This window comes from Paenibacillus sp. fava2, from assembly GCF_058313675.1.
Genome location: NZ_CM177755.1, coordinates 1956474 through 2071816, shown reverse-complemented (window position 1 = coordinate 2071816; position 115343 = coordinate 1956474). Strand labels below are relative to the sequence as shown.

Sequence of the window (115343 nt, the reverse complement as noted above, 5' to 3'; positions counted from 1 at the left end):
GTTCAGGTGCAGAATCGGCAGCACAGCGCCGTCTGTAACAGGGTTGATGAAGCGGTTGGAAAACCAGGATGCGGCCAGCGGTCCGGTTTCAGCCTCACCGTCTCCGATGACAACTGCCGAGATCAGGTCCGGATTGTCGAGGATAGCGCCGGCGCCGTGCGACAGGGAATAACCAAGCTCACCGCCCTCATGGATAGATCCAGGAGTTTCAGGTGCAGCATGGGAAGCTACGCCGCCAGGGAACGAGAACTGCTTGAACAGCTTTTTGAGACCCGGGATATCCTGGGTGATTTCCGGGTAAATTTCGGTGTAGCTGCCGTCCAGATAGGAATTCGATACCATAACCTGGCCGCCGTGGCCCGGTCCTTCTATATAGAACATGTTCAGATCATATTTGGTGATAACGCGGTTAAGATGGGCATAAATGAAGTTCTGGCCGGGAATCGTTCCCCAGTGCCCGATTGGTTTGATTTTGACGTCAGCATCCTTCAGCGGTTCTCTTAACAACGGATTGTCCTTCAAATACAGCTGTCCTACAGAAATATAGTTCGTTGCCCGCCAGTAAGCGTCCAGCTTCTCCAGATACGTTTTTGATGAGTAATCAACATTCATGGTCGATAATCCCATTTTCTCCACTCCCTAATTGATTGTATTTATAATTACCAATCTTTTTTCTCTACAGGTACATCATACCTCTGAAAAAAATAAATACAACCTTTTAGACAAGTGATACGGTCCAATTTTGTGAAATTTTGAACATAGTATGAAATGTGCAGGTAATTCAGAGGGAAAATGATTGAACAATATGTTATTCCCCATATTTTTACACTTGTTGCAACAGTAACTTTCTCAACGCTGCCGTTTTGATAAGTGACGAAGGTTTTATTTTCATTTATAGTTATAGTTAAAATTAGTAGTATTGAGGAGTTATGCTATGAGCAAACCGACCATAACGTTAAATTCTTGGACCAGCGTTACTGACGGGGGACATATTATCTACTTGTTTGAGGATTTGGATCGTTATGTTGATAATGCTCTATCGTATATTGAAACCGCCATTGAGCATGGCCATCACATTCTGCTTATTGAGCAGGCCGACGTTTATTACGCTATTCTGGAGAAGCTGAGGAGCGGCAGCGTATCCGGCAGCCTTCATTATCTTCATTACGCTAACAATGTTGATTATTACGGGTCACGGGGAGATTTTAACTTTCAGCATATTGTGTCTCATTTCGAGAAAATAACCGCTGCGATTCAACATAAAGACTACTCTCTCCGTACATGGGCCAATGTGATGACCTGGGGAGATCATGATGAGCATACCATCCGGGAAAATCTAATGGCATATGAGCGGCAGACAGCCGATTTTGTACGGGAATATGGGATGGTGTCCGTCTGCGCCTATAATGCACATGCCATCTCTGCATCCCTGCAGACCGGGCTTCTCAGAGAACATGAATATGTGATGACGGATGCCGAGTTTTACAAATCGCCTCTCTATAACCATCATGCCATGGAAGAAGTCATCTTCCCGTCCCTGTCAGTCCAGAGGCAGCTGCTGAATGAACAAAAGCATCTGCTTATTGAAAAGGAAGCTATGGAAATGGCTAATCAGGCCAAAAATGAATTCATCGCCATGATGAATCATGAGATCCGAACCCCGATGAACGGCGTAATGGGCATGGCGGATCTGCTCGCGGCAACGCCGCTGGAAAATGTGCAGAAGGAGTACGTTGCCACTATTCAGAGAAGCGGGAAGTCCCTGCTGCGGATCGTGAACGATATTCTGGATTACAGCAAGCTGGAGTCCGGTTTCGGTCAGCTGCTGGCTGAAGCGTTCAGTCTGCGGGAATCCATTGCGGAGACGCTGGAGCTGCTTATTGTAGCTATCCGGAACAAAAAACTGGAAGTAGACTTATCGGTTGATCCTGATATTCCAGAGATCCTCGTCGGGGATGACGGGCGGCTCAGGCAGGTTCTGCTTAACTTATTGGGAAATGCCGTTAAATTTACAGAGGCGGGGAAAATTTCTGTTACTGTACTCCTTATAGCAGCTACTCGTGACACAATCCGGCTGCAGTTTACGGTTCAGGATACCGGCATCGGCATACCTCCGGAGATGCGCAGCCAGCTGTTTCTTCCTTTCTACCGGGCTGATACCAATAAAGCCCGGCACACTGAAGGCACTGGCCTCGGATTGGCCATCTGCCAACGGATTGTTGAACTGATGAACGGGGAGATCCGCCTCGGTCCTGCAGACCCGGAGATAACCGGAACGACGATCCTTTTCACTGCGGAGTTCGGCAGCTATTCTACTCTTTCCTAAAAATAATAAGAGGTCCGGGATATTTCCCGGGCCTCTATTTTTTAGTGAACCGATACAAAGGTATTAAATTTCAGGTACTTGTAGTGGAATCTCATATGCGAGAATTCAAGCGGAGTGCCGTTATCGAGGAAGAAAATCCCTTCCATGATACTTACAGGCTCATTCGGTGACAGGTGCAGCAGCTCCTGGTCATCAGGCTCTGACGGCTCTGCAAAAACAGACAGGAATGATTTGGTGACAGCAAGATTGCGCGAATCCTCCAGATAATTAAAGATCGAGCCTTCAATAATCGTCTGATTGAGATCCTGGACAATCTTGATCGGGATGTAGCCTGTTTCAATCATGAACGGTTCATCGTCGAACAGCCGGAGCCGGACGATTTTGTACACAAAATCATGGGGCCCGAGGAACAAATCCCGCTGCAGCTCCTTGGTCGGAGGAATAACCTCGAAACTCAGCACCTTGACTTTGGGTTTCGTTCCGTGCATCTGGAAATTGTCGGTAACCCCCAGATTGGAGCCTTCATAATTGAAGATGGATTCATTTTTTATGTACAAGGGATTGATAAAGGTGCCTGAGCCCCGTTTTTTGAAAATAATGCCGACACTCTCCATTTTGGCGAGCGCCCGTTTGATTGAGCTGCGGCTGACCTGGTAGGTTTCACTGAGCGTCCGTTCATCGGGCAGGCGCATATCCGGATATTCTCCGGCAAAAATTTTCATTTTGAGGTCATCAATAATCTGCTTGTAAACAAATTGTGTCATGAAGTACTCCCTTTCAGGTCTGTTGCTGTCACTTCGTAAAGCTTAATGTTAAATATATCATAATCAGCGCACTGTTTATACAGAAAGGCTATGTTTCATGTACCTCTCAGTGGAGCTTTCCGGGAACACCGGGCTACTGCACCTGTTCTATCTGGTGCAGATGGCTAAGCAGCTGCGATAGCTCTTGATCGTTCACAGGTTGAGCATATCCCCGGAAGCTAGTAATATGGACATACTAATGGCGACAGCCAGGAAACGTTCCTGCTATGTAAAAAAGGAGGTATACGATTATGACCTATTCGCAACGATCAGCCCGCACCGGAGCCTCATCGGATTACACCTATCTGGAGTATCAGATCAGCATAGCTCAGGACGCATTAGCACAAGCTGAACAAGCCGGCGATGTGGAGCTTGCCGCCGCCATCCGGAAGAAGCTGGCCGGACTGGAGGATGAGCTGGAGCAGCTGGAAGACTAAACGGCCTCCCGTAAGAGAGAATAGCGGATAACAGGGTGTAGTAATAGAGCTTATGAGAATGATTAGGAATAGGCGCTACGCATATTGACCTTCAAAGGGATTTTTCCCTTTCATTTCAGCGTTTAGCCCTTCGACGGCGCAGTTAGTGGGATATTCCCCCTTAACTGTCGGCGCTCAGCCCTTCTGTACAACTCGCCGCATCACACTCAAAATATCTCCTTCATAACTCCCCTTCAAACAGAAAAGCGGCGGATCAGAGCATTTTTGCCTCTAATCCGCCGCACGCAGCTTAAACCAGTTTTACCAGGCTGTAGTTTTTCTTGCCCTTGCGAACGATAATGAACTTGCCGCCGATAGCATGCTCGGCGGTAATGTCAACCTCCAGCTCATTAACACGCTCGCCGTTGATGGAGATGGCTCCCTTGGTGATGTCCTCACGCGCCTGGCGCTTGGACGGCTCGATGCCCAGGTCGACCAGCCATTCCACGATATTCTTCGTTTCGTTAGTGGCGGTGAAGGTCGGCATTTCCTTGAAGCCTTCCTCAATCTCATCGGCGGTCAGGGAGCGGATGTCGCCGCTGAAGAGGGCGGCAGTAATCCGTTTTGCCTGCTCCAGCAGCTCTTCGCCGTGCACGAACCGGGTCATTTCTTCCGCCAGTGCCTTCTGCGCTTCACGCTTGTGCGGCTCGGATTCAACCTTGGCCGCAAGAGCTTCGATCTCCTCTTTGCTGAGGAAAGTGAAGTACTTGAGGTATTTGATTACATCCCGGTCATCTGTGTTCGCCCAGAACTGGTAGAACTCGTAAGGAGTTGTTTTCTTCGGATCAAGCCATACTGCGCCGCCGGCGGTTTTGCCGAACTTGGTGCCGTCTGCCTTAAGCATCAGCGGGATGGTGAGGCCGAATGCTTTGGCTTCGTTGCCTTCTTTTTTACGGATCAGGTCCAGGCCGCTTGTGATATTGCCCCATTGGTCGGAGCCGCCGATCTGCAGCTGCACATCTTCATGCTTGTACAGGTGCAGGTAGTCGATCGACTGCAGAATCTGGTACGAGAACTCGGTGAACGAAATCCCGCTGTCCAGACGGCTGGAGACAACATCCTTAGCCAGCATCGTGTTGATGCTGAAGTTTTTGCCGAAATCGCGCAGGAATTCAATGACATTAATGTCCTTGGTCCAGTCGTAGTTGTTGACCAGGCGGACCTGGTTGGCGTCATCATCGGAGATAAACAGCTTCTTCATCTGCGCAGTCAGCGCATCCACATTCTCCTGCACCTGCTCCAGTGTCTGCAGGGAGCGCTCGCTCTGGCGTCCGCTCGGATCGCCGATGGTTCCGGTTGCGCCCCCGATCAGGATCACCGGACGGTGACCTGCCAGCTGAAAACGTCTAAGTACCATGAACGGGATCAGATGCCCGATATGCATGCTGTCCCCGGTCGGATCTACGCCGCAATACAGCGAAACCGCCTTAGTATTCGTTAGTTCCCGCAGCCCTTCCGCATCTGTCTGCTGGTTAATGGCGTCGCGCCATTCCAGTTCATCAATAATATTCAACATGTACAGCCCCTTTGTTAGTGATCAGGTATGGTTAGTGAGATACGTTGGAGGATGAGCATCATCCGGGGTACGGCAAAGTTCTGCGGACCGTCAACAGCTGCATATTCGGCACACAGCCCGTCAGTCCGGCAAACGCAAAAAATCGCCCCTTGTCTATTCAGACACAGGGACGATTGAATTAACCGTGTTACCACCCAAATTGCGCGAACAGCCATAATCAGCCGATCCGCACCACTCATAAGCGAGTTATCGTTCGCTTGATTCCGCTTGGCATTACCCAAGATACTCCAGAGTGTATTTCGCAGCCCTCGTGTGTACCGGGTTCCATCACCCCCCGGCTTTCTGTGACAGGGACTAAGCTGCTACTGCGCTCATTCAACGTATACAAACTATAAGATTACAGAAAGTATAGCCAATTCACAATTTATTGTCAATCCAGGCGGTATCCGGATTAATACTAGGCATAACGCCAGCCCCCGGAGGCCGTTATATTTTCCGCTTCTGCCTCGGCATAGCCTTCACAAATGAAGCCCATAACCTCAGTGCCGTCCTCAAGCTCCACCCTTCCAAGCCCAAGAGGCGTAGGAATCAGGGCTGCAAATGCGCCGACCGATAGAACCGGCATCTTCCATAGCTCAAGCTGAATGGAGGCTCCCCCTCGGGCTTTTTTAAGCAGACCGGGCTTGGCAGGTGCAGTCTGCAGTCTGATCATATCGTAGCAGGGTGCAGTTCTGGACTCGCGCCAGAAATAAGCGCCGTGACCGGTCATCTGCTTTTCGAGCGGATAGCCCTGCATATGCAGGCCGCAGACGGCAATCGTAGTATATTGCTGCTCGGCAGCTGCTGATGCTGGTTTTGCTGTATCTGCTGTTTCTGCTGTTTCAGCTGCTACCGCCGCTTCAGCTCCCCCAGCCAGCTCCGTATCCTTCAGCCCGGAACTCCCAAGGTAAAGACCCGCCATTCCCGCCAGCAGATGCTCGCTGTCCGCCAGTGCGAATAAAGTAATCCCGAACGGCAAATCCTGCGCTGCTTCTCCGGCAGGAACGGCTACCGCAGACAGATCAAGCAAATTGCAGTGATTGGTGTAGCGGCCCATATCCGAATTGGCACCGACCGGATTCAGCTCCACCTGCTCTCTGGTCCAGGTTCCTCCACAAGTGGGCATGACCAGCACCGCGTCCTGCAGCAGCTCGCGGGATTTAGCCTTGTACTCCTGCAGCCGGTGCATGGCCTGGAACAAGCTGGAGGCTGTATGCCGTTCCCCGTTTCCTGACGATAAAATCTGTTCTGTTACAGGAAGCACGGAGGCGCGGTTATTCTCCACAAATGCTCCCAGACCGGCCCAGCGCTCCGCTACCCAGGGGCCATCGTACAGGATGGATGCCGCTTCGAAGAACATCGTACAGTCCACGTATTCTACCGGAATGCCCAGATCCTTCAGCGAGTCACCCGCTGCTTGCCAAGCCAGCCGGTACTCCTCCTCATGAGGCCCATAGAAGCCAAGCGGCTCTGCCGGGAACAGCAGCCTGGCAGGACGACGGTCTGCCTGCCGGGGGATGCTGCGGGACCAGGGATCGGAGACATCCAGGCCGCGCACCTGCCGGTCAACCAGCAGCGCCTCCTCCAGGCTGTTCGCGAACACCGTGACACAGTCCAGGCTGGCGCAGGCCGGGACTACTCCCAAGGCGGGCCAGGCTCCCAGGCTGGGCTTATACCCTACCAGACCATTCAGTGCCGCAGGCACACGCCCCGAGCCGGCAGTATCCGTGCCAAGCGAGAAGGCCGCCTGGCCGCGCGCAACAGCAACTGCCGAACCGGAGCTTGAGCCGCCGCTGATATATTCCGGTCTGAGCGCGTTATGCACAGCCCCATGCGGGCTTCTTGTGCCGACCAGTCCGGTGGCGAATTGATCCAGGTTGCTTTTGCCTACAGGAATCGCCCCGGCACCGACTAAGCGCTCTACCACAGAGGAATGTCTGTCCGGTATATAGCTGAATTGCGGGCAAGCGGCTGTGGTAGGGAAGCCCTGCACATCTATATTATCCTTGACCGCAAACGGAATTCCCCAGAGCGGATACTCCTCGATGTCCATACGGCTTATTGCCTCCAGATAAGGCTGTATCCGCCCGTAATCCGGCGGCTCAATCCAAATATTCAGCTCCAGATCCTGCTGTGAACGCCCGATAATCTCGCGGATAACCTCTTCCGGCGTAAGCGCTCCGCTTCTGTATTGGTCCCGCAGCCAACCCGCAGACAGCTTGAGCGGCAATTCGGCCATAGCCATATCGTTCATCTCCTATTCTGTGGGTTACGCTGCTTCTCATAAGGCCTCATCTCATGCAGCTTAAGGGCCAATTGAAGCTCAAGCATATCGTCCCCGTCATCTGAATTTAGGTTCAGCAGCTCACAAGCACGTTCAATCCTGTAAGTCACAGTATTATAATGCGTGAACAATGCGGCTGAGGTTTTTTTTACATTGCGGCTGTTCTTGAAGTACTGGGTTAGCGTCTGCAGCAGGGATACGTTGTGCTTATTATCGTAATCAAGCAGGGGAATCAGATACTGATCCCGGTAATCCCTGATTTCTTCAAGCTCCGGCAGATGATACAGCAGCCTGAAGACGCCCAGCTTTTTATAGTCAATAAACGGCTCACGGAAATCACAAATTTCGCGGATATGATAAATCTTCTTAGCTGACTCATAGCTGAAATGAACCAGATCAGGGCGGCTAACCTTGTCTCCGATACAGAAGACAAATGTATCTTTGGCACAAACCGCACTAAGCTCCGTAAGCAGTCTCTGCAGAGTGCCGGTAAGCGGGCTGTCCCCGTTATCCGCTATCGTAACTGCCAGCTCGCCTTCCATGATCGTCATTTTTACATGCTGTAAATCCGGCCTGCTCCTGATTCTCTTCACCGCCTGCTGCAGCTGCTTCACCTCAGGCTTCATGTCCAGCCAGCCTACCACAGCCGCGGTCATCGCCTGATCAGGCAGCGGACAGCCGCAGGCCTCTGCCCTCAGCTTCAGATCCTCGCCGGCAACAATCCTGCCGCTGATCCAGTCCTGCAGGAACTGATCCACGTACTTCAGCTCCACTTCTCTGCGGGCGTTCGCATTGATCATTTCCAGTCCGACCAGAACCCCTACCCGGTCTATAGTCAGCTGATCCACCATAGTCAGCTCCTGGTTCCATTCAAGCAAGATCAGCAGGCACTGGTTCATCTGCTTGTCATTAACTGCAGATACATAAGCCCTGATCCGCCGCTCTCCAAGGGTGATGAAACAGATGCCCAGACCCGCCTCCTCCCTGAGCTGAATCCAGACCGGAGACTGGCGGTGAAGCCCCAGCTCCTCCGCCTGCGGGGAGCAGAACAAATGGTCCATATCATCCAGAAGCACAATCGGATTGTGCAGCATCCCGTCCAGCGAACGCAAGAAGTCATCAACCCCGTCACCGTGCAGCAGTTGCTTCGACAGCTTCTGAAACCGGCTCTGGAGCTGGGAGAGCTCCCTGGCTTCCTGAACCAGCACCCGCTCCATGATATCCCTTACTACATCAGAGAATGAAGTCGAGGAGGGCAGCTCGAAAATCGGGAAATCCAGCTGGTCAGCAAGCTCAAGCGCCCTGGCCGGTACCTCATCAATAAAACGTTTGGTCTTGATGCCGAGCGCGGAGACGCCCTTTTGGTTCAGCTGCGGAATCATGTCTGAAATCAAATCCGGCTGGTCACGGAAGGGAAACCCGCTTGTAATCAGGAATTCCCCCGGGCGGACCCAATCGATAACATCCGGGACCTCCATCACGTTTACGCGATTTATGTAACGATGCAAGCCGCCCGCTCCGGCAAGCACAACTGCCTCCTTGAGATCGGGAATCAACAGGATGTCACTGCAGGTCAGACCTGTGATTACATTGTTCGCCATGGAGCTCCGCCGCCTTTACTTTAGCTTCGAGGAATAGATATCTTCAATAATGGTTGTGCCGAAAAAGGAGTTTGGAGCTACCTGATCTTCTGCCGGCAGAAAAATGCTGATCTGCTCAGAGGGCGTATTCCCCGCATTGGCTACCGAATGAACAACGCCGGCAGGCACATGAAAGGTATCTCCCGCCCGGTAGCTGCTCCACTCGCCGCCGCTCAGCAGCTTAACCTCGCCTACGGTAATATGAATAATCTCGACCACGTCGTGATAATGCGGAACCACCTGCCCGCCGACACCGAGCTTTTCCCATAAAATAGAGCTCATCCGAATCCCCAGCTTATCCGCTTGCGCAGCAGAGACAATCTCCCGGTGATACAGCTCAATATGGTTAGGCATCAGCTCCCATGTCATTTCCTCTGCCGTCAGAACCTCGGTTTCCTGTGTAAGCATATGTCATTCCTCCATTAAGATTCATTTATTGATTTCTGCGGAAAATAGCTGCTACCAGCCCTCCGCCCGCCGGTCCCTGGTGCTCTCCGCCGCCGGATACATAGATCATCGGATCTCCGCATACATAAGCCAGAACACCGCCGACAACAGCACGCGCATGACGGGTATGGTTGATATCTGAATCATCCAGCATCGTGTGGCGCCGCTCCCTTACATAGCCTGTTGGGTCAGCCTCCGCCTTGGCCAGCACCTGAATCAGCTCATCCCCGGCATGCCGGTCGATCATGCGCTGCAGTGCCGCTCCGTCAATGGAGTCCTTCATGACATCATGGTCAATATGATAAGGCCCCTCCGCTGCGGAGGAATTCCCGAATACAATGATCTCGCAGCAGGAAAGCTCACTCCCGGCTGACGTCGAAGCAACCGCGCTGTAAAACTCCCAGTTCAAGCAGATTTCCTCATCGCTAAGCCCCTCCCGGCTGACGTCGCCGAGTGCCACAGCCACACCAAGGGCCGAAGCGCCTCTGGAATACCCCATCGACTTATAGGTATCCTCTGTCACAGGTACAGCATTTCTGCCTTGGGCTTCATGAACTTGTTCTGCAGTCAGCAGCGGGCATTTAATCTGTACAAAATGCACATCCTCCGCAGACGCAATACCGGCATCGCGGACCGCATGGGACACGGCTTCAGCCACTGCATCCACCTGGCTCAGGCGCCCCAGCTCCTCCGGCAGGAAATTCCTCGTTCTCGAAACGCCAATCGCGAGTGATTTCAACCCATGCCCGGCCTCCCCCGCCTCCGTTGATCCGCTGCGGCTCATTACAGTGAAATGCGGACTCAGGATCCCTTCCGTCCCCCCTGACATGATATAGGACACATCCGGCTGTCCGTCAGCGGAATAAGTGGTAAAAAACTGCTTCAAGGCCATCACCGCGTATCCCCGGGTAAAATCGTTGACACAGCCGTTTCCCTCGGTCTTGCCCAGCACGGCAACTACATGTGCGGGATCAATGATCCCTGCTTCAATAGAGGCTTTAAGCCCTGACGTATCATGCGGAGCACCGGCAGGCACTTTTATAACTGAGCATCTCATCACAGATCATCACTCCTTGTCCAAAAGATGACTTTTTTCTCCAGCAGTCCGACACACCAGAACAGCAGCAGCCCGCAGGCCGCCGAAGCGATAATCGCCGAGAACATCACCGGGGTATCCATATGGTAAGACGAGACCAGAACCACGTATCCAAGCCCTTTATTCGCACCGACGAATTCACCGACAATAGCTCCGACGATCGCCAGGGAGGTTGATATTTTGAGTGCAGAGAAAATGTAAGGCAGACTTGTCGGCAGGCGCAGCTTCCAGAAGATTTCCCACTTCGTCCCTTTATAAGTAGAAAACAGCTCCCAGGCTTCATATTCAATCGCCTTAAGTCCTTTGACACTGTTCACCAGTATCGGGAAAAAGCAGATCAGCGTGGACGCCACGACCTTGGAGGAATATCCGGTACCCAGCCACACCACCAGCAGAGGGGCCAAAGCCACAAGCGGTGTCGTCTTAAGGGCAATTGCCAGCGGAAAAGCGCCCTTCTCAATCGGTTTGGAATGTACGAAAATAACGGCTGTAACAAATCCCAGAATGTTGGCCAGCATAAATCCGGCCAGGGATTCCATCAGGGTAACAAGCATATGTGAACCTAATGAAGCCTCAACTGCCGATAACACCGCAGTGGGGGCAGGCAGCAAATATACCGGGATCGAGAAGAGGCGTACGGCCAGCTCCCAGAGCACCAGGAACCCCAGGCCGAATCCGAGCGGATACAGGCTGTCTTTCAGCTTGGCTGTCATAAATGCTTCACCCTCTTTCTCAGTTCCTTGACCGTATAGTGAAATTCCGGCAGCTCCTCCATCCCCGCCTCCCGCGGCGAGGGCAGCGGAACACGGATAATATCCGTAACTCCGGCGGGCCGGGGCGACATCATCACCACCCGGTCCGACAGCAGCACCGACTCCTGAATCGAGTGTGTAACCATAACGATGCTGCTAAGGCTCGTTTCGGGACTCTCCCATAGGCGGAGCAGCTCGAAATTCAGCTTCTCGCGGGTCAGCTCATCCAGGGCACCAAAGGGCTCATCCATCAAAAGCACCGCCGGATCTGCTGCCAGTGCCCTGGCGATCGCCGCCCGCTGCTGCATGCCGCCGCTCAGCTGGTGCGGAAAGTGATTCATAAAATCCTGCAGTCCCACCAGGCGCAATGCGCCTTCTGCCTTCTCCCGCGCTTCCTGCTTCGTGAACTTCTTCTTGCTGCCGAGTTCGAGCGGAAGCGTAACATTCTGGATTGCCGTCAGCCAGGGCATAAGCACCGGCTTCTGGAAGACCATGCCCAGCGACAAGTCGGAGGAAGCATAAGTGACCTGCCCTCCCTTGTCGGGACCAAGCAGCTGAAGCATCAGCCTCAGCATGGTCGATTTTCCGCAGCCGCTCGGCCCGAGTATGGAAATGAATTCATTCCGGTATACATCCAGACTCACCCGGTTAAGCACCTGCACCTCTCCAAAGGACAGGGAGCAGTCCGATAACGAGAGCATCACTTCCCGCTCTTTGGCTTCCTGCAAGGGGCGGTGTCCTGCAATGAGATTCTTCTGTTCCTTTTTCACTGCCGTCATAAGACCGCCTCCTATTCCAGGTATTCGTTCGTAAACAGTGATTTCAGATCCTGCTCCTTTTTCACAAACCCAAGCTCAATCAGACTCTTTTGCAGGGTACCCCATGCTTCTTCCTCCGTCGATCCTAGCGGCAGCTGCTCCGGCTCTAGCAGCGGAATGCTGGCCTTCATCATAGCCACCTCATGCTCCAGATTCAGCTTATCACCATACTTCAAACCGAATTCCGCCGCTTCCTCCGGATTCTTCAGTGCGTAATCCCAGCCTTTCATGGAGGCCTGCACAAAGCTCTTCACCAGCTCAGGGTCTTTTTCAATGACAGATTCCGTCGTAAACAGCGTATCCGCGTAGAAATTGATGCCGTAGTCATTCGGATCGATAATATTTACCTCTTTGCCCTGCTCCTGCACAGCCAGTACTTCATTGATCACGTACCCCGGCCACGCCTTCACCTGACCTGTCAGCAGCGGACTAAGATCATATTTAATCGGCATTTCCTCAATTTGCGAGGTTTCGATGCCTGCACTTTTCTCCATAGCCCGGAATGTCAGCTCTTCATTGCCGCCCAGCTTAATGCCTACCTTCTGGCCGACAAGATCCTCCATCGTGGAAATTCCCGACTCTTTGAGCGCGAACATTACAAAGGGGGTTTTGCGGTAAATCGTTGATACAGCCTTAACGGGCACTCCCTTTTCCCGGGCAATAATAATCTGGTCCGCACCGGTTACCCCGAACTCTTCACTGCCGGAAGCAACCATCTGCACTGAAGGAAAGTCCGATCCGCCCGGCCGTATTTCCACATCCAGTCCGGCCTCCTTGTAGTAGCCCTTCTCCACAGCGGTATAAAATCCGGCAAATTGGGCCTGATGAATCCATTTCAGCCTCAGTACAACCTTCTTCAGCTCTCCGGATTCCCCTTGGCCGTCAGCCTTAAGTGTCTCCCCGGAGCCGCAGGCGGTAAGCAGCAGCATAAGTGACGATAACAGGACGAGCATTGCTTTTCTGGACATTTTCCACATAGGATATTCCCCCGTTATGATGTAATTGTAATGGTGAGTAATACTGTTCGGCCGCGCGGCAGTCTAATACTGCTCCAGTGCTTTGAGGACCTCTGCAGAATGGCTGACGCTCCCGAATACGCCTCCCTGCATTTTGACCATTTCCAGTGCAGCCTGATGATTGCGCGGATCGGTAGCTCCGGTGCAATCCTCCAGAATAAGACATTCATACCCCCGGTCATTCGCTTCCCGCATCGTGGTGTGAACACATACGTCTGTTGTGATGCCTGTAAGAATCAGATGGGTGATGCCCCTGTTTTTCAAAATCAAATCAAGGTCGGTTGCGTAAAAGCTTCCCTTTCCGGGCTTATCGATAATAAATTCGCCGGGTGCGGGTGCAAGCTCCTCAATAATCTGCCAGCCGCGTTCGCCCCGGACGAGAATCCGTCCCGCGGGACCCTCTGATCCGATCTCTGCCCCGATCTGCCTGCTGCGCCACCGTTTGTTGGCCGGCAGATCGGATAAATCCGGCTTATGCCCTTCCCTTGTATGAATGACGGTGAAGCCTTCAATCCGGCGGATACGCTCAAGCAGCTGTTTAATAGGCTCAATCGCCCTGGCTGTCAGGGATAGGTCGTAGCCCATCTGCTCCACATATCCTCCCTTGCCGCAAAAATCGGTTTGCATATCAATAATCATGAGCGCTGTTTTCCGGGGATCCATGGCCCCGTCGTAAGGCCACACATAAGGCGATGCTGTAATTTGCATAATATCGTTTCCTCCCCTGTATACCCGCATGGATTTGCGTCAGTTTATATAACACTTTTTCCTTTGTTTCTCTTATGAGTTAGATTATATTACAACAAATCGGCCTTGTCTTCGTTTTTATTACAACAATATTGATATTTTTTTCGTATTTTTCTATATAAATAACATACAAGGTTACTTTATATTACATAAAGTACTCCCGTAAAATCCATTTTCAAATGAATCTGGTGTCTCAGATAGGAAGTATATCTGCCCCGGAATGCTGTAAACCAAACAGCACAAAAAGCCGTCAGGAACACCGGGTCCCGGACAGCTTACTGTACTCTTCATTTTACTGCTTCATATAGCCGGATCAGATCAAAGGTAAGCACTCGCTGCTTATACTGGTTAAGCGTCTATTAGCTCACAGGTCACAATGCTGCCTAGATCTGCTGCAAAAGACTATCCAGTGAATAACGGCTGCCTGCTTCAGCATGGATTACCGTATGTTGCTCCTGTACGCGCACAGATAATGTACCGGTTGAATGAACACGCAGCACTGCCCTGACCAGCTGCCCGTCCGCCCACTCGATGTCTGCTTCGATATTGCCTTTTGCCCGGAGCCCGGACACCGATCCGCTGCCCCAGGCCGCAGGGAGCGCCGGCAGCAGGCGGATTTCCCCCGGCCTGCTCTGCAGCAGCAGCTCCGCAATTGCCGCCGTCCCGCCAAAGTTGCCGTCAATGACGAAAATATTGCTCTCCGCTCCCGCGATACCGGCCTTGGAATAGGTAAGCAGGTTATCGAAGCACAGCCCGCTGATCAGATGGGCAATATGCTTGTATGCCCGTTCCCCGTCATGCAGGCGGGCAAAATAAAGCGCAAACAGCGCTGCCGTAAACTCCACATCCTCCAGATCATCCTGCTGCATCCGGTTCTCCAGGCTGATCCTGGCCGCTGCACTCAGATCAGGGGTCTCTTCCGGTGTAATCTGACTGGCAGGATATAAGGCGCTCAGATGGGAGAGATGGCGGTGCTCCGGCTGCGCTTCAGCATAATCCTCAAGCCACTCCTGGAGCTGGCCCCGGCTGCCGGTCATCAGCGGCGGCAGCTGGGCAATGGCCCCGGTCAGGCGTGCCTGCAGCTCTTCATCCTGCTCCAGCAGCTCCGCCGCCCGCAGGCAGAAGGTAAACAGCTCGCGGATCAGCACCTGATCGAGCGTCGCGCCCATCGACAGCTGCTGCGGTTCCCCGCTGCCGTCAGGGTAGAAGCTATTCTCCGGCGAATTGGACGGTCCGCTGACCAGCCAGCCCTTCTCCGGATGAACCGTCATATAGCTGAGAAAGAAGGCCGCCGCCTCTTTAAGCACCGGATAGGCCTGGCGCTGCAGAAACTCACGATCCTGGCTGTATTCGTAATGCTCGATCATCTGGACAGCAAGCCACAGTCCTCCGGTAACATTCAGCCCCCAAGAGGTCTCCCAGCCGGGTGCGGTAAAGCCCCAGACATTGGAGAATACATGGGCTGTCCAGCCTTCACTTCCGTAAAAATCCTGCGCGCTGCGTCTTCCCGCCTGTGCCAGCCGCTCCAAATAACGCATCAGCGGCAGATGGCTTGCACCCAGATTCACGGCTTCCGCCGGATAATAATTCATCTGGGTATTGATATCCAGATGATAATCACAGCTCCAGCCCATCCGGCAGGCTTCGCCGTCATTCCAGATGCCCTGGAGATGCAGCGGAAGCGGTGAATCTTCCCGTGAGCCGGCGATCATCAGATAACGCCCGTACTGGAAGAACAGGGCGAACAATCCCGGGTCACCGCTGCCACTCCCCTCAGCCAGCCGGCGGATGCGGCCGTCGGTCGGGATTTCCGGATCGGCTGCTTTACCCAGCCGGATGGATACCTTGGAAAATTCTCTGCGGTAATCAAGAATATGGGCCTCCCTCAAAGCGGCGTATCCTTTTGCGGCAGCCTGTTCAAGACTACGGGCGCACCGCTGCTCCCAGCCCTTCGCCTGGTTGGGATAATCAGTACAGACGGTGAAGTATACACGGGCCTCATCCGCCCGCGCGACTGTCCACCGGCCATCCTCCATAGCCAGCTTGCCTCCGGTAAGCTCCAGCCTGATTCTCCCCTCAGCCCATACCCCGCAGGTGCCGTCACTGTGTATCTGCTCGGTAGCCTGGCAGCGGAATTGCAGCGTATTCTCGTCGAGGCGGCTGACTGTGAAGGAATCGGTTCCGCCCCCGGCACCCAGCGTAAAGGACACGCCGCCGGGCTGTCCGCTCCAGATTCTCGCCGCAATTACATCATCGGCATGGGAGGTAATTGCCTCCCGGAACAGTGTATATCCGCCGGGATAATGGCACTCGCTCCGGATCACCGCATGCTCCAGATCAAGCTCACGCCTAAAGCGCAGGCCATCCTCGCCCAGCCCTTCGGCCGGTAGCTCAAAAGCAAACTCCAGCTCACACAGCGCCAGATTGGTGCCGAAGTTCCGCTTCACAGGCTGCAGATACTGCTTGGCAAGCCGGTCGCCCTCAGCATAATTGCCGCTCAGAAAGGATCCGCGCATCTCTTCAAGCGCTTCCCTGCCCCCGAAGGGACCTGGAATCACCTCTTCGCGGCCGGACCAGTAGGTCACTTCATTCATGCTCCATACTTCGCGCTGCGGGGATGCCATAATGACAGCACCCATTCTTCCGCTGCCCGCCGGCAGCCCCTGTGACCAGCCTTCGGCAGGACTGGTGTACCACAACTTCAAATCACTCACTTGCACATCCTCCTGTCTGCTGAAACCCGAAACCTTTGGATACCGCTCAGGCTAAGTGGAAATTTGCCATCTATTTCTTAATCAAACCTCGAAATGAGGCTACTAATTGGAAAAACGTCACTTAAATCCATGGATTTCGCGCCATCAGCCGTCTTTGAGCTGAAATAAGTGACGTTTTTCCACCTAAATGGTCCTATCAATAAAAAATACTAAAACTAAGCAGCAAAAATCCAACTAGATATGAGAGGCGTGTGGAATTGGCAGACTGCAGCCTGCCACGCCTCATCGGGGCAATGCCCGGCATCCATGTTCACAATAAAGCGGAGCCGGAGCCTCAGCTGTACAGCAGCTTCAGCACCCGCAGTCCAGTGCCAGTACTGCGGCTGTCCCGGCGGCCCGTATTGCGGATGGTGATCCGCATTAAGGCACGCTCCGCCTGCACCGGAAACATGAACGGCACCGGCCGATACGCAGCCGGGCACCATTCATCAAACAGATTAACCTCCGTAAATGCTCCGCCGTTAAGCGAATACTCAAAGCTGCCCGAATCCGGCCCGCACAGCAGGACAAGCCCGGCACGCCGTCCGGTCACCTCAAAGCTAAAGCCGGCCGCCGGATCATCTGTCCATGCATGCACGGTGGAGAACCGCCAGTTCATCAGCGGCTCACCGGACGGAAGCTCCCCTATACGAAAATCCGGGGAATACGAGGCCACGCTGCAATCCAGCATCGCTCCGTATTCATAGTTGTAGCTGTCCAGCGGGACAGGGGGCAGAAAATTCTCCACCGCCGGCTCACCCGATGAACAATCCGCCAGCAGTGCCTGCTCCAGATACGTCCTCACAAAAGCCGCATACAGCGCATGTCCCTCATCCAGCGGGTGGTAGCCGTCAGGCGCGCATTGCTTCCAGTCCAGCCCGCCGGCCTGGATCATGTCATATACTCCCGCAGCACAGTCGACCGACGGGATGCCGTAATAGACGGCCACCTCTTCATGCACCGCGATGTTGAACGGCTTGCGGCCGGACAGGTTCTTATCCGCCGCCGTATAGATGAAGATCAGGTCCATGTCCGGATTCAGCCGCCGGCACTGCCGGACAATCCCCTCCATGCCGCGCACCGATTCTTCCCGGTCGTCCCCGTCATTTACGCTGAACTCAACGAACAGCAGGTCAGGCATCCCTTCATGGAACACATGCTCCGCCAGCCGGTGGGCCCCGAACGAGGAATCGGTGCCGCCGACACCGGCATTGATGCAGCGCAGCTGGCGGCCTTCATACACCGCCTGCAAGTACACGCCGGTCAGCGCCCGCCAGCTGGCCGATTCCGGCTCTGAAGCACCGGCTCCCTCCGTAATGGAGCCGCCCAGAAAGGCAACGGTAAGCGGGGAGCTGCCGGCAAGCTTCCTGCGCATGCCGGGCAGCCCCCGGCGCGGGGCAATGATTCCATTGCCGCCGCTGCTCCGGTGACTCATTGTTTCATCTCCCTTAGACTTTCAATGGTTATTTAGCTGAAGCATCGTAGGCCTTTTGCAGAATTTCCAGGTAGCGGTCCAGCTTCAGATCCTTCAGGCCTTTGACATAGGCATCCCAGTCTTTGGTCAGGTCTTTATTGCCGGTGATAAACTGCAGCTCATTCTGCTCGATGTAATTCTTCAGATTCGTCTGCAGCATGCTGGCTTCATCAATCTCATTCGGGTCAATCCAGATTGACCAGAGAGGGAACAGCTCCTCAGGCTCATGGCCCTCATAGAGCAGGGTTGCATCGTAAAGTCTGCGTTCGTATCCATTTGAGGCATAGATATCAGTTCCCTGAACCCAGGTGTCGCGGTATTCCTTCGGCATATAGAAATGTCCCATACCGCTCCAGCCCGCATTGCGCGGGGATTCGCCTTCAGCCATCGGAATTGCCTTCACCACCGGCTTGACATCCTTGCCGAGTGCCACGTCTCCTTCAGCCGGATCGGTCCAGTCAATCCCCTTCATACCGCTGGCCGCATTGGTCTGGCCCTCCGGGGTGAACATGTAATCGACCATCTTGATCAGGGCAATCTGCGCCTCTTCACTGGCTTTGTTGGTAATGACAAACTTGGCGCCCGGCGATACGCCGCCGGCATCATGCGTGGCGTAGGAGATACCCTGCGGTCCGGTGAGCGGAGCCAGCGGATTGTAATGCGCCGAACGGGTATTGCCTGCATCGATGTTAACGAAGATCGCCGGATGCATGCCTGCGCCTGCGCCGAGGATTTCGGCCTCGGCATTTTCACCGATTTTTTTGAAGGCCTCCGCATTCTGGGTGAAGGCTCCCGGATCAATCAGGCCGGCATCATACAACGATTTGATATAGGTCAGGCCTTCCTTCCACTCCGGCTTAATCGCTGCGGACTCCACCTTGCCGTCCGTCAAATTCAGGTAATTACGGTCATCGTCATAGACGAAGCTATTCATCAGATAAGGGATAATTCGTACGCCGAAGTCTTCGGTTGATCCGCTCAGCGGCACTTCATCGGCCTTGCCGTTGCCGTTCGGGTCCTGAGTTTTGAAGGCCTCCAGCATCTGCTTGAATTCCTCTGTTGTCTTCGGCGCATCCAGATTCAGCTTCTTCAGCCATTCCGTATTGATCCACATTTTGTTCGGGTAGGAGCAGTGGAAGCATTCGGCATACGCCCCCAGCCCGTAAATATTGCCGTCAGGCGCAGTAATCAGCGACTTCATCGCCGGTGTCTTTTCCATGGCAGCCTTGATGTTGGGTGCATACTGCTCGATCAGATCATTCAGCGGAATCAGCACACCCTGCTGCCCGTATTTCAGCACATCGCCCTGGGAGAACTCATCAATGTAGGCGGTAAGCAGATAGGCATCGGGATAATCTCCGCTCGCGAGGGAAATCTGGCGTTTCTCCTTGGCGCCGTCGGACGGATTGATCTGCCAGTCAAACTTGATATTGAATTTGTCCTGAATGAAGGTGGTGAATTTATTGGTCGGGATATCGATACCTGACTCCTGGACGGCGAACACGCTGACCTCTACGGGCTGCGAAGCACTCCCTGCATTATTACTGCTGCCGGACGATGTAGCGGACGGGCTTTCTGTATTGTTATTGCCCGAACAGCCGCTGAGCACCGCCGCAAATACGGTAGCCAGCATTACGAAACTCAACAGACCTTTTCTCAAAGCCGATCAACTCCCTTTTTATTGTTGGACAAGGCGGAAAAGAATAGTGCTGATATACCGGTAAAAGCCTCACCCCCTTGCCGCAGGCATGTTGCCTCAGCCCTTGACTGAGCCGACCAGCATTCCCTGTACGAAATACCGCTGTACAAAAGGATAAATGACCAGCACAGGCAAGGTGGCGACGACGATCAGCGCATATTTCAGTAGCTCTGCCATCTGCTGGCGCTCCACCATCGCTATTGCATCCATATTCCCGGCACTGTTGTTCTGGATGATAATACTGCGCAGCACCAGCTGCAGCGGAAACAAATTGGCCGATTTCAGGTAGATCAGGGCATCAAAATAAGCGTTCCACTGCCCTACCGCATACATCAGCACCAGCACCGCCAGAATCGGCTTCGACAGGGGCAGCACCACACTGAGAATAAACCGCATATCACTGCACCCGTCAATCTCGCTGGCCTCCAGCAGCTCCTCGGGAATCGAGGCCTGGAAGAAGGAGCGGGCAATGATCACCTGCCAGACCCAGATGGCATTCGGAATGAGCAGCGCCCAGCGGGTGTCAATCAGATGCATCTCTTTTACCACCATATAGGTGGGAATCAGCCCGCCGCTGAAGATCATAGTGAAGGTAATAATCATCATTAACGTATTGCGTCCAAAAAAAGTTCTGCGCGACAGCGGATAAGCGATCATAATGGTCAGGGTCACACTGATCAGCGTACCGGCCGCCGTATAAAAAATAGAGTTGCCATACCCGCTGATAATCTCGGGCGTATTGAACAGCACCCTGAAGCCCTTGAAGGAAATATCGACCGGCCAGAGCCAGACTTTGCCTGAGGTGACGGCTGCCGGAGAGCTGATTGAGCTGCTGATAATAAAAATAAGCGGATACAGCACAGCGATTACCACTAGTATAAGCACCGTGTACACTGCGGCCAGAAAGATCCGGTCTCCGGCGGATTCTCTGATTTTGCGGGAAGCTGCGGACGAAGCGGCCATACAACAAACTCCTCTCCTACCAGATACTGTTGCTGGTGATCCGCTTGGCAAGCCCGTTGACGGTTACCAGCAACACCAGATTAATCAGTGAATTGAACAGGCCGACTGCGGTGGCGAAGCTGTAGTTGGCATTCAGCAGGCCGATCCCGTAGACGTACGTGGCAATGATCTCCGAGTTGACGATATTGAGCGGATTTTGCAGCAGATAGACCTTTTCAAAGCCGATCGCCATCACATTGCCCACATTCAGAATCAGAATAATGACAATCGTCGGCACAATGCCGGGCAGGTCCACGTGGCGGATTTTTTGAAACCGTGAAGCGCCGTCCACCCTGGCTGCCTCGTAGAGCGTCGGGTCGATGCCCGCAAGTGCCGCCAGATAGATTACTGCACTGTAACCGGCCGTCTGCCAGATATCGGACCATACATAAATCGAGCGGAACATCCCGGGTTCGCCCAGGAAATTCACCGATTCCAGCCCGAAGAAGTTGAGCGCAATATTGGCAAAGCCCAGACGCGGTGCCAGGAACAGCATAATAATCGACACCATAACCACTGTGGATATAAAATAGGGTGCGAACGAGACCAGCTGGACGAACCGCTTGAACCGGCCGCCGCGGATTTCGTTGATCATCAGAGCCAGCAGAATCGGGATCGGGAACCCGGCCAGCAGCAGGTAGCCGCTGAGCAGCAGCGTATTTTTGACCAGTGTCCAGAACATCGGATTTTCAAAAAACAGCCGGAAATGCTTGAGCCCGACCCAGGGGCTGCCCCAGATTCCCTTAATAACGTTGTAGTCCTTGAAGGCCAGGACGGCGTTCGCCATCGGATAATATTTGAAAATAAGAAAGAACAGCAGCGGCGGGATGACCAGCAGATGCAGCTGCCAGTGCTTTACTATCTTTTTCCCGGCAGCCTGCAGTCTGGCCCGGCCTTTGCTGCGGGGCACTGTCCGGCTGCGCAGGGCTATATCTTTTTGCAGGTTGATCTCCCCCTAAAAGTTTTGTGAGCGTATACTTCAGTGATTAGCTTCGTACAAAACTCGCTTCGGAAGCATAGGCTTTGTTTTGTGAGCATTTACTTCAAAGGATAGCTTCGTACAAAACTCGCCTCGGAAGCATAGGCTTTGTTTTGTGAGCATTTACTTCAAAGGATAGCTTCGTACAAAACTCGCCTCGGAAGCTTACGCTTTGTTTTGTGACTTTTGTGTGATAGCGCTTTCTACACGAGTTGATCATAGAGGATAACCGCCGTCCCTGAACAGGTACACTTCCGTATTTTGCGTACATTTCACCCTGTTTGCAGGGGGCAGTACTTCCTGGTACGGCCTCTATTCCAGCATTTTGTAAGCGGATTCATATTATTCCGGCAGAATAGAACGGCTGCACCCTCCCTACCGGATGATGCAACCGTAAGCCTAATCCATATTAAAGCCTGAGCGGAGCCGGCCTCTATTCAGCACCCGATTGCCGGTAGGTACTCGGTGAGATTCCCGTTAAGCGCTTGAAGGCTCTGCGGAAGGAGTGTGAGCTGTTATAGCCCACCAGGGCAGCTATTTCATCGACGGTATAACGGCTGTCCCTGAGCAATACCGCTGCCCGGTCCATTCTTACCTTCACCAGATGATCGGAGTAATTGACCCCGGTCACCTCCTTGAACAGCTGGGAGATGTATTTTTCCGGCCGCTCCACATGCTCTGCCACCCGGTAGAGGGTCAGCTCGGAATCGGCGTACATTTCCTCGGTATACTGATACATCTGCTTGACGATCTGGGTATGGGCCGCTTTTTTCTTATTGGCAATGTAACCGCACAGCTCTTCCATAACCGCCTGGAATTCGGTTCTGATCATGTCCGGCGGCTCCGCAGAGCTGATGTCAATGATCCGCCGTTTAGCCCCCTCGAAGACCGGCGATTCCATAAAAGCCTTCTGATCCAGCAGCTTGAGGAAGGTTCCCTTCATCTCCCCGATCAGCTGGTGCTTCATCTCGACGGACAGCTCACGCCCGCCCAGGTTCTGCTCAAAGGCTCCGTCGAGAATCCGCACCGCCTCCGCCAGCTCTCCGGCCCGCAGTGTACTGATCAGCCGCTGCTCGGTATCGAGCGGATAATAATAAGTGCTGCTGCTGTTCTCAAGCTGTGCTTCATGCGCCCAGAGGATACCTTTATTGTTCGTATAGACCGCATACTCCAGTGCCTGCTTAGCCTGTTCAAATGAACCGCTGACCTCCGTAGCCGCCGAGAAGTAACCCCCGAAGCCGGACTGGATGGAGATCCGGTACTCTTTCAGGACGAACTGGGCCAGATTCTCCATAATGCCCGTAATACGGGCTTCCTGCTCCGGTACAGGCCCATCCTCACCGGTCTGCGCAAAGAACAGGACGACGATTTTATCCGAGCCCAGATCCGTTACCGGCAGGCTTCCGGCCATCGATCCAAACGCCTGCTTCACCAGCAGCCTGGCCGCGTTCAGCTCATTCAGGATTTCCACACTATCCATGCCGTTGTAGCCGCTGATCAGGATCACTCCGGCATAACCGGCTCCCTGATCAAGGCCGATATCGGCCTGGGCGGCTGCAGAGGCGATTTCTTCCCGCGACTCGAACTCTCCGGCAATCAGCCGCTTGACAAAAGCGTCCCGCACCAGCGGAAGCTGGCGTGTAAGCTCGCTTTCCAGCAGCCTGTTCTTGGAAATCATATCGGCGATATTTCCGCTCAGGAAATCGAACTCGCTCTGTTCTGCCGTTTCCTCCTTGCCGAACTGCTCCTTCATCACGCTGAGCAGCCGGTTGATCGGAGCACTGTTGCGGTAAGCCAGCACCAGTCCGGCCAGCAGGCCGAGGAACAGTGTACCTCCGGTAATCAGCCAGGACGTATACTTGATCCTGTTGGCATTCTCCATCAGGCTGCTGCGGGGAATTCCGGCCTGATACACCCAGCCGTTCGTATCTGAAGCGGTCGTAATGACCAGATCGTTCCGGTAGAACTGACTGACCCTGCCGGGATCGAATGAAGCGTCGGCATGCAGCTCCTCCATATAAGGTTCATCCTGCCCCTGCAGCACAATCGTCCTGCCCTGCGCATCGCTGATATGGACCCAGCCCCCGTAGCGTTCAGTCAGGCCGGAGAGGAGACTGGCAATAATTTTTTCGTCAATCATAACAACCACTACGGCAGGTGACGAATCGTTGAAGCTGTCGAGCGGCAGCGACTGCATATAGGTAATGACCGAGGTCTGCATACCTTTGCTGACAAAGGCGCTAAGCGGCCTGATTTCACTGCGGTGTGTTTTCTGGAGCACTTCCGTCCGCCACTGTTCGAGCGGCAGCTCATTATAATGATAGATTTCATAATAATGCTCCGGACGGTAGGAGGAGCCTGAGGTCAGCACCAGATCATAGTTGGCGAGATAAATATAATAATCCTGCAAAAAATCATTGGTCTGTCCGAAGGTGAGCACATTGCGCATCGTTCTCCATATGCCGTAGACATTCTTTTCCCCGCTTCTTTCATTCAGCAGCACGTTCAGCTCCGGATTGATCGCCAGCTGCCGGGTCAGCCCCTCCACCTCAGCCATCCGGCGCTCCAGCAGCTCCTGGCTCTTCTGCAGCTGAATTACGCTGTTCTCAATGGAGATGGATTCCGTTACGGAAATGGAGGTACGGTAAGACATATAACCGCCGATGCCGGGAATGATCAGAATCACCATATAAGAGATCAGAAATCTGCGGAATATCTTGGAGTACTTGAGCATGAGTTCATTCCCCTCCCGATTGTTAGCGCTATCATTATATAAGCTTAAAAGAATTTGCCCGGCAGTCAAGTCCCCTGTCAGGCGCTGACCTCTTTGGATCGGCATTTGACCATCCAAAGGTTAACCTATCCGTAGCCTATTCTATTGCAGCTTCTGCAGCACAATGCCGGAATTCTCCGGCTTTCCGGGCATTGGCTGCCCGGCGAAAAAAGGAGCCGCTACCGGCTCCTTTACGCTTATTCCTTGCATTTTTTCTCATGCCGGTGCTTAACTGTGCCAATTAAAAGCATTATTCGCCCAGCTCCTCACCGCCCCCGCTCTTTTCCGTGTAGGCGTGATCCATCGAAGCCTCCAGAATATCCCCGAAGGCCCAGTGCGTCAGCGGCACATCGCTCCAAGGGGAGACTGCCGCGCCGGACAACGGGCCTCTGCCGAGTGCCCTGTTCACGGCCGTTACTGCTTCAGCGCGGGTCACCTCCTGGCCGGGACGGAAGGTCCCGTCGGCATAGCCTTTCAGAATGCCGGCTCCCTGCGCCTGCCGGATAGCGGATTCAGCCCAGTAACCGGCGCTGACATCGCTATATCCGGCTCCTGGCGCTGCAGTAAGATTCCCGAGCAGCACGATCAGGCTGGCGAATTCCGCCCGGGTAATCTGGCGGTCCGGTTTAAAGCTGCCGTCCGGATAACCGTTCATCAGTCCCATAGCGGATGCACCAGCTATGGACTCTGCTGCCCAGTGGCCGGCTTTTACATCAGTGAAGGCTTGTGCTGCTCCCCCGCCTTCACGGCCGGATGCCTTAACCAGCAGCGCTGCCATCTCCGCCCGCGTAATCTTCTGCTCCGGCTTAAATAATCCGTCAGGATAGCCGCTGATATAGGCTTTATGCTGCTTCACGGCATCCTGATCTGCCGCGGGTGACGCGCTTGGCACTGGGGATGCGGAAGGCGATGCCGCCAGTGAGACCGGTGCTTCCGGGACCCCGCCCGGAATAGCCGTCACGGGTGACGGAGTTACTGTCGGCGCCGGAGTTGCTGTAGCAGACGGCGCAGGCGTAGGCTGCCCGCCCGGGTCTGTAGGCCCGCCGGTTCCGCCGCCGACAGTATAGCTGAGCTGGTCGCTGAGCATCAGGCTGCCTGAGGCTTTAACCGCCTTCAGTACATGGACCCCCGGGCTTAGGCCCGTCTGGCTGAAAAGATTTTGCAGCACCTGCCGTTCACTGCTGTAAGCACTCACTGTCCGGATAAACTCACCGTCCAGATAGATATCCATGTCGCCCAGTTCAGGGCCCTTGGGTCCGCTCATGGAAATGCCGGTGCCGCTGAATGTATACTCCAGATAATCCCCGTCGGCTTCCGTATAGTGGACATCGTTCAGGTAATCACCATTAAAAGCAAACGTCAGCTGCAGCGTGCCATCCGGCTGTGCAGCCAGATACTCCTGCTTCACTGTTACCGTATCGCCTGTAAGTGTATAATCTGTCCCTTCAGCCAGTGTATAAGCGCCCTGTCTGATGCCGCCGAACAGGGAAGGCTGGCGCAGCAGCTTTACCTCAAGTCCGGCTGGCGCAGCTTTGTCGAAGACAGCCTCCACCGGATTGATCAGATCGGGAATTTCCACCTTCAGCATATCCAGCAGCATGAAGCTGCCTGATTTCTTCACCGCCTTCAGGGTATGAAGCCCTTCCGGCAATCCTGTAATGCTGTACAAGTTCTGCTGTGCCAGGCGGCCGTTATTGTAGGCACTGACCGTCCCCTTAAATTCTCCGTCGACATAAATATCCATGTCGCCCTGGGAGGCGTCTTTCTCGGTATACAGCTGGATGCCCGTACCGCTGAAGGTATATTCGAAGGAGTCGCCGTTCTGCTCGGCGTACTGCACATCATCCTTGTAATCGCCCATCCCCCGGCCGGTGCTGCGTGACCAGGAGCCGTTGTAAACAATCGCCGGATCATCATTATTTATGAGCGAATAGCGGACCATCGCGGAGCCAGTGATGCTTATCTCAAGCACAGCGCTCGCTCCTCCATCGAACAAGAAGGTCAGCTCCGTTTTGCCTGAAGGAAGATCATACAGATAATCTTTACGGATGGTGACCCCGTCCCCGCTTACTGTATAGTCTCCTCCTTTTGCCAGAACCGCTGTCCCGTTTCGGACCTCCAGCAGCGGATCACTGCCCGCCGGAAGGCTAACGGTCACATCCGCCTGTTTGCCCGGCGCTTTATCAAATTCGGCTGACGCCGGTTCAAGCAGCCCGCTGACGCTGATTCGCAGCGCATCCAGCAGCATGTATTGGCCTGAGCCCTTCACTACCTTCAGCGTATGCTCTTCATCGGCAAGACCCGAGACACTGTAGACAACCTGCTGGGCTTCCTTGGCCCCTGGCGTATAAGTGCTTACTGTCTGCGGGCTGGCTTCATCGTCCAGATAGACCAGAATATCCCCCTGCGAGGAATCCTTCTCCGTCAGCAGGTCGATGCCTGTTCCCTTGAAGGTGTATTCAAAATAATCACCGTCCGTCTCGGTGTAGTGCACATCTCCCCGGTAATCCCCGTGGGGTCTGCCCGACTGTGAGGACCAGGCTCCGCTGTAGACAATGCCGCTGTCGCTGTCATTGATATAGACCGCTTGCGTGACTGTCCCGCCGCCGGGTTCAGTTGGATTTCCGCCGCCGGGAGGCTGCGCTGATTCAGCGATCTTTACAGCAATGTCCTGTGAAGCAGGAGTCTGCTCCTTGCCGCCGTTCCGTTTCCAGGAGCCGGTATAGCGGACATTCGTATCATCATCATTGACAATGGATGTCCCGCTCTTGGCCGTAACCTTGAGCAGCCTTGAGGCATGCGGCTCCAGCGGTCCGCTGCTGAAGCCGGTACCGAATGTCCCCAGCTCGCTGCGGCTCCACAGATCGCGCACAGAAGCCGGCCCCTCCAGGCCGATGTCACTCCAGTTCACATCCACAGCAACGCTGCGGCTGCCGAGATTGAACAGGGCCACATTATATGTCCCGTCACCGTTATTGGCATACCACACCTGCTGCTGGCTGTTCATCGACACCGGATGCGCTGGATGCCCGGCCTGATTGACGGCGATGACCTCCTCATTAGTCAGCAGCTGCATTCCGTAATCATCCAGCCGGGTCATATCATTGCCGATATAGAGCTGGGCCGCCGAGACTGCCCAGAAGGTCATGGCTGTCTGCCGCTCATCCCGCGTAAGTCCGTCCATCGCACCGTTGCCGACATTGAGGGAATCAAAATCATTCCAGCCCCCGGGGCCGGCCTCCCTCCACCAGATCGCGGCCTCAGGGAACAGGCGGGCGATATTGGCCCACTGGGTCAGCCCGACACTGCTGTCATAGGACTCCACATCCCAATGGATCCGCCAGCCGTTGGCATACTGCTTCCAGAAGTCCGCGTAGTTGTGGTCAAGCGCCCATGACAGCTCAAACCAGATATCATGCCGGTCCAGCGCCTTGGACCAGGCCTCCACATCCCCGCGCGCATCGCGGCTTAGATTATTAATGCCCGAGCCTGGAGTAACACTGTCGAACTTCACGAAGTCGATGCCCCATTCGCCGAGAAGATCGGCGATCGAGTCCACATACTTTTGGGCACAGGGATTGCTGAAATCAATTTTGTAAGTATAAGAGTTCCAGTAGTCCATCACCGTCAGCGGCTTATAGGTGATGTCCTGTATCCTGCACTCCCCGTTGGTGCCGTAAATTTCGAGATTCTGGTTATAGGCGTCGATTGATACACCCGGAATCAGATAAATCCCGATCTTTTGGCCGTTGTTATGCACATAGTCGATAACCTCCTGGAACCCGTCCGGATAGCGTTCTGCGTTAGGTATAGGCCGGCCGTATTCATCCATGCCGCCGTTCCAGCCTGCATCAATATTGATATATTCATAGCCGTAGTCCTGCAGCTTCTCGTGCATGGCATCAGACTGCTCCTTGATGCGTTCTGCCGATATCCAGTTGCCGGATGGTTCGTACACCTGCATGCTGTAGCTGCTCCAGCCCATATACGGCTTCTGGGCCAGCGCCTTGTCCGCCGCTTCCGCCACATTCCCTGTGATTCCCGCCGCTCCGGCCTGTACAGCTACCACCATGCAGAGCAGCAGACTGACCCCGATCCTTTTAGCCAAAGACTTCAAATGTTCCCAGCTCCCCTCGCGGTTTATGAAGCGCTTCCATTTTTGTTGCACGAGAAAAGCATAGGGGCAGACGCCCGGCTTGAACAGGTACATCTGCGGTCCCCGGCGTACAGCATTCCCGGTTTACAGGGGGCAAATGCCGCGGGGACAGCCATTTTTCCCTCTATGCCAAAAAAACCCCGCGGAGATTATCACCCTCCTGCAAGGTTCAATGGGATATCTGCTGTTTTCGCCGTTACAATGTTCCTGCAGTCTGCTTCCGGCCTTCCGGCTGCTGGCCAACCGTATAACGCTGTCTTACTTCCTCCACCACATTACGCAGCCGGTCACAGGTGGCGAGCAGCTGGTCAACCTCTTCCCGGCCCACCTTATTAATGATTTCATTCAGGATGCCTGAGTAACGGGCCATCCGCTCCCGGAATACTGCCTGCCCCTCACCGGTAAGGCTGATATATACGGCTCTCCGGTCGGCTGGGGAAACCGTCCGCCGGATAAAGCCCTTTTCCTCCAGCGCACTGATGGTCTGTGAAGCGGTCGGCCTGCTGATCTGCAGCAGCTCGCTTAACCGGGAAACCATAATGCCGCGGCACTCCGGCGAATCCGGCCGGGCCTCCTCTTTTTTCATCATCACATCGATCATGAACATCATCAGAAATTCACCGTAGGGAAGCGGATCATTCCAGTTCGTACGGTTCGTTAAACTTCTGATATTCTCAAATACCTTCAGCAGCTGCTCTTCCTGATGATTCTGGGAATCCATAAGATACCTCCGTATATTGTATAGTCAGTCCCGTCGTTACATAGCCCGAAAAACAGCATCATTCAGCTTCTGCAGCAGCTGCCCCAGCTGCTCACGCTCCGCTTCACTAAAGTCCTGCAGCAGCTGCGAGAATTTGTCCCTGCGTACTTCTGTATCACTTTTCAGCGTCTCCGCTCCCAGCTCAGTCATCTGCAGCGTGTACGCTCTGCCGTCCTGCGGATCGGGAACCCGGTATACGTAGCCTTTTTGCTCCAGGGCAGAAGCCTGGCGGCTGATTGTTGAAATATCCAGGTGGAATTCATCGGCCAGGGCCTTCACGCCGGCGGAGCCGTGCGAGGCGATCTGGTGAAGCAGCAGATAGGCCGAATGATCAAGAATCCCATACTTTTTATAAGTGCTGATGGAGGTCAGCCGGCGGCTGAGAATGGTCATTTCCAGTTCAATTGCTTCTAGCGGGCTTCGTTCCATAATGTGCAGCAGCCTCTCTTTCCTGCATATTCCGATATTTATTGACTTCAAATTCGCAGCTTGTATAATACAAGTATATAGTTTCATTATACAAGTTATTTCAGCAAAAGCTAGTCCATTCACAGGTGGGGGAACCTCATGAAAGCTCATGAAATCATGATTCGGCAGGTGTACAAGGTGAAGGAATACGATACCGTGCGGACTTTTATCGAGAAATGCCTGGAGCACCGGATCAGCGGCATGCCGGTCATCAACGACCGGAACGAAATTGTTGCCTACATCAGCGACGGGGACATCATGCGGTATATCGGGAAGCACGATGATCTGATCGTCGATTCCTTTTTTCAGATCAATGTGATTAAAGGCGACGAGGATGAATTCGAGGAGCGGACCCGGCGGCTGCTGAACCTCAACGTCATGTCCATCGCCAAGAAGAAGGTCACCACGGTACCCTGGGATGAAGATATTGAACGGATCGCTGCAGTCCTGGGCAAAAAACAGATTAAAAAGGTTCCGGTTGAACGCAACAATGTGCTTGTCGGCATCATCAGCCGCGGGGATGTCATCCGCCATTCTTTTAAATCCTTATTATAGCAGCAGGCAGCCGCACAAAGAGACCGCCCCGGCTCAGGACGGCCTCCAGTACATTATTCTTTTAACAACGCAGGTTACAGCTTGAGCAGCTGATCCACTTTGACCGGCAGACCGGTGGCAATCGACTGGTTGGCGGCAATGCCGGTCAGAATCGACTGGGCACCGTCAATGTGCGAGGCTGCCCGGTTAAACCGGTCATCCGCCGGACGCTCGAAAATATCGCGCAGCATCACCGGGTCCCCGCCGCCGTGTCCGCCTACGCCTTCCTCAATCTCCACCTCATACGGGGCAGCAAACTGCGGAAAGACCGTAATCTGCTTGTTTTTTACCGCACCCTCCTGATCCTTGCCGCCTCCGGCATTGACGTAGGATTGCTCCACAACCTTGACCTCCATCCGGCCTTTGGTGCCGTTAAATACAATATTGAAGCCCTCCCACGGCAGGTAGGCATTCAGGGAATAGTTCATGATTGTCTTGTTCTTGTATTTGACCATAACGCCCATGGTGTCCTCAATGCTGATATTATCGCCAAAAACGCTCTGGTCGCGCAGGTACCCGTCCTCGTGCTCGGTATCCAGATACATCTTTTTCAGCTGCTCATTGTCCTTGAGATGCAGGGCGAACGGGTCGTTCTCTGCCGCCTTGCTCCCGTGCACCCGCTGGTAGAACTCGGTAACTCCGCGCTTCTCGGCATTTTCCCGCCCGTAGAAACGCAGATCGCCCATCGCAAATACCGTATCCGGCTGCGAGCCGAGCCAGAAATTCATCAGGTCAAAGTGATGCGTCGATTTGTGGACCAGCAGCCCTCCGCTGTTGCGCTTGTCGCGGTGCCATCTGCGGAAATAGTCCGCCCCATGCTGCGTGTTGAGCAGCCATTCAAAGTTGACGGACAGCACCTCGCCGATCGCCCCGTCCATCAGCAGCTCGCGGATTTTGGTGTTGTGCGGCGCATAGCGGTAGTTGAAGGTTACGCGCAGCTTTTTGCCAGTGCGTTCGATTGCATCAAGAATCTCCTTGCACTTCTCTACATCCGTTGTCATCGGCTTCTCGGAAATCACATCGCAGCCCAGCTCCATGGCCCGGACTATATAACGGTGATGCGTGCGGTCAACACTGGTTACGATCACGGTATCAGGCTTCGTCTCTTCGATCATTTTATCAAACTCATGGGCCTTATACGTTGGAACCGCATGGTAATTGTATTTGTCGGTCAGCAGTGTATTCACGTAAGCCATTCTCGCCCCGTTGACATCACACAAGCCCACGATCTCTGCGGTCTCCCGGTAATTCGTTGTAATCTCCCCGTAAAAGAATTCGGCCCGGCCGCCCGTGCCCACAAAAGCGTATTTCTTGCTTCCCACTGTTATCACTCCATCGCTATTGTTTTGAATGCGTTTACTACGTATATTGTATAGTGTAAAATATATTCATTTCTAAACGGTTTTTGCTGAAAATGAACTTTTTTATGCATATTTTATCCTTAACGTAGGAGTGGGCAAAGTGCAGGAGGAGAAGCAGGAATTTTTGTTTTGTGTAGAGCAGGTGAAAAGGGCCGGCGCCTTCAGCATGGACACCGACCATTTTCATGAGACCTATGAAATTTACTATCTGCTGGCAGGGGAGCGCAGCTACTACATCAACAATCTGGTCTATTCCCTGCGCAAGGGCGATCTGATCTTCATTAACCGCAATGAGCTGCACCGGACGATGGCCAAGGGCACGGTACGCCATGAGCGCATCTTGATCAACTTCCGCCGGGAATTTCTGCAGGGGATGCTTGGCGGCAATGGCCTTACGCTTCCCTTCTTCAGTGAGCAGTGCCTGCTGCTGCGGCCGGATGCGCACGAACAGGGCACCGTTGAGAACCTGCTGTTCGCGATGCTGAAGGAGCAGCAGGAGCCGCGGGGCCATCAGAGCCTCTACCTGCAGACGCTGCTGATCCAGTTCCTGATTGAAATGAACCGTATCCGCGAAAGCGCTCAGGCCGCAATCGCCCCGGCCAATGACGAGAAGCAGCGCAAGGTATATGAGATTATCGAGTATCTTCAGGCCCGCTACACTGGTGCCGTTACGCTTGAGGAGCTGTCGGAACGGTTTTACCTCAGTGTTCCGTACCTGTGCCGCCTGTTCAAGCAGACGACCGGCTTCACGATCATTGAGTATCTGAACACGATCCGTGTCCAGGAAGCCCAGCGGCGGCTGCGGGAGAGCAGTGACTCCGTTACAAGGATCGCCGAGGACACCGGCTTCGACAGCATCGCACACTTCGGCCGCGTGTTTAAGGCAATCGCCAAACGCTCGCCGCTGCAGTATAGGAAGCAGAACCGTTGAAAGGATACTGGGGCTGCTAGGGTGCTGAGGGGTTGGGTTACTGGAGTGCTAAGGGACTGGGGTGCTGCGGGGGGGGGGGGATGCCGGGGTGCCGAGGGACTGCGAAGCTGCGGGGGGGGATGCCGGGGTGTCGAGGGACTGTGAAGCTGCGGGGGCTGGGGGCTGGGGTGTCGAGGGACTGCGAAGCTGCGGGGGCTGGGGGCTGGGGTGTCGAGGGACTGCGAAGCTGCGGGGGCTGGGATGCCGGAGTGCCGAGTGCAGCTGCCGGGGCTGCGGGGCACAACGTCTGCTCAAGTTGCAGGATCGCCTCGCCAGTAGCAGCAACTAAGTGGAAAATCGCTATCTATTTTCTCTGCTAACTGCCGTGAGGGGATATTAGTTGGAAAAATGCTACTTAGATCAGACGTTTTCATCACCAACCGGGGTTTTAGCTTGAAATAAGTGACGTTTTTCCACCTAATGCTAGCAAAATTCAAAAAAATACTAAATTAAGTAGCAAAAATCCACTTAACCTCTATGGGCACCCAAAAGCCCTGTTGAGTGACCTCCAACAGGGCTCGAAAGCAAAAAAGCCGGTCTCTTCTATCTTCTATCTTCTATCTTCTATCTTCTTGGTTATTCCTTTACGCCTCCCAGCGCCACACCCGCTATGATATACCGCGATAACAGGAAGTACACCACAAACAGCGGCAGAGCCGTCAGCGCCAAGCCCATATAGATTGAGCCAAACTCCGTTTTGTAAATATCACCGCGCAGTAAGCTTACCATGACCGGCATCGTATATTTTTCCTTCTGGGTCAGGAGAATGAGCGGCATGAACAGGTTGTTCCAGTTGGCCACAAAAGCAAAGATCGCCTGGGTCGCTACCGCCGGCATCATCAGCGGCAGAATGATCCGGTTAAAGGTTTTGAATTCACCGGAACCGTCGACGCGGGCAGCTTCTACGATCTCCAGCGACAGCGTTGCGAGCAGATACTGGCGCATGAAGAACACCACCGCCGGTGCGGCAATTGCAGGCAGGATCAGCGGAAGGAAGCTGTTGGTCCAGTGGATTTTATACATAAACTGATAGAACCCGATCGCACTCGCCTGGGAAGGAATCATCATCACGCACAGGATAAAGGTAAAGAACGGCTTGCGCAGCTTCCAGTCATAGGTGACAAGCCCGTACGCTGCAAGCGACGAGAAGTACACGGTCAGGATGGTTGCGGAACTGGAGATGATAAAGGAATTCAGGAACCCCTGCACCGGATCAAAGCTCTTATCCAGCAGCACCCGCAGATTGCTCATCATATGGCTGGACGGAAGCAGGGACAGGCCGCTCTGAATTTCCGCTGTTGACCGGGTAGCGTTAACGAACATGATCCAGAACGGGAGGATGCTGAGCACCGCCAAAAAGATGCAGACCACATAAATAATCGTCTTGTTGATCTTCCGGGTAACGGCTCCGCTTGAATGATTATGGTCCATATGCTATACCTCCCTCACAGCTGCTGCTTTGGCTGATTTCCGGTAATTTTTTTCCGCTTTCTTCAATTTCTGCGCATCGCGGTCACGCATCAGATAGAACACAAGGCCAGATAAAATGGCCGCAATCACAAACATAATCATGCTTGCCGCCGCAGCACGGTTATACATATAGCTTCCCTTGAACGCCTGCCCGTAGATGAACATGGACGTGGTAAGCGTAGAGTCATCCGGTCCGCCTGCCAGGAACAGCTGCGGGATATCGAACATCGTCAGACCGCCGATCATCGAGGTAATGAGTGTAAACAGGAGAATGGTGCGCAGACTCGGAAGCGTAATCCGGAAAAAGGTCTGGAAGCCGTTCGCACCGTCAATCGCCGCAGACTCGAAGAGAGCGGGGTTAATGCCCATAACGCCTGCGACCAGAATAATCATGGTGTTGCCGTACCACATCCAGAACTGGATGAACGCCACGATACCGCGCGCGGTTGTCTTGTCCTGCAGGAAGAAGATTGGAGCATCAGACCAGCCCATCAGTTCAAACAGGCTGTTCATGGGACCCATCGGATAGGCAAACAAAGTGCTGAACAATACAGCAATCGTACCCGCTGTAATGATATTGGGCATGTACAGCAGCACTTTAAATGCTCCTTGTCCCTTTATGTTGAGGCGCTTGTTCGTGAACCATGCCGTGAGCAAAAGCGCAAGAGCAATCTGAGGGATAAAGTTGACGATCCAGAGCAGTCCGGTGTTGATCAGGGATTTCCTGAAGGAAACGTTGTCGAACAGCAAATCCTTAAAGTTTTGAAAAGGGTTATCCAGTATATGAATCGGTTTGGGTATCAGCCCCTGCATATCTGTAAAGCCGATGACTGCGGTGTAAAGAATGGGATATAACGAAAAAATCAGAAAGGCCAGGACAAACGGAAACGTGAAGATGTAGCCGAATTTTGCGTAATTCACACCTTTGCGGCGCATGATCTCACCCCTTGTTATATGAAGGGACGGAATGAGTTCCCGCCCCTTCCATTTCTACTTGTCTTCTTATTCGCTGTCGATGCCAAGCTGGTCCTTGACCTGCTGCTTGAACGTTGCGATCGCTTTATCGCGGTCTTTGTTCCCGGCAGTATATTCACGCACCTGATCGCGCCACAGCCGGTTAATCGTTTCGTCGTACTGGGTCAGGTTCTTGCCTGATGCGTTGGCGTTGGCCGGAACAAACACGTCGAACATGTTCTGCCCGCCGAGCAGCGGCACTTCGCCGTTGGATTTCGCCATTACCACAGAGGAAGCCACGCTGTCCTTGGTACCCTGCTCGCCCTCTTTCATCGTTCCGTTAGCCCAGTAATACTGCAGGCCTGTTTCGGAGGTGTCGAGGGTTACCCATTTGATAAAGTCTGCCACAGCCTGCTTCTTGGCGTCGTCCTTGGCAGCTTCCTGGCTGGCAAGCAGCCAGGTGCCGCCCCAGAAGAAGCCGGTCGGTGATTCGGTAACGGCCCAGTCGCCGTTTGTATCTTTCACCTGCCCGTTCATTACGTAGTTAATCAGCCAGGCCGGACCAAAGAATCCGAAGACAGGCTGCGCGCCGGCGCCGGACATATCCGCATACCAGGCTTCTGTCCAGTCTGTCGTATCGTTGTGGTAGCCGCTATCCTTCAGCTTCTTGGAGAGATCGAGGAACTCCTCGCGCTTCGGATCAATATGCAGCTTGCCGTCGACAATCCAGCCTTTTTCAGAGCTGTTTTCGATGGCGTGCCAGATATCCCCGTCACCGGAAACGATGCCGTAGCCTTTGGCCTTCAGCTTCGCAGCGGCTTCATAGAACTTTTCCCAGCCGGGTCCCACTTCACTTTTGATCGTCGCCGGATCATCGGTTCCAAATACATCCTTGGCAATCGAGCGCCGGTAGATAAAAGCTCCGCCTGTCGCCTGGTAGCCAAGGCCCTTCAGCTGGCCGTCCTTGCTGCCGATATCAATCGAATATTGGGCAATGCCCGCATCCTTAACCATTTGATCATCAAGCCCGAGATCCGCATAGTTAGCTGCATAGCCGGAAGCGTCACCTTGCGTATATTTGAGGACGAAGGCCGCTTCAGCTGCAAAAATATCCGGTGCATCTTTCCCTCCGGCCGCAAGGGCCTGGTCAAGCGCAGGCTGATAAGCGCCATCGGTCGTTGCAATTACCGTCGTTTTGAATTCCACATTGGCATCGGGATGGATCTCCAGGTACTTCTTAGTCATGTTCGGAATCTCATCGGTGAAGCTCCAGAGATTGATCGTTACCTTTTCGCCGCCGCCTTTGGCCGGAGCCTCGGATGCAGCAGCTGATGCTGCCGGGCTTGCTTCAGAACCGGAAGAGTTTGAGCCAGAATTGGAGTTGCCGCCGCACGCTGCAAGTGCAGTTGACATCACCAGCAGTGCAGAAATCCCTGTAAACACACGTTTCAACCTTTTCATACTTTGCCTCCCCTTTTTGTTTGAGCCTGCGGTTTATGTAACCGCATACATGATTATATAGCTGATCACACTTCCCCATAAGGAGCCTGCGATTGGGAAAACTTCCACTATTTTTAGATTCAGTTGCCTTGAGGGTACAAAAAAGACACCAGAGATCATTCCCCGGCGTCTCCTTACCCTGCTATTCGTTTTGCTACTTATCCGCTTTTAGCGCCTCATCCTGCTTCCTGATGAATTCCTCCGGTGTTACCGCTTTACCAAACAGGGCCTGGACCTGGTTAATGTGTATGCCGGAAGCGCCCGGCTTCATTTGGGTATCCAGATACAGCGTTACTTTACGGGCTTTACCCAGTTCATCCAGCAGGTCAATAAACAGCTGCGGCAGCCTGATGGACGCCGTATCCACTTTGGTTGCGGGGATGACACCCGCGTCGACAACCGAATGCTCACCCCATTTTTCAATGAAAAAGCTGACAAAACGCTTCGCCTCCGCAGTATGTGCGGAATTGCGGGATACAAATAGGCCTGTCCCCGGTCCGCCAACCCAGTCATCTACACTTCCTTTACCGCCAGCTATGGCCGGAAACTTGAAGTATCCAATGTTGTCCTTGAATTCCTGCGGGATGCCTGCAGTAGTCGTATAGTCCGGCAGCTCCCAGGTCCCTGTAGCGAACATGGCCGCTCCCCCGTTCAGAAACTGGACTTTGGCTTCATTATTGGATAATCCGTTATAGCCTTTTACGAAGGTGCCCAGGTTAACCAGCTCCTGTACCGCTCTCGCGGCTTCCAGCAGCGACGGGTCCGTGAAATCCTGATCCGCTACAGCTTGATCCAGCAGATCAGGCCCGCCGATCCGGTCAGCCAGATACATATACCAGAAGGAGGACGGCCAGCCTTCCTTGCCGCCGAGGGTAACCGGAGTAACTCCGTTATAATCCAAAATGCGGATAATCGTCTTCAGCTCATCCAGCGTCCGGGGAGTCCGCAAGCTGTATTTTGCAAATATTTCTTTGTTATAGTAGACCGGAACAATGTTCAGTTCCACCGGAAGAGCATACGTTTTCCCGTCAAAAGAATAGGCCTCCGTCGTGCCGGCTACGAATTTGCCGTTCAGCTCTGTCTGCAGAAGATCGTCCAGCGCCGCAAATTTATTGCCCTTAACATAAGGGTCCATGGACCCGGCCGCCCAGGTGAATCCGATGTCCGGCAGATCATTGGACGCGGCCAGCACAGTAAGCTTGCTTTTGTACTGCTCGGTCTCCAGCGCCTCCGTCTTAACGGTAATGTTCGGATTTTCTTTTTCAAACTCGCTGATAATATCCTTTACCATTTTGTTCTGCGCTGAATTGCTGCTGTCCGGCCATGAATGCATCATTTTAAGCGTGATTTTTTCACTGCCGCTTTCAGCACCGTTCCCGTTGTTACCACCGCAGGCTGTCACTGTCAGAAGCAGGGCCAGGAGCAGGGCACAATATAATCCGATTTTTTTCGTGGGTCTCCCTCCCCGGCGGATTTTCATCATTAACGGACTTCCGCTTTCGTCTCGTTCCTCATGGACCGGTACTGGCCCGGACTCATTCCTTCGTGCTCCTTGAACAGCTTATTGAAATACTTTACCGCCTGATAGCCTGTACGGCTGGCAATTTCCGCTATCGGCAGGTTGGTTTTGAGCAGCAGCTCCTTGGCCTTCTGCATTTTTCTGCGGGCGACATATTCGCTGAAATTCATCTGGCACTGCTCTTTGAAAAGCGCACTGAAATAGCTGCCGTTCAGATGCACATGCCCGGCGACCTCCTGCAGGCTTATCGCTTCTTCTATATGCTTATCAATGAATTGGATGGCCTGGCGGACCGGTTCACTTAATGCGGCTTCCTCGTTTCTGACAGCCAGCAGCTGGGGGTCGGCCATCTTGCGCATGAAGAGGAGATGCTCCCGCTCCTCGCCCGCCTTCAGTGCTTTCTCCACCGATTCCACCAGCTTGTCCCGGCTGACAGGCTTCAGCAGATAGTCCACCACAGATAAATGAATCGCCTGCTGGGCATATTCGAACTGGGCGTAACCGGAAATAAGAATAACGGACGGCTGGGAGCGGATTCCTCTTTCCCGCAATTGGCTGATCAGGGCAAGACCGGTGATTTCCGGCATCCGGATATCGGTTATCATCAGCTCGACCGGAATCTGCTCAAGAATCTGCAGCGCGTCCACTCCATTGCTTGCCGTGAGCACCTCAAACTGGCCGGCAGACCACACCCCCAGCATCTTCTTTAGGCCTTCCCTTGATTTCGGTTCATCATCAACGATAAGAATCGTTCGGCTCCTCATGGCATTGTGCCTCCTTGGACAGGTATTTCGATGCTGATGGTGGTGCCTTGGCCCTTCCGGCTGTCGATGCGCATAACTCCAGCCCGTTCCCCCGTTCCCGGGAAAAACAGCTGAAGCCGCTTCTGGACGTTGGCAATTCCGACCCCGGAGGCCTTGGAAGAAGTTACCCTGCCGCTGTCCAGCTCTTCCCTAAGGGAGGACAGCTTCTCCTCATCCATGCCGATGCCGTCGTCCTCTACTGTAATGACAATCCGCTCGCCCTCGCGTGCAGCCGTCAGCTTGACCCTGCCGGGCTCAATCCTGCTCTCCACGCCATGCAGGACAGCATTCTCCACCAGCGGCTGCAGCAGCAGCCGGGGCAGCTCGGCATCCTGTGCTTCGGGAGAAGCCTCGATTTCCCATTCCAGGCGGTCCTCAAACCGCACCTTCATAATGTACAGGTACTTGCCTATATGCTCCAGTTCATCCCGGAGCCTCACCCAGCCCTCTTCACTCTGGCCAGTAATGGTATAGCGGAATAAATCAGACATGGCGACAACATACCCTGCCAGCTCGTCTTCATCCTTATCCAGCAGCGACCAGTACAGCACATCCAGTGTATTGAACAAAAAGTGCGGATTGATCTGGGCCTGAAGCGCTTTCAGCTCCGTGTGGCTCCGGGACAGCTCCTTCTCATAAACCAGCTGGATCAGCTCATTGATGTTATCCACCATTTTGTTATAGGAATAATTCAGCTCCTGGATTTCCATAGTGGATGACGCCTTCTCGGTGGGTCTCAGAATGCCGAGCCGGGTGCTTCTCATCGCTTTGATCAGCTTGAACACAGGACGGGTAATGAGCGTGGACAGGAAAAAAGAAAGCACGGTAAACAGTACAGTGCCGATAATAGCCGATACTACGATTGTGGTCCGCAGGACCGAAATCCCCTGAGTGATGACGTTAACCGGTGTCAGGATAAGCAGCGTCCAGCCGGTTACTTCAGACCGCTGTTTCACAACGACAAAGGAACGGTTGCCGATCGCAGCAGTCTGATCTCCCGACCTCCCGGCAAGCAGGGCGGCAGATTCCTGAGAGATGGTATCATCATTTGAGGTAATGAGCCGCCCGTCGGAAGCCAGGAGCAGTATCGTCTCTTTCTCCCCCTCCCCGGATAAGGAGTCTTCCAGCGCAAACTTGCTGCGGTCTGAGCGGATAAGCAGATAACCGCCTGTTGTGAAATACCGGTCGATCAGACTGATCTGCCGGACCGCCAGCAGCGAGGTGGGGTCGAGCGGATCAATCCCGTACCAGACAAGGCTCCCCTCCTTTTGAGTCGCCAGCTCAATCAGATTCCCGGGCACCTTCCCTTTCAGGCTGCTGCCGTCAAGCGGATACAGCCGCGTTCCGTCCTTGTTGTACAGCTCAACAGATTTGATATCGTCCGTGTATAACTGGACCAGATTGATAATGGGCGGCAGGGCCTGCCGTTCCGCAAAGGTCGGCGGCTGCCCCTCCAAATCCCGCAGCAGCAGCTGCTGGATATACTCATTGGTGGATACCAGTGTCGTCAAAGAATTGATCTGCTCCAGAATGCCTTCCAGACGGCCGTTAGCCTGAACCGCCGTTTGCTGAATATGCTTTTCGGCGTTGTTTTTGAGCAGCGTTGAAACCGAATGAAACGTGAGATAGCCCACGAATATGAGGATCAGGAGCATAACGGCAAGAAAACCGAGCAGCATCTGATTCCTCAGCGTATTTAACTTTAATCTTGGTTGCAGCCACCGCACGCGGCCTCTTCCTCCCCTTGTCACAAAGCCATAGCATGGCAGCCTGAAATAAAGTAAGGGCTTTCAAACAACCCTGACTGCATTATATTAGCACGCCTGCGGACGACCGGGAACCCCTTATATTAGTGGGATTTATTCTGACATAACGATGTCCGTTACAGGCGGCATGGTTAGAAAAGCCCCGAATCCGGCTTCGCAGGATTAGGGGCTTTTCAATTTCATCTTCTGCTGCAGCACGGCCGGGCGTTATGAATGTCCGTTGTGCAAAATACCGCTTTCCCCCACAACGCTCAGCCACTGCCGTGCGATCAGATCATGGCCGGCCGTTGTCGGATGCACACCGTCCCACAGCCAGTAGGCATTGTTCACGCGCTGTGCGGCAGTCTCAAACATTTCCTGCAGCGGAACAAATACCGCATTGTACTGCTGCGCAAGCCCGCGCACAATCTGCTGGTACCGGGTAATCTGCTGATGCCACCGCGGCCAGTCCTCCGCCGGCGCGCCAGTGTTCAGAATAAACGGCTCGCACAGGACGAGCCTGGTTTGCGGCAGCACCTCCCGTGTCTCCTCCAGCACATGCCGGTAAGCGCGTTCATAACGGTCGGTAATCCCGCCCGGCTCAGCCTTCAGCGATCTCCAGATATCATTGACCCCGATCAGAATGCTGAGCACATCCGGTTTCAGATAGATCGCATCCTCATTCCAGCGCGCGTACAGATCTGAGATCCGGTCTCCGCTTACACCGCGGTTATGGAATACCGGCCGGTGCTCCGCCAGCTCGTTCCCAAGCCTGGCGGCGATAATATACGCATAGCCGTGTCCGTGAATATGATTCGGGTCCTCATTGCGTCCGCGGTTGCCGTCCGTTATGGAATCCCCCTGAAACAGAATGACTTTGTTGGCTCCGGAAAAAGGGATGGACATGAATTCTCACACTCCGATTAAAAGGTAATGGGCATTTTCACCATTTGCACATATTTCCGGCTGATCAGCACGGATTCTCTACCATTATAGCAACTCTGTATCCCGATACCATATAAAGATGTGATAGTATTAACTTGATTGTTTCGAAACAACTACCTACTGTGCAGAAAGGAATGGAACAATATGAAATACAGACGACTTGGCAATACCGGACTGAAGGTAAGCGAGATTGGGCTTGGCAGCTGGCTGACTTACGGGACTGCAGCCGAACAAAAGGCTGCCGATGAGTGTGTGGCCGCTGCTTTTGAATGCGGTATCAATTTCTTTGATACCGCCAACGCCTACAACCGCGGTGAAGGGGAAAAAGCAATCGGGGCAGCACTCCGCCAGTATAAACGCTCCGATTATGTGCTGAGCACCAAAGTATTCTTCCCGATGGGCGAAGGCGTGAATGACCGCGGCCTGTCGCGCAAGCACATTATGGAGCAGTGCGAAGCCAGCCTGCGCCGTCTCGGCACCGATTACATTGACGTCTATTTCTGTCACCGTTTCGATCAGGACACACCGGTGGAAGAAACGCTGCGGGCGCTGGATGATCTGACCGCCCAGGGCAAAATCCTCTACGCCGCTGTCAGCGAGTGGAGCGCAGCGCAGATCGCCACGGCCAGCGGCATCAGCCGCCGGCTGAACCTGCGTCCGCTGGCCTCCAACCAGCCGATCTACAACATGTTCGAGCGTTATATCGAACAGGAAGTGCTGGAGGCTTCCCGGGAAGCCGGCCTGGGACAGGTGGTCTTCTCCCCGCTGGCCCAGGGCATACTGACCGGCAAATACAAGCCGGGCCAGCAGGCCCCGGCAGGCACCCGCGGCGCGGATGACTCGGTCAACGGCGTCATCCGCAGCTACCTGCGCGACGATGTGCTGGGCGTGGTTGCCCAGCTTGACGAAGTCGCCGCCGGCCTCGGCGTGAAGCTGTCACAGCTCGCGCTGGCCTGGGTGCTCCGCCAGCCGGGCGTCAGCTCCGCGCTGATCGGCGCAAGCAAGCCTGCGCAGGTTCAGGAGAACGCGCAGGCCGTGGACATCGTCCTCCAGCCGGACACGCTGGAGACGATCGACCGCATTCTGAGCCAGGTGGCGGATTTCGCACCGGCGAGGTAAGGGCCGGTGGGCGTTATCCCATCAGCCGGTACTATCGGCTGATGGGATACAACAAGCAGAGCAGCGGTTCCTTCGGGGAACGCTGCTCTGCTTATTTGGCTTTGCCCCGGGCGGCGCGGCCCGGGGGCGGGCGTTCGTACTCATCGGCTTCACAGTACTATAAACCCCAATAAGTTAGTCAGAACCCGGCAACCCGCCCGTTACACCCCCGCTCTTTTCAATGTTAGAACGCCTTCCTCCCTTCGACAGTCACAATACCTCCGCAGAAATCACCCATTTCCCAGACACCGAACGATCTCATCTTGGATATTCTAATATGCTCCGGAGGAAACTTTCGGCAAATGGCCTTTACGTCAAAAATAATTGCAACATTTTCTGCAAATCAACGTTAATAACAGTACATCCCCCGTTTGAACAACAGGACGGCGGGTAAAGAATGAATATGAGCAATTTTTTGGATCACATTTTGCCAAGGGGGAAACGAAAAGATGTTAATGAACAAACCGAAAGTTTTACTGCCTGTGCTGGTCCTGCTGCTCCTTTCCCTCATTACGACGGCAAGCACAGCTGGAACAAAAGCAGAAGCGCAGAGCGGAGCTCAGACAGAGCACCTGACAGTATATATCCACGGTCTGCAGACAAACACGGATGGCAGCCTGAAGCTGATAGCCGATCCAATTGAATGGTATGAGGGCGCTGAGGCGGACCGTATTTTTGCAGAGCGCGAGCCGGAAGCTGCCGCAGAGATCGGCGGAGCACTGGACGGCTACTATATCGTTAATGACAGCGAAACGCTCAGTAATTATCCGGTAGCAGCCAATGCGGCGGTGACGATGCAAATCTTTGACCATACCGGCAACCTTGAGGATCTGGACATCAACTGGAACGAGAGCATTACGCTCAAGAAGTTTACTGAAGAATTTGCCAAGACAGATGTGTTCGACCTCAGCGGGTCACCTTATCATCTGACGATCGAGAATGGCGTCATCACTTCCATTGTCCAGCAATACACTCCATAACAAACATACAAGAGGCTACCCCGCAACAGCATCTGCTAACGGGATAGCCTCTTTTTATATGCCTGTCTTCATACGGCCTGCGGAGACAACAACCTCACCCCTTGACCGAACCAATCATAACGCCTTTGTCAAAATACTTCTGGATAAACGGATACACCAGCAATATCGGCAGTGTGGACACAATAATTACCCCATACTTCACCTGATCCGCATACTGCTGCGCATAACCGCCGGCCGAGCCGCCTGCTCCCGCGCCCTGGGAGAACACCTGGTTGGAGAGCAGAATATCACGGAGCACAATCTGCAGCGGCTGCAGATCATTGCTGCGGATATAGATCAGCCCGGTGAAAAAATCATTCCAGTGCGCCACCAGATAATACAGCCCGATTACCGACACCACCGCTTTGGAGAGCGGGAGTGCAACCTTCATGAAAAATTTGAAATGGCTGCAGCCGTCAATCGAAGCCGCTTCAAACAGTTCCTTCGGCAGTGAGCTTTCAAAGAAGGAGCGCGCGATGATCAGATTGTACACATTGACACAGAACGGAAAAATAAATACCCACATCGTGTTCGTCATGTGCAGATCCTTCATCAGCAGATAGGTGGGGATCAGCCCGCCGTTAAAGAACAGCGTAATAACAAACGTCAGCATCAGAAACCGTCTGGCCCGGAATTCCTGCCGTGACAGCACATAGGCTGCAGGCAGCGTGAACAGCAGATTGACCGCCGTACCAAGCACCGTGTACAGAATAGTGTTGCCGTAGCCGGTCCAGATCCGCGAATCCTTAAAGATTTCGTTGTAGCCGAAGAAGCTGATATTTTTCGGAAAAATCGTCACCTGGCCAGTCGACACTAGCGTCGAGTCACTGACCGAAGCGATGATAACAAAATAAAGCGGGTAAACGATACTTAAAAAGATCAGCAGGCATAGAAGATAGACGGCCCCTTCGAAGAGGGTATCGGTCAGGCGCCGGCCTTTTTTATGAACAAACGGCACGGTTACTCCACTCCTTCCGGAATTTCTCCCTTACCACAGGCTGATATCCGATGATTTGCGGGCGATCATATTCATCGCATACAGGAAAATAAAATTGATCACCGTGTTAAACAGGCCGATGGCTGCAGAATAGCTGAACTGGTTGCTGATAATCCCGATTTTGTACACGTAGGTGGCAATGACCTCCGAGACCGGCAGGTTGAGGGCATTCTGCATCAGGAATACTTTCTCAAAGCCCGTACTGAGCACACTGCCCATACTGAGCACGAACAGGATGATGATCGTCGGGATCAGCGCCGGAATATCAACATGCTTGATCGTCTGCCAGCGGCTGGCCCCGTCAATTTTGGCGGAATCATAGAGCTGCGGGTCCACCGTAGACAGCGCTGCCAGATAAATGATGCTGTTCCAGCCGCAATGCTGCCAGATTTCAGACAATACATAGACCGGCACAAAGGTCCGGGTCGAACCCAGCAGGTTAACATCCCCGAGACCGAGCGACGTCAGCAGATGCCCGATAACACCGGAATTTGGGGACAGCAGCACATTCAGCAAGCCCACCATTACTACAATGGAGATGAAATGCGGCAGATAAACGGTTGTCTGCAGCGTCTTTTTCGCCCGCTTCCAGCGGACCTGGTTGATCAGAAGCGCCAGGATGATCGGGGCCGGAAAGCTCAGGATCACCGTGGCCAGACTGATCGTGACTGTATTCTTCATCAAATCCATAAACTGATAGCTCTCAAAAAACTGCCGGAAATAAAACAGTCCCCGCCACGCACCGCCGGTCAGCCCTTTGCTGAAATCATAATCGCGGAAAGCCAGCTGAATCCCGTACATCGGAATATAGTTAAAAATAAATATGACGACGATGGCCGGAAAAATCATTATCCACAGCTGGTAATCCCGCCGGAAGGTGTTGATGACCGTCGGCTTTTTATGGGCTCTGAGCTGAACCGGGCGTTCATGCAGATTTTTGGAAATCACGGAAACCACCCCTTACTGCTTGCTTTTATAGTCGTCGTAGTATTTTTGGATGATCTCAATGTTTTTGGATACGCCGGTTTTTTCAATGTTTTTCACATAGTCATCCCACTCGGAATCAATACCGCCCTTGGTAATCCACTGCGACCATTTGGAGAGCGCCAGCGACATCATGCTTGTATTGTTAAGGCTCATGGTGTTGTTATCCTGGGAGCTGTATTTGATGAACATGCTCGGCAGCACGTCTTTATCCTTGTCAATCGAATCCAGTGCGGCTTTCAGCGGTTCGGTCTGTTTGCCTACCGACTGCATATCCGTGCCCAGTGTCAGCTTGAGCGAATCAGCAATGTACATTGCACCGTTATCCGCCCAGGAGGAGGTCCACTTCCATGTACCAGGGTCCATCGCCGGATCTTCAGGAGCCAGAATACTGAATGTACCGTCGCCGTTGTCGCCGATATTAGTACCCAGGGAGCCGAACAGCACCTGCATGCTCACTTCCGGATCATACAGCTCATTGATAAACTTCATCGCGGCTTCTTTATGCTTGGAGGCAGCAGACATCTGGACTGTATTCACACCATAGTTCAGAGAGTTATAGTCATAGCTCCAGGAATTCTGCACAGTGGAATCCGCACTAACTTTTAACGGAGACATCGATGTGTACTGTGGAGCCAGCGTGTTGCCTACGCGGTCCGTTACTTCCCAGCCCCAGGTGAAGCCGACTGCTGCCGTTTCCCCGTTGCCGCGGGCCACTGCCTGGTATTTGGTATAATCCTGAGTGAATACTTCGGGGTTAATCAGACCCGCGCTGAAGCATTTGTTCAGGAACTCGACCAGCTTCTTGTAGCGCTCATCCGTGAAGAAGTTTTTCACCTGTCCGTCCTCGACAAAATATCCAAGACCGCTGTTATCCGTAAGTGTAATCCCTTCACTGCCCAGCAGCACAGTCGGCATAAACGCTCCGAACGCAACCGTTCCGGTCGGGGCAAAATCCATCGGGATCTCATCATTCGGATCACCGTTGCCGTTGGCATCCTGATCTTTAAACGCTTTCAGCACATCATACAGCTCATCCCAGGTGGTCGGCATCTGCAGTCCGAGCTTGTCGAGCCACTGCTGGTTAATGTATTGTCTGGTGGTCGTTTCCGGCCAGTAGCGCTGGTATTTCGGCAGGCCGTAGATTTTACCGTCAAGCTGGGTGGCAATCACCTTTGTCTCCGGCTTGGCATCGAACATTGCCTGCACATTCGGTCCGTATTCCTTGATCAGCTCGGTCATATCCTGGAACAGCCCCGGGAACTGCGAAAAGTCCGCATCTGTGATCGAGTTCACGCCGACAATCAGGTCCGGGATATCACCGCTGGCCAGCAGCGTTCCTTTTTTCTGATCCCAGTCCGCAGTAACCTCCTGCCATTCAATCTCAACGCCGGCGCGTTCCTCCGCTTCCTGCAGCCACTTCATTTTGGCGAACTCCTGGGTTAACGGATGTTTGGTCATAATCGCGGTAAGCTTAACCTTCTTGCCTGTGTTTCCGCCGTCAGCAGCCCCGTTATCTGTGCCTGTATTGTTGCCTCCGCCGGAGCAGCCCGAGAGCAGCGCCGTGCCTAATATAGCTGCCGATAATCCCGCCAGAAATCTCTTCATTGTTCTTCCTCCCTTTAGATAACCCTCATGATTTTCTAAAACAAATAAATGAACATGAAAATCCCTGAATACTTTCAGACTTCTTTCACTAATAGAAAGCTCGAATAACGCCAGACCCCGCAATGAATCCGCTTACATTTTATACTTTAAAAAGAAGCTGCCGCCCGCACCTCAGCATATCAAGCATAAGCATGCTGTCTTTTTCCATTGTTCCCTCCCTTTTCAGGACTGTGCGGCGATAACTTGTATATGTACAGCTTAACCCTTTAGGAAATCGGTGCAAATAGCCTAATGTTCGAATATGTGTAAAAAGGTTAGCGGGGAGCTAAACTTTTTTTCTGCAGAAAGCGCTTTACTGGGGGTGCTTTTTCCCCAATAATGGAGTAGCAAGTGTAATAAAGTAAGAAAAAAAGGGGGACATGTGTATGGTTGCTTTTGAGCTGATCGTGGATGAGCCGGTTGATTTGGAGATCACAGGCAAATTTTCCGCTCCCTCTCCGGACTGGATTCATCTCAGCCGCATTCTGCTCGACTACGAGCTGATCGTAATGACCGAAGGCGTGCTTTATCTGGCAGGTGACACCACCTATTTTACCGTCTCCAAAGGCGAGTACCTGCTGCTGCCTCCCTACACCAAGCAATTCGGTTACAAATCTTCTAATTGCAGCTTCTACTGGCTTCACTTCAAGGCGCAGGAAGGGCTCACCGTTACGGACATCACCAGCACCGGGCATGCACCTGAACAGGCAGATAACCGGCTGCTGCTTCCACAATACGGCACTGTAAAAAGCCTGGAGAAAATCATCGTCATGATGAAGCAGCTCCAGGATTCCGTCAGGGCGTACAACCAGAAAACGCTCAACAACTATATGACCACGGTCATTTTGTGCGAGCTGTACAATCAGGTATTCCAGAGTGAGCATAGCCCGGCCAGAAAAACCAAGCAGGAGCAGCTCTACAACGATATTGTGGACTATATCAAATGGAGCCGCAGCGAGCATATCAAGGTGTCGCAAATCGCTGAGTATTTTGGCTATAACGAAAAATACCTGTCCCATCTCTTTACCAAAATCTCGGGCATCCCGCTCAAGCAGTACATCCTGCAGCAAAAGATGGAGCTGGCCAAGTTCCTCCTGTCTGACACCAACCAGAATATCAGCGAGGTCTCGCTCCAGCTCGGCTACAAGGACTGCCACAATTTCATGAAATCGTTCAAAAAAATCGTCGGACTGACGCCAACGGACTTCCGCAATGCGTACGCCAAGCGGCTGTTGTTCTATGAGTAGTCGCTTTGGATATACAAAACAGAGCCACCCCCAATAAACAGGCTGGCTCTCATGTCGGAAACTATGAATACAATCAGGTCAGTCTGGCAAACGCAACAAGCGTCCCTTTATCACAGGAGACAAACCCGTTCTTCTCGTACAAACCTCTGACATCCGCTGCATCATCGGTTAAAAGCACTTTTTGACGGACAGCTGCGTACTGCTCCAAAATACGCTGCATGAGCTGAGTGGCAATTCCCCGGTTCCGGTAAGCCTTCAGAACAAGAATATCTTGTATATAAATGATCGTTAGCCCATCCCCCACTACCCGGATTAAACCCACTAATTCAGCTTCATCCCACGCGGAGATAACTGTCAAGGATTGTAAGAGTGCCTGCTGCAACAGGGACGGATCATTTGTATATGCGGACCACTCTGCGTCATTGTACAAATTAATAATTTTCTCGGTTTCTATTGCTTTGCTTGTTATGTAGGTTAACTCCACGTTTACACCCCTCCCACCCGTAAAATCAGGTTCTCTAAAGTTCATTTCCGCCGGCAAGAAAAAACCTCCTCTTCCCAGAATAATTCTAGTAGATACTACACATCATTTACCAGGAAAAACAGCACGGCAACGTTATCTTTTTATATTTAGTTAAAATTGTTTGCATTACCGTTAGTTATATGCTTAAATAGACTGACGAACGTTCGTAAGGGAGGATTGAGCGGATGACATCTAATAGAATCAGGGAAATTGCGCTGGCCCATTTTGCCAAAAACGGGTATGAAGGAGCTTCGCTGGCCGATATATCTGCCGAGGTGGGGATCAAGAAGCAGTCGATTTACAACCACTTTAAAGGCAAGGATGAGTTGTTCCTGACGGTTTTCCGTGATGCAGCAGAGCGGGAAATGCAGTTTACCAAAAGCTATTTGCAAAGAAGCAGCACAGCTCCGCTAAAGGATATGCTGTACGGCTTTTTGCACAGCTACAGTAAACGTTACGAGCAGGAGGATGACACTCGCTTCTTTCTGCGCATGGCTTTCTTTCCGCCCGGCCATCTGCGCGGGGAGGTCGTGGAATATAGCAACAAGCATCTCGACACGATAGGCAAGCTGCTCGAACAGCATTTTACATCCGCTGAACCTGCCGGTACTATCCATCCGGAAGTCACTGCGGTAACAGCTTCAGCCGCTTTTATTGCGGTGCTGGACGGAATGTTCGTTGAGCTGCTGTACGGCAATATGGAAAGTGCTGCCCTGAGACTTGATGCCTCATGGCTCGTCTATTGGCGCGGAATCAGGAACAACTAGAGGAGGATTACAGATGAACCGCAGTTGGATTTACATTTTTATCGGAGCATTATTTGAAGTCGTGTGGGTGATCGGATTTAAGCATGCCGACGACATCGTTACATGGGGAGCAACCATTATTGCGCTTGTTGTATCGTTCTATCTGATTATTACGGCCTCCATCAAATTACCGGTCGGGACGGTATATGCCGTATTCACCGGACTCGGGACCGCCGGCACTGTGCTGGCTGAAATGATTCTATTCGATGAGCCGGTTAAACCGGTCAAGCTTCTGCTGATCGCCCTGCTGCTGGCGGGTGTGCTCGGCCTTAAGCTGTACAGCGGCTCAGCCAAAACAAAGGAGGCGGCATAACGATGGCGTGGTTAACATTAATGTTCGCCGGTATGTTTGAGGTTGTCGGTGTGCTCGGCATGAACCGGATTAAGCGGGACCGCAACAAAAAGGCTTACCTCATCTTTATCACCGGTATTGTGCTGAGCTTCGTCTGTCTGAGCCTTGCTATGAGAGACCTGCCTATGGGCACGGCCTATGCGATCTGGACCGGAATCGGTACGGTCGGCGGTGCGCTGGTCGGCATGTTTTTCTTCGGGGAATCCAAGGAATGGCGCCGCGTTCTGTTCATCGGGATGGTGCTGGCGGCCGCGGTGGGGCTGAAGCTGATTTCTTAAGGCGGACGGGCTGGAGACGGATAAATAAAAACAGCGGCAGTTTATGGACCAAAACCAATGTCCATGACTGCCGCTGTTGTGATTTAAGGGCATTTATGCCTTTCATTCCGCCAATTCGGCCGCGTCGGCCGGATTCAAGGGCACTTTTACCTTTCATTCCGCCAATTTGGCCGCGCCAGCCGAATTCAAAGGCATTTTTGCCTTTCATTCCGCCAATCTGGCCGCGCCAGCCGAATTCAAAGACATTTTTGCCCTTCATTTCGCCGATTTGGCCGCGTCAGCCGGATTCAAGGGCATTTCTGCCCTTCATTTCGCCAATTTAGCCGCATCGGCTGAAATCAAGGGCATTTTTGCCCTTCATTTCGCCGATTTAGCCGCGTCGGGCGGATTCAAAGGCATTTTTGCCTTTCATTCCGCCAATATAGCCGCGTCGGCCGAATTCAAAGGCATTTATGCCCTTCATTCCGCCAAATTTGCCGCGCCAGCCGAATTCAAAGGCATTTTTGCCTTTCATTCCGCCAATCTGGCCGCGCCAGCCGAATTCAAAGGCATTTCTGCCTTTCATTTCGCCGATTTAGCCGCGCCAGCCGAATTCAAAGGCATTTATGCCCTTCATTTCGCCGATTTAGCCGCGTCGGGCGGATTCAAAGGCATTTATGCCCTTCATTTCGCCAATATAGCCGCGTCGGGCGAATTCAAGGGCATTTTTGCCCTTCATTTCGCCAATATAGCCGCGCCAGCCGGATTCAAAAGCATTTATGCCTTTCATTTCGCCGATTTAGCCGCGTCGGGCGGAATGAAAGGCATTTATGCCTTTCATTCCGCCAAATTTCCCGCGCCAGCCGAATTCAAAGGCACTTGTGCCCTTCACCACATCCGGCTAAGCCCTGCTACTTATTATCCGGCAGCGGCACGCCGAAGTCCGGTGTGCCGTCTTCCTTCCAGCCGATCACCTTGGCGCGGGTGTGGCGGTTAGGATCGTACAGCGGATCGCCTGTAATCTCCTTGTAGCTGCGGGCATGGTAGATCAGCACATCCTCCCCGTTCTCGCCCACGGTAAAGCTGTTATGGCCCGGACCAAACTGGCCGTTCTCTTCGCTGGTCTTGAACACCGGCTCCGGATGCTTGCTCCACGAGGCTGCGTCCAGCAGATCGCTGTCCTCATCTGCAGTAAGCAGTCCCATGCAGTAGTTAAAGTCGGTGGCGCTGGCCGAGAAGCTCATAAAGATCTTGCCGCCGCGTTTCAGCACGGCCGCACCTTCATTCACGCTGAAGCCGATTTTTTCCCAATCGTATTCCGGCTGGGCAATCATGGTCTGCTTCCCGGTCAGGGTCCACGGATTGCTCATCTCCGAGATGTACAGATTGGAGTTCCCCGGAATGTCCGGATCCTTCTGGGCCCATACATAATAGAGAATCCCTTTATGCTGAAAGGTCGTTGCATCCAGGGCAAAGGATTCCCACGCCGTCTTGATCTGGCCCTTCTCCACCCAGCTGCCTTCCAGCGGATTGGCTGATTCATTCTCAAGCACAAACATGCGGTGGTCAAACAGTCCGTCCTGTGTTTCTGTGGTACGTGCCGCAGCAAAATAGATGTACCATTTACCCTGCAGGTAATGGATTTCCGGTGCCCAGATGTTAGCGCTGAGCGGTCCGGTGTCATACTTGCGCCAGGCTACAACAGGTACGGCTTCTGCAAGGTCTTCAATTGCTGCGGCTCTGCGCACTTCGATCCGGTCATATTCCGGTACGGAAGCGGTAAAGTAATAATATCCGTCTGTATGCTTGTACACCCAGGGATCAGCGCGCTGCTCCACAAGCGGGTTGCTATACTCTTTGCGAGTGCTCATATCCGTTTCTCCTTTGGTCCATTTAAGCTGGATCTATTTAAGTGTAAGTACAGTGACCGATGCCGGCGGGAGCGTGCAGCTCAGGATGCCGTCAGCGAGCAGAGCGCCTTCATAGACTGAAGGTGCCACCGTTTCCGGAGCTTCAAACGTGTTATGCGCACCAAGCTCGGCATGAGTCAGTATCTCCCCTGATACTGTCTGAACCTGTTCACCTCTGATGTCCAGGCTCAGACTGGCGTCTGCTTCATGACTGAGATTGCAGATGGACACATAGATACGGCCTTCCCCGTCACGGGATGCAGAGATGCTGAGCTGCGGAACGGTTACACCGCCAAAGGTATAGAGCGGACTCTCAAAAGCAACCTCCAGCAGCTCGTTATCCTGATGCACCTTATACATCCGGAATACGTGGTAAGTAGGGGTAAGCAGCAGCTTGTCGCCTTCCGTCAGAATCAGTGCCTGCAGCACATTGACCATTTGGGCAATATTCGCCATATGCACCCGGTCGCTGTGATGATGAAAAATATTCAGATGGATGCCGGCAACCAGCGCATCTCTGAGGGTATTCTGCTGGTAGAGGAACCCGGGATTCGTTCCCGGCTCGTTCAGGAACCAGGTGCCCCATTCATCTATGATTAATCCTACCCGCTTCTGCGGATCATATTTGTCCATGATCGCCGTGTGCCGGGTAATGAGCTCGTCCATACGAAGGGATTTCTGCATCGTCTCAATCCACTGCGCTTCATCAAAGCCAAGCGCCGGACGCTTCTCTTCCCAGCTGCCGGGGATCGTATAGGAATGCAGGCTGAGGCCGTCCATCATGCCGCCCGCTTCCCGCATCACAACCTCCGTCCAGTTGTAGTCATCCACATTGGCTCCTCCGGCAATCTTGTACAGCCGGTTATCACCGTAATTCCGGACATAGGTCTGATAACGCCGGTAGAGATCCGCATAATATTCAGGGCGCATGTTGCCTCCGCAGCCCCAGTTCTCATTGCCGACGCCAAAATATTTCAGCGCCCACGGCTTCTCCTGCCCGTTCTCCTGCCGCCAGGCAGCCATCGGGGATTCACCGTCAAAGGTCATATACTCGACCCACTCTGACATCTCCTGAACTGTACCGCTGCCGACATTGCCGCAAATATAAGGCTCACATTCCAGCAGCTCGCACAGGCGGAAAAACTCATGCGTGCCAAAGTGGTTATTCTCCACGACACCGCCCCAGTGGGTGTTAACCATCCGTTTGCGGCCTTCCTTCGGGCCAATCCCGTCTTTCCAGTGATATTCATCGGCGAAGCAGCCTCCCGGCCAGCGCAGCACCGGAATGTCCAGCTGCTTCAGTGCAGCCACAACATCATTACGGATGCCATCCGTGTTCGGAACCGGCGAATCTTCGCCGACCCACAAGCCTTCATAGATACATCTGCCGAGATGCTCGGCGAAATGCCCGTAGATATGACGGCTGATTTTGCTTTTTGCGAGATCCGCATTAAGTACAGCTTTGGTCATCGTTCTCTCCTCCATCCTTCTGCTCTCCTGTCTGTTTAGGCTCCAGAAGTTTTTTTGCCCCATACAGCAAGGCCGTTGTCATCCAGTCCTGTGAAGACCAGCACTTGCCCGTCTTTCTCCCAGTCCCAGGCCGGCAGCATCTGCACCTTCTCTTCCCGTCCTTTGCCCTCTGAAGGATTGTTCCAGTTCAGCGTCAATGTCCGCTGTCCGTCAAAGGACCATACACCTATGCCGTGCTCGCCCATCATTTCCCCGCTTTCCTGCAGCGTAAGCAGCTGCGGACTAACCTGGCCGTCAATAGACGGATCATGCACCAGCCGTTCCCATCGGCCCGGGATAAGTCCTGCAGGAATATCCTGCTCCACTTCTCCTGCGTAACGCTCCGGTGAAACAACCGGCCAGCCGTCCTCCGTCCAGAGGATTTTGCGGATATGCAGATAAGGCCAATGCTTGTTCTCTCCGCCGCGCGCATGGTGCACCATATAATAGGTTCCGTTGTCGTTTATCACCGAGTTATGCCCTGGAGCAATCCAGCCGGCATCGTCACCGAACCGGTATCCGCCGAGGATTTTGACGCCTACCTCATGCTGCGGCATATACGTGCTATCCTTCATATCCCGGCCGTGCACATCCGTATACGGTCCGGTTATGGAATCTGCACGCGCCACCCGCACGTTGTAATCCTCAAAAAGCGAATCATACGAGACGAACAGGTAGTACTTTTTGAACTGTTCATTATAAACAATGTAAGGACCTTCCACCGCACCGTCCTCTGTAGCTTTGTCGCGGACAGCCAGCAGCCGGCCGAAGCCTTCCTCAAGCGGTTTGCCAGACTCCTTATCCAGCTCGATAATATGGATCCCGCCGAAAAACGAGCCATACACCATCCACATCCGGCCTTCCGCATCACACACTACATTGGCATCAATGGCATTCAGATGATCCTCTTCACGCGTCTTGATTACTGCACCCTCATCCGTCCACGGACCCTCTATGGAATCCGCCGTCTGCAGCCCGATCAGCGACTGCCTGCTGCCAAAGGAGGAGGCCGAATAATACATCCGGTATTTCCCGTTATACAGGACAACGTCTGGCGCCCACAGATTCGTCGCGCGGGCCCACTCTGCTGCAATCTCCGGAATACCGGGCAGCGCATAGTGCACCCATTCCCAATTAATCAGATCTGCCGATTTGCGCACCATCACACCGGGTACCGGCTCTCCCCCTACTCTTACATCTGTAGAAAAGATATAGTAGCCCTCAGGCGTTTTGATGATACCGGGATCATGGGCATTATGTGTCCCCCACGCGGACTCCGTGTCCAGAATGGAAGTATCATAGAGCTTCTGTTCACCCGGAGAATCCGGAAAAAGACTGCCGACGTCCGCACCGTTGCGATGAACCGGCGTACTCATCAGCCTTTAACCCCTGAGATGGCTACAGATTCGATAATCTGCTTCTGGAACACCAGGAAGATAATCAGCATCGGCAGCAGCGCGATAATGGAAGCAGCCATAATCAGCGGATAATCCGTCTGAATGGCATAGGTCGCATTAAAGTTGGCAATGACCAGCTGCAGCGTCTGCTTCTCCGGTGAATTCAGGTAAATGATCGGCGACAGATAATCATTCCAGATCCCCATGAACCACAGGATCAGCTGAGCGGCCACCGCAGGCTTGATCAGCGGGAAGGTGATGGAGCTGTACAGCCGGAAATAGGAGCTGCCGTCGATTTTGGCGGCTTCAATAATGGCGTTAGGCACACTGCTGAGATACTGCCGCAGGAAGAAAATCATGACGATGTTGCCGAACAGGCCGGGAACAATCAGCGGAAGCAGGCTATCCACCCAGCCCAGCTTGGAGAACATGAAGAACTGCGGGATCATAACGGCCGGATACGGAATCATCAGCGATGAGAGCATCAGCAGGAAGATTTTATTTTTGGCCGGGAATTTAAGCTTCGCAAAAGAAAAGGCTGCCAGCGACGAGGTAAACGTCCCTATCACGGTTACTGAAACAGCGATAATGACGCTGTTCTTGATCCCGCTCAGCAGCGGGCCGGCTTCCCAAATCTCTTTATATTTCCCGAAATGAACCGGGTTTGGAATCCAGACCGGCGGCAGGGCAAAGACATCCTGCTTGTCCTTCAGTGAGGTGGACAGCATCCAGAGCAGCGGGCCGATCATGAAAACTGCACCGATTAACAGCAAAATGAAAATAATGGTATTGGTAATTCTTCTTCTGCTCTTCATATTTATTCGCTCCTCCCTCTCATATCAATCAACATCGAACGACTGCTTCTCGTTCATTCTGAATTGGATAAGAGTCACGACAAATATAAACGCGCCCAGAACAACCGCCATGGCGGAAGCATAACCCATCTGGAAGTTGCCGAAGGCTTTTTGCCAGATATAGAACACGACTGAAGCCGAAGCATATTCCGGTCCGCCTGTAGGGGTCATAATGTTCATCTCGGTAAAGATTTGCGATCCTCCGATAATATTGGTAACGATGATAAAGAAGGTAACCGGGCGCACCATCGGCCAGGTAATATGCCAGAAGGCCTTGAAGCTGTTCGCTCCGTCAAGCTCAGCGGCTTCATAGTAGGATCTCGATACACTTTGCAGAGCCGCCAAATACAGCAGCATCGTATAGCCGACACCTTTCCAGACCGCCATAATGATCAGTGCGGGTTTGACCGTATACTTGTTGGCCATCCAGTTGGGTCCCGTTATGCCGAACAGGTCAAGGAACTGGTTAACCAGTCCATAATCCCCGTTGTAAGCCCAGTTCCACATAATGGATACCGCAGCCAGCGATGAGATTACCGGAACATAATAGATGACGCGGAAAGCTGTTGTACCGGGTACACCGCGGTTAAGTCCCAGCGCCAGCAGCAGGGCCAGCACAATCCCGATTGGAATGCCGAGCATCATAAAGAGGGTGTTGAACAGTGCTTTATGGAACAGCTCATCCGTCCACAAATCCTTGAAATTGCTTAAACCGATCAGGTTCATCTGGCCGAGGCCGTCCCAATCCGTAAACGAGCCGTAGATGGAATAAATCATCGGATACAGGGTAAAGATCAGCAGCCCCAGCAGCGGAGGAAGAATGAACAGAAATCCGTAGATTTTCTCCTTCCGGTAGAGGTTAGACTTTTGATTCATGGCAATCACCTCAAATTCGGATATCAGATAAAAGTGATGCCGGCCGGTGCTACTTTAAGGGCCGACATCACTTTTTTTCTGGGGTAAAGAAGGTTTACCGGGAATTATTTCTTGGATTTCGCTTCCTGCTCAATCGCTTTATCAAGCAGCTTCTGCATCTTAGGCTGTTCCTCTTTCACATATTCTGCAGCCGTAATCTTTCCGTCTATCACAGGCTGGATATCAGTGAAGAACAGATTGTACCACTCAGCATTGTAAGTATAGTGGCCTGGCAGTACTCTTCCGTACTCTTCAACAACCTGCAGGAACTCTTCTTTGTTCGCTGGTTTGGTTGTAGTGTCCGCTGCCCATTCTTTAGCCATGTCGATCAGGTTAGGAATCTGTACTTTGGCCTTAACCAGTGCGTCCATGCCTTCCTTCGAGGCTGTCAGATAGTTAATCAGCTCAACCGCTTCTTCCGGATGCTTGGTTTTGGCGGATGCGCCGATACCAAGGGAGCCTGTCCATGTAGCGGATTTGCCAGTGGAACCGGCAGGGTAAGGAATCAGATCATAGTCGAAAGGCAGTGTTTCGTAAGTGCTCATATCCCATGGACCTACAGGGAAGAAGGCCATTTCGCCTTTCATCCAGCGCTGATAGGTATCCAGTGTCTGCGCCTGCTCGGTGGATGGTGTAATACCGTATTTGTTCTGCATGTCAGCAAAGAACTGAAGCGCTTCCGCAAATTTCGGATCATCAATGGTAACTTTGGTTTTGGTTGCATCAATCCAGTCTGCACCATTACTCCATACAAACGCTTGCAAAGCCCAGTTCACATTAAAGCCTGCGCCGAACTGATCAAGCTTGCCGTCCCCGTCCTTGTCGATGGTCAGCTGCTGGGCAACCTTGATGAACTCATCCCAGGTGTAAGGCTTGTCCTTGTCAGGCAGCGGAATGCCGGCTGCTTCGAACATCGTTTTGTTGTAGCCGAGTGCAAAAGGACCAACGTCTTTAGGCATACCGTAAATGTTGCCCTGACCGGCCATTGTGCCGTCATAACGGTACAGATCCACGCCATATTTCCAGATATTCTCGAGATTAATGTTAGAATTGCCTTCAATGTAGCTGGTCAGATCCAGCAGAACGCCGCTGTTAACATAAGCCTTGAGGTCACCGGATTCAAAATAGAATACATCCGGTACGCTGTTGCCCGTGATGGAGGCTTTCAGTTTGGTTGCATATTGGTCGGCTGCAGTAACTATCATCTTTACTTTCACGTTCGGGTGATCGGCTTCGAATTGCTTGACAACGCCTTCATAAGCCTTCTGCTCATCTGTGCCGCCTCTGAACATAAACGTAAGATTCTTGGTCTCCTGCGAATTGCTGCTTCCCCCGCTATTTCCTGTGTTGCTCCCCGCATTATTGCCGGACGATGCATTGTTGTTCCCGCCGCAGCCCGCCAGTACAACCGATACCAGCAAAACTAACGACAGCAGTGTAAACCAGCCCTTTTTCTTTAACACTGAAACCCCTCCTAGAGTGTTGTGAACAATTGCGAAGCTTATATAGAAAGAACTAAAGTAACCGTTTGCGGTTGAACATAGTTCAAGCTACCATTTTGTGACGAAGCATTTTATATTTCTCTTAATCAGTTAAAAAACATTTGAATGTATTCGCTTACAGATATAAAATAACATATATAAGGTTTGTTGTAAACATAAAAGTATAAAACTTTTTAAACTTATTCAAAGTAAAGACATTTTTCGGGCTTACTCTGAAAAAAAATGTGTATTTTCAGCATAAACCGCCTTTCTTTTTTCGAATAAATCTAAAACAAAAGGCTTATTTATACAGAATTTAGCTTAAATTTAATTATAATGCACAAATAAAGGAAGAAAGCTTTCCTTTTTACCTCAATTAGTTTATAATTTTATAAAATAGTCATTAATGACGTCTGCGGAAGAAGGTTTGAGATGATATATATCAAAGATCTAATGAGTGGAATCGAAATTTTCAAAGCGCTGAGCTCTGAAATCCGGATTCAGATTCTGGAGCTGCTCGCCGGCAATCAGGCCCTTAACCTGAATGAAATTGCCAAGAAGCTGAACCTCAGCAACGGCGCCATCACAATGCACATCAAGAAGCTTGAGGAAAGCGGCCTTATTGAAATTAATACCTCTGTCGGCAAGCACGGTATCCAGAAGGTCTGCTATCTGAATAAGGATAAGCTGATGGTCGATCTGCGCAGCAAGGATGTAGACAATCTGTATGAGGTGGAGATCCAGGTCGGCCACTACAGTAACTATCAGGCGGTTCCAACCTGCGGTCTTGCCACTAAAGACAGTATTATCGGCGACTTCGACGAGCCGCGTTATTTCGCTGATCCCCAGCGGATCGATTCCGAGATCATCTGGATGGCGGAAGGCTTCCTGGAATACCGTATTCCGAATTATCTGAAGGCTAACCAGACCTTCCGTGAGATTCAGTTCTCAATGGAGATCGGCTCGGAGGCTCCGGGCTTCAGCGACAACTACCCTTCTGATCTGTATTTTTACCTTAATGGCATCGAGATCGGCTACTGGACCAGTCCCGGCGACTTCGGCGACCAGCGCGGAACATTCAACCCGGACTGGTGGCCACCGCACCTGAATCAATACGGAATGCTGAAGCTGATCCGGATCAATAATGAAGGAAGCTTCATTGACGGCTGCCGCATCTCTGACATTACACTGGACGATATCAAGCTCGATTACAAAAGCGAGCTGACCTTCCGTATCGCCGTTACCGACAAGCCGGTCAACAAACGGGGACTCACCATCTACGGCAAGCATTTCGGCAACTACAGCCAGGATCTGCTGGCCCGCGTGCTCTACAATGTGCATGAGGTGGAGGAAGTGAACCGGCGCGTTCCCGTTTCATCCGCCGACTAGCTTGCTCTGAGCATATCCAGAGCACTCAAGACATATCATACTCTTGCCCTTTCGCTTCCGTTATGGAGGCGGAGGGGCTTTTTACTTTTGCAGTTCCAAAATCCCCCCTTTACACATATTGTTCCGGACTATTATGGATTTAAATGGATAATTGGAACCACTGGGCAGTTGAGTCTTTGTTCACTGGTTATGGAATAATCCATTATTTACAATATAAATAATAATGTTCCAACCAATAAGAAAGAAGGATGACTTATGCAAATCAACAAATGGGGATTACGCCTGCTATTCCCCGCCGCAGTCCTGACTGTGATGGCCGGCTGCGGAAACAACAGCAATCTTAATCCTGCCGCAGAAGCCACACAAGAAGCCTCCGTCCCGGCCGCCGCGCACCATACACACTGGTCTTATGAAGGAGATACATCCCCTGAGCACTGGGCGGAGCTGGATCAGCTGTTCACAACCTGCAGTACCGGTAAGGCCCAGTCACCGGTTAATATTCTTCACGATAAAGTGATGGCAGATGATAGTCTCTCCCCTCAAGAAGTAGAGTATTCCCCTTCACCGGTGTCCATCATCAACAACGGTCATACCATCCAGGTGAACCTTAGCAATCAGAACAACAAGCTTACTATCGAGGGCAAGATTTACATATTGCAGCAATTCCACTTTCATCTGCCCAGCGAACATGAGGTTGACGGCAAACACGCGGAGATGGAGCTCCATCTGGTACATAAAAGTGATGACGGCTCACTCGCTGCACTGGGAGTAATGATTCAATCCGGCAGCGAAAATACCGTACTGAACAAGCTTTGGTCCGTGCTTCCGGCCGAAGAAAGTGAACAGGAAACTGTCGTTGAAGGGCCTTTCGATCCGGCCGGGCTGCTGCCCGCAGATCTTCACTCCTTCCGCTACCAGGGCTCGCTCACTACACCGCCATGTACCGAAGGCGTCCAGTGGATCGTCCTGGAGAATCAGGTCACCTGGTCCGGGGAACAGATCGGCAAATTCGCCGCGATTTTCCCGCATGATAACCGGCCCGTTCAACCGCTGGGCAGCCGGGAGATCGGCAGCGATGAATAAGGATTGATGCAATGCCGAAAAGGCTATCCCCGCGGTTGGCGGGGATAGCCTTTTCTAGGCGGTTGCATAAGGGAATTTGGGTAGTCTACGGAGGTATGCTGGCAGATGTCCGATAATCAAAGGCATTTTTGCCTTTGATTTCGCTCATTTAGCTCAGATGCCCGATTTCAAGGGCATTTTTGCCTTTGATTTCACTCATTCAGCACAGATGCTCGATTTCAAGGGCATTTTTGCCTTTGATTTCACTCATTCAGCACAGATGCTCGATTTCAAGGGCATTTTTGCCTTTGATTTCACTCATTCTGTTCAGATGCCAGATTTCAAAGGCATTTTTGCCTTTGATTCGGCTCATCTAGCCCAGATGTCCGATTTCAAAGGCATTTTTGCCTTTGATTTGGCTCATTCAGCACAGATGCTCGATTTCAAGGGCATTTTTGCCTTTGATTTCGCTCATTCTGTTCAGATGCCAGATTTCAAAGGCATTTTTGCCTTTGATTCGGCTCATCTAGCCCAGATGTCCGATTTCAAAGGCATTTTTGCCTTTGATTACCCTTCCCCGGAGCGTATCCGCAAAATCAACGGGATTTCCACCCTTCTTTTCCCTCGCCCGCGGCCAGCAAAGAAAAAAACAACTCATCCGCAGACGAGTTGTTTATAGCGCAGTACCACTGTTCCCTTTGAAGCTGAAGCGCATCCGCAGCCAGGCCAAAACGTAGATAACACACAGGAAGATCCAGTAGCTGTTATCAAACAATCCGCCCCCCGTTACCGCCGACAGAACCGCATGATACACACAGGTGAATATAAACAGAGACAAGAATAATAACGAAATTCCTTTGTACGATGCCGGCTTCCGGATTCCCGCTTTTGAAAAAACATATAACACGGCCAGCGCCAAAAGTAGAGTGAAAGGTACCCTGTAACTGAAGTCAGGATATACGTCGTGCATGGTAACTACTGCTGCTATGAGCACAAAACATAACGTAATGTTAAGCACACTTTGCTTCATCATTTAGTCCTCCGCAACAAAGTAATTTTTTCCATATATTCAAATAATAAAATAAAACCATGATGATAGCAAATGAAATTGCAGATAAAGAAACAAGCCGCCCACCACTCAAGGTAAGCCGCCTGCAAATTTAAAACCGGTCTATATCCTTGTCTAGCCTTGGGGTGAAGCCGGGTCGGGTCAGACTTATAGCCCTTGACCTGCCTACTTTTCACCTGCCCACTTTTCACCAGCCCTGGCCTTCACCAGTCTCACCTTCACCAGCCTCACCTTCCCCACTCTCAGCCCTTCACCGCACCCGCCGTCATCCCGTCAATAAAATACTTCTGAAACCCGAGAAACAGCGCCAATATCGGCAGAATGGAAAAGAATGAGCCGACGATCAGCAGATCATAGTTATTTCCGTAGGGGGTAAGCAGCGTCTTGAGGCCGATCGGCAAAGTGTATTTATTTTCATCGCTCAGCACCATAAACGGCCAGAGGAAGTTGTTCCAGCTGTTCATTCCGTTCAGGATCGCCATGGCTGCAAAAGAAGGCTTCATTACCGGCAGAATCAGGCGCACATAAATCGCATACTCATTCGCCCCGTCCACCCGTCCGGCCGCAATCATCTCCTTGGGGATGCCCCGCAGGTACTGCCTGAAGAAAAAGATCGTCGCCGCACCCGCCACACCCGGCAGAATAATCGCCGAATAGCTGTTCATCAGACCCATATTAAAGGTCAGCGTGTACAGCGGCAGCAGCAGAATCTCAAACGGCACCATCATAATGAGCAGCACGCAGACAAACAGCAGGTTTTTCCCTCTGAATTCATAGGCCGAAAAGCCGTAAGCAACCGTCGCACTGACGAGCAGCGTCAATACAACCTGTACCACTGTAAGCAGCAGTGAATTGAAAAACCAGGTGAAATAAGCATGCTCCCCGGTGAACAAAAAGACGAAATTGTCCAGGCTCATCGCCGACAAGTCAAACCGCAGGTTAAGACCGTAGCGGATCAGATCCTCCCCGGGCTTGAACGAGGCAATCGTCACGGCGTAGAAAGGCACCAGGATCAGCAGGCATAGCACACTGAAAAAGGCAAACAGGAGGATTTTGCGGAGCGTCCCTGTTTTCATTGTCTAATCCTCCTCCTTCTTGAACATCCCGCTGATCGCCAGTTGCGTCAGATTAATCACCATGGTGATGATGAGCAGCACGATACCGACTGCAGCCGCGTAACCGAGATTATTTTTCTCAATCCCCTGCCGGTACAGATAACCGACGATGGTCAGCCCGATGTTCTTGGGAGAATTATTGCCGTTCCAGAGCATCATGCTCTCGATAAACATGGCCAGTCCGGCATAAATGCTGATCGTCAGCACATAGATAGTCGTCGGCTTCAGCAGAGGTATGGTAATCCGGGTGAACCGCTGGAAGGCGGAGGCCCCGTCGATCGAGGCGGCTTCGTAGTAATCGTCAGGGATATTTTTCAGTCCGGATAGAAAATAAAGCATATTCACACCCATCCACCGCCAGCTCGCCAGCGCCACCAGAGCAACAAATCCGGTAGTCTGTCCCTTCAAAAATTTAATGGGCTCGACGCCGAACACACCGAGAATACTGTTGATCAGCGAGCCCTCCATCTCCCCGAACATCAGCCGGAAAATCGTCCCTGCCACTACCACCGAAGTCAGCGCCGGGAAAAAGAACGAGGATTTAAAAAACTCGCGGCCCCACATGGCTTTACTGTTAATCAGCACGGCGAACAGCATCGGGAATGGAATCAGGATCAGCAGAGTCAGAATCATATATACCGCACTGTTACGCACCGCTTTGAAAAAAATCGTGTCCCCCATCAGCTTGGTGTAGTTATCCGCTCCGATAAAGCTGGCCTCCTGGCCGAGCGTGACCTTTTGAAAGCTCATGCCGAATGAGCTCAGCAGCGGGTAAACCCAGAAGATGATGAATACGAGCACAAAAGGCAGCACGAAGACATAGGGAGCAACCTTTTGCGAATAGAGGAAGTTTTTGATCATTGCTTCTGCTCCTTTAAAGTAGAGCTGCCCACCGGGTGGACAGCCCTAAAGAGTAACCGTACCCGCTACTTCAGTTCCTGTTCAATCTGGGTCTGGGCATCATCAAGCGCCTGCTGAATATCTTTTCCGTCCTCAAAAATCTCGTTCAGCGTCACCGTACACAGCACATTGTTGATCGTCGGCGAAGCAGAGGTCGATTTGATCAGATTGATCTCCTCTTTAATTTCGTTCAGCACATCAAACGGGTTGTTGACAAAATATTTGACGAACTGGTTCTCCGGATTGTGGGTTACCTCCTTCATATCCCAGACGCTCATGTTGATCGGGTCAAAGCCGAGCGTATTCCAGATTTCAATATTGGCGTCGAGCGACAGCTTTGCGTAGGCGATAAAATCTTTTGCCAGCTGAATATCCTTAGCCGTCTTGGTCACGACTGTTCCGGTACCGCCGCCGCCGTAGGATCTGTGCATGCCTTTTTCGAAGACGGGCAGCGGGGCGATGGCAATTTTGCCGCTCAGGTCTTTCATGTAGTTGGTGTAGCGGGACATCTGCCACAAAGGCATAAAGGCGGTCGCGTAGTTTCCGGAGTTAAACTCACCGTACGCTTCTTCCGTATCCGGCTGCCCGCCGGCGATGGTTGAAATGACGTTATTGTCCTGCAGATCCTTCAGCATGGTCATCGCTCTGACCATCTCAGGAGAATTCACCTGCGGCTTGCCGTCAGCGTCCGTCAGATCCGATTCCTGCTGGGCCAGGAGCAGCGAAGCCTGCCAGATTGCACTGGTGTCGGCGGTGCCCATGTATTTGCCGGTTTTTTCGTAGACCTGAATGCCCGCCTTTTTGAAATCATCCCAGGTTACGATACTCTTATAATCCACACCGGCCTCATCGAGAATTTCAGTATTGTAAAAAGCGACCGTCGCCCCTACGTGGGTGGATAAACCGTAGATTTTGCCCTCTTTGGCATAGAGATCGAGCTGGGATTGCACGACCGTACCTTTATACGGCTCTGCCACATCGTTCAGCGGCTCCAGCTGCGGCTCCCCGGCCAGGAAATCCGGGAACTTACCGAGCTCGATATCGGCAATATCCGGCGCTCCCACACCCGTCTGCACCGCAATGGACAGCTTGTTGTGCATATCATCGTACGGCATGACGGTTACATTCAGCTTAATCTGGCGGTCAGGATTGGCAGCGTTCCATTTCTCCAGCATTTTCTCAAAATGCTGCCCGTGCAGCTCAACAAACGTCCAGTAAGACAGCTCTGTGGCCCCATCTCCGGCACCGCCGCTCAGGACAGAGGACTCTCCGCCGGATTTCCCTGAGCCAGACTTACCGCCACAGCCGGCCAAGAACACCAGCATAGAGACGACCAGTAAAGAAATCAGCCATTTGTTTTTCATGCATGACCCTCCTGTATAGAAAATAGTTGTTGCCCGGGATCAATGTAAACGGATACAACTCGAGTCTGATGGAATGGGCATATCGCTAGGTTGAGTTGCGTTCCTGCAGCCGTTGCTGCTCCCTCCTTTACACATTTATTAAATGTTTTAGGCTGTTATAATGTATTCGGCTGAAAGAGGAAATAGAAACTTTGGAGACACAAAAACCATATATTTCTTCCTCTCTCCGTAATGTTGCGTACACTGCCCTGCCTATTTGCGGAAATAAGTCATTTTATTTGCGAAAATGATGCCTCTTTACTCCGGAATTGTGTAAACAGAATTGGTGAATCAATCAAAAAATAGTAAAATATTGGTTTAAATTTGCAGAAGAAGATAGTTTCCGCACAGATTAAGCCTGTTTTCTTTAAATTTCTTTAAAACATCACGCATCAGTACCTTTCATACATAATCCGGTTGCGAAGAGCGGACAATAAACCTGTCTCCCAAACCACCGAGAAGGAGTGTTTCGAATGCGCGAAGGTCTGATCCCCACAGTTCTTGGTACCGTAGTTTCCGCTTCCGGCGCAGCTTTTATGGGAAGCAAGTATAAGCTGGCCGCAACAGGCGTACTTGGCTTTGGTCTGGCACATATTGTCCTGGGTGCCATCGACTTGTTTGAGCACCGGTAAAAGGTTGGAAGATGCCGGTTCTGTACAGCATGTACAGAACCGGTTCCCTTTTCATCAAGCACAAATCACACAAAATGCACGCACAAAAAAGGCCCTGCCGGAGGCGAGGACCTTGTCTTACATAAGATTTATTTCACAGCCACATAGAACAGGCGCTGGGCGCTGTCATCTGCAGGCAACCATTCGAAATCGGCATACAGCTGAACCTCGCTGAACCCTGCCTTACGGAGCTCCTCCGTCAGCCACTGCGGATCATAGGCGCGCTGCACATGATTTTCTTCAAACCGGCGGTACAGTCCGCTTCCCTCTTCCCGGGCGAAAATGGACAGATGATGCTCAATTTCACGCCGCGGCACATCCAGCTCACAGGTCCAGATGTAGGATACCGAAGGCTCATCCAGCACAAAAGGCTGTTCCTCCTCATAACGGACCAGCGTATTCGGATGATGCACATCGAACAGGAACGTCCCGCCAGGCTTCAGGCCGGCATATGTCCGGGCGAGCACCGCCTGAATATCCTGTTCTTCCAGCACATAATTCAGGCAGTCGCAGAAGGAAATGACGGAATCGACCGGCTCCGGAAGCTCCCATTCTGTCATATCCTGCCTGATCCAGCGCACGCTTCCCTCACGCAGGAAACGGCGTCCCTGCGGATGCCGCTCCATCTTCTGCTGGGCCACAGACAGCATATCAGAGGAAAGGTCAATTCCGGTCATATGATAGCCGGCTGCAGCCAGCGGAATCGTAATACTTCCTGTCCCGCAGCCGAGCTCAGCGACCGTCCGCGGCTTGCCGTATTTAACCCATGCGGCTTCCGCAAAATCCAGCCAGTCCGGATACGGCATGTCCGCCATCAGTTCATCGTATACATATGCAAATTTCCCGTAGGAAGACAATGCGCACACCGCTTTCTATTCCTGATTCTGTTCCGGTTCGCTCTCTTCAGGCTTGGCCAGATAGGTCCAGTTCTCTTTTTGAGTAATCAGGCCTTCCTTCATCAGCTTGCCCATCGCCCGTTTGAACGCGGACTTGCTGATGCCAAAGCGCTGTTTGATGATCTCCGGAGGTGTAGCATCCGAGTAAGGCATTGCGCCGCCCGGGCGGGAGTGCAGGAATTCCAGCAGGGCTGCGGAATCCACATCCCGGCCAATCTCCTTGCGCTGGGTCATCGCCAGATTGACGCGGCCGTCCTCGCGGATATGCGAGACACGCGCTTCAAACTGCTCACCCAGACGCAGCAGCCTGCTGCGTTCGGAGGAATGAACCATGCCGATTACGCCAAAGCCGAGTACTCCGCCATCCACAAGCACGAACGTGCCCATCTGCAGCGGCTTGTACACTCTTGCCGTAACGGTCTGGCCTTTCCACGATTCCGGTGCTGCAAAGGCCAGCGGAGCAAGCTCCTGCTCTCCGGCCAGCTTGGCGCGCAGTCGGCCCTGCTTGTCGTGCTCCATCAGCACGAATACCTTGTCGCCAATCTGCGGGCGGAGCTCGATCAGCTCAGGCAGCTCGCCGATCGGCAAGAGCAGCTGGCGGCCAAGCCCCATCTCCAGGAAGCAGCCCAGACGCGGATGAATGTCGGCTACTTCCAGCAGTGCCATCTCACCGAGCGTCAGAAACGGCTTTTTCATGGTGGCGGCAAGCCGGTCCTCAGTGTCAAAGAAGATAAACACTTCTACTTTGGCTCCGATCTTCGGCTTGCTGCCGACAAGCTCTGTATAATGCAGCATGACATCCTGGTCGCCTGCACCCAGGAAGTAACCGTATGGGGAAACCTCACGCAGTACTTCCAGTGAAACTATCGTTCCTGCAATCAGACTCATACCGTCTCCACAACCTTGGCGTCAGACCAGAGACGCTCGATATTGTAATACTCCCGTTCGTCACGGTGGAAGACATGCACAATAACATCCCCGAGATCCATCAGTACCCAGCGGGCGGCATCCATACCTTCGATCCCGCGGATAACACCGCCTGCTTCGTGGACCACTTTGCGCACTTCAGTCGCAATGGCCTGCACCTGGGTGTCGGAGTTACCGTGACAGATGATGAAATAATCACTGATCGGCGATACGCTGCGCAGATCCAGAGCAACGACGTTCATCGCTTTCTTGTCTTCGACCGCTTTCAGGGCCAGCTCCAGCAGCTTGCTTGATTGTACACTCATATTTTTTCCTCCAGTATTCTTACTAAATCGTTACGTGCAAGCACGGTAAGCGGAAATACGACCCGGCGCTTCTGCAGCAACAGGCTGATGGTCGAATCAAAGCCGGCAATCAGCCCTTCCTCAAGGCTCACCATGGACTTCTTACGGATCTCGTCCACACCGGGGAAATCCCGGCCGGGCTCGATATAATCCGCCAGGCAGACTACCTTCTCCAGCAGGGTCATTCCTTCGCGGCCTGAGGTATGGTACCGGATCGCCCCCAAAATCTCGGGATCGGTGATTTCATACTCATGCTCGGCGACAAAAGCCCCCACCTCAGCATGCCACAGCTGCTTGTCATGCTGCAGCAGCTCAGCTGAAAGGCCGTTCTGAACAATGATGTCCTTCATTCGCTCAACCGGCCAGTATTTGGCCACATCATGCAGAATAGCTGCCGTTTCGGCCCGCTGCGGATCAGCTCCGTAAGCTTCGGCAAGCTTGATTGAGGTCTCCATTACGCCCAGCGTATGCTGCCAGCGCTTGTCTGGCATCTGGGCGGAGACAGCCTCAATCAGCGCTTCGCGGCTGTAAGCCATACAATCCACTCCTTTGCACATATTCATACACCTGCTCAGGCACCATATAGCGGATTGAGCGGCCGCTCGCCGCCCTTGACCTGAGGGCCGTTGATGAAATATCCACCTGCGGCATGTCCGCCAGCAGCACCTTGCCGGAGATGAAATCCGGCAGCGCAGCAAGATCAAGCGGTGTTCCGGGACGCCCCACACCGATGAAGGTCAGAAGCTCCACCAGCTCACGGATTCCATGCCATTTGGGCAAGTATTCAACCATGTCTGCTCCGACAATGAAATAGAACTCGTGCTGCGGATACTCCTGCCTCAGACTCCGTGCGGTTTCAATAGTATAAGAAACTCCGCCTCGGACGATTTCCCAGTCGAGTATGCCGAACGCTTCATTCCCTTCCACCGCACACTTAACCATGGCCAGACGGTCAGCACCCGGGGCACCGGCCTCATGCTTGTGCGGGGGGATATGCGAGGGCATGAACCAGACCTCATCCAGCGAATACGAATCCCTGGCGGCTTCCGCCGCCAGCATATGACCTATGTGAAGAGGATCAAAGGTTCCTCCCATGATTCCCACTTTCAAGAGGTGTACCTCCTCTTATCATCCGGATAAAAAGCTTTAGCGCGGTAGCTCGATTGTTTTGTTGTCGCGCGATTCCTTGTACAGCACGATCGTTTTGCCGATCACCTGCACCAGCTCTGAACCGGACTGTTCAGCCAGTTCTGCACCGATTTCCTTCGGATCATCCGCATTGTTGTTCAGCACGCTGATTTTCATCAGCTCGCGCTTTTCGATGGCTTCCTCGACATGACGGATCAGATGGTCGTTAACGCCGCCTTTGCCGACCTGAAACACAGGATCGAGATGATGCGCCAAAGAACGGAGATAACGTTTTTGTTTACCAGTTAACATAAATGAACAAACCCCTTAATTAACAAATATTAAATATTATTACCCTGTTTAAGCATTTTCATGTCCGGCTCGCTGACCCCGAAGGCTTCAAGGATGGTCTGCCGCATGATATCCACCGGTGCAGCCTCTCCCGTCCAATATTCCAGGGCATAGGCACCCTGATAAATGAACATGCCCAGACCGCCGTGAATCGTGCAGCCTGCCTGCAGGCCTTCCTCAAGCAGCCGGGTACGCAGCGGATTGTAGATCAAGTCGCTGACCACCTGGCCTTTGCGGAACAGGCCGGAAGCAACCGGTGTTTCGTCAGGATAAGGGAACATGCCGACTGAAGTGGTATTGATCACAATATCAGCATCCGGGATCATCCCGGCAATGTTCTCCATACCCGCCCCGGTTACAATGCCTGTAGCCTGCCATGAGGCTGCGAGCTCCTGAGCCTTGTCTGCAGTACGGTTCGCAATGACGACAGAAGCCGGGTTCTCCTGCAGCAGGGCACTGATGATCCCTCTGGCAGCTCCGCCTGCTCCTAGCACCAGAATGCGCGCACCGGACAAGTCCGGAACAGCCTCGGCCTTGAGTGAACGTACGTAGCCGATACCATCGGTATTATAACCGGTAAGAACTCCGTTGTCGTTGACTATCGTATTAACCGCTCCGCCGGCAACCGCACTGGCATCCAGCTTGTCCAGATAGTCCATGACCGCAATTTTATGCGGTATCGTCACGTTGACTCCGCGGAAGCCAAGCGTGCGGATGGCCTGAACCGCTTCACCGAGCTGGTCCGGGGCAATGTGAAGCGGTACGTAAGCCCCGGGTATGCCGAGAGCCTTCAGCGCTGCTGTATGCATCAGCGGCGATTTGGACTGGGCGATCGGATCGCCCATGACGCCCAGCAGCAGGTCGGTATTTCTGATATTGCCGGTCATAGACACGCCCCTCCCGAAAATATGATTGATGCGCTTAAATCAGCGAAGGGCGGGTAAGCACCTTCACACCGCGCGGAACATGCACGGCGACTACTGCGCCTTCCGTCCCGTTGACTTTAATCCAGCCGAGCCCGGAGATGAACAGGTCAGTCTGGCTGCCCCGGCCGATCCGGAATTCATGACGCTGCCACTGCGGCAGCTTATCCATATCCGCTGCCGCCGGAGGCGTCAGCAGTTCACCGCGGTGATCCTGATACAGCGAATCTGCCCGCTCCAGCTTGGTACGGTGAATCTTCAGCGTCGTGCTGATATAGCAGGTGAAGGATTGACGCGGTCCCTGGATGAAGTCGAACCGTCCCAGGCCGCCGAAGAACAGCGTCTGTCCCTCATTCAGCTGGTATACCGCAGGCTTGAGCGGATTCTCGGGCATTACCGCGCCCAGGTCACGCCGCTCCACCAGCTCGCTGTAACGCCAAGGGTATACAATTCCCGGTGTATCAATAATATAGTGGCCGTCATCGAGCGGAATTTTGACCATATCCAGTGTCGTGCCGGGATAACGTGAGGTTGTCAGCTCCTGCTCCAAATCACTGTAGTCCGAGATCAGACGGTTGATCAGCGTGGACTTGCCCACATTGGTTGCCCCAACCACATAGATATCACGTTGTCCGCGCAGCTCACTTACCGTCTCCAGGAGACGGTCAAAGCCCTGGTTGCGCTTGGCGCTGACGAGAACGATTTCTGCTGTCCGCAGGCCGTGCTCCTTGCAGCGCTGCTGCATCCAGTTACGCAGCTTGTTCCAGTTCGTTACCTTAGGCAGCAGATCGCATTTGTTCACGGCGAGGATGACGGGATTATTGCCGACAAACCGCTGAAGCCCCGAAATCAGGCTGCCTTCAAAATCAAACAGGTCCACGATGTGGATGACAAGCGCATTCTTTTCACCGACTCCGCTCAGCAGGTGCAGGAATTCATCCTGATCCACAGATACCGAAGAAGCCTCATTGTAATTCTTAATCCGGAAACAGCGCTGGCAAATGACCGGTTCCCGTTCAAAGGCAGACTCCGGAATATAACCCGGAAGCTCCTTATTCCCGGTCTGCAGCTTAATACCGCAGCCGTTGCATTTCACCGGGCGCTCCGTTTCATTGTGTTGACTCATTAACGTTTATCCTCCTCATGCCACAATCCTTGCTTACGCAGCCGTGTCAGCGCAATCTGCTCGACGCGGCGGTTAATTCTTGTTCCAAAGCCTTCATCCTTGACGGAGATCGGCAGCACCAATACTGTATACAGACCCAGGCGGTTGCCGCCCAGCACATCGGTAAGCATCTGATCACCGACCACAATGGTTTGTTCCGGCTGAAGCTCCATCAGCTTCATTGCCTTCAGGAACGGGGTATTGATCGGCTTGCGCGCCTGATGGACAAACTGGATATCCAGCGGTGTGGCAAAGCGGGACACCCGGTCCATATTGTTGTTGGATACAATGACCAGCTTGAAGCCCAGCTCCTTTACCTTTGCGAACCACAGCAGCAGCTCCGGAGTAGCCAGGGGTGCCTTGGCACCTACGAGCGTGTTATCCAGATCTGTAATAATGCCGCGGTAGCCCTGCCGGTGCAATTCTTCAAGGTCAATATCAAAAACGGTATTCACCCGCAGTTTCGGGACTAGCCTCTCAAACAATACGTTCACCTCAATTTTATACAAGTAAAAACGGCTGTGCCATCCTAAACAGGAAGGTACCTGTTCCGTCAGAAAGATAAGGGTACAACAGCATACCCTCTCTTATCTTTCAAAAAAATAGATCACACTCTTTGCGCTTCGCAAATGAACCTGCCCCCGATAGCACAGGGCACAGGCTATCTGCGTCCTTTAAGCATCCGCTGCAGCTGCAAAGCTTCAGTATACACGCTGCGCCAGTCTTTGTCTTCAATAATATCAGGGCTGTACTTGGCCTGCTCGAACAGTCTGAGCAATGAAGTAAAACTGTCCGCTGCCTGCGGGGTTTCCCGGCTCCAGCGGCCGACCGCCTCACGCAGCGTTTCATGCTCTTCCTTCAGCATGCCCTTTCTGCGGACATACCTTACCCACCGCTCTGTTTCGGCAACCACTTTCTGCACCGGCGTCAGCGGACGGCCATTGCGCATCCGCTCCAGCAGGAAACGCAGGCTTAACCGGTGCTGCCATAGCTGATAGCCTGCCCAAAGCAGCAATACGGCAGCTGCAGCCGCCACAATCCATGCTCCGGTCTGCAGATTGCTTCCGGAATCTGTCTGCTCCGGTGTCTGTACCGGCTCCACAACTTCTTCCTCTTCCTGCTCCGGCTCTTCCGGAATCTGTTCCTCGCTCTGGGTCAGCAGCGGAACCGTGAAGCCCGGAGTTGCTTCAACAGGAACCCAGCCGTAATCCCCGAAATACACCTCTGCCCAGGAATGGGCATCGGCATTTGTAATCGTATAATTGTTGTTGGCCGCACCCTGCATCATCAGATTGTCGGGCAGCTGCCCCTGCTCGCCGGGAGCATAGCCTTTGACCCAGCGGGCAGGAATATCAAGTGACCGGGCCATCGTTACAAGCGCTGTAGAGTAATAGTCACAGTAGCCTTCCATAATTTCAAACAGGAAGCTTTCCACCATGTCCCTGCTCTTTTTGCGTGAAAGGTCCGGCTGGTTGGTATATGGAAAGGTTACCTGCAAATATTGCTGCAGCAGCGCTACTTTCTCATAAGGAGTCTGTGCGCCCGCAGTAATTTCTTCGGCAAGATCAATGACCCGCTGCGGAAAATTGTCCGGGAGCTGAAGGTAGCGCTCATTATCCTGTCCCTCATACAGCTGGTCGTATGTCTGCCGGCTCAGCTCCTGGACCGGAACAACCGGAACCTCGGAAGTCAGCACATACGTCTGCGGATAAGTCAGGACATCATCGGAGCCCCAGATCATCTCATTGTCCTGGCTCCGCCAGAACAATCCGTTGCTGGCCTCCTCACCGTCTATCGTATCCACGCTGGAAATGGAGTAAGCGCCGAACAGCACCGGATAATCATTGTTGCCCAGCAGCCTGACCGTCTGCTGCAGCGGCTCTGTCTCTGTCTTTGGAGAAGCCTCCCGTTCCAGCTCTTCGCCTACCCGGGCGCGCATCAGCGGGCCCCTGTTCCACCGGTCATCATCACTCCAGCCTTTGCCGGAATAAACCGCACGCGATTCTCCGCGCATGTAGGTGCGCTGGCTGGAGGTGACGGTCATTACGGGCGTATAGTCGAAGCTGAAACCGCCGCCCAGATTATCGTCGTTCAGGCTGTAGCCGGAGGAGGAGCTGCCGCTCCCGGTTCCGCCGCTCCCGGTTCCGGTCTCCGAAGTTCCGGAGGTTCCCGGACCGGACGGGCTTCCGCCCCCGTTCCAGTCCTGCCAGGCCGTATAAGGATCGGTCAGTGTCGGCCGTACATCAGGCATATTCACTCCTGTCACAATGACCAGCGAGAAAATGATCGCCACATTGACCAGAACCTTGAACGGATACCGCAGCAGATAGGTCCAGCCGCGCGGATAATGCAGCTGGAAGCTGCGCAGATGCTGCGTAACAAGCCAGCCCATACCTGCTGCTACCGTCCAGGCTACTTCCTGCCAAAGGATAGAGGAAGTAAAGGAATCAAGCGCTGCAAAAGCAACGATGTTAGCGGTAAGAAACATCAGAATCCGTGTTTTGGACGAGACCCACCAGGAGAACAGCAGCAACAGCACGCCAGCCGCCAGAGCGAACCAGACATAAGGCACCATGTCTGCCCCGGTATCTACAAGCCGGTCACGCAGCGTTACAGCCCAGGGATCGGGAACATGGATCGCCTTGTTCAGGATCAGCCTGTACGTAATGTATAGAATAACCGCTGCCTCAAGCAGCAGTCTGAGCCCCCATTTGACAGGCAGGAGAATTTCAATGACCGCCACTGCCGCAAGCGACAGCAGCACAACCCCGGTAGTGGCCTGCAGCCAGAACGGTTCCGTGAAGGATACCCACTGCAGGCCGATCAGCATTAGCCAGAGCAGGCTGAAGGAATGATGCCAGGAAGATTTGATTCCGTTCCACCATCGGCTCATACTGCAGCATCACCTCCGAGTACAGCAGGAAGATCCTGCAAGGAATTAACGCTGTAGCCTGTTATTCCGCGTGACCTCAGCACATCGTTCCATTCCCTGCCGCTATTGCCTGCAGCCGGATTACGAACCTGAATATGGGCCGGGGTCATGCCCCGGCTCTCCGCCCAGCGTATGATATCCAGCACCGGCTGGCCGCTTTGCGGACTGATCAGGACAAAATAGGCGCCTTTGGGAAACATCCGGTGGCTCTGCTCCAGCTTGGGCAGCAGCAGTCCGCGGCCTTCTGCGTTGATGTCAATCAGGTATTGAATCATTTTCTGGCGTTCCGCACCGCTCTCTGCCGGAACAAAGACCTTGGTCGTCCGGTCCAGACAGCAGAGGCCGATGCCGATCCGGTCACGGATCCCGTAGCCGAGCAGCGAAGCCGTTACGGAAACGGCCAGCTCAAAGTGGCTGGAGCTTCCGTAAACCCCTGTGCTGCCGTCAAGAACAAGAATGGTCTTGGGGACGGATTCATGCTCGAATTCCTTGGACTTCCACACGCCGGTCTTGGCGGTCGCATTCCAGTGGATCCGGGTTAACCGGTCACCGTAAACATAGTCGCGCACCCCGTTAATCTGTGTTGTCTCCCGCCGTGAATGCAGCAGGGAGGTCTGCAGCCCGGCCAGGCGGGATCTGCGTTCGTACAGCTGCCAGCGGGGCACAAAGACTGCCCGGGGAAGGACGCGGAACTGCCCTTCGGCCCGGAAGGTCCCCTTATGCTCCACCAGTCCGAAAATGTCCTCGGCCAGAATGTCGGTATGCTCAAAGGTGTAGCTGCCGCGCTCCAGCGGCGGGGTCTGAAACTGCAGCTCCCCATGCCCCCTCAGGCTGGGGATCAGGCTCTCTTCAAATACCCATGACTCCCCGTTATGCCGCTTCAGAATTTCTCTGACTACCACATAAGGCAGCGGTAAAAATCCCGGAATGCTCACCTGCAGCTTCACCCGCAGATAGCCGCCCGCATACAGCAGCTCAGGCTTATCCTGCTCCGAATACAGGCTGCGCGAGCCCTTGGCCCGCCGGACTCCGCCAACCGCGCTGACGACTAAATAAAGAATGAGGACCGAGACCATAATAAACAGCATAAAGGATGTTTTTCCGCCCTGAAACAGCACATAGAGGAGTGTAACAGCCCATATCGCGATTATGCCGGCGAATTTCCGCGGCTGGATTCCTGCAGCCACACCAGTCAGATAGCTCTTCATCGCTATTGCCTCATCGTAACGGGCACACGGATGCCCTGCAGCAGCTTTTGCAGCAGAGACTCCACGTTAACATTGTCCAGCCGCGATTCCGGACGCAGAATGATACGGTGCCCCAGGGCATAAGGCGTGAGAATCTTGACATCATCCGGCAGCACATAATCGCGCTCCTGAAGGAAAGCATACGCCTTGCAGGCCATCATGAAAGACAGCGAGGCACGGGGGCTTGCGCCCAGCAGCACCAGCGGGTGCTCCCGTGTCTGGCGGACAATGTCCAGCAGATATCCAAGGACAGGTTCACTCATATACACCTCGCGGATCTCCTCCTGGATCGCCGCAATCTGCTCCATGCCCGTTACCGGTGTCAGCTTGTCCACAGGCTGACCTGCCTGATGGCTGAGCAGCAGATTCTTCTCTGTTTCGCTGTCCGGATACCCGAGACTGATGCGAAGCATAAAACGGTCAAGCTGGGCTTCAGGCAGCGTATAGGTGCCTTCAAAATCAATCGGGTTCTGCGTGGCACAGAGCATGAACGGGTGCGGCAGCGGATAGGTTTCGCCGTCCACCGTCACATTTCGTTCCTCCATAACCTCAAGCAGCGCTGACTGTGTCTTCGTGGTTGCCCGGTTAATTTCATCGGCCAGCAGGATATTGGTCATAACCGGCCCGGGCCGGAAATAGAACATTTCATCGCGCGGATGGTAGACGGATACCCCGGTAATATCACTCGGCAGAATATCCGGATTGCACTGGATCCGCCGGTAATCACCCGACATGGACCGTGACAACGCCCGTATGAGCTGCGTTTTGCCGGTTCCGGGAACATCCTCAATCAGGACATGTCCACCGGCCAGAAGTGCTGTGAGCAGCAATTCTATTTCAAATGATTTTCCAAGTATGCAGGATTCCAGGTTAGAGCGAACAGCCTTCATAATTTGCGTGGATTCTTGACGTACGGGCATATATGATTAGACCTCCTATGTCAGAATAAGCAGTAATATTTATATTTTACATGATTATGGGACCCAAAGTACATTATTGAAGACATTGAAGTTGGCAGAGCCGGAACATATAGCCTGTTTTACAAATGAAAGAAGCGAATCCGCTAGTTTCTTGTAATAAATCACAAAAATCCGTGAGGATTCTGCATGCCGCAAACTATAGCAAACAGGACAGCCGCTCTCCCCGAAGGTTGAACAGCTGCCCTGCGCTGCTTGATCCCTGTATCCTGCTAAGCCTGTTTATGATCACCAACAAGTTCATTCAGGCTGACAATCAGGCTCTCCAGCTGCTTAAAGCTGCCCACCATGTTGTCTGTCATCGTGCGCTGCTCCTCTACTCCGGCCAGAATCTCCTCTGTCGCGGCACTGGACTGTTCTGTTACACTGGAGAACTCGGTTATTTCATTGACAATCTTTTCAGAGAACTGCTTCATGCCTGCCGAGCTCTGCTCCACATCACCGGCCTGCTCCAGCACTTTATGGGCATTGAGCAGAATGGACTGAAACACTTCTTCCGTCCGCTGCACCGACTCGCTGCCCGTCAGCAGAATATCGCGGCTCTGCTCAAATTGGGCAATTAGGGCGTCTGTCTGCTGCTGCAGGCCGGCGATTACGCCGCTGATTGAATCCGCTGTTTTACCGGAGTCCTCAGCCAGCTTCCGCACCTCTCCGGCAACCACGGCAAAGCCCCGTCCATGTTCGCCCGCGCGGGCTGCTTCGATGGAAGCATTAAGGGCAAGCAGATTCGTCTGCCTGGAAATCTGGGTTATCCCTTCAAGCATTTCATTGATTTCATGGCTGCGCCGGCTGAATTCCAGCATCTGATTCGAGGTCTGCTCCATCATCTCTCTGAGCTCGGAGAACTGTCCTGCCAGCAGCGAGACGTTTCCGCTACCCTGCTCGCTGACCGCAGCCGTTTCTGCAGACAGCTTTTTCATTTCCTGCGAGTACCCGGCCACATCACGGATATGCTGGTCAGAGACCGAAATGGCCTCCGTAATTTCACCGATGCTGCCGGCCTGATATTCAATGCCTTTGGAAACCTCCTGGAAACCGATGGCCACTTCACTTGTTATAGCTCCGGCCATCTCTACCTCTACCTTAAATCTGCCCGTAAACTCATAAAGGCCGTCCACCGCGGTCTTCACCCGTTCAAGCAGGAATTCTACCTGTTCGCCGGAGGCTTCAACCTGCTCACGCTGCTGTTCGCTTTGATGCTGAAGCTTCTCATTCAGGTAAGAAACAACAAAGAGCACGATACTGATTATGAGATACAGGCCGATCCCGGAAAAGTAGAGGAGCAGCTTACTCTCCGAGCCGGCGGCATCCTCCGGTCCTCTGAGCTGCTGGGCCAGAATCAGAACAGCGCTTATCCCGGAAGCCGTTGTGTAATATTTATAGTGCGGATAGAGTAGAAGCAGTGAGCATAGCAGCAATACAACCAGACTGTTTAACGAGCCCAGGGTTAAATAAAAGGCCATAACAGTAAGGACACCTGTAATAATCCATGGGATGACAAGCACCCCTTTCCGCCGGTTGTTAAACAGAGTCAATCCGACTGCGAGCGGAACAGCTACTGCGCTTGTCCCCCAGAGCTTGGGGGTCTGAAAGGCCAGAATAACCCCAATTACGGTTATAACCCAAAAAATAGCGATAATAATTTTGTTTCTTTTCCCAAACAACTCGACCTTCCGCTGATTCTGCAACTTGTGCACGTCCCCTGTCTTTATGTATATACCTAACTTCTAAGGCTATATATCGTCAATAATCGACATTTTTTTGATATTCTATCCCGGTTAAAATGAAAAAAAAGACCACTCTGCAGCGGCCTTTGTTCATACTCTGTTCACTTTAACGAAAAAGAGAGTTAGCCCTTTGGCCTTACAACGAGTGCCGCCAGGAACGAGAACACAATTGCCGAAGAAATCCCGGCGCTGGTAACGTCAAATATCCCGGTCACTACGCCGACCCAGCCGTCACGCTCCAGCTCGGTTAACGCACCGTGCACCAGTGAGTTACCGAAGCTTGTAATCGGCACACTGGCACCGGCTCCGGCGAATTTTACCAGCGGGTCATACAATCCGAATGCATCCGCCGCCGCTCCCAGCACGACGAGTGTACTCATGGTATGAGCCGGCGTCAATGCAAGCACATCGAACATCAGCTGGCCGATCACACATATAGCTCCGCCAACAAGAAAAGCCCAGAGGTAGATCATTGTCCTTCACCTCCGATCTCAAGGGCTACAGCATGGGCTACGCATGGAATGCTCTCCCCCTGCTGATAGGACAGCGGGGACAGCAGTGCTCCGGTTGCCACGACAAGCACCCGTTTCAGCTCCCCTTTTCTCATCCGCTTCAGAATGTGGCCGTATGTGACAACTGCAGAGCAGCCGCAGCCGCTTCCGCCGGCAATTACATATTTTTGCTTGTCCAGATTAAATATAAGCAGGCCGCAGTCGTCAAACGTAGTCTGTTCCATCGGGATGCCCTCTTCAGCCAGCAGCTCCTTGGCAATCGGCAGCCCTACCGATGCAAGATCACCGGTTACAATCAGGTCATAATGCCCGGGCGTAAGGCCCGTATCGCGGAAATGGGCGGTTATCGTATCCGCAGCTGCCGGGGCCATCGCGGTTCCCATATTGAACGGGTCTGTCAGGCCCAGATCCATGATCCGGCCGATCGTCGCTGAAACGACATGAACCTGTGTTCCCTGAGCGTTGCCGTCGTTGCGACCGACTATCGCACAGCCGGAGCCGGTAATGGTATACTGGGCCGTCGGCGGCTTCTGCGAGCCGTATTCGGTCGGATAGCGGAACTGCTTCTCTACTGTACAGTTATGGCTTGAGGTTCCGGCCAGCGCATACTTGCCGCCGCCTGAATCAATGATCATCGAGGCTATCGCCAGACTCTCCATGGAGGTCGAGCAGGCCCCGAAGACACCCAGGTAAGGAACGCCAAGCTTCCGTGCGGCAAAAGAGCTGCTGATAATCTGGTTCATCAGGTCGCCGCCGACGAAGAACTCCAGCTGTTCCTGCTCAATTGCGGCATTCATCAGCGCCAGCTTGGAGGCTTTTTCGAACAGGGCGCGCTCTGCCTTCTCCCAGGTTTTCTCGCCCATTTCAAGTGAATCGTAGATAAAATCAAAATCCGAGGCCAAGGGTCCTTCCCCTTCCTCAGGCCCTACAACCGCAGAGGAACCAAGAATGACAGGACGGGTGGTGAATTTCCAGGTCTGGCTGCCCAGCTGCTCCATAGTTAGTGAGTCCCTCCCCAGCCCATAACGGCATATACTACGCCCACCACAAAGGCAGCTACCACGCCAAATACGATAACGGAGCCGGCCAGCTTGAACATATTGCCGCCAACGCCGAGCACAAGACCCTCTGCACGGTGTTCAAGCGCTGCTGAGCACATGCTGTTGGCAAAGCCGGTAACGGGTACCGCTGTTCCGGCACCGCACCACTGAGCCAGCTTGTCGTAAACGCCAAAGCTGGTGAGAATGACGGACAGCAGAATTAGAACCGCTACCGTGGGGCTTGAGGCTTCTCGGGAGGTCATATCAAAGATCGCCATGAAGGCCTCCTGGATTGCTTGTCCCAATACACAGATCAGACCGCCCGATAAAAAGGCACGGACACAGTTTTTAAATACCGGACGTGAGGGGACAAACGGCTTGGACAGCTTCTCGTAGTCCTTGGGAGTCATGGTGTCGAGCCGCAGCTTTACACCGTTTTTCTTTGTTTTTGCCGGCAAAATAGGACACCTCCTGGAATATGTGCGAAGGGAAGCCGCCAAGTCAGTCTTATTGTCCGCTTCCCTCCGGTTCTTCTTCGCCTAGAAGTTTTTCCTTATTGTTCACCGTATTCCGTCTTGTTATGTCCCTGCATACTCAGGAAAAAAACAGCAGCACCACTATAAGCAGCATAAACAGAACCAAGATCAGCACAATCTCGCTTTCGCGCGCGTCACGGCGGCGGCGGTACTTACGCTGAATGCCGCTCGTACGTGCCCTGGTCGGAACCCTTCTTGGGGTAAAAGGCCTGGAACTGCTTCCTGCAACCCTCATTCTATCCGCTTCCTTTCCCGGCTCCTGCCTGCAGACCCGTTACAATATGTTATTCAGCCGCGCAGCCCCCGGTGTCCGCCCGGATCATCCGCGAAAGATAGACATTCGGGCCGGTGAAGTTCATACTATATAGGTTGAATCTGAACTCTTGAGGTCGAGAAAAGGAGCGTTACAATATGAATCAGGAAACGATGGACATGTTCAAAACACTGACCGAATTCCCGGCAGCCCCGGGTTTCGAGCGCGAACTGCGCGCTTATGTCAAGAACGCTATGTCACCTTATACGGATGAATTTGTACAGGACCGGCTCGGCAGCCTGTTCGGCGTGCTGCGCGGTGCCGAGAACGGCCCGAAAATTATGGTTGCCGGACACTTTGACGAAGTCGGCTTTATGGTTACCGGCATTACCCCTGGCGGTATGATCCGCTTTACACCGCTCGGCGGCTGGCTGGCTTCGGCGGTTGCTTCACAGCGGCTGCAGATCATTACACCTGACCGTGTGCTTGACGGGGTTGTCGGCAGTACCCCGATACATCTGCTTTCGCCCGAAGAACGTAACAAAACCGGTGAAATCAGCAAGATGTATCTGGACATCGGTGCCGACAGCAAGGAAGAAGCCGAAAGCTTCGGCGTAAAGCCCGGCCAGCAGATTCTCCCTGTATGCCCGTTCACCCCGCTGGCCAACCCGAAGAAGATCATGGCCAAGGCCTGGGATAACCGCTACGGTGTCGGGCTGGTCCTTGAGCTGGTGAAGGCGCTGCATGGCAAGCAGCTGCCGAACACGGTCTACGCCGGTGCTACAGTACAGGAAGAAGTGGGCCTGCGCGGTGCCCGTACGGCCGCTAACCTGCTGAATCCGGACATTTTCTTCGGCCTGGACGCCAGTGCCGCTGCCGACATGACCGGCGACCGCCAGGCGTTCGGACAGCTCGGACAGGGCGCGCTGCTGCGTATCTTTGACCCGACAATGATTACCCACCGCGGGCTGATAGAATATGTGCAGGATACAGCGGACACCCATAAGATCAAATACCAGTACTTCGTTTCCCAGGGCGGAACGGATGCCGGAGCGGTTCATACCAGCGGCATCGGCGTACCTTCAGCGGTTATCGGCATCTGCTCCCGCTACATCCACACCGCCTCCTCTGTCATTCACAGCGACGACTACGAAGCGGCCAAGGAGCTGCTGATCAAGCTGGTGGAAGGACTGGACCGCACCACACTGCAGACTATTCTGGAAAACAGCTAAATTGCAGTAAAGCGAGGAGAAGACATGCATCCTACTGAAATAATAGAATATGGTTTAGCCATGATCATGTTTTTCGTCATTTTGCTTGCCTCTCTCTTGTTCCGGAAGTCCAGAAGAAAGTGGATTTATATTGCTGCAGGCTTATACGTTTTATTGTCCTTCGGTTTCTTTATGTATCGTCCAGCTTATATTGATTCCCAGATCGCCCGCAAGGCGGTTACGCTAAATCAATATCTGGAACAGAAATACCCTGATGAAGCCTGGACCTTCTGGACGGTTCCGCACCGTGAGGATTCTTATGCATCCAGAAATCCTTATATTATTGAAGTCACGTTTGCTAACGAGCCGGATGTGCATTATGGTTTTCTGGTAAAAAGGGACTCTATAGAGCTGCGGAGTTATTGGTCTGAGCGTGATTCGATCGGGGAGCTCAGGCACTGGGAACCGATTCAAAAGTAAAAAAGAGCAAGACCTTTCCGGCATCGGAAGGGTCTTGCTCTTTTTGGGGTTGCTATAGTCTTAAAACCTCTTATTTCAGAGCTGCGTATTCCGCCATCACAGACTGATGAACGGCATGGTCAGCAGCGAGCCCGGTATATTGGGTCAGTGCAGCTTCAACGCCAAGCTCGGCAATAGCAGCCTGCAGCTCTACCGCTTCGGGATCATCGGCTGCCTGGAACAGCAGTGCACCGGCCATGGAACGAGTCAATGCCTTGTAGCTCAGGCCGCGGTCATAAGCCTGCAGGGCAGGCGATACCAGACGGTCATTCGGTGACAGCTTGCGGATCGGCGAGCGGCCGACACGGGACACTTCATCGGTCAGGGCCGGATTGCGGAACCGCTCCAGGATTTTGTCGATATATTTGCTGTGCTCTGCGCTGTCGAAGCCATGCTTCTGCACCAATACGGCACCTGTTTCTTCCAGCACTTCGCGGACCAGGGCAGTTAGATTCTCATCCGCCATTGCCTGCTGAATGGTTTCATAGCCGCGCAGGAAGCCCAGATATGCCGCGGAGCAGTGTCCGGTGTTAACCGTGAACAGCTTGCGCTCGATATACGGCTCCAGGTTCTCCACATAATGTACGCCTTCAACCGGTGTATATCCCGGAAGCATCTGGGATGCATCCACCACCCACTCGTAAAAAGGCTCTACCACGACCTTAAGAATGTCCTCATGCTGCTGCAGCGGTACAATCCGGTCTACTGCTGCGTTCGGGAACGCTACCGAGGCATCCGCCTTGGCACGGGCAGTATCATCCAGCTGTGCATAAACCAGCTCTTTGAGCTGGGCGCTGCCGCCGATGGCATTCTCGCAGGCAATTACATGGAGCGGCTTGTCGGAAAAGGCAACCCGTCTCTTGATGCCTTCGGCCACCACACCCGCAATATGCTTCAGAATGGATACGCCGACCGCAGTAGTAACCAGATCCGCTTCAGCAATTGCCGCCGCCACTTCTTCAGCATGGGTAACACTGCTCAGCGCTGTAACCTTTTTTACGATAACCGTTTCCTGTCCTTCGCTAGCCAGAGTTACCGGATATTCCCCGCGCTCCTTGAGCTGGGATACAAAAGCTTCATTTACATCCACAAAACAGACCTCATAGCCTGCCTGTGAAAGCAGCAGACCGATGAACCCTCTGCCGATATTGCCTGCACCGAAATGAACAGCCTTCATTATTCAAGGCCTCCTTCAAAGATCGCAATAACGTCAGCAGGAGTAGGGGCATTCATTACACGCTCAATGGCGTCGTCTTCAGTGAAGATCATCGCTACATTCGTCAGCACTTCCATATGTCCATCCCCTGCAGCCGCAATCCCGATTACGACAAAAGCAGGCTCATCGCCGCCAAAGTCAACGCCGTCCGGAAAGCGGATCACGGAAAGACCGGTAGATTTGATAAAAGGTCTTGCTTCCTTCGTACCATGCGGAATGGCAAGCCCGCCGCCCATGTAGGTGGACACGACTTCTTCGCGCTCCAGCATCTTCGGCACGTATTCCTCCGTTACATGTCCTGCATCAACCAGCAGCTTGCCGGCCATGGTGATCGCTTCATATTTGTCTTTGGCGGCACCGTTCATAATAATCTTGTTTTCTGACAGTATACTCATATGGTTTCTCTCGCTTTCACATTTTATTTTCGAAGAAATGCAGCAGTTCTGACGACAGGTAGCTGCGGATTTCGGATTCAGTCCGCTCCTCCAGCAGCTTCACCAGCTCTGAATTCAGCAGCATGGCACTGATCTCGCTCAGGACCTCCAGACTCTCCTTGGACAGCCTGCGCGGGGCAAGCATCAGCAGGATGACCCTTACCTCCGTGTTGCCTTCCAGCACAACCGGCTCTTGCAGACGATAAAGGGTCAGGGATGACATCAGGATGTGGCTGCTGCGGGTATGAAACAGCGCCAGTCCGGTATCCGGGATGACCTGGCTGGACATTCTTTCCCGTTCCAGCAGCCGCTCCAGCAGGATATCCGCATCCCCGACAACCCCCGTGCCCCTAAGCGAATCAAGCATTGCAGCAATGGTAGCCTGCAGAGGGATTCCTTCATTATCTAGCGGATAAAAGCGGAACCGGTCCAGCAGGCTGACCGTCTCATCCAGTATGCCTTTATAGCTTCTTAAGCGGTCCAGCGCATTGTCATCCCGTACGGAACGGTCATTCTCACCGCCAGGAACGCTCTCCCGCTCCCGCAGCGTGATATTCTGAATATAGCTTAAAAGCTTCTCCATTTCATCCCCCGTCAAAAGAGGGCTGATCTTGATATACCGTTCCTTATCCAGCGGCAGATCAATGGTTGAAATAATCAGATCATAATCCTCCTCGGGAAGGCGGGCTGCTTCATACCAGGAGATATTCCCGAGAATCTCAATCTGCGGCATTTCCTTGGCAAGCCGGGTGGCCAGCAGACGGGAGGAGCTTAACCCGCTGGCACAGACCAGAATGGCCCGCACACTGCGCTTCAGCTGATTGAGCCTTTCGATGGAAGCGCCGAAATGCATGACCAGAAAGCCCACTTCCTCATCAGGAATCTCCAGATCCAGCTGCAGATCCTCCACCGCAGCCCTGACAATCTGGAACAGATATTCATAATCTTTGCGGATCGGGCCGAGCAGCGGATTGCGGATGCGCGTTCCCTCGCGCAGCCGTTTGAAGGCCGGATCCATATGCTCCAGCAGCCCTTCCCGCAGGGAGCGGTCGCTCTGGAACGGCAGCCCTGTCCGCCTGACTACACTCTCGGTCAGCCTGTAGACGGTCTCCATCAGTTCCATGTCGCCGTAAGCAATTCCGCCGGAGGGGAATGAATCCTGGGCCCGGTCAAACAGACCGGCGATATACAGTATCTCAGCCCGAGGTATATCTTCCTCAAGCGCCAGGCTGAGCCGCTCCACAAACTGCTCCGCACCGGAAATGTTGCGGTGGTCAGACATCCTGGGATAGCCGGCGTCACCGCCGTTTTCGATCCCCTGGCCGATCGAGATCCGCCGGGTGGTGACGGCAAGGCCAAGCAGCATCTCCATGTATACTATTTCCGGAAGCTCTGCAGTCCACTGCCATTCCATATCCCACAGTGTACTTTCCACTTCCAGCAGACTGTTCTTTCCGACGGTCATGAGCAGGAGCCGGTAAACGGGGCTGCTGGCCTGCTGGGGAGTGTGTCCCACCAGGTCGGATAAATCCAGATGCTCTGCCGCCAGCCTGCCGATCGCCCTGCGCTTATCCACCTCGCTGCCGGTAATTTCAACCCCGTAGCCTCTCCTGCGGACCAGCTGAAGATTGAATTTACGGACCCATGGCTCCAGCTCATCCAGATCATAGCTCACGGTGGCCACAGTTACCTTCAGCCAATGCGCAAGAGTAAACAGCTTCACCGGATCTTCTGCCTCAAGCAGCGTACACAGCTCGTATATCTTGCGTTCCTCGCTGGAATACTCCGCCGGCTTCTCCTGGCGCAGGAACAGGCGAAGCTCTGCGAGGCCGTCCTCCGGCCCGCTCAGCTGTATGCCCTTACCCGACTTACGGATAAGATCCAGGCCGAAATCTGCAAGCAGCTGTTCAATGTCTTCCATCTCACGGTGAACGGTTCGAACACTTACCCCGATACCTTCGGCGATTTCGGCGGCTGTGATTTCTTCATTTACGCCCAGCAGCAGCCAGATGATCTGGCGCTGCCGGGCGGTAACCTTCCTCATAACCGTGTACCTCCGCCCTAAAATGGAGACAAACGCTGGCTCCCGGGGGCCAGCGTCTCCTTATTCAGCGTTATACGTCATTTCTAAACCGTATTTGATTATTTTAAACGCTCAACCAGTTCATCGTACTTCGGACTCTTGAGGAAGTTGTCGATTGAAATATGCTCTGCATTAGGATTGCTTGCAATAGCACGGTCAGTCAGCGTTTTCTGGGTAATAACGATATCCGCATCCGCCGGAATTTCACTTACCGCCGAATTGACTACAGTAAGATTAACGCCTGCGCTCTGCAGTTTCTTTCTCAGTACCGAAGCGCCCATCGCACTGGAACCCATACCGGCATCGCAAGCGAAGACGATTTTGCGTACATCTGCTTTGTTGCGGACGTTGGCAGCAACGTTATTAGCAGCTGCAGTTGCAACAGTTGCAGAAGCTGCTGTACCGGCAGTCTTCATGTCTTTCATTTTTGCAGAAGCTGCTTCCAGATCCATTTCTTCCTCATCCGTCTTCTTCACTGTCTTCAGGAGCAGCGTTGCAAGGACAAAGGAAACCACAGTTGCCACAACTACGCCGGCAATCATCGGGAAGTATCCGCCCTTAGGCGTCATAGCGAAATAAGCAAAGATACTACCAGGGGACGGAGAAGCTACCAGACCCGCACCCAGCATCTGGAACGTAAATGTACCGGACACACCGCCACCGATTACCGCAAGAATCAGACGCGGATTCATCAGGATGTACGGGAAGTAAATTTCATGGATACCGCCAAGGAAGTGGATGATTACGGCACCTGGTGCAGAAGCTTTTGCAGAGCCGCGTCCTACAAGCCAGTAGGCCAGCAGGATACCAAGTCCTGGTCCCGGGTTAGACTCAAGCATAAACAGAATGGATTTACCGATTCTCTGGGATTCTTCAAGCGCAATCGGTCCTAGAACCCCGTGATTGATCGCATTGTTAAGGAACAGCACTTTTGCAGGCTCGATGATAATGTTGACGATCGGAAGCAAGTTGTGATCAACCAGGAATTGCACGCCATTGGACAAAATGTTGGTAAGACCTTCAACCAGTGGCCCGATCCCTTTCAGCGCGGCAATGGACAATCCGCCGCCGATAATACCAAGTGAGAAGTTATTGACCAGCATTTCAAATCCGGCTTTGATTTTACCGTCAACCGCTTTGTCAAACTGTTTCAGAATCCAGCCCGCCAGCGGTCCAACGAGCATCGCTCCAAGGAACATTGGAATGGAGGAGCCGACGATAACCCCCATTGTAACTACAGCACCGATAACACCGCCCCGTTTGCCGTGTACCATTGTACCGCCGGTGTAACCGATCAGCAGCGGCAGCAGGTACTTGATCATTGGATCTACAAGAGCGGATAGGCTTTCATTTGGAAACCAGCCTGTTGGAATGAACAAGGCTGTAATCAATCCCCAAGCGATAAAAGCACCGATATTTGGCATAACCATACCGCTGAGCAAGCGGCCGAATTGTTGAACTTTCACCCTTGCCCCGCCGGATGAAGGTTGTGTTGCTGGCGTAGTCGCCGATGTGGCCATATAAAATGCCCCCCTATTGAATTAAATGGGACTTCCTACACTTAAGCTTTGTTGTAAGTTCATCCCCTATGCACACATCGTAAATCAAAGCGCTTTCTTTGTCACCAAATTGAAAATGCGGTTTCGTCATGAACGTTGTTGACAACATTTAAGAGCTGTTGCCACAGGCTTTTTCCGGGCCTTATGGCCTAACTTACAGAAAAAAACAGCGGAATCAAAGGCATTTATACCCTTCATTATGCTCGTTTAGCCGCATTAGGCGAAATCAAGGGCATTTTTGCTCTTCATTTGGCTCGTTTAGCCGCATTAGGCGAAATCAAGGGCATTTTTGCTCTTCATTTGGCTCATTTAGCCGCATTAGGCGAAATCAAGGGCATTTTTGCTCTTCATTTGGCTCGTTTAGCCGAATAGAGCGAAATCAAGAGCATTTTTGCTCTTCATTTGGCTCGTTTAGCCGCATTAGGCGAAATCAAAGGACAAACCTGCTTTTCATTTCGCTACCTTGGCTCATCTTTAAGCGGGCAACTTCAAGCCTCAGCTATATACGTCAGCCGTATACGAATGAAGCCTTTTACATAACTATCGTTGCAAATTTTAATTAAAATTTAATATTTAATACCCTAGATACCCGTTACCTACGCAACTTATTTCTTCATGATCAATAAAAAAGCCGCCCGTGAAATCACGGACAGCAGTCAATTCAAATCAAATCGAATCAAATCATATCCAGCGGAACTCTCCACGCCGGCTGCGGAAAAGCTTCATCCAGCTGCCGCAGCTCCTCATCGCTTAGCCTGATGGAGCCTGCTGCCGCGTTCTCCTCCACATGCTTACGTGAGGCTGCCTTCGGTATGGCAATTACGTCCCCTTCGCGGATGCTCCAGGCCAGCAGAATCTGCAGCGGCGTAACCTCATGCTTCGCGGCAATGTGCCGGACCGCGATGTTCTCGGTCAGCCCCTTGCGCAGACTGCCTGCCTGGGCGAGCGGAGAATACGCCATTACCGGAATTTTGTGGCTCCGCTCCCAGGCCAGCAGCTCATGTTCGATGCCTCTTGAGCCCAGATGATACAGCACCTGATTCACGGCACATTTCTCCCCGCCGGGTATGCTGAGCAGCTCGCGCATATCCTCCGTATCGAGGTTGGACACACCCCAGCGCTTGATTTTGCCGGCAGCCACCAGCTGCTCCATACCCTCGACGGTCTCTTCCAGAGGAACATTGCCGCGCCAGTGCAGCAGATACAGATCCAGGTGGTCCGTACCGAGCCGCTTCAGGCTGCTTTCACAGCTCCGGACCAGCTGATCCTTCCCGGCGTTGTGCGGATAAACCTTGGACACCAGAATAACATCCCCGCGGATGCCCCGGATCGCTTCACCGACCAGTTCCTCGGAGCGTCCGTCCCCGTACATTTCAGCGGTATCGATCAGGTTCATTCCAAGCTCTACGCCAAGGCGCAGTGAGGCAATTTCCTCGGCCCGGCTTGCTGCATCCTCCCCCATAAACCAGGTACCCTGCCCGATTCTCGGGACAGAAGCGCCGCCCTGCAGCTTGATCCGGTTGTGAATACTGTTGTTCATATGCCGATGTCTCCTTAACAGATGGATTGTATACTTACTATACTTACCATGTTGCTCCGTTCGAAACATCGTACAGGTGTCCAAATCTTTAACATATTGCCGCTTAAGATCAGCCGGTCAGCTTCAGCCCGACTGCCGCGCCAAGGATCAGCACAATGCAGAATATCCGCCGCATATCCCGTGATTCTCCATACAGCACCATGCCAAGAATGGCCCCTCCGGAAGCGCCGATCCCGGTCCACACTGCATAAGCAGTACCCATGGGAAGCGTCTCCATTGCCAGGGATAAAAGTATAAAGCTGGCACCGAAGCCTGCCATCAGCAAAGCCAGTGTCCGCCAGTTGCGGTGCGCCTGCAGCCTGGCCATCATTGCCACACCGAGCATCTCGCACAACCCGGCACCTATCAGCATAATCCAGTCCATTTTACGAGACCTCCTTTACCGGCTTCTTCGCGTTATCTTTGGTAGCCAGCTTGAGTCCGATTACACCGGCCAGCAGCAGTACGATCAAGACTACCTTCACCAGCTGAAACGGCTGCCCGAACCAGAGCATATCCGCCAGGACCGTTCCGGCCGTACCCAGTCCGACAAACACAGCATATACAGTCCCTGCCGGCAGTCTGCTGCTTGCAGAGATCAGAACATAAAAGCTGATAATAATAGCCAATACCGTAACGCCCCACTCCCATGGTGCCGCTGCATGCTTCAGTCCGATCACCCAGACTACCTCAAAACAGGCTGCCCCTGCGATTTTCAGCCATGCCTTACTGCTCTTGCTCATCTCTTTCTCCTCCCGCTTTACGTGAATTCTTAATCCGGGCCTTCCTCCGGCAACATAAAAGCCCGGAAGGCCACCGTCATCGCTGACGATACCTCCCGGGCTTTTATCCCTCCGTGTAGACACGGACTGGAGTCCGTGCGTTTTCCCTCGGACCAGTCCGGCCGTTACCAGCCGCGGAACCCTAGAAAACCAATTTGATTAAGTTACATCGTATGTTAGCAAATTACGTGCCGGAAAGCAACCCTGTCAGCTGTCAGTAAATAGATATGAATAATCATGCTCCCGCAATAGAGTAATTGGTATTATTATGTATTTATAACTTTTTAAGATAAAGGAGAGAAAATGATGTTTCATTCCCGGCATTTCAGCATCAAGCTGCTGGCAGAAGGCATCTACGTGCTTATTGCCACTGAGCAAGGCGGAGCTATGAGCAATGCAGGCATTATTGACATGGGCGGGTTTACGCTGGTTTTTGATACGTTTAACACCCCCCAAGCCGGCCGTGATCTGCGGGAAGCTGCGCTGCACCTGCTTGCACAGCCTATCGGCTATGTTATTAACAGCCACTGGCACGGAGATCATGTCCGTGGTAATCAGTGTTTTCCCGGCGTGTCTATTGTTTCCTCCGCCCGGACCAGAGAACTCATGCAGGCTACCCAGCCGCAATGGCTGGAACGGATGACACCGCTGCTTCCGCAACTGAACAAAGATATTGCCGCCGCAGCTGCCGCTTTGGATGCTGAACAGGGGGAGGCTGCCCGGCAGCAGCTAACCGCCCGCCACAGCTATCTGCTGGAAATCCGCGAGTCTATTGAGACACTGATTGTTACTTATCCCGCTGTTACTTACGGGAACGAGCTATGGATTCACGGTTCCAAAAGAAGCGGCAGGCTCTTCTCACTCGGCCGGGCACATACAGAATGTGATTCGGTCCTGCATCTCGGGGCCGACTCCATACTCTTCGCCGGAGATGCCATCGCGGTCAACAATCATCCGCTGCTTGAAGGCGGCGATCCGCACAGCTGGCTAAGCGCACTGGAGACTCTCGGGAACCTGGATGCCCGCTGCGTTGTACCGGGGCACGGCCCGGTCAGTGATACAGGAAGCATTACATCTATGAAGCAGTACATAAACGACCTGCTGGCGATCAGCAGCTCTTACCGCAGTCCGGAGTCCAAACCCGCGGCTACTGAAATTCCGATTCCGGAAGCATATCAGGGCTGGGATGCCGCTGCCGTATTTCAGCGCAACCTTGAATTTCTGCTGGACAGGCAGCCCTGATACCATTTAGGGCGAAGTCCATAAAACTACTGCCAGCTTTATAGATAACTCCAAATTGTCTACTCCTGACCGGCCAGAGCGTTCAGCTCACGCAGATCATCTGCGAGATTCTCTTCGGTATACTTGCCTTGGCCGAAATTGATCAGTGCGCGCAGCGGCATATATTTCATCATCGCCAGGAACATTTCCGGATTGTCCTCCATCGCATTCTCCAGACCGAAGATGCTGCTGTAATGCTTCGCCTTGTCAGCGGTCAGCGGATTGGCCAGCAAATCACCCACTGTGGTGTTACGGTGGAATTTAGCGGCCGTCTTTATAGCCGAGATCACTTCCAGCGGGGCGGTGAGACGGACTTCACGTGAAGAAGCAGCCACGGCAACCGTAAACTCCCCGCTCTCTACATGCCAGTCTCCCAGCTTCACATCATAATAGGCGAACGAACGCTTATCCAATGTAAATGTAACTTCCTGCGCTTCACCCGGCTGGAGTGCTATTTTGACGAAGCCTTTCAGCTCCTGCAGCGGACGGATCACACTGCTCTCCACATCGCTGACATAGAGCTGTACGGTTTCTTTGCCGGCTACAGTGCCGGTGTTTTTCACGGTTACGGTAACCTCCACTGTCTCACTGTCCTGAACACTCCGTTTATTCAACAACAGATTGCTGTACTCAAAGCTGGTATAGCTCAGTCCGAAGCCGAACGGGAAGAGCGGTTCGATCTCTTTTTTATCATAATAGCGATAGCCGACGAACAGCCCTTCCTTGTACTCCACCCTATCCCCTTCCCCCGGGAAGTTCAGGAACGACGGGTTGTCGCTCAGCTTCTGAGGAAAGGTCTCAGCCAGCTTGCCGCTTGGGCTTACAACACCGAAGAGAAGATCGGCAACTGCGCCGCCAAAAGCCTGTCCGCCCAGATACCCCTCCAGCACCGCTTTGGTTTTGGTCAGCCAAGGCATCTCTACAGGCGATCCGTTGCTCAATACAACGATAAGGTTTCCCTGGACTTCCGCTACCGCATCGATCAGCGCCTTATGGCTGGCCGGAAGCGAAAGATGGCTGCGGTCATAGCCTTCCGACTCGTATCTGTCAGGCAGTCCGAGGAACAGCACAGCAGCATCCGCCTGACCTGCAACGTCCTGCGCCTCTGTCAGCAGACGCTCATTGACCTCATCGCTTTCAAGCTCATACCCCTGCGCATACAGGAAGCTGGCTGAAGCTCCCGCAACCGCCTGCATCTCGGCAAAAGCATCATCCAGCTTTGTCGGATTTACATGCGAGCTGCCGCCGCCCTGATAGCGCGGTTTTTTGGCAAATTCGCCGATAATGGCAATCGTTCCGCTCTTCGCCAGCGGCAGAATGCCCTCTTCATTTCTCAGCAGCACCATACTCTCCCGGGCGACCTGACGCGCGAGTGCATGATGACGTTCCTTATCGAACGTAGCATTCTCCTTGCGGTTCTCCACACTTTTGAAAACGAAGGACAGCATCCGTTCCACAGCCTTATCCAGCGTCTCCACCGGCAGCTCGCCGCTGTTGACAGCCGCTACAATCTTGGCATCGCCAATCCCGCCGCTTGCCGGCATTTCCAGCTCCAGTCCGGCCTGCAGCGCCTTCACCCGCTCATTCACCGCACCCCAGTCGGATACTACAAAGCCTTCAAAGCCCCATTCGTCGCGCAGCACTTTGGTCAGCAGCGTTTCGCTCTCGGAAGCAAACTCACCGTTCACCTGGTTGTAGGAGCACATCACACTCCAGGGCTGGCTCTGCTTGATGGTTCCTTCGAAGCTGGCCAGATAGATCTCCCGCAGGGTCCGCTCATCAATCACGGCGTCAACAGACATTCTGCGGTGCTCCTGGTTATTCGCGGCAAAATGCTTGAGCGATGTTCCGACACCCTGGCTCTGTACACCACGGACATGACTTGCAGCCAGCTCCGAGGCCAAATACGGATCTTCTGAAAAATATTCAAAATTCCGCCCGTTCAGCGGCGAACGCTTGATATTATTGCCCGGACCGAGCAGCACAGCTACATTCTCCGCCTGGCACTCTGCTCCGAGCGCTTCACCAACCTGTGTAATTAAATCACGGTCCCAGGTCGAGGCAAGGCCTGCCGCCGAAGGAAAACAGGTTGCCGGCACACTGTTGTGCAGCCCCAGATGATCCGCGCCTTCCTGCTGCTTCCGCAACCCGTGCGGCCCGTCCGTAACCATCACGGATGGAATGTCAAGCCGCTCGATGCCCTTGGTATTCCAGAAATCCAGCCCCGAGCAGAGCCCGGCCTTCTCTTCCAGCGTCATTTGTGCGATCAGATCTCGGATCTCGGTTGTAGTCTTCGTCTTTGTCACTGTGTCAACCTCCCAGGAATGCGTTTTCTTTTTTATTATTTTAACGAAGCTCAGATTGAATTTATGGCATTTTCATTTGATTTTTGGTATTTTTATTGGATAAAAGGAGATGAGCTTATGCTGGATGCTGATGACGCCAAAGGACGGATTTCATATATATGCAAGCTAATCTATGAGGCATACCGTATTCCGGTATTCTGGCTGGATGCCGGCGGCAATGTACGTCTGGTCCTGCCCGCGTCCTTTGAGTGCCGGACAACGCTTCAAGGAAACGGCAGTCTGCTTGCTGAGGTTACGGACCATGCCGCCCAACGGACCGGGGTACAGGGCTTCGGCGCTTCATCCCTCCCGCTCCTGTATACGACAGGCTTCCTGGAGCAGTTCATTTTGCTCCGGCTTCCTGACGGGCAGCCCGGTTCCTCCGGAACTGTTATTATCGGGCCTGTTCTATCGGCACCGATTACCGGTGACAACGCGGCGGACCTGATGCGTGATTATAATCTTGCTCCAAGCCAGCAGGAGAGCTGGCTCCAATACTACCGCAGCCTGCCGGTGCTGAGCCGGACGCGATGGTACCACGCGGCTCTCCTGCTGCACATGCTGGTAACCGGAGAAGATTTGTCGGTTACCGACCTGCTGCTGGCTGCCCCGGTTCAGCAGTCAGCAGAGTATACCGGTGACGGGCCGGATCTTGACCTTTCTTACCGGCGGGAGAATGAATGGCTGCATCATGACCCGATGCTGGAGCGCGAAATGTTCCGTTTTATTGCAGCCGGGGATAAGGAGGGGCTGCTGGCGAGCCAGGCGGCATTTCCCGAAGAAAGCTTTGGCCTGCTGTCCAAAAAAAGCCGGCTGCGCAGCAAAAAAAACCTGGCTGTTTCCTCCATCACCCTGGCGACCCGGGCAGCGATCGAGGGCGGTTTGTTCTGGGAGATTGCCTACACCCTCAGTGATTTCCACATCCAGCACATCGAAGAACTAAATGATATTCCGGCTGTGGACCGCTCCCTGACTGCCGCTCTGTGCGATTTCGCCGACCGGGTCCGTGATAACCGCAGATCGAAGCATTCCCGCATGTCTGCCCTGTGCCAGAATTATATTTTTAACCATTTGTACGAGGAAATTACACTGGGCAGGCTTGCAGAAATCGCCGGACTAAATCCCAGCTATTTGTCCCACCTGTTCAAGAAAGAAACCGGACTGGCCGTAAGCGATTATATCCAGCGTGAACGGATTGAGGAAGCCAAACGCCTGATGACGCTGCCGGGCATTACCTTGTCGGATATTGCCACCAGGCTGCATTTTAACGACCAGAGCTACTTCACCAAGGTGTTTAAAAAATTCACGGGACTGACTCCCCGGCAGTTTCGGCAAGATATGGAGAATTTTTATTAGCCTGAACCGGGTCACACACATATTTTGAAAATTATGGTATGATCGCTTTAGAAGTCCTCTTTATTCACTTTCTAAAAAAAGGAGCGGAATCAGCTTGGTTATAGGAATCATTTTTGCTGGCGTTTTTTTGGTTATCATTGCTCAGGCTGTGGCACGTAATAATGGAAACAAGGGCAGAAGGAACGGCCGCGAGGGAAGCAGCAGCTCATCAGACCATTACTTTTTTACCGGAGCGGACCCGAATATGTTCACAAGCGATCTTCACCGTAATGAAGACCCTGACGGCACCCACAAGCATCACGGGCATCATAGCCAGCCCAATCATAATCATCATGACCATCACCATGGCGGAAGCAGCTGGAGCAGCCATGACAGCGGCCACAGCAGTCACGGGGGATGGGACAGCGGAGGCCACAGCGGCGGTGATACTGGCGGCGGGGGCGGCGATTCCGGTGGCGGTGGAGGCGGCGGAGACTGAGACAATCAGCATTAATAACCCGTCAGGCTGCGCGATTACACACAGCTGACGGGTTTACTTTTACCCATGTATTTATTTAATTGAGCCTCCGTGGAACAGACACTCGTAAATTTTCGTATCTTTAACGCGGATTTCTTCCGCACCGCTGAACCCGTCTCCGGTAACACGTCCGGCATAATTCTTCGCCCATAAGGGCTTGTCATCCTTCCATAGAGCTTCTTCCCCGGCATAGCTTTCAGCCCCCAGATAGGTATCCATATCTTTCAGATTCCCTCCTTTTTAGATATGATTTTTATCCCAGATCATACAAAAAAAGCCCCGCCATTCTGATCTCAGAATTAACGGGGCCTCACCTTACTTATTCATCTTCTCCTGACAATTAACTGCCGAGCATCTACACTGTAAACCGGAAGCGGCTGAGCAGAACTTCACCAGTAAAGACAATGAATACATCAGCTGTTCCGGCATCTAAACCTGCATCGGCAGTCAGAGTACTCCATTCCTGCTGTCCGCCCGCCGGTATTTGCAGCGTTGCCGCCAGCTTGCCTGCCGGACTGCCGGTTCTCACTTCAATACTGCCGCCGCGGCTTGAGGATACCAGCGCTTCGATCCCAGCAGCTCCTTCGGCAAGCTGCACATTATGGAAGCCGATCCAGGCACCGTCCTGTACCGGATGAACCGATGAACCGCCTGCCTTGCACTCATCGAGATAAACCGATGCGTAATCGTCATAATTCTCGGCTTTTACCGGGAGATACAGATTACGGGCCGGCACAACCTCGCCGTGTACTCTGATCTTCGCGGACAGCCGGATGTCGCCGGAGGAACGTCCAATCAGGATATTGTACTCTCCGTCCTCCACGCAGTATTGTTCCCGGGTTACATCCCAGAACGACAGCTCAGAGACAGGAAGGGAAAAGGCAACTGTCTGCTTTTCTCCTGCTGCAAGTCTAACCTTCTTAAACCCCTTCAATTGCTTGAGCGGACGCTTGATCCGGGTTGACAGCGACTGTACATACAATTGGACAACCTCGTCTCCGTTCACTGCACCGGCGTTCTCCAGCTCTACCTCAAGGCTGATCGTACCATCAAGCTCAAGCTCACCGGATTTAAGCACCAGTTCGTTGTAGGCTACCTGCGCATAGCTCAGGCCATGGCCGAACGGATACAGCGGCTCGCCATCAAAGTACATATATGTTCTTTTGCCCTTGATAATATCGTAATCCATCAGCGGAGGAAGCTGGTCAACAGACCGGAACCAGGTCATATTCAGCTTGCCGGACGGGCTGTAGCCCCCGAACAGCACCTCTGCAACCGCATTGCCCAGCTCTTGACCGCTGTGTGAGGTATACAGCACGGCCGGGATATGCTCGTCGATCCAGGTGGACGTAATCGGGTAGCTGCCGACGATAACCACAACCGTGTTCGGATTAGCTGCATAGACCGCTTTTACCAGATTCTCCTGTTCTTCCGGCAATACGATATCCGGTCTGTCGATTTCTTCCTTGCCGTTCAGCAGCGGATGGTTACCGACGAATACAACCGCAACCTCGGCAGCTTTAGCCGCTGCAACCGCAGCTTCCACGCCGTTCACGACGATGTTCTTGCGGAAGGCATGCGCTTTGGCCCCGGCATCATCCTGCTCCGCGGATTGAAGCGTACCGTCTGAAGATACGGTTATCGGCTTGCCGTTCCATGTGCGCAGGCTGACCGTTCCATCTTCCTCCGGCACAAGGTTCAGCGATTCCTTCACATACCAGCCGTAGATTTCGTCTGCGGAGGCTGTCAGCGTTCCGGCATCGTTCAAGGTGACATACTGGCCGCGGCTTGTCGCTTCAAGTGTATTGGCGGTCCAGCCCCATGCTGTATGGCGGAACAATTCCCCGCGCTCCGGAGCATCATACAGCACAGCCAGCCTGCCGTCTTCGCCGGTCATGCCGACAGCCTGCCCGCCGTCAGCCGAGGTCAGAATAATCCGGTCATCGCCGCTTTCAAAGGTCACCTGCTTGCCGGCCAGCTTCTTGGTCACACCCTGCAGTGGAGTCACTCCATAAGCCAAAGTGCCGGAATACCAGTCTCTGAAGGCTTCGTCCGCAAGCGGTCCGATTACAGCTACTTTGGATAGCTCCTGCCGGTTCAGCGGAAGTGCGCCATTCTCATTCTTCAGCAGCACAACCGACTGCTTCGCCGCTTCCAGTGACAGCTCACTGTGCGCCTTGCTCAGAATGACGGAATCGTCTATCGCTGTATACGGATTCCCTTCCTCCGGATCAAATTCACCAAGACGGAAGCGGACGCGGAAGGTGTTGAACAGCGCACGGTCCAGATCCTCTTCGGTGAGCAGTCCCTCAGCCAGCGCCTCATGAATGACCTTGATCGTTTCCACTGTCTCTTCGGTTACGCTGTCGATCCCGTTTTTGATCGATTCCGCCATGGAACGGGCAAAGGATTCATAATACTTATGATCCTTGACAATGCCGAACAAATCCCCGGCGTCACTCACAATAAAGCCGTCCATTTCCCACTCGCCCTTAACCACATCCATGACCGCAGGGTGCAAAATAACAGGCACACCATTAAGCGAATTGTAGGCGGTCATCATCGACTGTGCCCCGCCTTCCTTGAAGGCAGGCTTGAAGGCTTCCAGATAATATTCACGCAGATTGCGCGGGTCAATGCTGGACGAATCTACTCCGCGGTTAATCTCATTATTGTTGCCGAGAAAATGCTTCAGCGTTGCTACCGCTTTCAAGTACACCGGATGATCACCCTGAATCCCCTGAACCAGTGCAGTGCTTAGCTGACCGGTCAGCTCAGGATCTTCCCCATAGGCTTCCTCTGTACGCCCCCAGCGCGGGTCGCGCTCCATATCTACCGTCGGCGCCCAGAGGGTCAGTCCGTTTACAGTCGGATTTTTTTTGTAAAACGCTCTTGCTTCATCGCCGATCGCCGAGCCGACTTGCTTCAGCAGCTCCGGATTCCAGGTGCAGGCCAGTCCGACAGGCTGCGGAAAAGAAGTGGCTTTGCCCAGCCAGGAGATGCCGTGCGCTCCTTCCGTACCATGCTTATAGGCACCAATGCCCAAACGCTCAATCTCCGCCTGATATTGCGGAATCAAGGTTACTTTTTCATCCAAAGTCAATCGGGACAGCAGATCCTGCACACGTTCATTAAGCGGCAGTCCGGTCTGCTGGAAAGGATATGTCGCGGTTTCCATCCATAGTCACTCCTCAGCTCTTTATGATAACGGTTACATCCTATTTAATCATAAAAGATAACCGCTTTCAGAAACACCAGGACAATTGACGGAAAAATCAGTGCAAAATTAGAGATTTCATTCCGTCTTCAAAAACCTGAGCGCATCAGGGGACATCCCGGTCAGCTTGATCTCTGTGCCGCTTGTTATCACATAATCGCCCTCCGGCACGTTCTCCGGCCTGTGATTACGGAATTCCTTGGGCGAAATGCCGAACCTGGCTTTAAAAATCTTATGAAAATAGGAGTATGTCGGGAATCCGCAGCTTCCGGCAATGGCCTCAAGGCTCAAATCGGTAAAGCGGATGCGCTCGAGCGCATTGGACAGCCTGATCTCCTGTGCATAATGAATAATCGTATAGCCGGTCTGCTCCTTGAACAGATGCACCGCCCGCGAAACACTGAGTCCGGCAAAACGGGCCACATCCGCGACCTTCAGCCGGTTAAGCGCATGCTCGTTGATGTAGCGCTTCATCCGCAGCACCGGCTCGCTTCCGCGCCCGGGCGCATCCTGGCGGGGAAGCGTCTCCACCGGCAGGCGGTCCAGCGACAGGCAGAGCGCGCAGAGCAGATGGCGGATCAGCTCGGGATTATACTGCACAATCCGGTGCTGCTCCATGCTGAGCTGCTGCCACAGGGACAGCATGCCGGCATCCAGATGAATGCGCTGCAGCGTCTGCCGCGGCTGGGCTTCCCACCAGGCTTCAATCCATGAACCTTCACAGAGCAGGTAATAATCCCCGCTTTCAATCTTCCCGTCCATCTCCTCCACCTGCAGATGATAGGGCTCACCGGGACGGTAAACCAGCAGGTCCCCGGGCCCGATCAGACACATTTTCCCATGTACAAGGGCCCGGCAGCTCCCGACCACCTGCAGCCTGAACAGAAAAAAGGGCGGCGGCGTAAAGGTTGATCTGTACGGCAGCGTATGAAAGGAATAAGCGCAGGCATGCAGCCTCAGATCCATATTTGTCACCATCCCAGCCAAATAGTAGAGGTATATAATCAGATAAAACATTCACGAAGCTCAAACCATTAACTATACTATAACCAAATCAAAGAGAACAGCGCAAGGAAGCTCAAAGGAGACCGTTCAATAACATGTCCATCCGTATCCGCCGGCTGCTCGGCATTCCAGGCTATACCGCATTTATGATCTGCATGATGCTGCAGGGGATGGGAATATCCATCAGCTCCCCGTTTCTGGCCGTTTACTTTACTTCAGAGATAGGCGTATCCGCCGGTGTCTTCGGCATCTTCACCGCTATTACGCTGATCAGCGGCGTTAGCCTCAGCTCTTTCATAGCTAGACGCTCCGATCACGGAATGAACCGTAAAACCCTCATGGTTACGGCCATGTTTTTCAACGCCATAGCTTTTATGGGTTATTTGTTCATCCACGAATTCTACCTGCTGCTGGCCTATATGACAGTATTCACCGCGATCGGCGCACCGGCCATGCCCCAGCTGTTCGCCAGCGCCCGCGAGGCTGTGAACGCCAGCAGCAGCACCGATCACGCTTTTGCCAATTCAACACTCCGCTCGATGTTTTCACTGGGCTTCATTACCGGCCCGCTGATCGGAGCAGTTCTGCTGAAGCATAGCGGATTTCAGGGTATTTTTACCGGAACCTCTCTGATCTTTGTCATCAATGCCGTGCTGATGCTCTGCACTGCCAAACGTCCGGCGCAGGCAGGAGCTGCTCCGATGCAGCCCAAAAAGCCGCTGAAGCTGCATCAGGATGCCCGGGTGCTTATTCCTTTTCTCGTCATGACGCTGCTCTATTCGGGGCACTGGATGAACAACCTGAATATCTCGCTGTTTATTATTAACACACTGGGCGGCAGCACGCAGAATGTTGCTACCGTCTCGAGTGTATGTGCACTGCTTGAAATTCCGTTTATGCTGCTGCTCGGTATTCTGTCGGCCAAATATTCGAACCGCCTCCTGCTGCTGTGGGGAATCGTGCTGGGCGTAGCCTATTATGTGCTGGTTCTGTGCTCAGGCGGGCTGTGGCAGATTATTGCCGGACAGGTACTGCTGGCCTTTTTTGTAGCGGTGATTTCGGCGGTCGGCATCAGCTATATCCAGGATCTTCTGCCGGATCTGCCCGGTTATGCGTCAACCCTTTATACTAATGCATCTACACTCGGTAGACTGTTCGGCAGTCTGGCAGGCGGAGCGGCCGCACAGCTGCTCGGTTACCGTCACGCTTACTGGGGCTGCCTGCTGCTGCTCGTTGCCGCTTTTGTGCTTATGATCCCGCAATCCGCATCTTTAAAGGAAACATCGGACAAACGCCCTATTCAAACAGGAGGAACCCCGTAATGAAGATTCTGCTGATTGACGATACAGCCCAAGTGCGCGATTCCCTCAAACCGGTGCTGAAAAAGCTTGCTTACAGAAATGAAGATATTCTGGAGGCGGGCTGTGATCAGCAGGCGGTTCAGCTGATCGCTGCCCATCAGCCGGATATTATTGTGACCGATGCCAAGCTGCTTCTGCTCAGCGGGGAGCTTCTGGCCGGCAGGGATTCCTGCCCGCACAGCAGAATCATTGTTACGAGCAGCCACGAATTTGTGCTGGATGCCTTTTGCCGGGGAGGCATGGACTCTTTGCAGAAGCCCATTGACGAGGGCAAGCTGGAGGAGTTGCTGCGGGTGGGAGCTGTGGGATAATGAGGCTAAGGTAAAAAGCGGTAAGGCGCTCCTTCCGGACGACGCCTTACCGCTTTTGTATATGTCAGAAATGTTCAATTAAATTATATCTTCATATCCTTACCCGTATAATCCACAAACCTGAAATGGCCCTCGGGAGCCGTACGCTGATCAATCAGATCAAGCACGCCCCCGGCACTTTGGCGCGGGTCCGTCGGCGCCTGCTCCCCGCCCATATCGGTATGCATCCAGCCCGGGTGGACGCTGAGCACATGCACTCCGCGTTCCTGCAGATACACATGCAGCTGTTGGGAGAACATGGTGAGCGCTGTCTTGGAGATGCTGTACGGATAGTCTCCGGGATATGCATTGGTGATGCTGCCCGCTTCCGAAGAGATATTAATGATCGAAGGCTCTGCTTCCGTAAGCAGCGGCAGGAAATGCTTGACCACACGGATCGGACCATACAGGTTGATGTCCATAGTGGTCTCCATGTCCTGCAGGTCCAGCGCTTCAACCGGTGTGTTGCGCGCTGTCAGTACAGCTGCGTTATTGATAATGGCACCAAGCGTGCGGCCCTGCTCTTTAAGCTCAGCAGCCAGCGCTGCGATTCCCGCTTCATCCGTTACATCCAGCTTGGCGACGCTTAGCTTTTCTCCGTATTCAGCGGCAAGCTTAGACAATTCCTCAGCCTGCCCGTCCGGATTGCGTACACCGGCAATTACTGAATATCCGCGCTCCAGCGCCTCAGCGGTCAGGTCCAGTCCCAGTCCGCGTCCGGCACCGGTAATCAGAATATTTTCCATCCGTAGTCCTCCTCTATGGGTTAACCCTTATTAATTATCGTTTTCCAGCAGCTCCACAAGAACCTTCAATTCTTTAAAAGTATCCATATACGCATAACGGCCGCCGGTGTACTCCCCTTTTTGCTGCAGCGGGAACCCTTTACCTTCGAGTAACATAATTTTGTCCTGCATCCCTTCAATTACAAATGCAATATGATGCGGGCCTTCTCCATGCTCATTCAGGTAGGCGCGCCAGGTGCTCGGCTGGTGATCCGGCTCAATCAGCTCCAGCTGTACAGATCCCATGTCAAAAAAGGCCAGCTTCGCCCGCGCCTCCGTCTTTTCCCCGTTATACCGGGTCTGCGCAATATCAGCTGTATCCGTCACTATAATCTTCGGCTGCTCCAGCCCGAAGAACTTCGCATATGCCGCGCTTACCTTCTCCACATCATTCACCAGAATGCCTATCTGCGTAACAAAATGATTGCCTAGTAGCCCTGTCAACTGCCTCAGCCTCCCTTTTCATCTGACCAGTCTACCATAACGTCACTATGAAAGGGCTGTCAATATTAAGCAAAAATGATTCGGTTAATCACCCTTCCGGTTATTTAATCAAATGCTTAACTTTACACAAAGGAGTGAGGAATGATGGACCGTAGTAAACGATCACGCCTGATGCAGCAGTTCATTTTTGTCGGGCCGACGTCATTGTTTTTCTTTGTTATTGTTCTGATTCCGTTCTTCCTGGGGCTGTATTATTCGTTTACCAGCTGGAACGGGATCTCGCGTCATGTCGAGTGGACCGGGCTGAGGAACTATTTACATATTTTCACCAAGGACCCTTCCTTTCTGAATTCGTTCTGGTTTACAGCCAAGTTCACTTTATTCGGTCTTGTGCTGACCAACCTGCTCGGCTTCGCACTCGCTTACGTGCTGACCCGCAAGCTGTTCACCCGCAACCTGCTGCGGACGGTCTTTTTTGTGCCCCATGTCATTGGCGGGCTGCTGCTCGGGTTCATCTGGCAGTTTATTTTTGTCAGGGGGTTTACTTCAATTGGCGCAGCCACCGGCTGGCCGTTCTTTAATCTGCCCTGGCTAGGTACGGAAGGAACGGCGTTCTGGGCAATCGTCATTGTGTTTGTCTGGCAAAATGCCGGCTATCTCATGGTCATCTACATTTCCGCGATCAACAACGTACCGCAGAGCCTGATTGAAGCCTCCCGGGTGGACGGTGCCGGGCTGATGCAGACGCTGCGCCATGTAACCATTCCGCTGGTCATGCCGGCGGTGACGGTCTGCCTGTTCCTGTCGATCTCCTGGTCCTTCAAGCTGTTCGACCTGAACCTGTCGCTGACCAAGGGCGGTCCCTTCAAGGCTACCGAATCGGTAGCGCTCAATATTTACAATGAAGCCTACACGATCAGCCGGTTCGGAATGGGATCAGCCAAAGCGATGGTTTTCTTCGTCATTGTGGCGGTTATCTCCCTGCTACAGGTTAGGGCAACCAAGAAAAGAGAGGTGGAGCTGTAATGGAGACTACTGCCAAAAAGTACAGATTCCCCCTGCTGCTGGCCGAGCTGCTGCTCATTCTGCTGGCTTTGGTATTTCTTGTGCCGTTCTATTTTCTGCTGGCCAACTCGGTCAAAAGCTACAGCGCGATCCTGTCAGATTCCGCTGCACTGCCTGCTGCGTTCCAGTGGAACAATTACGCCGAAGCATGGAAGGCAACTGCTTTCCCGCATGCTTTTCTGAACTCCCTGGTCGTCACGGTAGCCAGTAATATTCTGCTGGCCTTCCTGTGCTCCATGTCTGCCTATAAAATGGTCCGCAATAACAGCATGTACAACCGTATTCTTTATGTCGCACTCGTCGCGGCTATGGTCATTCCTTTTCAGGCTATCATGATTCCGCTGGTACAAATCGTCAGCGGCCTTGGCGTGATGGATACGACTGCCGGCTTGATCCTCGCTTATCTGGGGTTCGGTGCCCCGATGACTGTATTTCTGTTCCACGGCTTTGTAAAGTCGGTGCCGATTGACATTGAAGAAGCCTCGCGGGTGGACGGGAGCAGCCCTTACGGCACGTTTTTCCGGATTGTCCTGCCGCTTATGCAGCCGATCATTGTAACGGTCATCATTCTGAACACGCTGTGGATCTGGAATGATTACCTCATGCCTTCACTGATTCTGCAGAGCCCGGAGCTGCGTACAATTCCGATCGCGACTTACAGCTTCTTCGGACAATACACTAAGCAGTGGGATCTGGCGCTCCCGGGTCTCGTGCTCGGTATTACGCCGGTGGTTATCTTTTTCCTGCTGATGCAGAAGTATATTATTGAAGGCATTGCCCAGGGCTCTGTGAAGGGCTAGCGCATGGTAACGTACTTTTCAGGCTGAGAGGATGATTGATATGAAAAAAAAACGCGGAATGCTCCTCGTATGCTCTCTGCTGCTGGCCGGACTTATCTCCGGCTGCGGACGCGGCAGCGGCAATGCGGATGGGATAAAAACGGTGCATATCTACCAGTTCAAGGTTGAAATATCCGAGGCGCTGGCCTCGCTGAAAACGGAATTTGAAAAGGAACACCCGGATATCCGTCTTGAAATCCAGAGTGTCGGCGGCGGCAGCGACTACGGCGCCTCCCTGCGCGCCAAGTTCTCGTCCGGGGATGAGCCGGACATCTTCACCATCGGCGGCAATAATGAGCGCGACATGTGGCTGGAATATCTGGAGGATCTCAGCGGCGAAGCCTGGGCCAAAGATGTAAAGCCGCTTGCCGCTGAACAAATGACTGTTGACGGCAAGCTCTACGGCATGCCGATGAATCTTGAAGGCTATGGCTTTATTTATAATAAAGACCTGTTCCAGCAGGCCGGAATTACCGAAAAGCCGCTGACGCTCACCGCGCTGAGAGAGGCTGCCGAGAAGCTGAAAGCGGCGGGTATTACGCCGTTTGCCAACGGGTATCAGGAGTGGTTCGTCCTCGGCAACCACAATGTGAACGTGGCTTTTGCCCAGCAGCCCGATCCTGAAGCGTTTATCGCCGGGCTGACGGACGGCTCGAAGACCTTTGCCGGGGACCCGGTGTTCTCCCGGTGGATTGACCTGCTGGATCTGACGGTGGAGTACGGCAACCGGAATCCGCTCTCGACCGACTATAATACCCAGGTCACCATGGTCGCCAGCGGGGAAGCGGCGATGATGCAACAAGGGAACTGGACCCAGGGCCAGATCGACGGCATTGATCCGGAGCTGAACCTCGGCATCCTGCCGATGCCTATCGACGATACAGCCGAAGACAACGACAAGCTGTATGTGGGCGTTCCAAGTAACTGGGTCGTTAACAAGTACTCCCCTGTCAAAGAAGAAGCCAAGCTATTTCTGGATTGGCTCGTCACCTCGAAGACCGGCAAAACTTACATCACCAAGGAGTTCCAGTTCATCCCTGCGCTCGACAGCATTGAGGGAACCGTAGAGGATCTAGGCTCACTGGGCGCAGAGGTGCTGGAATATACAGATAAAGATCAGGCTCTGACCTGGAACTGGTCACGCCTGCCGAACGGCATGCCGCAGGAGCTGTCCAGCAGCATACAGGGTTATCTGGGCGGCAAGCTGACCAAGGAAGGCATGCTGGAGGAGTTTCAGGTGAACTGGGACAATCTCAGCGTGCAGTAATCCGGAAGCTACCCGGCTGGCAGGCCGGCAAAATGGCACACGGCACAAAGCCGCGCATCTCTGCGCGGCTTTGATTTTATTTCCGTTCCTGTTCATTCGTAACCTTCACCGGATACTCCCCCATCTCCCTCCAGCGGCGGCGGAGCATGTGTGCGGCAGCCTTGGGCTGCCTTTGCCGGGTGAATACACCCTTCTTATTGCCGCCCACCCGCGTGATCCCCTGCTTGGTGGCGAAATCGGCAAACGCCCACACATGCTCGCCGATTACAAAATCCAGCCGGTCAAACACATTATGATACCGGGTAAGCAGCTCCTGCTGGTACTCCTCGGTGAACATCACCGGCGGGTCCTGATGGAAGCCTGCGATGGCATCTGCCCCATACTCGCTCATGATGACCGGCTTGCCGAAGGTGTTAAACCAGCCCTTCAGCTCCCACTCCACCTGATGCTCCACCAGCTCCAGCGCCCCCGGGTCCTGATACCACGAATAGTAACGGTTCACACAGATAACGTCAAAAAACTGCGATACCCTGCACTTGTCAGGCAGCGGCCACTGCACAATCGTTATCGGGCGGTGCGGGTCCAGTCTGCGGGTGGTATCCGCCAGCTGGCGGAAATACGGCACGGACTCCTCCTGAAAGTTAGCCGCTTCATTGGCCAGGCTCCACATGACCACAGACGGATGGTTTTTGTCGCGGGCGATGAGGTCTGTCAGCACCTCCAGATGATGCGCCAGTGTCTCATCATTGGCCTTGTCCGGGGCATACACCTTGTCGTTATAGTTGAAGAAGGTGAATCCCACCGCCGGAACCTCGCCGATAACGACGATTCCCTCCCGGTCGGCCAGATCGAGCAGCTCCTCGGCATACGGATAATGAGAGGTACGGAAGGAGTTAGCATTCATCCAGCGGAGCAGGTTCATATCCTTCACATTGACAGCCTGATCCAGCCCCTTGCCCTTGATGTCACTGTCCTCGTGCTTCCCGAAACCTCTGAAATAAAAGGGCTCCCCGTTAATCAGGAATCGGGTCCCTTCCACTTTAACCGTCCGTATTCCGATCTGCAGCTGATAATGATCTGCCAGTTCTCCATCAGCACCCCATACTTCAGCGTGAAAAGAATACAGATATGCCTGCAGCGGCTTCCACAGCCGGGCGTTCTCTATGCGCAGGATGCCAGAGCTCCCTTTGCCGGAGGCTACCGTTACCCCGTCTTCATCCAGCAGCCGGACCGTGATCTCACCTTCAGGCCGTGAGGCTTCCACGGTATAATGAACAATCCCCGTCCCATCCTGTACATCCGCCGTTGTTGTTATATCCTTAATGTAGCTTTGTGAGGTCCGGTACAGCTTCACCGGCCGGTGCAGCCCGGCATAATTGAAGAAATCATGAAAATACTCCTGAACCCGGTAACCCTCCGGATGCTTCTCATCATCAAACGTTTTAATCCGGCCCGGCGGCAGGGTCTGCCAGCTGAGCACATTGTTCACCACGATTGTTACCCGGTTCTCTTGACCATGCACAATCAGCTTCGTAATATCGGCCTCAAAAGGAAGAAAGCCCCCTTTATGCGCCGCCGCTTCTACTCCGTTGACCCATACAACTGCATGGTGACAGGCGCTGCCAACCCAGAGCACGATCCGGTCACCGGACCAGGAACGCGGAGCAATAAAAGACTGCTCGTACCACACATCCCCAATATGGTCGCGCAAGGATGCATCCTGGGTGATGTCGTTATAACTGGCGGGGACAGGCATGGGAATGGTGTCCTGAAGCGGCGCTTTGAACCATTCCTCCTCCCTGCCGTGATTGCCCGGGTCCGGCTTGAAGCGCCAGATGCCTGAGAGATCCTTGATCTCACGCGTCAGTGTATCTTTTGGAAACAGCATGCTGCATTCACTCCAATCTGTCTATTCCCTATCTATTTATCCTTCCGGCACGAGCTGAACAGAGATTTCATAGTCCCTGCCGTCTTCATAAGGAAGTTCTGTGCCGGTCCAGGCCTCGCCATCTACAAGCACCATCGTTGTTCCCCTGCTGATCCGGTCAGGGTTCGTCACTTCAACCCGGTATACTGCGTTGCGGAACCTGCGCTCCACCCGGTAACCGGACCATTCTGCCGGAATGCAGGGGTCAACGATCAGGCCGTCTGCCGTTGCCCGAATGCCCAGTGCGTACTCCAGTGTGGTCCAGAGCATCCAGCCTACCGTACCTGTGGAGACATGGTGGCTGGACTTGCCGTAGCTTGGCGAGTCAGCCAATCCGAAATAATAATTCGGCACAAAAATCGGTACCTGCCCGTTACGCTCCGGCGGATTGTCCCTGTTCGTCGGCAGCGTCCGGCTGATCGTCTCCCAGGCCGCCGTACCCCGCCCGGCGATGCAGTCGGCGAAAGCCTTGAACATGGAGGCATGGCAATAGACCGAGCCGTTCTCTGTCGTACCCGCCAGCTTAAGGCTGATCCGGCCCCATTTCGGATTCCAGCCGCTGAACGGCGGCACAAGCAGCCGCGGCCCGAACGGGGTATCCAGACTGTCAATTGCCGCTAGGCATTTCTCAAGCCGCTCCCCGACCGCGATCCCGCTCATAACTGCCCAGGTCTGAGTATTCAGGAACAGCTGTCCTTCCTCGTCCCGGGCTGTTCCCAGCGGCTCGCCGTTATCATCGAACCCGGCGATGTACCATTCACCGTCCCAGCAGCTGGTATTCACCGCTTCCGCCAGCCTTACAGCCGCCGACCGGAGGCGCTCCGCACCTTCCGTATCACCAAGCCGTTCACAGAACGGCAGAAGTGCCCGGATGCCATAGACCAGTGCCATCGTATTCCAGACCGACTCGCCGCGGCCCAGCCGGCCGGGACCGTTAATCGGATCATTCCAGTCGCCGTCACCCATCAGGCAAATGCCGTGTGCCCCTGTCGTACCTGCCATATAATCAGCTGCAAGCACCAGATGCTCATAAATGGAAGCGGTATCATCCGAACCTTTGAAAGCTGCCTGCCGGTGCAGCAGCTCCGGAGCTCCATTCTGGTTCACCAGCGCAATCATGCAGATGATCAGCCAGGCCGGACCGTCTGTATGCTTTAGGAGGCACAGATTTTTGGGTGGTGACCCGTCCGTCATAATCCACTGCTGGATAAAGCCGTTTTTTTCCTGGCCCTTAAGCACAGAGATCATATATTCTGCCGCTCCTGCCGGATCAACCAGCGCATAGCCTAGAGCATCCTGCAGCTGGTTGCGGACCGGGCAGTAATTGGACATTCGGTTTGTGCGGGTCTGCATGACGATCTGTTTTTTGAGCCAGATATTCATAAAAGAATTAACGTTCTCATCCGGAGTTTCTATCTGGAACGCACCGCTGATCTGCTCCCAATACTCCAAAACCTCCTTATGCAAAACATCAAAGCCCTTGGCGGTCAGCCTGGTCTTATCTGCAGCTGCCTCTTCAAGCGAATGGGCGCAGCCAACAACAAAATGGCTTACCGCAGCTTCTCCCGGCTGAAGTGTAATCCGCTGCTGCATCGCACCCGCCGGATGCTCCGCCTCCGCCCGCTGCCCCGAGCAGCTTCCATTCCGCACAGCTGCCGGCAGCTCATAAATGTCGTCACCGCCAAAGAAGACACGCTGGCTGCAGTCATAGGAATCTGCCTGCCGGTCAGAATAGACATAGACAACGTTGGTATGATCATCACAGCCGGCTTTTTGCTCATAAGTCACATGATAGGGAAAAGAATACGCAGACAGAATCTGCGTCTCTTCATCAAAATCACATTTGCTGCCCATAACGCCGCCGTTCTCCAGGGAAAACGCCGTGAACAGTGATAACTCTCTCGGCTCTGCCCCGGCATTCCTCAGTGTCACCGTCCAAATTTCCTGCTGGCCTTCACGCGGGACAAAGACGTGCACGGAGGTCTCAATCCCATGGGTAGTGGAACGGATTTCACTGTCCGCCAGGCCATGAATGCACTCATAAGCATCCGGTTCGCTCTTCAGCGGCTGATACAGCGGTGCCCAAGCCTGCTCTGTCCCGTGATCCTTCACATAAAAAAAGCGGAAGCCCCGCGAAATGGTACGGTGCCGGGGCTCAAAAGCAACGCTGTCCCCCTGTCCAGTCTGGGAAACCTCCATATAATAGGAATCATTAAATAAATAATTGAACCACCTTGCCGGTGTCCGGGGTGTCGTGATGGCATACTGGCTGCCATTTTCCTTAAAAAATCCGTAGGGTCCGCCTCTGTTCAAGTGCAATGCACACCTTTCCTGTTCGCTGTAGGCCCGGCGGCATTTATGCAGCTATTCCGTCAGATTATTCCGGTATTGGCCCGGTGTAATCCCCTCCATCTTGCGGAAATAGCGGATAAAGTTCGCCGGGTTGTTATATTTCAGCTTCATAGCAATTTCGGTAATCGTCAAATCGGTTTCCTTCAGCCATCTCTTGGCAACGGTCAGCCGGTATTGCGCCAGGTAGTCGGTGAAGCTGATGCCGGTCTCCTGGCGGAATACCCGGCTTATATATTGCGGATGATAATTCAGCCTCGCAGAGCATTTTTCCAGCGTCAGATCGGTGTCAAAAGCCTCCGCAATCAGCTGCTTCACCTCTTCGGAAATGCTGGTGAACTGATTTTTCTGCCGCTCTTCAAGCAGCCCGATGGCAGGCCCGACAAGCGTGTCATTGAACCATTCCTCTATATCACGGGGACTGTGCATGCCGAGAAGCTCTTCGAACAGCGAATCCCCGTCAGCCTTAAGCTGATGATGCAAAATGCCGGAGTCCTGGAGCAGCCGGATGAGGGCCATCAGCAGCCGCACCAGCGACATCTGATACTCCTGATGATCATATTCCTCGCTTGCGAGTGCATTCATCATTAAGGACAAGGCCTCTGCAGCACGCTGCCGGTCCAGCGACTTGATCGCTCCGGTCAGCTCATCCTCCAGTGTTTTGGGATAGACGATTTCCTTCCGCCGGGCGGGCTGGACATCCTCAATAAACAGGATGACCTCTTCGCCCAATCTGGCCCGGTATTTCAGCGCGTTCTCGCCCTCCTCATACCCGCGGCTCACCTCCGGCCATGCTGTACAGGAGCGGCTGATGCCGATACTGGCCTGCAGCTGGAGATAGCTTTTTACGGAAGCCTGCACCTCAGCAGCTCTGGCGTACACCGCTTCCTTAAAAGCCTCCTCCGACTGCGTCTTTGTACCAATCAGTATGACAACAGACTCCCGGATCACAATCGGCGGCAGCCGGTCTCCTCCGGGAACCACTTCAAGCGCTATATTGCTGACCGCAAACAGGAGCAAATCCCGGTCTTGTTCTGTAAAACGGCTGCTGTCGAGCCGGTCAATCTGCACAAGCATCACCCGCATAAGTGTCCAGTCCCCGGTGTAGCCGTACCCGTAATCCGCCAGCCGTTCCTTAATCCCCTGTGATCTAGCTTCGCCCAGCAGCATTTTGCGGACCAGAAACTCGGCCAGCTGCTGCTGCTGACCGGCCAGCTCGAACCTCAGCTTGCTCTGATCGGACAGGATACCCTGGATGCGGTCAGAGATGGCGGTGAACTCGTCTTTTTTGGGCCGCGGCTCTTTGTCCGGCAGCAAAGACCGGTAAATCGACCTTACCGGGGTGTACATCCGCCGCGAGCCGATCAGCGCTGTAAGCACGGTAGCAGCAAGCACCCCGAGACTGATCAGAATTGAAGTCCTTCCGATGGCTGTAGCCTGCTGCGTCACCGCCTGGGTAGGAACAACCGACACATAAGTCCATCCGTTGTAGGCGGATTTACGGAAGGAAATGGAGGCTTTGCTCTCTCCGGCCTTGCCGTTGAAGACCCCGTTAGCCTCCGTCTGCGCTCTGACAGCTTGAATGTAAGGCTCCTCTGACAGATCCTTGCCCAGCAGTGAGAAATCCGGATGGGTAATCACCCGGCCGTCCTCGTCCAGAATGAACACATTGCCCATGCCCGGATCGCTGTCAATCAGATCGCTGAGCTGCTGCGCAGACATTACCACCGCGATTAGGCCCCGCGGCTTGCTTGCGTTGATCGGCCATTTTTTCAGATTAATGACGGCATGATTCAGCTCGACCATCCCCTCCGCCCCCTGGATGCTGGCTGAATTGCCGCTGACCCACATCGAACCGTTAGACATGAAGGAGAACGAACGGAGCTTCTCCTTCAGCCCCGGCTGGTTGTATGCGTCAAGGCCCAAATTGGTAATCAGCCAATCCTGCTCCAGACTGTACAGATACACATCCTTGATGCCCAGCTCGAACGTCTGGATTGAGGAGAGATGTTTATACAGCTCGTGAATGATTTCCATATCGTCTATATCAAGCTTAGTCGCAATTGCCTTGGTCACTGTCGGCAGTCCCAGCAGCTGTGTCGTGGAAAAATCGATCATTTTGAGCGTCTGCTCCACCCGCAGCTGGCTCTGCCTGAGCACCTGAGAATTACGTTCCTCGACCTGCTGCAGCACAGATTGGGAGGAGTAGTGATAGGAATACCAGCCTAAGATCAGCACCGGAAAAGCACCGATCAATAAAGTAAGTATGATTAATTTCCGCAAATAGCTCGATATCCGCATGGCTCACTACCCCCCGCAATCGTTTGTTGCTTTTATTCTAGCATATGGGGATTTTTATTAACGGCATGAAGAGGCTGTTTCTCAACACTATTGCCCGTTCGCCTGATTGTACGCCGCCGTATATTCCTCAATCACCTTCGAGCCGCCGTCCTGCTCCCATTTGGCTACCGCCGCATTCCAGCCGTTCTCGTCCAGATCGCCCATAATGAAGCGGACCCGGGCATCGTCAATGATTTTGCTGAGCTCTGAGCCGCGTTCGCTGTACGTGTCGGAAATGTAAGGCTGGATCGGATTGACAACGGCGATTTCTGCATTCTTTTTCCACATCTCATCACGCAGATGCACCAGCGGTTTGCCGTAAGTCACCACCTTATCTCTTAACACAGCCAGCTGGGAGGAATCGCCCATCCCGTATTCGGCCAGCATTTTCGGGTCCGTTGTCTTCACGTAGTTTCCGTTATCCAGCGTGAACTGGCGGCCCTCCAGCCCGTTGACCAGCATGTTCTGCATATCGTCGTCGGATACTTTGTCAAAAAAGTTCAGCACCGCCTTGAGATCCGCTTCAGTCTTCACCGACGTCTTCGGAATCATGAAAGTCCCGTATGAGCCCGACCCGCCCGGACTGCGGAGTCCTGCCGGACCTTCGAGCGCGTTAACCATAGTAATTGCACCGGACGGCGTAACCTTCTGGACGCTTTCTTCAATGCCGTTGGCATCGTTCAGGTTGGCAACCCATGCCCCGGCTTTACCGGCATTTATCATCTGCTTGCCGTCTTTGACCACCGCGAAATCGAGGTTGATCAGCTTCTCGTCATAGAGCTTCTTGTAGAACTTCATCGTCTCCAGAAAAGCGGGCGACAGATGCGCCGGGCTTGCTTTGCCGTCCTTGATCTCCCAGTCGGCCGGACCGCCCATCCAGGTCAGCATCGCCCGCCAGCCTGAAGCAACCTGCTGCTCGGCGAGGCCGATCGTATCGGCTTTGCCGTTCTCGTCGGGGTCATTATTCACGAATGCCTTCAGCGCCTCGTAGAATTCGTCAATCGTCTTGGGCTCCTGCAGGCCCAGATTATCCAGCCAGTCCTTGCGCAGCATTAGGCCGTCCCGGGCCAGATCCCGTGCACGGTAAATCCCGTACACCTTACCGTCGATGGAGATGGCATTCAGGGCCACATCATCCATCCGGCTCAGGTTCGGGTAATCCTTCAGATAGGATCCAAGCTCCCAGAACATTCCGGAACGCACTGAATTGACGATATAGGGAAGCTTCTGGTCAAGTACAAGCACGGCGCTCGGCAGTTCACCCGAAGCGACAGTGGCGCTTAGCTTATCCGAATAGGTCGTCGATGGCACCCAGGTGATGTTCAGATCCGTATTGGTGCGTTCCTCAAGCTTCTTGTACAGCTCCCCCTCCGGGTCCATCGGCTCCGGATTGTAGCTGGTCAGCATCATGGACATTTTGAACGGCCCTTCGGCGGCTGGTGCGCTGCTGTCTCCGCCCTGTGCGTTCCCGGCTGCATTGTTATTGCCGCCGCAGGCTGATAATGTTCCCAGCACGAGCAGCGTTGAAATGGCGGTCATTGCTTTTCTTTTTAAACCTTGAGCCCCTTGGTTTGTTGTCATTGTTATGTTCCTTTCTTGACTGTGGTGTGTTGTGTCGCTTAACCCTTAACCGAGCCCAGCAGCGCACCCTTGGCAAAATGCTTCTGCAGGAACGGGTATACGATCAGAATCGGGACGGTGGAGATGACGATGACTGCCATTTTGACAGCCTGATCCGGCGGGATAAAGTTACTCTCAAGAGACGAGGTATCCCCGAGGCTGCCGCCCTGGGACAGCATGACGATCTGCCGCAGCAGCACCTGAATCGGCCATTTGGTCGAGTCGTTGATATACAGGATGGAGCTGAAATAGGTGTTCCAGTGGCCTACGGCATAGAACAATGAGAATGTAGCCAGCGCCGGCAGGGACAATGGAATGACGATCCGCAGCAGGATACCGGGGTCGCTGGCACCGTCGATTTTGGCCGACTCCTCCAGATCCGGC

The 115343-nt window shown here is 53.3% G+C and carries 102 protein-coding genes, 1 riboswitch and 1 other annotated feature (2 of these 104 cut by a window edge); of the genes, 25 read left to right on the top strand and 77 right to left on the bottom strand.

Going from position 1 to position 115343, the window contains the following annotated elements; genetic code table 11:
- A protein-coding gene (locus AC4G46_RS08680) for a phosphoketolase family protein (RefSeq protein ID WP_491127577.1) crosses the window boundary here: on the bottom strand, window positions 1-627 show its 5' end (the start). It extends 1758 nt beyond the left edge of the window; only the first 627 of its 2385 coding nucleotides appear in the window; its start codon is at window positions 625-627; the stop codon falls past the left edge of the window.
- Window positions 628-934: 307 nt separating this feature from the next.
- Between AC4G46_RS08680 and AC4G46_RS08675 the strand changes: the two genes are divergently transcribed.
- Window positions 935-2326 (top strand): ATP-binding protein, encoded by a 1392-nt coding sequence (locus AC4G46_RS08675; protein WP_491127576.1) that lies wholly within the window; start codon window positions 935-937, stop codon window positions 2324-2326.
- Between the two features lie 41 nt (window positions 2327-2367).
- Here AC4G46_RS08675 and AC4G46_RS08670 read toward each other — a convergent pair whose 3' ends face one another.
- Window positions 2368-3090 (bottom strand): GntR family transcriptional regulator, encoded by a 723-nt coding sequence (locus AC4G46_RS08670; RefSeq protein WP_491127575.1) that lies wholly within the window; start codon window positions 3088-3090, stop codon window positions 2368-2370.
- Window positions 3091-3380: 290 nt separating this feature from the next.
- Here AC4G46_RS08670 and AC4G46_RS08665 point away from each other — a divergent pair, with 290 nt between their 5' ends.
- Complete coding sequence (locus AC4G46_RS08665; protein ID WP_491127574.1) at window positions 3381-3566, top strand: hypothetical protein; 186 nt, start codon at window positions 3381-3383, stop codon at window positions 3564-3566.
- A gap of 289 nt (window positions 3567-3855) precedes the next feature.
- Here the strand turns inward: AC4G46_RS08665 and tyrS are convergent, their stop codons facing one another.
- The 18 genes from tyrS to AC4G46_RS08575 all read right to left on the bottom strand — a co-directional run bounded on the left by tyrS (window position 3856) and on the right by AC4G46_RS08575 (window position 29985).
- A complete protein-coding gene (gene tyrS, locus AC4G46_RS08660; protein ID WP_277469519.1) occupies window positions 3856-5118 on the bottom strand; it encodes a tyrosine--tRNA ligase in 1263 nt (420 codons plus the stop codon).
- Window positions 5119-5283: 165 nt separating this feature from the next.
- Window positions 5284-5509 (bottom strand) — a binding site (T-box leader).
- Between the two features lie 69 nt (window positions 5510-5578).
- On the bottom strand, window positions 5579-7405 hold the full coding sequence (gene atzF, locus AC4G46_RS08655; RefSeq protein ID WP_491127573.1) for an allophanate hydrolase: 1827 nt from the start codon (window positions 7403-7405) through the stop codon (window positions 5579-5581).
- A gap of 5 nt (window positions 7406-7410) precedes the next feature.
- A complete protein-coding gene (locus tag AC4G46_RS08650; RefSeq protein ID WP_491127572.1) occupies window positions 7411-9045 on the bottom strand; it encodes a PucR family transcriptional regulator in 1635 nt (544 codons plus the stop codon).
- A 15-nt stretch (window positions 9046-9060) separates the two neighbouring features.
- Complete coding sequence (locus AC4G46_RS08645; RefSeq protein ID WP_491127571.1) at window positions 9061-9492, bottom strand: cupin domain-containing protein; 432 nt, start codon at window positions 9490-9492, stop codon at window positions 9061-9063.
- A gap of 25 nt (window positions 9493-9517) precedes the next feature.
- Window positions 9518-10588 carry a cyanuric acid amidohydrolase gene (gene atzD, locus AC4G46_RS08640; RefSeq protein ID WP_491128826.1) on the bottom strand — a complete coding sequence of 357 codons (1071 nt, stop codon included), beginning with the start codon at window positions 10586-10588 and terminating at the stop codon, window positions 9518-9520.
- Entirely contained in the window at window positions 10588-11340 is a 753-nt protein-coding gene (locus tag AC4G46_RS08635) for an ABC transporter permease (protein ID WP_039871344.1), read from the bottom strand. Before AC4G46_RS08635 ends, atzD begins: the two co-directional genes overlap by 1 nt.
- A complete protein-coding gene (locus tag AC4G46_RS08630) occupies window positions 11337-12158 on the bottom strand; it encodes an ABC transporter ATP-binding protein (RefSeq protein WP_491127570.1) in 822 nt (273 codons plus the stop codon). Before AC4G46_RS08630 ends, AC4G46_RS08635 begins: the two co-directional genes overlap by 4 nt.
- 11 nt (window positions 12159-12169) lie before the next feature.
- Window positions 12170-13174, bottom strand: a complete 1005-nt coding sequence (locus tag AC4G46_RS08625; protein WP_491127569.1) for an ABC transporter substrate-binding protein — start codon at window positions 13172-13174, stop codon at window positions 12170-12172.
- A 63-nt stretch (window positions 13175-13237) separates the two neighbouring features.
- Complete coding sequence (gene biuH / locus AC4G46_RS08620; protein ID WP_491127568.1) at window positions 13238-13921, bottom strand: biuret amidohydrolase; 684 nt, start codon at window positions 13919-13921, stop codon at window positions 13238-13240.
- A 422-nt stretch (window positions 13922-14343) separates the two neighbouring features.
- Window positions 14344-16674, bottom strand: coding sequence for a glycoside hydrolase family 95 protein (locus AC4G46_RS08615; RefSeq protein ID WP_491127567.1), 2331 nt, complete (start codon window positions 16672-16674; stop codon window positions 14344-14346).
- Between the two features lie 334 nt (window positions 16675-17008).
- Window positions 17009-18148: an SGNH/GDSL hydrolase family protein gene (locus AC4G46_RS08610; RefSeq protein ID WP_491127566.1), complete on the bottom strand. Its 1140-nt coding sequence runs from the start codon at window positions 18146-18148 to the stop codon at window positions 17009-17011.
- A 28-nt stretch (window positions 18149-18176) separates the two neighbouring features.
- Window positions 18177-19847, bottom strand: coding sequence for a type 2 periplasmic-binding domain-containing protein (locus tag AC4G46_RS08605; RefSeq protein ID WP_491127565.1), 1671 nt, complete (start codon window positions 19845-19847; stop codon window positions 18177-18179).
- Window positions 19848-19943: 96 nt separating this feature from the next.
- Window positions 19944-20849 carry a carbohydrate ABC transporter permease gene (locus tag AC4G46_RS08600; protein ID WP_491127564.1) on the bottom strand — a complete coding sequence of 302 codons (906 nt, stop codon included), beginning with the start codon at window positions 20847-20849 and terminating at the stop codon, window positions 19944-19946.
- A gap of 16 nt (window positions 20850-20865) precedes the next feature.
- Entirely contained in the window at window positions 20866-21798 is a 933-nt protein-coding gene (locus tag AC4G46_RS08595) for an ABC transporter permease (protein ID WP_491127563.1), read from the bottom strand.
- 502 nt (window positions 21799-22300) lie between these two features.
- Entirely contained in the window at window positions 22301-24601 is a 2301-nt protein-coding gene (locus AC4G46_RS08590) for a helix-turn-helix domain-containing protein (protein ID WP_491127562.1), read from the bottom strand.
- Between the two features lie 289 nt (window positions 24602-24890).
- On the bottom strand, window positions 24891-28757 hold the full coding sequence (locus AC4G46_RS08585) for a X2-like carbohydrate binding domain-containing protein (protein ID WP_491127561.1): 3867 nt from the start codon (window positions 28755-28757) through the stop codon (window positions 24891-24893).
- Between the two features lie 235 nt (window positions 28758-28992).
- On the bottom strand, window positions 28993-29517 hold the full coding sequence (locus tag AC4G46_RS08580; RefSeq protein WP_491127560.1) for a MarR family winged helix-turn-helix transcriptional regulator: 525 nt from the start codon (window positions 29515-29517) through the stop codon (window positions 28993-28995).
- Between the two features lie 36 nt (window positions 29518-29553).
- Window positions 29554-29985, bottom strand: coding sequence for a MarR family winged helix-turn-helix transcriptional regulator (locus AC4G46_RS08575; protein ID WP_491127559.1), 432 nt, complete (start codon window positions 29983-29985; stop codon window positions 29554-29556).
- A 138-nt stretch (window positions 29986-30123) separates the two neighbouring features.
- On the opposite strand from AC4G46_RS08575, the gene AC4G46_RS08570 reads away from it, so the two are divergent.
- The gene (locus AC4G46_RS08570; protein WP_491127558.1) at window positions 30124-30579 is read left to right on the top strand and encodes a CBS domain-containing protein; all 456 of its coding nucleotides are present in this window, start codon (window positions 30124-30126) and stop codon (window positions 30577-30579) included.
- Window positions 30580-30653: 74 nt separating this feature from the next.
- On the opposite strand, the gene AC4G46_RS08565 is transcribed toward AC4G46_RS08570, so the two are convergent.
- Window positions 30654-31940 carry a Gfo/Idh/MocA family protein gene (locus AC4G46_RS08565; protein WP_491127557.1) on the bottom strand — a complete coding sequence of 429 codons (1287 nt, stop codon included), beginning with the start codon at window positions 31938-31940 and terminating at the stop codon, window positions 30654-30656.
- Window positions 31941-32070: 130 nt separating this feature from the next.
- Here AC4G46_RS08565 and AC4G46_RS08560 point away from each other — a divergent pair, with 130 nt between their 5' ends.
- On the top strand, window positions 32071-32910 hold the full coding sequence (locus AC4G46_RS08560; RefSeq protein ID WP_491127556.1) for a helix-turn-helix domain-containing protein: 840 nt from the start codon (window positions 32071-32073) through the stop codon (window positions 32908-32910).
- A 615-nt stretch (window positions 32911-33525) separates the two neighbouring features.
- On the opposite strand, the gene AC4G46_RS08555 is transcribed toward AC4G46_RS08560, so the two are convergent.
- From AC4G46_RS08555 to AC4G46_RS08525, 7 genes are all read right to left on the bottom strand, one after another.
- Window positions 33526-34380: a carbohydrate ABC transporter permease gene (locus tag AC4G46_RS08555; protein WP_491127555.1), complete on the bottom strand. Its 855-nt coding sequence runs from the start codon at window positions 34378-34380 to the stop codon at window positions 33526-33528.
- Between the two features lie 3 nt (window positions 34381-34383).
- Window positions 34384-35355: a carbohydrate ABC transporter permease gene (locus tag AC4G46_RS08550; protein WP_491127554.1), complete on the bottom strand. Its 972-nt coding sequence runs from the start codon at window positions 35353-35355 to the stop codon at window positions 34384-34386.
- 66 nt (window positions 35356-35421) lie between these two features.
- Entirely contained in the window at window positions 35422-36834 is a 1413-nt protein-coding gene (locus AC4G46_RS08545) for an ABC transporter substrate-binding protein (protein WP_491127553.1), read from the bottom strand.
- A 193-nt stretch (window positions 36835-37027) separates the two neighbouring features.
- On the bottom strand, window positions 37028-38356 hold the full coding sequence (locus tag AC4G46_RS08540; RefSeq protein WP_491127552.1) for an extracellular solute-binding protein: 1329 nt from the start codon (window positions 38354-38356) through the stop codon (window positions 37028-37030).
- Window positions 38356-39156, bottom strand: a complete 801-nt coding sequence (locus tag AC4G46_RS08535; RefSeq protein WP_491127551.1) for a response regulator transcription factor — start codon at window positions 39154-39156, stop codon at window positions 38356-38358. Before AC4G46_RS08535 ends, AC4G46_RS08540 begins: the two co-directional genes overlap by 1 nt.
- A complete protein-coding gene (locus AC4G46_RS08530) occupies window positions 39153-40922 on the bottom strand; it encodes a cache domain-containing sensor histidine kinase (protein ID WP_491127550.1) in 1770 nt (589 codons plus the stop codon). Before AC4G46_RS08530 ends, AC4G46_RS08535 begins: the two co-directional genes overlap by 4 nt.
- A 246-nt stretch (window positions 40923-41168) precedes the next feature.
- The gene (locus AC4G46_RS08525) at window positions 41169-41846 is read right to left on the bottom strand and encodes an SGNH/GDSL hydrolase family protein (protein WP_491127549.1); all 678 of its coding nucleotides are present in this window, start codon (window positions 41844-41846) and stop codon (window positions 41169-41171) included.
- Window positions 41847-42029: 183 nt separating this feature from the next.
- Between AC4G46_RS08525 and AC4G46_RS08520 the strand changes: the two genes are divergently transcribed.
- Window positions 42030-43004 carry an aldo/keto reductase family protein gene (locus tag AC4G46_RS08520; protein WP_491127548.1) on the top strand — a complete coding sequence of 325 codons (975 nt, stop codon included), beginning with the start codon at window positions 42030-42032 and terminating at the stop codon, window positions 43002-43004.
- 488 nt (window positions 43005-43492) lie between these two features.
- A complete protein-coding gene (locus AC4G46_RS08515) occupies window positions 43493-44023 on the top strand; it encodes a hypothetical protein (protein WP_491127547.1) in 531 nt (176 codons plus the stop codon).
- A gap of 94 nt (window positions 44024-44117) precedes the next feature.
- On the opposite strand, the gene AC4G46_RS08510 is transcribed toward AC4G46_RS08515, so the two are convergent.
- The 3 genes from AC4G46_RS08510 to AC4G46_RS08500 all read right to left on the bottom strand — a co-directional run bounded on the left by AC4G46_RS08510 (window position 44118) and on the right by AC4G46_RS08500 (window position 47651).
- Window positions 44118-44990 (bottom strand): carbohydrate ABC transporter permease, encoded by an 873-nt coding sequence (locus AC4G46_RS08510; protein WP_491128825.1) that lies wholly within the window; start codon window positions 44988-44990, stop codon window positions 44118-44120.
- 60 nt (window positions 44991-45050) lie between these two features.
- Window positions 45051-45908: an ABC transporter permease gene (locus AC4G46_RS08505; RefSeq protein ID WP_491128824.1), complete on the bottom strand. Its 858-nt coding sequence runs from the start codon at window positions 45906-45908 to the stop codon at window positions 45051-45053.
- Between the two features lie 111 nt (window positions 45909-46019).
- Complete coding sequence (locus AC4G46_RS08500) at window positions 46020-47651, bottom strand: extracellular solute-binding protein (RefSeq protein ID WP_491127546.1); 1632 nt, start codon at window positions 47649-47651, stop codon at window positions 46020-46022.
- Window positions 47652-48076: 425 nt separating this feature from the next.
- Between AC4G46_RS08500 and AC4G46_RS08495 the strand changes: the two genes are divergently transcribed.
- Window positions 48077-48937 carry an AraC family transcriptional regulator gene (locus AC4G46_RS08495; protein ID WP_491127545.1) on the top strand — a complete coding sequence of 287 codons (861 nt, stop codon included), beginning with the start codon at window positions 48077-48079 and terminating at the stop codon, window positions 48935-48937.
- A gap of 73 nt (window positions 48938-49010) precedes the next feature.
- Here AC4G46_RS08495 and AC4G46_RS08490 read toward each other — a convergent pair whose 3' ends face one another.
- Complete coding sequence (locus tag AC4G46_RS08490; RefSeq protein ID WP_491127544.1) at window positions 49011-49478, bottom strand: GNAT family N-acetyltransferase; 468 nt, start codon at window positions 49476-49478, stop codon at window positions 49011-49013.
- Between the two features lie 167 nt (window positions 49479-49645).
- Between AC4G46_RS08490 and AC4G46_RS08485 the strand changes: the two genes are divergently transcribed.
- The 4 genes from AC4G46_RS08485 (at window position 49646) to AC4G46_RS08470 (ending at window position 51872) form a co-directional block, all read left to right on the top strand.
- Window positions 49646-50227 carry a TetR/AcrR family transcriptional regulator gene (locus AC4G46_RS08485; RefSeq protein WP_491127543.1) on the top strand — a complete coding sequence of 194 codons (582 nt, stop codon included), beginning with the start codon at window positions 49646-49648 and terminating at the stop codon, window positions 50225-50227.
- 13 nt (window positions 50228-50240) lie between these two features.
- The gene (locus AC4G46_RS08480; RefSeq protein ID WP_491127542.1) at window positions 50241-50579 is read left to right on the top strand and encodes a DMT family transporter; all 339 of its coding nucleotides are present in this window, start codon (window positions 50241-50243) and stop codon (window positions 50577-50579) included.
- A 2-nt stretch (window positions 50580-50581) separates the two neighbouring features.
- Window positions 50582-50896, top strand: a complete 315-nt coding sequence (locus AC4G46_RS08475) for a DMT family transporter (protein WP_491127541.1) — start codon at window positions 50582-50584, stop codon at window positions 50894-50896.
- Between the two features lie 166 nt (window positions 50897-51062).
- Window positions 51063-51872, top strand: a complete 810-nt coding sequence (locus AC4G46_RS08470; protein WP_491127540.1) for a hypothetical protein — start codon at window positions 51063-51065, stop codon at window positions 51870-51872.
- On the opposite strand, the gene AC4G46_RS08465 is transcribed toward AC4G46_RS08470, so the two are convergent.
- From AC4G46_RS08465 to AC4G46_RS08440, 6 genes are all read right to left on the bottom strand, one after another.
- A complete protein-coding gene (locus tag AC4G46_RS08465) occupies window positions 51787-52746 on the bottom strand; it encodes a glycoside hydrolase family 43 protein (RefSeq protein WP_491127539.1) in 960 nt (319 codons plus the stop codon). The genes AC4G46_RS08470 and AC4G46_RS08465 overlap by 86 nt on opposite strands.
- A 33-nt stretch (window positions 52747-52779) precedes the next feature.
- On the bottom strand, window positions 52780-54255 hold the full coding sequence (locus AC4G46_RS08460; RefSeq protein ID WP_491128823.1) for an alpha-N-arabinofuranosidase: 1476 nt from the start codon (window positions 54253-54255) through the stop codon (window positions 52780-52782).
- A gap of 35 nt (window positions 54256-54290) precedes the next feature.
- Window positions 54291-55670, bottom strand: a complete 1380-nt coding sequence (locus AC4G46_RS08455; RefSeq protein WP_491127538.1) for an arabinan endo-1,5-alpha-L-arabinosidase — start codon at window positions 55668-55670, stop codon at window positions 54291-54293.
- Window positions 55670-56506: a carbohydrate ABC transporter permease gene (locus AC4G46_RS08450; RefSeq protein ID WP_491127537.1), complete on the bottom strand. Its 837-nt coding sequence runs from the start codon at window positions 56504-56506 to the stop codon at window positions 55670-55672. Before AC4G46_RS08450 ends, AC4G46_RS08455 begins: the two co-directional genes overlap by 1 nt.
- A gap of 24 nt (window positions 56507-56530) precedes the next feature.
- Entirely contained in the window at window positions 56531-57421 is an 891-nt protein-coding gene (locus AC4G46_RS08445; RefSeq protein ID WP_068721719.1) for a carbohydrate ABC transporter permease, read from the bottom strand.
- Between the two features lie 104 nt (window positions 57422-57525).
- Window positions 57526-58923, bottom strand: coding sequence for an ABC transporter substrate-binding protein (locus AC4G46_RS08440; protein ID WP_491127536.1), 1398 nt, complete (start codon window positions 58921-58923; stop codon window positions 57526-57528).
- Between the two features lie 450 nt (window positions 58924-59373).
- On the opposite strand from AC4G46_RS08440, the gene AC4G46_RS08435 reads away from it, so the two are divergent.
- From AC4G46_RS08435 to AC4G46_RS08425, 3 genes are all read left to right on the top strand, one after another.
- Window positions 59374-60330: an ArsR/SmtB family transcription factor gene (locus tag AC4G46_RS08435; protein ID WP_491127535.1), complete on the top strand. Its 957-nt coding sequence runs from the start codon at window positions 59374-59376 to the stop codon at window positions 60328-60330.
- 255 nt (window positions 60331-60585) lie between these two features.
- Complete coding sequence (locus AC4G46_RS08430) at window positions 60586-61413, top strand: carbonic anhydrase (protein ID WP_491127534.1); 828 nt, start codon at window positions 60586-60588, stop codon at window positions 61411-61413.
- A 157-nt stretch (window positions 61414-61570) separates the two neighbouring features.
- Window positions 61571-62071: a hypothetical protein gene (locus tag AC4G46_RS08425; RefSeq protein WP_491127533.1), complete on the top strand. Its 501-nt coding sequence runs from the start codon at window positions 61571-61573 to the stop codon at window positions 62069-62071.
- Here AC4G46_RS08425 and AC4G46_RS08420 read toward each other — a convergent pair.
- From AC4G46_RS08420 to AC4G46_RS08405, 4 genes are all read right to left on the bottom strand, one after another.
- A complete protein-coding gene (locus tag AC4G46_RS08420; RefSeq protein ID WP_491127532.1) occupies window positions 62066-62425 on the bottom strand; it encodes a hypothetical protein in 360 nt (119 codons plus the stop codon). The two genes, AC4G46_RS08425 and AC4G46_RS08420, sit on opposite strands and share 6 nt — an antisense overlap.
- A 278-nt stretch (window positions 62426-62703) precedes the next feature.
- Window positions 62704-63537 (bottom strand): carbohydrate ABC transporter permease, encoded by an 834-nt coding sequence (locus tag AC4G46_RS08415; protein ID WP_491127531.1) that lies wholly within the window; start codon window positions 63535-63537, stop codon window positions 62704-62706.
- Between the two features lie 3 nt (window positions 63538-63540).
- Complete coding sequence (locus AC4G46_RS08410; RefSeq protein ID WP_491127530.1) at window positions 63541-64437, bottom strand: carbohydrate ABC transporter permease; 897 nt, start codon at window positions 64435-64437, stop codon at window positions 63541-63543.
- Window positions 64438-64502: 65 nt separating this feature from the next.
- Entirely contained in the window at window positions 64503-65840 is a 1338-nt protein-coding gene (locus tag AC4G46_RS08405) for an ABC transporter substrate-binding protein (RefSeq protein ID WP_491127529.1), read from the bottom strand.
- A gap of 512 nt (window positions 65841-66352) precedes the next feature.
- On the opposite strand from AC4G46_RS08405, the gene AC4G46_RS08400 reads away from it, so the two are divergent.
- Entirely contained in the window at window positions 66353-66511 is a 159-nt protein-coding gene (locus AC4G46_RS08400; protein ID WP_491127528.1) for an asparagine synthase, read from the top strand.
- Window positions 66512-66639: 128 nt separating this feature from the next.
- Here the strand turns inward: AC4G46_RS08400 and AC4G46_RS08395 are convergent, their stop codons facing one another.
- From AC4G46_RS08395 to AC4G46_RS08315, 17 genes are all read right to left on the bottom strand, one after another.
- Entirely contained in the window at window positions 66640-67407 is a 768-nt protein-coding gene (locus AC4G46_RS08395) for a class I SAM-dependent DNA methyltransferase (RefSeq protein WP_491128822.1), read from the bottom strand.
- Between the two features lie 15 nt (window positions 67408-67422).
- Window positions 67423-68334 carry a CvfB family protein gene (locus AC4G46_RS08390; protein ID WP_491127527.1) on the bottom strand — a complete coding sequence of 304 codons (912 nt, stop codon included), beginning with the start codon at window positions 68332-68334 and terminating at the stop codon, window positions 67423-67425.
- Window positions 68331-68678, bottom strand: coding sequence for a ribosome silencing factor (gene rsfS / locus AC4G46_RS08385; RefSeq protein WP_068721930.1), 348 nt, complete (start codon window positions 68676-68678; stop codon window positions 68331-68333). The genes AC4G46_RS08390 and rsfS overlap by 4 nt, the downstream gene beginning before the upstream one ends.
- Window positions 68675-69253 (bottom strand): bis(5'-nucleosyl)-tetraphosphatase (symmetrical) YqeK, encoded by a 579-nt coding sequence (gene yqeK, locus AC4G46_RS08380; protein ID WP_491127526.1) that lies wholly within the window; start codon window positions 69251-69253, stop codon window positions 68675-68677. Before yqeK ends, rsfS begins: the two co-directional genes overlap by 4 nt.
- Window positions 69225-69827: a nicotinate-nucleotide adenylyltransferase gene (locus AC4G46_RS08375; protein ID WP_491127525.1), complete on the bottom strand. Its 603-nt coding sequence runs from the start codon at window positions 69825-69827 to the stop codon at window positions 69225-69227. The genes yqeK and AC4G46_RS08375 overlap by 29 nt, the downstream gene beginning before the upstream one ends.
- Before the next feature lie 36 nt (window positions 69828-69863).
- Window positions 69864-70157, bottom strand: a complete 294-nt coding sequence (gene yhbY, locus AC4G46_RS08370; RefSeq protein ID WP_342565028.1) for a ribosome assembly RNA-binding protein YhbY — start codon at window positions 70155-70157, stop codon at window positions 69864-69866.
- A gap of 29 nt (window positions 70158-70186) precedes the next feature.
- The gene (gene aroE / locus AC4G46_RS08365; RefSeq protein WP_491127524.1) at window positions 70187-71083 is read right to left on the bottom strand and encodes a shikimate dehydrogenase; all 897 of its coding nucleotides are present in this window, start codon (window positions 71081-71083) and stop codon (window positions 70187-70189) included.
- A 34-nt stretch (window positions 71084-71117) separates the two neighbouring features.
- Complete coding sequence (gene yqeH, locus AC4G46_RS08360) at window positions 71118-72245, bottom strand: ribosome biogenesis GTPase YqeH (protein ID WP_491127523.1); 1128 nt, start codon at window positions 72243-72245, stop codon at window positions 71118-71120.
- Window positions 72245-72769 carry a YqeG family HAD IIIA-type phosphatase gene (locus AC4G46_RS08355; protein ID WP_491128821.1) on the bottom strand — a complete coding sequence of 175 codons (525 nt, stop codon included), beginning with the start codon at window positions 72767-72769 and terminating at the stop codon, window positions 72245-72247. Before AC4G46_RS08355 ends, yqeH begins: the two co-directional genes overlap by 1 nt.
- 176 nt (window positions 72770-72945) lie before the next feature.
- Window positions 72946-75177 carry a DUF4129 domain-containing transglutaminase family protein gene (locus AC4G46_RS08350; RefSeq protein ID WP_491127522.1) on the bottom strand — a complete coding sequence of 744 codons (2232 nt, stop codon included), beginning with the start codon at window positions 75175-75177 and terminating at the stop codon, window positions 72946-72948.
- The gene (locus AC4G46_RS08345; RefSeq protein WP_491127521.1) at window positions 75174-76424 is read right to left on the bottom strand and encodes a DUF58 domain-containing protein; all 1251 of its coding nucleotides are present in this window, start codon (window positions 76422-76424) and stop codon (window positions 75174-75176) included. The genes AC4G46_RS08350 and AC4G46_RS08345 overlap by 4 nt, the downstream gene beginning before the upstream one ends.
- Before the next feature lie 2 nt (window positions 76425-76426).
- Window positions 76427-77383, bottom strand: coding sequence for an AAA family ATPase (locus tag AC4G46_RS08340; RefSeq protein ID WP_090714750.1), 957 nt, complete (start codon window positions 77381-77383; stop codon window positions 76427-76429).
- A 269-nt stretch (window positions 77384-77652) separates the two neighbouring features.
- The gene (locus AC4G46_RS08335) at window positions 77653-79128 is read right to left on the bottom strand and encodes a methyl-accepting chemotaxis protein (protein WP_491127520.1); all 1476 of its coding nucleotides are present in this window, start codon (window positions 79126-79128) and stop codon (window positions 77653-77655) included.
- 161 nt (window positions 79129-79289) lie between these two features.
- The gene (gene spoVAE / locus AC4G46_RS08330) at window positions 79290-79640 is read right to left on the bottom strand and encodes a stage V sporulation protein AE (protein WP_068721920.1); all 351 of its coding nucleotides are present in this window, start codon (window positions 79638-79640) and stop codon (window positions 79290-79292) included.
- The gene (gene spoVAD / locus AC4G46_RS08325; RefSeq protein WP_491127519.1) at window positions 79637-80677 is read right to left on the bottom strand and encodes a stage V sporulation protein AD; all 1041 of its coding nucleotides are present in this window, start codon (window positions 80675-80677) and stop codon (window positions 79637-79639) included. Before spoVAD ends, spoVAE begins: the two co-directional genes overlap by 4 nt.
- A 2-nt stretch (window positions 80678-80679) precedes the next feature.
- Complete coding sequence (gene spoVAC, locus AC4G46_RS08320; protein WP_491127518.1) at window positions 80680-81177, bottom strand: stage V sporulation protein AC; 498 nt, start codon at window positions 81175-81177, stop codon at window positions 80680-80682.
- A gap of 136 nt (window positions 81178-81313) precedes the next feature.
- Window positions 81314-81490, bottom strand: coding sequence for a hypothetical protein (locus tag AC4G46_RS08315; protein ID WP_491127517.1), 177 nt, complete (start codon window positions 81488-81490; stop codon window positions 81314-81316).
- A 176-nt stretch (window positions 81491-81666) separates the two neighbouring features.
- On the opposite strand from AC4G46_RS08315, the gene AC4G46_RS08310 reads away from it, so the two are divergent.
- Together AC4G46_RS08310 and AC4G46_RS08305 are read left to right on the top strand one after the other, a co-directional pair.
- A complete protein-coding gene (locus AC4G46_RS08310) occupies window positions 81667-82740 on the top strand; it encodes a M42 family metallopeptidase (RefSeq protein WP_491127516.1) in 1074 nt (357 codons plus the stop codon).
- A 60-nt stretch (window positions 82741-82800) separates the two neighbouring features.
- The gene (locus AC4G46_RS08305; RefSeq protein ID WP_491127515.1) at window positions 82801-83199 is read left to right on the top strand and encodes a hypothetical protein; all 399 of its coding nucleotides are present in this window, start codon (window positions 82801-82803) and stop codon (window positions 83197-83199) included.
- Window positions 83200-83269: 70 nt separating this feature from the next.
- Here the strand turns inward: AC4G46_RS08305 and AC4G46_RS08300 are convergent, their stop codons facing one another.
- From AC4G46_RS08300 to AC4G46_RS08270, 7 genes are all read right to left on the bottom strand, one after another.
- Window positions 83270-84415, bottom strand: coding sequence for a mannitol-1-phosphate 5-dehydrogenase (locus tag AC4G46_RS08300; RefSeq protein WP_491127514.1), 1146 nt, complete (start codon window positions 84413-84415; stop codon window positions 83270-83272).
- Window positions 84415-84849 carry a PTS mannitol transporter subunit IIA gene (locus AC4G46_RS08295; protein WP_068721915.1) on the bottom strand — a complete coding sequence of 145 codons (435 nt, stop codon included), beginning with the start codon at window positions 84847-84849 and terminating at the stop codon, window positions 84415-84417. The genes AC4G46_RS08300 and AC4G46_RS08295 overlap by 1 nt, the downstream gene beginning before the upstream one ends.
- 16 nt (window positions 84850-84865) lie before the next feature.
- Window positions 84866-86932, bottom strand: coding sequence for a BglG family transcription antiterminator (locus tag AC4G46_RS08290; protein WP_491127513.1), 2067 nt, complete (start codon window positions 86930-86932; stop codon window positions 84866-84868).
- Window positions 86933-87030: 98 nt separating this feature from the next.
- On the bottom strand, window positions 87031-88491 hold the full coding sequence (locus AC4G46_RS08285; RefSeq protein WP_491127512.1) for a PTS mannitol transporter subunit IIBC: 1461 nt from the start codon (window positions 88489-88491) through the stop codon (window positions 87031-87033).
- A gap of 715 nt (window positions 88492-89206) precedes the next feature.
- Window positions 89207-90070, bottom strand: coding sequence for an aldo/keto reductase (locus AC4G46_RS08280; RefSeq protein WP_491127511.1), 864 nt, complete (start codon window positions 90068-90070; stop codon window positions 89207-89209).
- Between the two features lie 109 nt (window positions 90071-90179).
- Window positions 90180-90494, bottom strand: a complete 315-nt coding sequence (locus AC4G46_RS08275; protein WP_491127510.1) for a DMT family transporter — start codon at window positions 90492-90494, stop codon at window positions 90180-90182.
- A 1-nt stretch (window position 90495) separates the two neighbouring features.
- On the bottom strand, window positions 90496-90852 hold the full coding sequence (locus AC4G46_RS08270) for a DMT family transporter (protein WP_491127509.1): 357 nt from the start codon (window positions 90850-90852) through the stop codon (window positions 90496-90498).
- A gap of 90 nt (window positions 90853-90942) precedes the next feature.
- Window positions 90943-91048, bottom strand: a riboswitch (guanidine-I (ykkC/yxkD leader).
- A 146-nt stretch (window positions 91049-91194) separates the two neighbouring features.
- On the opposite strand from AC4G46_RS08270, the gene AC4G46_RS08265 reads away from it, so the two are divergent.
- Window positions 91195-92133 carry an MBL fold metallo-hydrolase gene (locus tag AC4G46_RS08265; RefSeq protein WP_491127508.1) on the top strand — a complete coding sequence of 313 codons (939 nt, stop codon included), beginning with the start codon at window positions 91195-91197 and terminating at the stop codon, window positions 92131-92133.
- A 59-nt stretch (window positions 92134-92192) separates the two neighbouring features.
- Here AC4G46_RS08265 and AC4G46_RS08260 read toward each other — a convergent pair whose 3' ends face one another.
- On the bottom strand, window positions 92193-94430 hold the full coding sequence (locus AC4G46_RS08260) for a glycoside hydrolase family 3 C-terminal domain-containing protein (RefSeq protein WP_491128820.1): 2238 nt from the start codon (window positions 94428-94430) through the stop codon (window positions 92193-92195).
- A gap of 165 nt (window positions 94431-94595) precedes the next feature.
- On the opposite strand from AC4G46_RS08260, the gene AC4G46_RS08255 reads away from it, so the two are divergent.
- Both AC4G46_RS08255 and AC4G46_RS08250 read left to right on the top strand, forming a co-directional pair.
- Window positions 94596-95873 carry a helix-turn-helix domain-containing protein gene (locus tag AC4G46_RS08255; RefSeq protein WP_491127507.1) on the top strand — a complete coding sequence of 426 codons (1278 nt, stop codon included), beginning with the start codon at window positions 94596-94598 and terminating at the stop codon, window positions 95871-95873.
- A 94-nt stretch (window positions 95874-95967) separates the two neighbouring features.
- On the top strand, window positions 95968-96351 hold the full coding sequence (locus tag AC4G46_RS08250; RefSeq protein ID WP_491127506.1) for a hypothetical protein: 384 nt from the start codon (window positions 95968-95970) through the stop codon (window positions 96349-96351).
- A 72-nt stretch (window positions 96352-96423) separates the two neighbouring features.
- On the opposite strand, the gene AC4G46_RS08245 is transcribed toward AC4G46_RS08250, so the two are convergent.
- The 3 genes from AC4G46_RS08245 to AC4G46_RS08235 all read right to left on the bottom strand — a co-directional run bounded on the left by AC4G46_RS08245 (window position 96424) and on the right by AC4G46_RS08235 (window position 100573).
- The gene (locus tag AC4G46_RS08245) at window positions 96424-96609 is read right to left on the bottom strand and encodes a DUF5680 domain-containing protein (protein ID WP_491127505.1); all 186 of its coding nucleotides are present in this window, start codon (window positions 96607-96609) and stop codon (window positions 96424-96426) included.
- Window positions 96610-96745: 136 nt separating this feature from the next.
- Entirely contained in the window at window positions 96746-99568 is a 2823-nt protein-coding gene (locus tag AC4G46_RS08240) for a glycoside hydrolase family 3 protein (protein WP_491127504.1), read from the bottom strand.
- Window positions 99569-99685: 117 nt separating this feature from the next.
- Complete coding sequence (locus AC4G46_RS08235) at window positions 99686-100573, bottom strand: helix-turn-helix domain-containing protein (RefSeq protein ID WP_491127503.1); 888 nt, start codon at window positions 100571-100573, stop codon at window positions 99686-99688.
- A gap of 134 nt (window positions 100574-100707) precedes the next feature.
- Here AC4G46_RS08235 and AC4G46_RS08230 point away from each other — a divergent pair, with 134 nt between their 5' ends.
- Both AC4G46_RS08230 and AC4G46_RS08225 read left to right on the top strand, forming a co-directional pair.
- Entirely contained in the window at window positions 100708-101934 is a 1227-nt protein-coding gene (locus AC4G46_RS08230; protein ID WP_491127502.1) for a sugar efflux transporter, read from the top strand.
- Complete coding sequence (locus tag AC4G46_RS08225; protein ID WP_491127501.1) at window positions 101934-102284, top strand: response regulator; 351 nt, start codon at window positions 101934-101936, stop codon at window positions 102282-102284. Before AC4G46_RS08230 ends, AC4G46_RS08225 begins: the two co-directional genes overlap by 1 nt.
- A gap of 83 nt (window positions 102285-102367) precedes the next feature.
- Here the strand turns inward: AC4G46_RS08225 and AC4G46_RS08220 are convergent, their stop codons facing one another.
- Both AC4G46_RS08220 and AC4G46_RS08215 read right to left on the bottom strand, forming a co-directional pair.
- On the bottom strand, window positions 102368-103069 hold the full coding sequence (locus tag AC4G46_RS08220; protein WP_491127500.1) for an SDR family oxidoreductase: 702 nt from the start codon (window positions 103067-103069) through the stop codon (window positions 102368-102370).
- Window positions 103070-103099: 30 nt separating this feature from the next.
- A complete protein-coding gene (locus AC4G46_RS08215) occupies window positions 103100-103552 on the bottom strand; it encodes a VOC family protein (protein WP_491127499.1) in 453 nt (150 codons plus the stop codon).
- A 144-nt stretch (window positions 103553-103696) separates the two neighbouring features.
- Here AC4G46_RS08215 and AC4G46_RS08210 point away from each other — a divergent pair, with 144 nt between their 5' ends.
- Genes AC4G46_RS08210 through AC4G46_RS08200 form a run of 3 tightly spaced genes read left to right on the top strand, consistent with a single transcriptional unit; the run spans window position 103697 to window position 106723 of the window.
- Complete coding sequence (locus AC4G46_RS08210; protein ID WP_491128819.1) at window positions 103697-104578, top strand: carbohydrate ABC transporter permease; 882 nt, start codon at window positions 103697-103699, stop codon at window positions 104576-104578.
- Entirely contained in the window at window positions 104578-105417 is an 840-nt protein-coding gene (locus AC4G46_RS08205; protein ID WP_491127498.1) for a carbohydrate ABC transporter permease, read from the top strand. The genes AC4G46_RS08210 and AC4G46_RS08205 overlap by 1 nt, the downstream gene beginning before the upstream one ends.
- A 40-nt stretch (window positions 105418-105457) precedes the next feature.
- Complete coding sequence (locus AC4G46_RS08200; RefSeq protein ID WP_491127497.1) at window positions 105458-106723, top strand: ABC transporter substrate-binding protein; 1266 nt, start codon at window positions 105458-105460, stop codon at window positions 106721-106723.
- A 76-nt stretch (window positions 106724-106799) separates the two neighbouring features.
- Here the strand turns inward: AC4G46_RS08200 and uidA are convergent, their stop codons facing one another.
- The 5 genes from uidA to AC4G46_RS08175 all read right to left on the bottom strand — a co-directional run.
- On the bottom strand, window positions 106800-108611 hold the full coding sequence (gene uidA / locus AC4G46_RS08195) for a beta-glucuronidase (RefSeq protein WP_491127496.1): 1812 nt from the start codon (window positions 108609-108611) through the stop codon (window positions 106800-106802).
- A 36-nt stretch (window positions 108612-108647) separates the two neighbouring features.
- Window positions 108648-110963 (bottom strand): 3-O-beta-D-glucopyranosyl-beta-D-glucuronide phosphorylase, encoded by a 2316-nt coding sequence (locus AC4G46_RS08190; RefSeq protein WP_491127495.1) that lies wholly within the window; start codon window positions 110961-110963, stop codon window positions 108648-108650.
- Window positions 110964-111014: 51 nt separating this feature from the next.
- Window positions 111015-113300, bottom strand: coding sequence for a helix-turn-helix domain-containing protein (locus AC4G46_RS08185; RefSeq protein ID WP_491127494.1), 2286 nt, complete (start codon window positions 113298-113300; stop codon window positions 111015-111017).
- 87 nt (window positions 113301-113387) lie between these two features.
- Window positions 113388-114920: an extracellular solute-binding protein gene (locus tag AC4G46_RS08180; protein ID WP_491127493.1), complete on the bottom strand. Its 1533-nt coding sequence runs from the start codon at window positions 114918-114920 to the stop codon at window positions 113388-113390.
- Window positions 114921-114958: 38 nt separating this feature from the next.
- On the bottom strand, window positions 114959-115343 hold the 3' portion of the coding sequence (locus AC4G46_RS08175; RefSeq protein WP_491127492.1) for a carbohydrate ABC transporter permease. The gene runs 497 nt beyond the window's last position; 385 of the gene's 882 nt are visible here — the last part of the coding sequence; the start codon falls outside the window, past its right edge; the stop codon is at window positions 114959-114961.

Coding starts and splice junctions, on each gene's coding strand:
- AC4G46_RS08675 (WP_491127576.1), top strand. CDS start 935: ATGAGCAAACCGACCATAACGTTAAATTCTTGGACCAGCGTTACTGAC.
- AC4G46_RS08670 (WP_491127575.1), bottom strand. CDS start 3,090: ATGACACAATTTGTTTACAAGCAGATTATTGATGACCTCAAAATGAAA.
- AC4G46_RS08665 (WP_491127574.1), top strand. CDS start 3,381: ATGACCTATTCGCAACGATCAGCCCGCACCGGAGCCTCATCGGATTAC.
- atzF (WP_491127573.1), bottom strand. CDS start 7,405: ATGGCTATGGCCGAATTGCCGCTCAAGCTGTCTGCGGGTTGGCTGCGG.
- AC4G46_RS08650 (WP_491127572.1), bottom strand. CDS start 9,045: ATGGCGAACAATGTAATCACAGGTCTGACCTGCAGTGACATCCTGTTG.
- AC4G46_RS08645 (WP_491127571.1), bottom strand. CDS start 9,492: ATGCTTACACAGGAAACCGAGGTTCTGACGGCAGAGGAAATGACATGG.
- atzD (WP_491128826.1), bottom strand. CDS start 10,588: ATGAGATGCTCAGTTATAAAAGTGCCTGCCGGTGCTCCGCATGATACG.
- AC4G46_RS08635 (WP_039871344.1), bottom strand. CDS start 11,340: ATGACAGCCAAGCTGAAAGACAGCCTGTATCCGCTCGGATTCGGCCTG.
- AC4G46_RS08630 (WP_491127570.1), bottom strand. CDS start 12,158: ATGACGGCAGTGAAAAAGGAACAGAAGAATCTCATTGCAGGACACCGC.
- AC4G46_RS08625 (WP_491127569.1), bottom strand. CDS start 13,174: ATGTGGAAAATGTCCAGAAAAGCAATGCTCGTCCTGTTATCGTCACTT.
- biuH (WP_491127568.1), bottom strand. CDS start 13,921: ATGCAAATTACAGCATCGCCTTATGTGTGGCCTTACGACGGGGCCATG.
- AC4G46_RS08610 (WP_491127566.1), bottom strand. CDS start 18,148: ATGAGTCACCGGAGCAGCGGCGGCAATGGAATCATTGCCCCGCGCCGG.
- AC4G46_RS08600 (WP_491127564.1), bottom strand. CDS start 20,849: ATGGCCGCTTCGTCCGCAGCTTCCCGCAAAATCAGAGAATCCGCCGGA.
- AC4G46_RS08590 (WP_491127562.1), bottom strand. CDS start 24,601: ATGCTCAAGTACTCCAAGATATTCCGCAGATTTCTGATCTCTTATATG.
- AC4G46_RS08580 (WP_491127560.1), bottom strand. CDS start 29,517: ATGGATTCCCAGAATCATCAGGAAGAGCAGCTGCTGAAGGTATTTGAG.
- AC4G46_RS08575 (WP_491127559.1), bottom strand. CDS start 29,985: ATGGAACGAAGCCCGCTAGAAGCAATTGAACTGGAAATGACCATTCTC.
- AC4G46_RS08570 (WP_491127558.1), top strand. CDS start 30,124: ATGAAAGCTCATGAAATCATGATTCGGCAGGTGTACAAGGTGAAGGAA.
- AC4G46_RS08555 (WP_491127555.1), bottom strand. CDS start 34,380: ATGGACCATAATCATTCAAGCGGAGCCGTTACCCGGAAGATCAACAAG.
- AC4G46_RS08550 (WP_491127554.1), bottom strand. CDS start 35,355: ATGCGCCGCAAAGGTGTGAATTACGCAAAATTCGGCTACATCTTCACG.
- AC4G46_RS08545 (WP_491127553.1), bottom strand. CDS start 36,834: ATGAAAAGGTTGAAACGTGTGTTTACAGGGATTTCTGCACTGCTGGTG.
- AC4G46_RS08540 (WP_491127552.1), bottom strand. CDS start 38,356: ATGATGAAAATCCGCCGGGGAGGGAGACCCACGAAAAAAATCGGATTA.
- AC4G46_RS08535 (WP_491127551.1), bottom strand. CDS start 39,156: ATGAGGAGCCGAACGATTCTTATCGTTGATGATGAACCGAAATCAAGG.
- AC4G46_RS08525 (WP_491127549.1), bottom strand. CDS start 41,846: ATGTCCATCCCTTTTTCCGGAGCCAACAAAGTCATTCTGTTTCAGGGG.
- AC4G46_RS08520 (WP_491127548.1), top strand. CDS start 42,030: ATGAAATACAGACGACTTGGCAATACCGGACTGAAGGTAAGCGAGATT.
- AC4G46_RS08515 (WP_491127547.1), top strand. CDS start 43,493: ATGTTAATGAACAAACCGAAAGTTTTACTGCCTGTGCTGGTCCTGCTG.
- AC4G46_RS08505 (WP_491128824.1), bottom strand. CDS start 45,908: ATGATTTTTCCGGCCATCGTCGTCATATTTATTTTTAACTATATTCCG.
- AC4G46_RS08500 (WP_491127546.1), bottom strand. CDS start 47,651: ATGAAGAGATTTCTGGCGGGATTATCGGCAGCTATATTAGGCACGGCG.
- AC4G46_RS08495 (WP_491127545.1), top strand. CDS start 48,077: ATGGTTGCTTTTGAGCTGATCGTGGATGAGCCGGTTGATTTGGAGATC.
- AC4G46_RS08485 (WP_491127543.1), top strand. CDS start 49,646: ATGACATCTAATAGAATCAGGGAAATTGCGCTGGCCCATTTTGCCAAA.
- AC4G46_RS08480 (WP_491127542.1), top strand. CDS start 50,241: ATGAACCGCAGTTGGATTTACATTTTTATCGGAGCATTATTTGAAGTC.
- AC4G46_RS08475 (WP_491127541.1), top strand. CDS start 50,582: ATGGCGTGGTTAACATTAATGTTCGCCGGTATGTTTGAGGTTGTCGGT.
- AC4G46_RS08465 (WP_491127539.1), bottom strand. CDS start 52,746: ATGAGCACTCGCAAAGAGTATAGCAACCCGCTTGTGGAGCAGCGCGCT.
- AC4G46_RS08460 (WP_491128823.1), bottom strand. CDS start 54,255: ATGACCAAAGCTGTACTTAATGCGGATCTCGCAAAAAGCAAAATCAGC.
- AC4G46_RS08455 (WP_491127538.1), bottom strand. CDS start 55,670: ATGAGTACGCCGGTTCATCGCAACGGTGCGGACGTCGGCAGTCTTTTT.
- AC4G46_RS08450 (WP_491127537.1), bottom strand. CDS start 56,506: ATGAAGAGCAGAAGAAGAATTACCAATACCATTATTTTCATTTTGCTG.
- AC4G46_RS08445 (WP_068721719.1), bottom strand. CDS start 57,421: ATGAATCAAAAGTCTAACCTCTACCGGAAGGAGAAAATCTACGGATTT.
- AC4G46_RS08435 (WP_491127535.1), top strand. CDS start 59,374: ATGATATATATCAAAGATCTAATGAGTGGAATCGAAATTTTCAAAGCG.
- AC4G46_RS08430 (WP_491127534.1), top strand. CDS start 60,586: ATGCAAATCAACAAATGGGGATTACGCCTGCTATTCCCCGCCGCAGTC.
- AC4G46_RS08425 (WP_491127533.1), top strand. CDS start 61,571: ATGCCCGATTTCAAGGGCATTTTTGCCTTTGATTTCACTCATTCAGCA.
- AC4G46_RS08420 (WP_491127532.1), bottom strand. CDS start 62,425: ATGATGAAGCAAAGTGTGCTTAACATTACGTTATGTTTTGTGCTCATA.
- AC4G46_RS08415 (WP_491127531.1), bottom strand. CDS start 63,537: ATGAAAACAGGGACGCTCCGCAAAATCCTCCTGTTTGCCTTTTTCAGT.
- AC4G46_RS08410 (WP_491127530.1), bottom strand. CDS start 64,437: ATGATCAAAAACTTCCTCTATTCGCAAAAGGTTGCTCCCTATGTCTTC.
- AC4G46_RS08405 (WP_491127529.1), bottom strand. CDS start 65,840: ATGAAAAACAAATGGCTGATTTCTTTACTGGTCGTCTCTATGCTGGTG.
- AC4G46_RS08400 (WP_491127528.1), top strand. CDS start 66,353: ATGCGCGAAGGTCTGATCCCCACAGTTCTTGGTACCGTAGTTTCCGCT.
- AC4G46_RS08390 (WP_491127527.1), bottom strand. CDS start 68,334: ATGAGTCTGATTGCAGGAACGATAGTTTCACTGGAAGTACTGCGTGAG.
- rsfS (WP_068721930.1), bottom strand. CDS start 68,678: ATGAGTGTACAATCAAGCAAGCTGCTGGAGCTGGCCCTGAAAGCGGTC.
- yqeK (WP_491127526.1), bottom strand. CDS start 69,253: ATGGCTTACAGCCGCGAAGCGCTGATTGAGGCTGTCTCCGCCCAGATG.
- yhbY (WP_342565028.1), bottom strand. CDS start 70,157: ATGTTAACTGGTAAACAAAAACGTTATCTCCGTTCTTTGGCGCATCAT.
- aroE (WP_491127524.1), bottom strand. CDS start 71,083: ATGACCGGCAATATCAGAAATACCGACCTGCTGCTGGGCGTCATGGGC.
- yqeH (WP_491127523.1), bottom strand. CDS start 72,245: ATGAGTCAACACAATGAAACGGAGCGCCCGGTGAAATGCAACGGCTGC.
- AC4G46_RS08350 (WP_491127522.1), bottom strand. CDS start 75,177: ATGAGCCGATGGTGGAACGGAATCAAATCTTCCTGGCATCATTCCTTC.
- AC4G46_RS08345 (WP_491127521.1), bottom strand. CDS start 76,424: ATGAAGAGCTATCTGACTGGTGTGGCTGCAGGAATCCAGCCGCGGAAA.
- AC4G46_RS08340 (WP_090714750.1), bottom strand. CDS start 77,383: ATGCCCGTACGTCAAGAATCCACGCAAATTATGAAGGCTGTTCGCTCT.
- spoVAE (WP_068721920.1), bottom strand. CDS start 79,640: ATGATCTACCTCTGGGCTTTTCTTGTTGGCGGAGCTATATGTGTGATC.
- spoVAD (WP_491127519.1), bottom strand. CDS start 80,677: ATGGAGCAGCTGGGCAGCCAGACCTGGAAATTCACCACCCGTCCTGTC.
- AC4G46_RS08315 (WP_491127517.1), bottom strand. CDS start 81,490: ATGAGGGTTGCAGGAAGCAGTTCCAGGCCTTTTACCCCAAGAAGGGTT.
- AC4G46_RS08310 (WP_491127516.1), top strand. CDS start 81,667: ATGAATCAGGAAACGATGGACATGTTCAAAACACTGACCGAATTCCCG.
- AC4G46_RS08305 (WP_491127515.1), top strand. CDS start 82,801: ATGATCATGTTTTTCGTCATTTTGCTTGCCTCTCTCTTGTTCCGGAAG.
- AC4G46_RS08300 (WP_491127514.1), bottom strand. CDS start 84,415: ATGAAGGCTGTTCATTTCGGTGCAGGCAATATCGGCAGAGGGTTCATC.
- AC4G46_RS08295 (WP_068721915.1), bottom strand. CDS start 84,849: ATGAGTATACTGTCAGAAAACAAGATTATTATGAACGGTGCCGCCAAA.
- AC4G46_RS08290 (WP_491127513.1), bottom strand. CDS start 86,932: ATGAGGAAGGTTACCGCCCGGCAGCGCCAGATCATCTGGCTGCTGCTG.
- AC4G46_RS08285 (WP_491127512.1), bottom strand. CDS start 88,491: ATGGCCACATCGGCGACTACGCCAGCAACACAACCTTCATCCGGCGGG.
- AC4G46_RS08280 (WP_491127511.1), bottom strand. CDS start 90,070: ATGAACAACAGTATTCACAACCGGATCAAGCTGCAGGGCGGCGCTTCT.
- AC4G46_RS08275 (WP_491127510.1), bottom strand. CDS start 90,494: ATGGACTGGATTATGCTGATAGGTGCCGGGTTGTGCGAGATGCTCGGT.
- AC4G46_RS08270 (WP_491127509.1), bottom strand. CDS start 90,852: ATGAGCAAGAGCAGTAAGGCATGGCTGAAAATCGCAGGGGCAGCCTGT.
- AC4G46_RS08265 (WP_491127508.1), top strand. CDS start 91,195: ATGATGTTTCATTCCCGGCATTTCAGCATCAAGCTGCTGGCAGAAGGC.
- AC4G46_RS08260 (WP_491128820.1), bottom strand. CDS start 94,430: ATGACGCTGGAAGAGAAGGCCGGGCTCTGCTCGGGGCTGGATTTCTGG.
- AC4G46_RS08255 (WP_491127507.1), top strand. CDS start 94,596: ATGCTGGATGCTGATGACGCCAAAGGACGGATTTCATATATATGCAAG.
- AC4G46_RS08245 (WP_491127505.1), bottom strand. CDS start 96,609: ATGGATACCTATCTGGGGGCTGAAAGCTATGCCGGGGAAGAAGCTCTA.
- AC4G46_RS08240 (WP_491127504.1), bottom strand. CDS start 99,568: ATGGAAACCGCGACATATCCTTTCCAGCAGACCGGACTGCCGCTTAAT.
- AC4G46_RS08235 (WP_491127503.1), bottom strand. CDS start 100,573: ATGGATCTGAGGCTGCATGCCTGCGCTTATTCCTTTCATACGCTGCCG.
- AC4G46_RS08230 (WP_491127502.1), top strand. CDS start 100,708: ATGTCCATCCGTATCCGCCGGCTGCTCGGCATTCCAGGCTATACCGCA.
- AC4G46_RS08225 (WP_491127501.1), top strand. CDS start 101,934: ATGAAGATTCTGCTGATTGACGATACAGCCCAAGTGCGCGATTCCCTC.
- AC4G46_RS08220 (WP_491127500.1), bottom strand. CDS start 103,069: ATGGAAAATATTCTGATTACCGGTGCCGGACGCGGACTGGGACTGGAC.
- AC4G46_RS08210 (WP_491128819.1), top strand. CDS start 103,697: ATGGACCGTAGTAAACGATCACGCCTGATGCAGCAGTTCATTTTTGTC.
- AC4G46_RS08205 (WP_491127498.1), top strand. CDS start 104,578: ATGGAGACTACTGCCAAAAAGTACAGATTCCCCCTGCTGCTGGCCGAG.
- AC4G46_RS08200 (WP_491127497.1), top strand. CDS start 105,458: ATGAAAAAAAAACGCGGAATGCTCCTCGTATGCTCTCTGCTGCTGGCC.
- uidA (WP_491127496.1), bottom strand. CDS start 108,611: ATGCTGTTTCCAAAAGATACACTGACGCGTGAGATCAAGGATCTCTCA.
- AC4G46_RS08185 (WP_491127494.1), bottom strand. CDS start 113,300: ATGCGGATATCGAGCTATTTGCGGAAATTAATCATACTTACTTTATTG.
- AC4G46_RS08180 (WP_491127493.1), bottom strand. CDS start 114,920: ATGACAACAAACCAAGGGGCTCAAGGTTTAAAAAGAAAAGCAATGACC.